Origin of the sequence: Acidovorax sp. NO-1, from assembly GCF_000238595.1 — a bacterium.
Lineage (GTDB): Bacteria > Pseudomonadota > Gammaproteobacteria > Burkholderiales > Burkholderiaceae_C > Acidovorax.
In genome coordinates this window covers 1-112079 of the sequence record NZ_AGTS01000105.1, presented here as the reverse complement: position 1 = coordinate 112079, position 112079 = coordinate 1, and the positions used below count along the sequence as shown (strand labels likewise).

General features: G+C 64.1%; 111 protein-coding genes, 1 tRNA gene and 1 pseudogene (1 of these 113 running past the window's edge). 59 read left to right on the top strand and 54 right to left on the bottom strand.

What is annotated here, in order from left to right; translation table 11 throughout:
* Positions 1–44 carry the 3' end of a nucleotidyl transferase AbiEii/AbiGii toxin family protein gene (locus tag KYG_RS18250; protein WP_008906412.1) on the top strand. It extends 670 nt beyond the left edge of the window, so the window shows 44 of its 714 coding nt (coding positions 671–714); its start codon lies beyond the left edge, outside the window; its stop codon occupies positions 42–44.
* Positions 45–205: 161 nt separating this feature from the next.
* Here the strand turns inward: KYG_RS18250 and KYG_RS18245 are convergent, their stop codons facing one another.
* Positions 206–1153: a M14 family metallocarboxypeptidase gene (locus KYG_RS18245; RefSeq protein ID WP_008906411.1), complete on the bottom strand. Its 948-nt coding sequence runs from the start codon at positions 1151–1153 to the stop codon at positions 206–208.
* Between the two features lie 71 nt (positions 1154–1224).
* Between KYG_RS18245 and KYG_RS18240 the strand changes: the two genes are divergently transcribed.
* The 5 genes from KYG_RS18240 to KYG_RS18220 all read left to right on the top strand — a co-directional run bounded on the left by KYG_RS18240 (position 1225) and on the right by KYG_RS18220 (position 4734).
* The gene (locus KYG_RS18240; protein ID WP_008906410.1) at positions 1225–2643 is read left to right on the top strand and encodes a serine protease; all 1419 of its coding nucleotides are present in this window, start codon (positions 1225–1227) and stop codon (positions 2641–2643) included.
* Entirely contained in the window at positions 2640–3626 is a 987-nt protein-coding gene (locus tag KYG_RS18235; protein WP_008906409.1) for an FHA domain-containing protein, read from the top strand. Before KYG_RS18240 ends, KYG_RS18235 begins: the two co-directional genes overlap by 4 nt.
* Positions 3627–3657: 31 nt before the next feature.
* The gene (locus KYG_RS18230; protein WP_008906408.1) at positions 3658–3987 is read left to right on the top strand and encodes a hypothetical protein; all 330 of its coding nucleotides are present in this window, start codon (positions 3658–3660) and stop codon (positions 3985–3987) included.
* Between the two features lie 109 nt (positions 3988–4096).
* A complete protein-coding gene (locus tag KYG_RS18225; protein ID WP_008906407.1) occupies positions 4097–4423 on the top strand; it encodes a DUF2322 family protein in 327 nt (108 codons plus the stop codon).
* A 62-nt stretch (positions 4424–4485) separates the two neighbouring features.
* Positions 4486–4734, top strand: coding sequence for a hypothetical protein (locus KYG_RS18220; protein WP_008906406.1), 249 nt, complete (start codon positions 4486–4488; stop codon positions 4732–4734).
* Between the two features lie 24 nt (positions 4735–4758).
* On the opposite strand, the gene KYG_RS18215 is transcribed toward KYG_RS18220, so the two are convergent.
* The gene (locus KYG_RS18215; protein ID WP_008906405.1) at positions 4759–6021 is read right to left on the bottom strand and encodes a phosphatidylserine/phosphatidylglycerophosphate/cardiolipin synthase family protein; all 1263 of its coding nucleotides are present in this window, start codon (positions 6019–6021) and stop codon (positions 4759–4761) included.
* Between the two features lie 177 nt (positions 6022–6198).
* On the opposite strand from KYG_RS18215, the gene KYG_RS18210 reads away from it, so the two are divergent.
* A complete protein-coding gene (locus KYG_RS18210) occupies positions 6199–7131 on the top strand; it encodes a peptidoglycan DD-metalloendopeptidase family protein (RefSeq protein WP_008906404.1) in 933 nt (310 codons plus the stop codon).
* 164 nt (positions 7132–7295) lie between these two features.
* Here KYG_RS18210 and gltS read toward each other — a convergent pair whose 3' ends face one another.
* Positions 7296–8519 carry a sodium/glutamate symporter gene (gene gltS / locus KYG_RS18205; protein ID WP_008906403.1) on the bottom strand — a complete coding sequence of 408 codons (1224 nt, stop codon included), beginning with the start codon at positions 8517–8519 and terminating at the stop codon, positions 7296–7298.
* A gap of 220 nt (positions 8520–8739) precedes the next feature.
* Here gltS and KYG_RS18200 point away from each other — a divergent pair, with 220 nt between their 5' ends.
* Entirely contained in the window at positions 8740–9291 is a 552-nt protein-coding gene (locus tag KYG_RS18200; protein ID WP_182119514.1) for a pseudouridine synthase, read from the top strand.
* Between the two features lie 90 nt (positions 9292–9381).
* The gene (locus KYG_RS18195; protein WP_008906401.1) at positions 9382–10149 is read left to right on the top strand and encodes an alpha/beta fold hydrolase; all 768 of its coding nucleotides are present in this window, start codon (positions 9382–9384) and stop codon (positions 10147–10149) included.
* 22 nt (positions 10150–10171) lie between these two features.
* On the opposite strand, the gene KYG_RS18190 is transcribed toward KYG_RS18195, so the two are convergent.
* Positions 10172–11044, bottom strand: a complete 873-nt coding sequence (locus tag KYG_RS18190) for a LysR substrate-binding domain-containing protein (RefSeq protein WP_008906400.1) — start codon at positions 11042–11044, stop codon at positions 10172–10174.
* A 158-nt stretch (positions 11045–11202) separates the two neighbouring features.
* Between KYG_RS18190 and KYG_RS18185 the strand changes: the two genes are divergently transcribed.
* Genes KYG_RS18185 through KYG_RS18170 form a run of 4 tightly spaced genes read left to right on the top strand, consistent with a single transcriptional unit; the run spans position 11203 to position 14660 of the window.
* Positions 11203–12387, top strand: a complete 1185-nt coding sequence (locus KYG_RS18185) for a muconate cycloisomerase family protein (RefSeq protein ID WP_008906399.1) — start codon at positions 11203–11205, stop codon at positions 12385–12387.
* Positions 12388–12398: 11 nt separating this feature from the next.
* A complete protein-coding gene (gene catC, locus KYG_RS18180; protein ID WP_008906398.1) occupies positions 12399–12674 on the top strand; it encodes a muconolactone Delta-isomerase in 276 nt (91 codons plus the stop codon).
* Positions 12675–12711: 37 nt separating this feature from the next.
* Positions 12712–13692, top strand: coding sequence for a tripartite tricarboxylate transporter substrate binding protein (locus tag KYG_RS18175; RefSeq protein ID WP_008906397.1), 981 nt, complete (start codon positions 12712–12714; stop codon positions 13690–13692).
* A gap of 44 nt (positions 13693–13736) precedes the next feature.
* Positions 13737–14660 carry a dioxygenase gene (locus tag KYG_RS18170; RefSeq protein WP_008906396.1) on the top strand — a complete coding sequence of 308 codons (924 nt, stop codon included), beginning with the start codon at positions 13737–13739 and terminating at the stop codon, positions 14658–14660.
* A gap of 84 nt (positions 14661–14744) precedes the next feature.
* On the opposite strand, the gene KYG_RS18165 is transcribed toward KYG_RS18170, so the two are convergent.
* Positions 14745–15314, bottom strand: coding sequence for a DUF2242 domain-containing protein (locus KYG_RS18165; protein ID WP_008906395.1), 570 nt, complete (start codon positions 15312–15314; stop codon positions 14745–14747).
* 227 nt (positions 15315–15541) lie between these two features.
* On the opposite strand from KYG_RS18165, the gene KYG_RS18160 reads away from it, so the two are divergent.
* Positions 15542–15976 carry a thermonuclease family protein gene (locus KYG_RS18160; protein WP_008906394.1) on the top strand — a complete coding sequence of 145 codons (435 nt, stop codon included), beginning with the start codon at positions 15542–15544 and terminating at the stop codon, positions 15974–15976.
* 17 nt (positions 15977–15993) lie between these two features.
* Here KYG_RS18160 and KYG_RS18155 read toward each other — a convergent pair whose 3' ends face one another.
* On the bottom strand, positions 15994–16923 hold the full coding sequence (locus KYG_RS18155) for a DHH family phosphoesterase (protein ID WP_008906393.1): 930 nt from the start codon (positions 16921–16923) through the stop codon (positions 15994–15996).
* 92 nt (positions 16924–17015) lie between these two features.
* On the opposite strand from KYG_RS18155, the gene KYG_RS18150 reads away from it, so the two are divergent.
* Positions 17016–17495: a TerB family tellurite resistance protein gene (locus KYG_RS18150; protein WP_008906392.1), complete on the top strand. Its 480-nt coding sequence runs from the start codon at positions 17016–17018 to the stop codon at positions 17493–17495.
* Between the two features lie 101 nt (positions 17496–17596).
* Here KYG_RS18150 and KYG_RS18145 read toward each other — a convergent pair whose 3' ends face one another.
* A complete protein-coding gene (locus KYG_RS18145; RefSeq protein ID WP_034695233.1) occupies positions 17597–17932 on the bottom strand; it encodes an ankyrin repeat domain-containing protein in 336 nt (111 codons plus the stop codon).
* Positions 17933–18029: 97 nt separating this feature from the next.
* Between KYG_RS18145 and KYG_RS18140 the strand changes: the two genes are divergently transcribed.
* Entirely contained in the window at positions 18030–18821 is a 792-nt protein-coding gene (locus tag KYG_RS18140; RefSeq protein WP_008906390.1) for a pseudouridine synthase, read from the top strand.
* Between the two features lie 69 nt (positions 18822–18890).
* Positions 18891–19841 (top strand): nitronate monooxygenase family protein, encoded by a 951-nt coding sequence (locus KYG_RS18135; RefSeq protein ID WP_008906389.1) that lies wholly within the window; start codon positions 18891–18893, stop codon positions 19839–19841.
* A 43-nt stretch (positions 19842–19884) separates the two neighbouring features.
* On the opposite strand, the gene KYG_RS18130 is transcribed toward KYG_RS18135, so the two are convergent.
* Positions 19885–20475, bottom strand: a complete 591-nt coding sequence (locus tag KYG_RS18130; RefSeq protein ID WP_008906388.1) for an NAD(P)H-dependent oxidoreductase — start codon at positions 20473–20475, stop codon at positions 19885–19887.
* A 415-nt stretch (positions 20476–20890) separates the two neighbouring features.
* Between KYG_RS18130 and KYG_RS18125 the strand changes: the two genes are divergently transcribed.
* The 3 genes from KYG_RS18125 (at position 20891) to KYG_RS18115 (ending at position 22878) form a co-directional block, all read left to right on the top strand.
* Positions 20891–21394, top strand: coding sequence for an MgtC/SapB family protein (locus KYG_RS18125; RefSeq protein WP_008906387.1), 504 nt, complete (start codon positions 20891–20893; stop codon positions 21392–21394).
* Positions 21395–21591: 197 nt separating this feature from the next.
* On the top strand, positions 21592–22536 hold the full coding sequence (locus KYG_RS18120; RefSeq protein WP_008906386.1) for a DMT family transporter: 945 nt from the start codon (positions 21592–21594) through the stop codon (positions 22534–22536).
* A gap of 126 nt (positions 22537–22662) precedes the next feature.
* Positions 22663–22878, top strand: a complete 216-nt coding sequence (locus KYG_RS18115) for a hypothetical protein (protein ID WP_034695249.1) — start codon at positions 22663–22665, stop codon at positions 22876–22878.
* A 34-nt stretch (positions 22879–22912) separates the two neighbouring features.
* On the opposite strand, the gene KYG_RS18110 is transcribed toward KYG_RS18115, so the two are convergent.
* Positions 22913–24253 (bottom strand): MFS transporter, encoded by a 1341-nt coding sequence (locus tag KYG_RS18110; protein ID WP_008906384.1) that lies wholly within the window; start codon positions 24251–24253, stop codon positions 22913–22915.
* 248 nt (positions 24254–24501) lie between these two features.
* Between KYG_RS18110 and cyoA the strand changes: the two genes are divergently transcribed.
* The 7 genes from cyoA (at position 24502) to KYG_RS18075 (ending at position 31359) form a co-directional block, all read left to right on the top strand.
* Positions 24502–25557, top strand: coding sequence for a ubiquinol oxidase subunit II (cyoA, locus tag KYG_RS18105; protein WP_008906383.1), 1056 nt, complete (start codon positions 24502–24504; stop codon positions 25555–25557).
* Between the two features lie 67 nt (positions 25558–25624).
* The gene (gene cyoB / locus KYG_RS18100) at positions 25625–27628 is read left to right on the top strand and encodes a cytochrome o ubiquinol oxidase subunit I (RefSeq protein ID WP_008906382.1); all 2004 of its coding nucleotides are present in this window, start codon (positions 25625–25627) and stop codon (positions 27626–27628) included.
* The gene (gene cyoC / locus KYG_RS18095) at positions 27621–28253 is read left to right on the top strand and encodes a cytochrome o ubiquinol oxidase subunit III (protein WP_008906381.1); all 633 of its coding nucleotides are present in this window, start codon (positions 27621–27623) and stop codon (positions 28251–28253) included. The genes cyoB and cyoC overlap by 8 nt, the downstream gene beginning before the upstream one ends.
* Positions 28254–28682, top strand: a complete 429-nt coding sequence (cyoD, locus tag KYG_RS18090; RefSeq protein ID WP_008906380.1) for a cytochrome o ubiquinol oxidase subunit IV — start codon at positions 28254–28256, stop codon at positions 28680–28682.
* Positions 28683–28690: 8 nt separating this feature from the next.
* A complete protein-coding gene (locus tag KYG_RS18085; RefSeq protein ID WP_050813894.1) occupies positions 28691–29488 on the top strand; it encodes an SURF1 family protein in 798 nt (265 codons plus the stop codon).
* The gene (locus tag KYG_RS18080; RefSeq protein WP_008906378.1) at positions 29469–30797 is read left to right on the top strand and encodes an ATP-binding protein; all 1329 of its coding nucleotides are present in this window, start codon (positions 29469–29471) and stop codon (positions 30795–30797) included. The genes KYG_RS18085 and KYG_RS18080 overlap by 20 nt, the downstream gene beginning before the upstream one ends.
* Positions 30798–30801: 4 nt before the next feature.
* A complete protein-coding gene (locus KYG_RS18075) occupies positions 30802–31359 on the top strand; it encodes a response regulator transcription factor (protein ID WP_008906377.1) in 558 nt (185 codons plus the stop codon).
* Between the two features lie 110 nt (positions 31360–31469).
* Here the strand turns inward: KYG_RS18075 and KYG_RS18070 are convergent, their stop codons facing one another.
* Positions 31470–32126 carry a DedA family protein gene (locus KYG_RS18070; RefSeq protein ID WP_008906376.1) on the bottom strand — a complete coding sequence of 219 codons (657 nt, stop codon included), beginning with the start codon at positions 32124–32126 and terminating at the stop codon, positions 31470–31472.
* 178 nt (positions 32127–32304) lie between these two features.
* Here KYG_RS18070 and mutL point away from each other — a divergent pair, with 178 nt between their 5' ends.
* A complete protein-coding gene (mutL, locus tag KYG_RS18065; RefSeq protein WP_050813893.1) occupies positions 32305–34254 on the top strand; it encodes a DNA mismatch repair endonuclease MutL in 1950 nt (649 codons plus the stop codon).
* A gap of 173 nt (positions 34255–34427) precedes the next feature.
* On the opposite strand, the gene KYG_RS18060 is transcribed toward mutL, so the two are convergent.
* On the bottom strand, positions 34428–35597 hold the full coding sequence (locus KYG_RS18060; RefSeq protein ID WP_008906374.1) for a glycerophosphodiester phosphodiesterase: 1170 nt from the start codon (positions 35595–35597) through the stop codon (positions 34428–34430).
* A 266-nt stretch (positions 35598–35863) separates the two neighbouring features.
* Between KYG_RS18060 and gdhA the strand changes: the two genes are divergently transcribed.
* The 7 genes and pseudogenes from gdhA to KYG_RS18030 all read left to right on the top strand — a co-directional run bounded on the left by gdhA (position 35864) and on the right by KYG_RS18030 (position 42408).
* Positions 35864–37207, top strand: a complete 1344-nt coding sequence (gene gdhA, locus KYG_RS18055) for an NADP-specific glutamate dehydrogenase (protein ID WP_008906373.1) — start codon at positions 35864–35866, stop codon at positions 37205–37207.
* A 121-nt stretch (positions 37208–37328) separates the two neighbouring features.
* On the top strand, positions 37329–37466 hold the full coding sequence (locus KYG_RS25275) for a hypothetical protein (protein ID WP_008906372.1): 138 nt from the start codon (positions 37329–37331) through the stop codon (positions 37464–37466).
* 9 nt (positions 37467–37475) lie between these two features.
* A complete protein-coding gene (locus tag KYG_RS18050) occupies positions 37476–38462 on the top strand; it encodes a PilT/PilU family type 4a pilus ATPase (RefSeq protein WP_255344435.1) in 987 nt (328 codons plus the stop codon).
* 58 nt (positions 38463–38520) lie between these two features.
* Positions 38521–39354, top strand: a complete 834-nt coding sequence (locus KYG_RS18045) for an alpha/beta hydrolase (RefSeq protein WP_008906370.1) — start codon at positions 38521–38523, stop codon at positions 39352–39354.
* Between the two features lie 160 nt (positions 39355–39514).
* Positions 39515–40755 (top strand): annotated as a pseudogene (locus KYG_RS18040) (multidrug effflux MFS transporter).
* Positions 40748–41758, top strand: coding sequence for a tRNA (adenosine(37)-N6)-dimethylallyltransferase MiaA (miaA, locus tag KYG_RS18035; RefSeq protein ID WP_008906369.1), 1011 nt, complete (start codon positions 40748–40750; stop codon positions 41756–41758). Before KYG_RS18040 ends, miaA begins: the two are co-directional and overlap by 8 nt.
* Positions 41755–42408: an ABC transporter ATP-binding protein gene (locus KYG_RS18030; protein ID WP_008906368.1), complete on the top strand. Its 654-nt coding sequence runs from the start codon at positions 41755–41757 to the stop codon at positions 42406–42408. Before miaA ends, KYG_RS18030 begins: the two co-directional genes overlap by 4 nt.
* A gap of 37 nt (positions 42409–42445) precedes the next feature.
* Here KYG_RS18030 and KYG_RS18025 read toward each other — a convergent pair whose 3' ends face one another.
* Positions 42446–42874: an Hsp20/alpha crystallin family protein gene (locus KYG_RS18025; protein ID WP_008906367.1), complete on the bottom strand. Its 429-nt coding sequence runs from the start codon at positions 42872–42874 to the stop codon at positions 42446–42448.
* A 158-nt stretch (positions 42875–43032) separates the two neighbouring features.
* On the opposite strand from KYG_RS18025, the gene KYG_RS18020 reads away from it, so the two are divergent.
* The 4 genes from KYG_RS18020 (at position 43033) to KYG_RS18005 (ending at position 48777) form a co-directional block, all read left to right on the top strand.
* Positions 43033–45714 carry an FtsX-like permease family protein gene (locus KYG_RS18020; RefSeq protein WP_008906366.1) on the top strand — a complete coding sequence of 894 codons (2682 nt, stop codon included), beginning with the start codon at positions 43033–43035 and terminating at the stop codon, positions 45712–45714.
* A 275-nt stretch (positions 45715–45989) separates the two neighbouring features.
* Positions 45990–46388 carry a hypothetical protein gene (locus KYG_RS18015; protein ID WP_008906365.1) on the top strand — a complete coding sequence of 133 codons (399 nt, stop codon included), beginning with the start codon at positions 45990–45992 and terminating at the stop codon, positions 46386–46388.
* 139 nt (positions 46389–46527) lie between these two features.
* Positions 46528–47583, top strand: coding sequence for a PLP-dependent cysteine synthase family protein (locus KYG_RS18010; RefSeq protein ID WP_008906364.1), 1056 nt, complete (start codon positions 46528–46530; stop codon positions 47581–47583).
* A gap of 54 nt (positions 47584–47637) precedes the next feature.
* Positions 47638–48777, top strand: coding sequence for a lipocalin-like domain-containing protein (locus KYG_RS18005; RefSeq protein ID WP_008906363.1), 1140 nt, complete (start codon positions 47638–47640; stop codon positions 48775–48777).
* 83 nt (positions 48778–48860) lie between these two features.
* Here KYG_RS18005 and KYG_RS18000 read toward each other — a convergent pair whose 3' ends face one another.
* The 5 genes from KYG_RS18000 to KYG_RS17980 all read right to left on the bottom strand — a co-directional run bounded on the left by KYG_RS18000 (position 48861) and on the right by KYG_RS17980 (position 53605).
* On the bottom strand, positions 48861–49859 hold the full coding sequence (locus KYG_RS18000; RefSeq protein WP_008906362.1) for a branched-chain amino acid ABC transporter permease: 999 nt from the start codon (positions 49857–49859) through the stop codon (positions 48861–48863).
* Between the two features lie 12 nt (positions 49860–49871).
* Positions 49872–50756 (bottom strand): branched-chain amino acid ABC transporter permease, encoded by an 885-nt coding sequence (locus KYG_RS17995; protein WP_034695228.1) that lies wholly within the window; start codon positions 50754–50756, stop codon positions 49872–49874.
* A 100-nt stretch (positions 50757–50856) separates the two neighbouring features.
* Positions 50857–52053 (bottom strand): ABC transporter substrate-binding protein, encoded by a 1197-nt coding sequence (locus KYG_RS17990; RefSeq protein ID WP_008906360.1) that lies wholly within the window; start codon positions 52051–52053, stop codon positions 50857–50859.
* A gap of 54 nt (positions 52054–52107) precedes the next feature.
* The gene (locus tag KYG_RS17985; protein WP_008906359.1) at positions 52108–52833 is read right to left on the bottom strand and encodes an ABC transporter ATP-binding protein; all 726 of its coding nucleotides are present in this window, start codon (positions 52831–52833) and stop codon (positions 52108–52110) included.
* Position 52834: 1 nt separating this feature from the next.
* Positions 52835–53605 carry an ABC transporter ATP-binding protein gene (locus KYG_RS17980; RefSeq protein WP_008906358.1) on the bottom strand — a complete coding sequence of 257 codons (771 nt, stop codon included), beginning with the start codon at positions 53603–53605 and terminating at the stop codon, positions 52835–52837.
* A 333-nt stretch (positions 53606–53938) separates the two neighbouring features.
* Between KYG_RS17980 and KYG_RS17975 the strand changes: the two genes are divergently transcribed.
* Positions 53939–55756, top strand: a complete 1818-nt coding sequence (locus KYG_RS17975; RefSeq protein ID WP_034695226.1) for an ABC transporter transmembrane domain-containing protein — start codon at positions 53939–53941, stop codon at positions 55754–55756.
* Positions 55757–55922: 166 nt separating this feature from the next.
* Here KYG_RS17975 and KYG_RS17970 read toward each other — a convergent pair whose 3' ends face one another.
* The 22 genes from KYG_RS17970 to rpsO form a co-directional block, all read right to left on the bottom strand.
* The gene (locus tag KYG_RS17970) at positions 55923–56408 is read right to left on the bottom strand and encodes a DUF1178 family protein (protein WP_008906356.1); all 486 of its coding nucleotides are present in this window, start codon (positions 56406–56408) and stop codon (positions 55923–55925) included.
* Positions 56409–56435: 27 nt separating this feature from the next.
* Positions 56436–56741 carry a DUF2818 family protein gene (locus KYG_RS17965; RefSeq protein WP_034695246.1) on the bottom strand — a complete coding sequence of 102 codons (306 nt, stop codon included), beginning with the start codon at positions 56739–56741 and terminating at the stop codon, positions 56436–56438.
* A 25-nt stretch (positions 56742–56766) separates the two neighbouring features.
* Positions 56767–58260, bottom strand: coding sequence for an NADH-quinone oxidoreductase subunit NuoN (gene nuoN, locus KYG_RS17960; RefSeq protein WP_008906354.1), 1494 nt, complete (start codon positions 58258–58260; stop codon positions 56767–56769).
* A gap of 13 nt (positions 58261–58273) precedes the next feature.
* Positions 58274–59749: an NADH-quinone oxidoreductase subunit M gene (locus KYG_RS17955; RefSeq protein ID WP_008906353.1), complete on the bottom strand. Its 1476-nt coding sequence runs from the start codon at positions 59747–59749 to the stop codon at positions 58274–58276.
* A gap of 12 nt (positions 59750–59761) precedes the next feature.
* Complete coding sequence (nuoL, locus tag KYG_RS17950; protein ID WP_008906352.1) at positions 59762–61807, bottom strand: NADH-quinone oxidoreductase subunit L; 2046 nt, start codon at positions 61805–61807, stop codon at positions 59762–59764.
* A gap of 31 nt (positions 61808–61838) precedes the next feature.
* On the bottom strand, positions 61839–62147 hold the full coding sequence (nuoK, locus tag KYG_RS17945) for an NADH-quinone oxidoreductase subunit NuoK (RefSeq protein WP_005793248.1): 309 nt from the start codon (positions 62145–62147) through the stop codon (positions 61839–61841).
* On the bottom strand, positions 62144–62812 hold the full coding sequence (locus tag KYG_RS17940) for an NADH-quinone oxidoreductase subunit J (protein ID WP_008906351.1): 669 nt from the start codon (positions 62810–62812) through the stop codon (positions 62144–62146). The genes nuoK and KYG_RS17940 overlap by 4 nt, the downstream gene beginning before the upstream one ends.
* Positions 62813–62863: 51 nt before the next feature.
* Complete coding sequence (gene nuoI / locus KYG_RS17935) at positions 62864–63376, bottom strand: NADH-quinone oxidoreductase subunit NuoI (RefSeq protein ID WP_008906350.1); 513 nt, start codon at positions 63374–63376, stop codon at positions 62864–62866.
* A gap of 12 nt (positions 63377–63388) precedes the next feature.
* Complete coding sequence (gene nuoH, locus KYG_RS17930; RefSeq protein ID WP_008906349.1) at positions 63389–64471, bottom strand: NADH-quinone oxidoreductase subunit NuoH; 1083 nt, start codon at positions 64469–64471, stop codon at positions 63389–63391.
* The gene (gene nuoG / locus KYG_RS17925; protein WP_008906348.1) at positions 64468–66600 is read right to left on the bottom strand and encodes an NADH-quinone oxidoreductase subunit NuoG; all 2133 of its coding nucleotides are present in this window, start codon (positions 66598–66600) and stop codon (positions 64468–64470) included. Before nuoG ends, nuoH begins: the two co-directional genes overlap by 4 nt.
* A gap of 14 nt (positions 66601–66614) precedes the next feature.
* Entirely contained in the window at positions 66615–67970 is a 1356-nt protein-coding gene (gene nuoF / locus KYG_RS17920) for an NADH-quinone oxidoreductase subunit NuoF (RefSeq protein ID WP_008906347.1), read from the bottom strand.
* Positions 67970–68458 (bottom strand): NADH-quinone oxidoreductase subunit NuoE, encoded by a 489-nt coding sequence (gene nuoE, locus KYG_RS17915; protein ID WP_008906346.1) that lies wholly within the window; start codon positions 68456–68458, stop codon positions 67970–67972. Before nuoE ends, nuoF begins: the two co-directional genes overlap by 1 nt.
* Positions 68455–69708, bottom strand: a complete 1254-nt coding sequence (locus KYG_RS17910; RefSeq protein ID WP_008906345.1) for an NADH-quinone oxidoreductase subunit D — start codon at positions 69706–69708, stop codon at positions 68455–68457. Before KYG_RS17910 ends, nuoE begins: the two co-directional genes overlap by 4 nt.
* Before the next feature lie 26 nt (positions 69709–69734).
* Positions 69735–70343, bottom strand: coding sequence for an NADH-quinone oxidoreductase subunit C (locus KYG_RS17905; protein WP_008906344.1), 609 nt, complete (start codon positions 70341–70343; stop codon positions 69735–69737).
* A gap of 10 nt (positions 70344–70353) precedes the next feature.
* A complete protein-coding gene (locus KYG_RS17900; RefSeq protein WP_007849129.1) occupies positions 70354–70833 on the bottom strand; it encodes an NADH-quinone oxidoreductase subunit B family protein in 480 nt (159 codons plus the stop codon).
* Between the two features lie 24 nt (positions 70834–70857).
* Complete coding sequence (locus KYG_RS17895; protein WP_008906343.1) at positions 70858–71217, bottom strand: NADH-quinone oxidoreductase subunit A; 360 nt, start codon at positions 71215–71217, stop codon at positions 70858–70860.
* A 73-nt stretch (positions 71218–71290) separates the two neighbouring features.
* Positions 71291–71375: transfer RNA gene (locus KYG_RS17890), tRNA-Leu, on the bottom strand.
* 114 nt (positions 71376–71489) lie between these two features.
* The gene (gene secG / locus KYG_RS17885) at positions 71490–71864 is read right to left on the bottom strand and encodes a preprotein translocase subunit SecG (RefSeq protein WP_008906342.1); all 375 of its coding nucleotides are present in this window, start codon (positions 71862–71864) and stop codon (positions 71490–71492) included.
* A 40-nt stretch (positions 71865–71904) separates the two neighbouring features.
* Positions 71905–72663, bottom strand: coding sequence for a triose-phosphate isomerase (gene tpiA / locus KYG_RS17880; RefSeq protein ID WP_008906341.1), 759 nt, complete (start codon positions 72661–72663; stop codon positions 71905–71907).
* Entirely contained in the window at positions 72657–73643 is a 987-nt protein-coding gene (locus tag KYG_RS17875) for an NAD(P)H-quinone oxidoreductase (protein WP_008906340.1), read from the bottom strand. The genes tpiA and KYG_RS17875 overlap by 7 nt, the downstream gene beginning before the upstream one ends.
* Positions 73644–73737: 94 nt before the next feature.
* Positions 73738–75993, bottom strand: a complete 2256-nt coding sequence (gene pnp, locus KYG_RS17870) for a polyribonucleotide nucleotidyltransferase (RefSeq protein WP_008906339.1) — start codon at positions 75991–75993, stop codon at positions 73738–73740.
* Between the two features lie 209 nt (positions 75994–76202).
* Positions 76203–76469, bottom strand: coding sequence for a 30S ribosomal protein S15 (gene rpsO, locus KYG_RS17865; RefSeq protein ID WP_005793232.1), 267 nt, complete (start codon positions 76467–76469; stop codon positions 76203–76205).
* Positions 76470–76670: 201 nt separating this feature from the next.
* Between rpsO and KYG_RS17860 the strand changes: the two genes are divergently transcribed.
* The 9 genes from KYG_RS17860 (at position 76671) to KYG_RS17825 (ending at position 87486) form a co-directional block, all read left to right on the top strand.
* Positions 76671–76988, top strand: a complete 318-nt coding sequence (locus KYG_RS17860; protein ID WP_085942618.1) for a hypothetical protein — start codon at positions 76671–76673, stop codon at positions 76986–76988.
* 87 nt (positions 76989–77075) lie between these two features.
* A complete protein-coding gene (locus KYG_RS23980) occupies positions 77076–77657 on the top strand; it encodes a GspH/FimT family pseudopilin (RefSeq protein ID WP_085942617.1) in 582 nt (193 codons plus the stop codon).
* 14 nt (positions 77658–77671) lie between these two features.
* Positions 77672–78310: a type IV pilus modification protein PilV gene (pilV, locus tag KYG_RS17855; protein WP_008906336.1), complete on the top strand. Its 639-nt coding sequence runs from the start codon at positions 77672–77674 to the stop codon at positions 78308–78310.
* A gap of 49 nt (positions 78311–78359) precedes the next feature.
* Positions 78360–79256, top strand: coding sequence for a PilW family protein (locus KYG_RS17850; protein WP_008906335.1), 897 nt, complete (start codon positions 78360–78362; stop codon positions 79254–79256).
* 28 nt (positions 79257–79284) lie between these two features.
* Positions 79285–80082: a PilX N-terminal domain-containing pilus assembly protein gene (locus KYG_RS17845; RefSeq protein ID WP_008906334.1), complete on the top strand. Its 798-nt coding sequence runs from the start codon at positions 79285–79287 to the stop codon at positions 80080–80082.
* A gap of 80 nt (positions 80083–80162) precedes the next feature.
* Entirely contained in the window at positions 80163–83798 is a 3636-nt protein-coding gene (locus KYG_RS17840; RefSeq protein WP_034695217.1) for a pilus assembly protein, read from the top strand.
* Positions 83799–83813: 15 nt separating this feature from the next.
* Positions 83814–84236 (top strand): type IV pilin protein, encoded by a 423-nt coding sequence (locus KYG_RS23975; RefSeq protein ID WP_008906332.1) that lies wholly within the window; start codon positions 83814–83816, stop codon positions 84234–84236.
* 25 nt (positions 84237–84261) lie between these two features.
* Complete coding sequence (gene ribD / locus KYG_RS17830; RefSeq protein ID WP_008906331.1) at positions 84262–85374, top strand: bifunctional diaminohydroxyphosphoribosylaminopyrimidine deaminase/5-amino-6-(5-phosphoribosylamino)uracil reductase RibD; 1113 nt, start codon at positions 84262–84264, stop codon at positions 85372–85374.
* A 201-nt stretch (positions 85375–85575) separates the two neighbouring features.
* Entirely contained in the window at positions 85576–87486 is a 1911-nt protein-coding gene (locus tag KYG_RS17825) for a phospholipase D family protein (RefSeq protein WP_008906330.1), read from the top strand.
* A gap of 37 nt (positions 87487–87523) precedes the next feature.
* Here KYG_RS17825 and KYG_RS17820 read toward each other — a convergent pair whose 3' ends face one another.
* The gene (locus KYG_RS17820; RefSeq protein ID WP_034695241.1) at positions 87524–88477 is read right to left on the bottom strand and encodes a tRNA-dihydrouridine synthase; all 954 of its coding nucleotides are present in this window, start codon (positions 88475–88477) and stop codon (positions 87524–87526) included.
* A 245-nt stretch (positions 88478–88722) separates the two neighbouring features.
* Between KYG_RS17820 and KYG_RS17815 the strand changes: the two genes are divergently transcribed.
* Positions 88723–89277, top strand: a complete 555-nt coding sequence (locus KYG_RS17815; protein WP_008906328.1) for a hypothetical protein — start codon at positions 88723–88725, stop codon at positions 89275–89277.
* A 69-nt stretch (positions 89278–89346) separates the two neighbouring features.
* Here the strand turns inward: KYG_RS17815 and KYG_RS17810 are convergent, their stop codons facing one another.
* The 3 genes from KYG_RS17810 to KYG_RS17800 all read right to left on the bottom strand — a co-directional run bounded on the left by KYG_RS17810 (position 89347) and on the right by KYG_RS17800 (position 92001).
* Complete coding sequence (locus KYG_RS17810) at positions 89347–90522, bottom strand: class I SAM-dependent methyltransferase (protein WP_034695215.1); 1176 nt, start codon at positions 90520–90522, stop codon at positions 89347–89349.
* A 185-nt stretch (positions 90523–90707) separates the two neighbouring features.
* Positions 90708–91229 (bottom strand): GNAT family N-acetyltransferase, encoded by a 522-nt coding sequence (locus tag KYG_RS17805; RefSeq protein ID WP_008906326.1) that lies wholly within the window; start codon positions 91227–91229, stop codon positions 90708–90710.
* Between the two features lie 175 nt (positions 91230–91404).
* Entirely contained in the window at positions 91405–92001 is a 597-nt protein-coding gene (locus KYG_RS17800; RefSeq protein ID WP_034695213.1) for a hypothetical protein, read from the bottom strand.
* Between the two features lie 175 nt (positions 92002–92176).
* Here KYG_RS17800 and KYG_RS17795 point away from each other — a divergent pair, with 175 nt between their 5' ends.
* The gene (locus KYG_RS17795; protein WP_008906324.1) at positions 92177–92812 is read left to right on the top strand and encodes a response regulator transcription factor; all 636 of its coding nucleotides are present in this window, start codon (positions 92177–92179) and stop codon (positions 92810–92812) included.
* The gene (locus KYG_RS17790; RefSeq protein ID WP_008906323.1) at positions 92799–94643 is read left to right on the top strand and encodes a hybrid sensor histidine kinase/response regulator; all 1845 of its coding nucleotides are present in this window, start codon (positions 92799–92801) and stop codon (positions 94641–94643) included. The genes KYG_RS17795 and KYG_RS17790 overlap by 14 nt, the downstream gene beginning before the upstream one ends.
* On the opposite strand, the gene KYG_RS17785 is transcribed toward KYG_RS17790, so the two are convergent.
* The 5 genes from KYG_RS17785 to KYG_RS17765 form a co-directional block, all read right to left on the bottom strand.
* Positions 94615–96054, bottom strand: a complete 1440-nt coding sequence (locus tag KYG_RS17785; RefSeq protein ID WP_008906322.1) for a coniferyl aldehyde dehydrogenase — start codon at positions 96052–96054, stop codon at positions 94615–94617. The genes KYG_RS17790 and KYG_RS17785 overlap by 29 nt on opposite strands.
* Positions 96055–96135: 81 nt before the next feature.
* A complete protein-coding gene (locus KYG_RS17780) occupies positions 96136–96492 on the bottom strand; it encodes a hypothetical protein (protein WP_008906321.1) in 357 nt (118 codons plus the stop codon).
* Positions 96493–96555: 63 nt separating this feature from the next.
* Entirely contained in the window at positions 96556–99162 is a 2607-nt protein-coding gene (gene clpB / locus KYG_RS17775; protein WP_008906320.1) for an ATP-dependent chaperone ClpB, read from the bottom strand.
* 208 nt (positions 99163–99370) lie between these two features.
* Complete coding sequence (locus KYG_RS17770; RefSeq protein ID WP_008906319.1) at positions 99371–99847, bottom strand: molybdenum cofactor biosynthesis protein MoaE; 477 nt, start codon at positions 99845–99847, stop codon at positions 99371–99373.
* 46 nt (positions 99848–99893) lie between these two features.
* Positions 99894–100124: a hypothetical protein gene (locus KYG_RS17765; RefSeq protein WP_008906318.1), complete on the bottom strand. Its 231-nt coding sequence runs from the start codon at positions 100122–100124 to the stop codon at positions 99894–99896.
* 87 nt (positions 100125–100211) lie between these two features.
* Between KYG_RS17765 and KYG_RS17760 the strand changes: the two genes are divergently transcribed.
* The 3 genes from KYG_RS17760 (at position 100212) to dapA (ending at position 102016) form a co-directional block, all read left to right on the top strand.
* On the top strand, positions 100212–100466 hold the full coding sequence (locus KYG_RS17760; protein ID WP_008906317.1) for a hypothetical protein: 255 nt from the start codon (positions 100212–100214) through the stop codon (positions 100464–100466).
* A gap of 7 nt (positions 100467–100473) precedes the next feature.
* Positions 100474–100851 carry a hypothetical protein gene (locus tag KYG_RS17755; protein ID WP_008906316.1) on the top strand — a complete coding sequence of 126 codons (378 nt, stop codon included), beginning with the start codon at positions 100474–100476 and terminating at the stop codon, positions 100849–100851.
* Between the two features lie 265 nt (positions 100852–101116).
* Complete coding sequence (dapA, locus tag KYG_RS17750) at positions 101117–102016, top strand: 4-hydroxy-tetrahydrodipicolinate synthase (protein ID WP_008906314.1); 900 nt, start codon at positions 101117–101119, stop codon at positions 102014–102016.
* A 106-nt stretch (positions 102017–102122) separates the two neighbouring features.
* Here the strand turns inward: dapA and moaD are convergent, their stop codons facing one another.
* The 6 genes from moaD to KYG_RS17720 all read right to left on the bottom strand — a co-directional run bounded on the left by moaD (position 102123) and on the right by KYG_RS17720 (position 108421).
* On the bottom strand, positions 102123–102374 hold the full coding sequence (gene moaD, locus KYG_RS17745) for a molybdopterin converting factor subunit 1 (protein WP_008906313.1): 252 nt from the start codon (positions 102372–102374) through the stop codon (positions 102123–102125).
* Complete coding sequence (gene glp, locus KYG_RS17740; protein ID WP_008906312.1) at positions 102371–103627, bottom strand: gephyrin-like molybdotransferase Glp; 1257 nt, start codon at positions 103625–103627, stop codon at positions 102371–102373. The genes moaD and glp overlap by 4 nt, the downstream gene beginning before the upstream one ends.
* Positions 103624–104190, bottom strand: coding sequence for a molybdopterin-guanine dinucleotide biosynthesis protein B (mobB, locus tag KYG_RS17735; RefSeq protein ID WP_008906311.1), 567 nt, complete (start codon positions 104188–104190; stop codon positions 103624–103626). Before mobB ends, glp begins: the two co-directional genes overlap by 4 nt.
* A 119-nt stretch (positions 104191–104309) precedes the next feature.
* On the bottom strand, positions 104310–105755 hold the full coding sequence (gene thrC / locus KYG_RS17730) for a threonine synthase (protein ID WP_008906310.1): 1446 nt from the start codon (positions 105753–105755) through the stop codon (positions 104310–104312).
* 15 nt (positions 105756–105770) lie between these two features.
* Entirely contained in the window at positions 105771–107105 is a 1335-nt protein-coding gene (locus KYG_RS17725) for a homoserine dehydrogenase (RefSeq protein WP_008906309.1), read from the bottom strand.
* A 71-nt stretch (positions 107106–107176) separates the two neighbouring features.
* Positions 107177–108421 carry a pyridoxal phosphate-dependent aminotransferase gene (locus tag KYG_RS17720; RefSeq protein WP_008906308.1) on the bottom strand — a complete coding sequence of 415 codons (1245 nt, stop codon included), beginning with the start codon at positions 108419–108421 and terminating at the stop codon, positions 107177–107179.
* Positions 108422–108572: 151 nt separating this feature from the next.
* On the opposite strand from KYG_RS17720, the gene KYG_RS17715 reads away from it, so the two are divergent.
* The 4 genes from KYG_RS17715 to KYG_RS17700 all read left to right on the top strand — a co-directional run bounded on the left by KYG_RS17715 (position 108573) and on the right by KYG_RS17700 (position 111998).
* The gene (locus KYG_RS17715; protein WP_008906307.1) at positions 108573–108944 is read left to right on the top strand and encodes an Mth938-like domain-containing protein; all 372 of its coding nucleotides are present in this window, start codon (positions 108573–108575) and stop codon (positions 108942–108944) included.
* 202 nt (positions 108945–109146) lie between these two features.
* On the top strand, positions 109147–109632 hold the full coding sequence (locus KYG_RS17710) for a peroxiredoxin (protein WP_008906306.1): 486 nt from the start codon (positions 109147–109149) through the stop codon (positions 109630–109632).
* Between the two features lie 187 nt (positions 109633–109819).
* A complete protein-coding gene (locus KYG_RS17705) occupies positions 109820–111592 on the top strand; it encodes a PhoH family protein (protein ID WP_008906305.1) in 1773 nt (590 codons plus the stop codon).
* A gap of 16 nt (positions 111593–111608) precedes the next feature.
* Entirely contained in the window at positions 111609–111998 is a 390-nt protein-coding gene (locus KYG_RS17700; RefSeq protein ID WP_008906304.1) for a hypothetical protein, read from the top strand.
* The last annotated feature ends 81 nt before the right edge of the window (positions 111999–112079 follow it).

Genomic DNA, 112079 nt, shown 5'->3' with positions numbered 1-112079 from the left:
GGCAAAAGGTGCGGGCGTTGCGGCGCGTGGTGCCTGGCGCTTGACATTGGCCCCTGTGATTCCGTGACGCTGCAGCAGCTCGCGAAGCCATGCCTCTTTAAGCGCTCAGTTTTCAGCGCAGACTTGCTACACCTTTAGTAGCTTCTAGCGCTTACCCATCAAGCGCTGCAGGCCTATTTGGCACTGAAACGATCAGCCAACGGCGTTAACGCGACTCTGCACAAACGAACTCCACCGCAGCACACACCGCCACCACCTGCGCCTCGATGCACTGCTCGGGCGTTGCACGCGGGCTGTCTGGGTAGACCTCCGTCGTCGTGGTGTAGCGCGCCCCGCTGATGCCCGCACACAAGCCCAGCTGCTTCATCGCATAGCGGATCACGCCCGGCGCCACCACGGGTGAGCCGATGATTTCGCCCTTCTCATCCGCAGGCGCAATGTGCGTGACGCGGCCCACGGCCTCGATGATGGCTTGCTGGAATGCGGGCTGGGGGTTCTCCGTGTCGTCCACCAGGTAGAAGCCATCAGGGATGCTGCCGGGCTCGAACACCTTGCCGTCGCGCGCGGCCACGGCGGGGCGGTACTCGGATTCGTCGGTGTCGGTGGTTTCGTGCAGGTCGATGTGGGCAGAAAACGGGCCATATTGGCCCTGGTGCTGCGCCACCAGCCGCATGAGGGCGAGGGATTCCTGCGCGGGCGAGCCTTCCCTGAAGGACCGGTTGGGGTCGATGGCGTCGAAGTTCCAGCGCTGAAACCGCTCGTAGGCCCATGGGCTGACGCAGGGCACCACCAGCAGGTTGGCACGGCCCGCAAAGCGCTCGGCCTGCGTGTCGGCAAACCGCAGCGCGCCGTGCACGCCGCTGGTTTCGTAGCCGTGCACGCCGCCGGTGATGAGCACGCTGGGCAGGCCGGGCTGCCAGTTGCGGCTGCGCAGGGCCCGCAGGGGAAAACGCTCGGCCGGGTGCTGGGCGTCGGCATACACCACATCGCCATACAGCTCTACATCCCACCGGCCCCGCAGTGCCTCCACGGCGGCGAGCACGTCGTCGGCGTAGCTGCGCTGGCGCAACTGGCGCGCGCGCCACTGGTCGCGTTCTGCGGCGCCCCAGGGTTGGCCGGGGGTGCCGATGGGATAGGGATGGGTTTCTTGCATGGGTGTTGGGGCGTTGGGGTGATGCCCGGGCCGTACCTGGCGAGGGGGCAGAGCGTTCATAGAATACCGCGATGCCCTTTTCATTGCCCCGGCCGTTGCGGTTTGCCGCCCTTCCCTTCGTTTTGCTGCTCTGCGCCCTGGCGCATGCGCAGAATGCGCCCCAGCCCCCCGTTGCATCGCCTGCAGCGCCCCCCGCAGAACTGGCGCCAGCCGCACCCGGCGGCGGCGCCGCGCCGCCGCAGGCACCCGCAGCAGCGCCCGATGTGGCGCTGCTGTCGCGCGATGCCCGGCGCATCTACGAGCTGTCGCGCGACAAGCTGGTGCAGATCCGCACGCTGCTGCGCAATGCCAACACGCAGGCGTCGATTGGCTCGGGCTTTTTTGTGTCGGCCGACGGGCTGATCGTCACCAACTTCCACGTGGCCAGCCAGCTGGCGCTGGAGCCCGAGCGCTACCGGGGCGTGTACGTGACGATGGAGGGCCAGGAGGGCGAGGTGGAGCTGCTGGCGTTTGATGTGCAGCGCGACCTGGCCGTGCTGCGCGCCAAGGGCCGCACGGCTGCCGCGCCGGTGCTGGGCTTTCGCCCCGCAGCTGACACGCTGGCGCAGGGCGAGCGCATCTACTCGCTGGGCAACCCGCTGGACATTGGCTTTGCGGTGACCGAGGGCACCTACAACGGTCTGGTCAAGCGCAGCTTTTACCCGCGCATATTTTTTGGCGGCACGCTGAACCCCGGCATGAGCGGCGGCCCGGCGGTGGACGATGCGGGCCGGGTGCTGGGCGTGAACGTGGCCAAGCGGCTCGATGGCGAGCAGGTGAGCTTTTTGATCCCGGCCGAGTTTGCGCAGGCGCTGGTGCAGCGTGCAGCCAATGCCCAGCCCATCACCCAGCCCGCGCATGCCGAGATGACGCGGCAGCTGATGGAGCACCAGCAACTGCTGACCGACCGGTTCCTGAAAGCGCCATTTCGCGAGCAGCGCCATGGCAACTACCGCGTGCCCGTGCCCGACGATGCGCTGGCGCGGTGCTGGGGATCGGGGCGCGACCCTGCGTTCCCCGCGCTGAACCTGGAGCGCACGCAGTGCCAGGCCGACAGCGATGTGGTGGCCGGCGACTTCACCACCGGCGCGGTGCGGCTGGGCTATGAGGCCTACAACGCCCCCACCCTGGGCGCTGCGCGCTTTGCGCGGATGTTTTCGCAAAGCTTTGCCAATGAGCGGCTGCAGATCCGCGGCAACCGCCACCAGACGGCCGTGGAGTGCAGCGAGCGCTATATCGACACGGGCAGCCTGCCGCTGCGTGCGGTGGTCTGCCTGTCGGCCTACCGCAAGCTGACCGGCCTGTACAACATGACGGTGCTGGCCGCCTCGGTCAACCAGCCCACGCAGGGCATGCTGGGCCGCCTGGATGTGCAGGGCGTCTCGTTCGACAACGGCATGAAGCTGGCCAGCCACTACCTGAAGGCGTTCCGCTGGGAGGCCGCGCCATGACGATGCCGACCCTTGGACTGATCGAAGCCTTTGACCGCCACGGCGCCCTGCTGGCGCGCGCGCCCATCACCCGCTGGCCCGTGACGGTGGGGCGGGCGCTGGACTGCGATCTGGTGCTGGACGACCCCTGTGTTGCGCCCACCCACCTGCGCATCGACCGCGCCGTGGAGGCCCCGCGCACGGTGCAGGTGCAGGTGCTGGAGACCCGCAACGGTGCGCGCCTGCAGCGCAGGCACCACGGCCAGGGCGAGCGTTTTGACTGGCCCGATGGCACGCCCATCGACCTCGGCCACACCCACATCACGCTGCGCCTGGCCGACACGCCGATTGCCCAGGAGCAGCCGCTGCCGCAGTTCCCGTGGCGCACGCTGGGCACGACGGCCGCGCTGGTGGTGCTGGTGCTGCTGGCCGGGCTGGGCGAGTCGTGGCTGGATGCACGCGACACCCTGCAATACCTGAAGGCCGTGCCGGGTGTGCTGCTCACGCTGGTGGTGGTGCTGACGGCCTGGTCGGGCGCGTGGGCAGCGGCCAACAAGGTGTTTGCAGGGCGCCTGCAGTTCTGGCGCCATGTGCGCATTGCCTGCGTTGCGGCCCTGGCGGTGGACGCCGTGCACCTGGTGGCGCACCTGACGGCATTTGCTTTCTCGCTGGAAGTGTTTGCCCGGTTCGCCTATCTGCTGATCGTGCTGGTGCTGGCCGGGGCGCTGTATGCCCACCTGGCCACCCTGCTGCCGCGCCGCCGCATCGGCCTGGCCTGGGTGGTGGCGGCCGTGGTGGCATTGGGCGTACCGGCGTGGCTGGGCGCGCAGTGGCTGAACAACATGCGCCTGTCCAAGACGCTGTACTCAAGCAGCATGTTCCCGCCAATGCTGCGCGTGGCACCGGCCGTGCCGGTGGAGCAGTTCCTGCAGGAAGCCGAATCGCTGCGCAGCAAGCTCGACCGCCGCCTGCGCGATGACGGCCAGGCGGACGCAGACGAGTGAGCCAACGCACGGATAGCCCCGCCCCGCCACCATGCCGCGCCGCAAGCCCCACCACCATGTCTACGTGGTCGAGCTCTCCAAAGACGTGCTGCTGGAGCCGCGCTTTCGCCGGTGCAACCCCGGCTACATCGACGGCAAGCCCTGCGTGTATGTGGGCATGACGGGGCTCGACCCGGACGTGCGGTTTGACAAGCACAAGGCGGGCATCCAGGCCAACCGGTATGTCACGCAATACGGCCTGCGCCTGCTGCCCGACCTGTACGAGGGCTTCAACCCCATGCCCTACGAAGAGGCGGTGGACCGCGAGATCGAGATCGGTATCGACCTGCGCTCGGCAGGGTTTGGGGTGTGGCAGGCGTGATGCGCAGACATACCCTGCAAGGAGTTATTACTCCTATATTCATAGCTGTTGGCGCTTGCCTATCAAGCGCCAGACGGCAATTTGATGCAATTTTTACCAAGGCAACGCCATGAACTTCGCAGACCGGCTCCAGCAGCTTCCCCCCGCCAACCACCTTGCCGCCCTGCACCTGCTGGGCGGTGACGGCCAGGTGCTGGCCACCATCGAGAACAAGCCGGGGCAGAAGGGATCGCTGGTGGTGTATGCCGCGCTGGCCGCCCTGTATGGCGGCAGCATCACGCCGGCGGCGGCTGCGCTGGGGCTCGAGTGGTATGCCGAGCATGTGGAAGATGCGCGGGCCTTCCCCGGCAAACACCCCAACATCGACCGGCTGCTGGCCTGGGCGCATGGCAGCGAGAGCTTTGGCGTGCGCTCGGTGCCCATGGCAGGGGCATAGCGCCGCAGCCGCGCCATCAAAACCGGTTACCCTGCGCGGCTGTGCAACCCAAGGATTTCGCGATGAAAAAACTCAATGTCACCATCCAGCTGGAAATGACCGTGCCCGACGACTGGGAGCTGGCCGATACCTCCGAGGGCACGCCGGTCATCAAACTGCCCGACGGCAAGTTCATGGACATTGCGATTGAGCCGCTGTTCGCCACCGACCCGGAAGACATGTGGAGCAGCACCGACGACGAAGATGTGCTGGACGACATTCTGGACATGGTGGAAAGCGAGGCCGTGACCTACGAATTCGTCACGCAATAAGCACGCTGCGGGCCCGTTCCGTCATCAAAGCTGCGACCGCAGCCAGCCGGTCAGCTTCTCGTGCGCCTTCTCGCGCAGGGGGCGGTTCAGCCAGGCCTCGTACGTCATGCGGCGCGAGCGCTGTATGTCGTCTTCAAATACGGCGGTCTGCCGCTGGGCAAACGCCGCGTCATAGACGTTGAGGTTGGCCTCGTCGTTCAGCCGGAACGATCGGTTGTCAAAGTTGGTGGAGCCCACCGACACCAGGAGCTGGTCCACGATCATGACCTTGCAGTGGTACATGGTGGGTTCAAACTCGTAGATCTCGGCGCCGGCCTGCAGCAGGCCGCCCCAGGTGGCACGCGATGCGGCCTTGACGGTTTCGGTGTCGGTGTGCTCGCCGGGCGTGACCATGCGCACGCGCACGCCGCGCGCCAGCGCATCCATCAGCAGCTTGAGCGTGAGCTCATCGGGCACAAAGTACGCCACCGACAGGTCGATGCTGCGCTCGGCCGCCGTGATGGCCAGGTGGTACATGAGCTGCATGCTCTCGCTGCCGCTCGATGGCGAGCTGGAGAACATCTGTGCCCTTTGCGTGCCCGCCGGCGCAATGGCGGGAAAGTACGCCTCGCCGTGCAGCACCTTGCCGGTCACCTTGAGCCAGTTGTCCAGAAACGTGGCCTGCATCTGCGCCACGGCGGGGCCGCGCACCAGGTAGTGCGAGTCGCGCCAGTGCTTGGGGTCGGTGGCGTTGCCCGTCCATTCGGGCGCGATGCCCACGCCACCGGTAAAGCCCACCTGCCCGTCCACCACCAGCAGCTTGCGGTGGGTGCGGTTGTTCATGCGGGCCAGGTTGTACCAGTGCGGTTTGTGGAATTTTTCGATCTGCACGCCCGCTTCGCGCATCTCGGTGAGGTAGCTTTCCTCCATCTTGGAGCTGCCCACCCAATCGAGCAGCACATGCACAGGCACACCCGCGCGGGCGCGTTCGCTCAGGGCATCGGCAAAGGCCTTGCCGATGTCGCCCGACCAGTAGATATAGGTTTCGAAGGTGACGCTTTTCTGGGCCGCCTTGATCGCGGCCAGCATGGGCGGGAAGATCTGGTCGCCGTTGAGCAGCTCGGTCACCTGGTTGCCGCCCACGATGCCCGGCCCCAGCAGGCTGCCCAGCGCGCGTTCAAACTGCGGGCTGGCCGTGCTGTACAGGCGGGGCAGCTGCTGCTGCACCTTTTTTTCACCTGCGGTGAAGTTCAACGCCAGAAGCACCAGCGCGCCCGTGGCCAAGGCGGTCAATAGGATGGTGAGCATGGTGGAGCGGGGGCGACCTGCTGCTTTTTTCATGGCGAGATTGTGGTCGGCCAGTGCGTAACGCAATGTAGGCAAACGCCGCCAGCACGTGCCCGGCGGGCCCGCCAGCCCAAGGGCGTCGCACAATGGCGCGGGGCCTGCGCTGCAAGCCTTTGCCACTTCCACGACTTCGCCTTCATGCCTGCTATATCGCCTACTCCCACCAGCGTCACCGCCACCCCCGCCACCGCCACCGCCATCAGTCGCCGCACCGCCGTGCTGGGCGCAGCCGCCCTGCTGGTGCTGCCGTCGTCACACGCTCGCGACGGCACCCCACCGCCCGCGGGCGCCAGCGTGTGGCCACAGCCGCTGGCCGTGCCGGGCGGCGTTGCCCGGCTGTCGCTGGGCCCCGCACCCACACGGCCTGCAGCGCATGTGCGCCAGGGCGGTGCGGACGTGCCGCTGCTGGTAACGGGCGACATGATCGAGTGGACCGCCGTGGTGGGCATACCGCTGGCGGCAGTGCCCGGCACAGCGCACATCACGGTGGGGCAGGCCAGCGGCGGCACGCGGCAGGAGTTGCCTTACACCGTGGCAGCCAAGCGGTACCAGGAGCAGCACCTCAAGGTATCACCCCGCACGGTGGATCTGTCTGCCGAAGACCAGGCCCGCTTCGAGCGCGAGCGCGACCACCAGGCGGTGGTGATGGCCACATTTACCGAGCAGCCCGCCGGTGTGGCCCTGCCATCGCTGCGCATGCGTGTGCCGGTGCCGGGGCGGCGCTCCAGCTCGTTCGGGCTGCGCCGCGTGTTCAACGGCCAGCCGCGCAATCCGCACAGCGGCATGGACATTGCCGCCGCCACGGGCACGCCCATCGTGGCACCGCTGCCGGGCAAGGTGATTGATGTGGGCGACTATTTCTTCAACGGCGGCACGGTGTGGCTGGACCACGGCCAGGGCTTGCTGAGCATGTATTGCCACCTGAGCAGCATGGATGTGGGCGTGGGCGATGTGCTGCAGGCGGGCGACGCCTTCTGCAAGGTGGGCGCCACCGGCCGCGTGACCGGCCCGCACCTGCACTGGGGGGTGATGCTCAACCGCACCATGGTGGACCCGGCATTGTTCTTGTAACCCCCTGAGCCGCTGCGCGTCTTCCCCCAAGGGGGACGACGCCCTCACTGCGGGGCGGGCCTTGCTCGGCGTCACTCGCTGGCGCCGCGCACTATTCCGGCTCTCGGTTTGAAGCACCGCACTGCGCCATCGCAACGCGGTGAGCCTTGCCAAGCGTCGGCGCGTTACTTCAGGTAGTTGACGAACCCGGTGATGGTCACGGCGTTGAAGAAGTCGATGAACAGCGAACCCACCAGCGGGATCACGAAAAACGCCTTTACCGACGGGCCATTGACGGCGGTGAAGGCCTGCATGTTGGCCATGGCGTTGGGCGTGGCGCCCATGCCAAAGCCGCAGTGGCCCGCAGCGATGACGGCCGCGTCATAGTCGCGCCCCATGAGGCGGAAGGTCACGAAATACGCGAACCCGAACATCAGCACCGTCTGCGCCACCAGGATGACCAGCAGCGGCCCGGCCACCTCGGCCAGCTCCCACAGCTTCATCGACATCAGCGCCATTGCCAGAAAGAACGCCAGCGACACATTGCCCACCACCTCGAACTGGCGCAAGGGCAGCGCGCCGTTGCGCCAGTCGATGATGTTGCGCACCAGCGCCGCCACCAGCATGGGCCCCAGGTACGACGGCAGCGTGATGCCCAGCCCCTTGAGCCAGTTGACCAGCACCGTGCCCGCGCCAATCGACACGGCAATCAGGATGCTGGCGTACATCACCGTGTCGTTGCTGCCCGCCCGGGCAAGGGGCGCCGTGCTGGGCATCGGCGCGGCGAGGGCGCCGGTGCCCACGGCGGTCTGTTTTACACCGTCCACCCCCGGCGCATACAGCCCGTGGCGACGCATCAGCAGGGTGCCCAGCGGGCCGCCAATCACGCAGCCGGCCACCAGCCCATAGGTGGCAGCGGCAATGGCCGCTGGCAACGCGCCTGCCGCCCCCGCCTGCTCCATCAGCGGCCCGAAGGCGGCCGACGTGCCATGGCCGCCCGTGAGCGAGACCGAGCCCGCCGCCACACCGATCAGCGGGTGAACGCCCAGCACCGTGGCGAGCCCCGCGCCCAGCAGGTTCTGCAGCACCACCAGGCCCACAGCGGCTGCCAGAAACAGCGCCACGCCAACGCCGCCTTTCTTGAGCAGCTCGAAACTGGCGGAAAAGCCGATGGTGGTGAAAAACACCAGCAGCAGGAACGCGCGCATGTTGTCGTAAAAACTGAAGGCAAACAGCCCCGCCTGGTGCCCGAACAGCGCGATGAGCGAGAACACCAGCCCACCAATGATGGGCCCCGGGATGAAATAGCGCGACAGCACGCCCACGCGCTTTTTGATGGCTTCACCCACCACCAGCAAGACAGCGGCGATGCCGATGGTCTGCGCAATGTCGAGTTCGATGGTGACCATGGCGGTGTCTCCTTGAGGCCTTGTTGAGAGGATCAGGCAACACTTGCCCCGATGAAAAAGCTATTGTTTATATAGCTGCCCGCGCAAGCTGGTATTGCGCTGGAGCCCGATTTTATAATGAATGCGTGGCCTGCCTGCTCAGCCAGACGCTGAACCCGCCGTCAGACGCCGCCCTGCACGCTGCGGCTATGCTCGCCAGACCACCGCAACGCCCGCTTTCATGACGCCCCGCCTGATCCGTTTCAACAAGCCCTACGGCGTGCTCAGCCAGTTCACCGCCGAAGGCAAATGGCAGGGCCTGAAGGACTACATCGACCTGCCCGGTGTGTATGTGGCAGGGCGGCTGGATGCCGACAGCGAGGGCCTGCTGCTGCTGACCAGCGACGGCCCGCTGCAGGCGCGCATCGCCGACCCGCGCTTCAAGATGGAGAAAACCTACTGGGTGCAGGTGGAGGGCATCCCGGATGAAGCTGCGCTGGCGGCGCTGCGCAGCGGCGTGGTGCTGAACGACGGCCCCACCCTGCCGGCCCGTGCCCGGCTGCTGGAGCCCGCCCCTGCGGTGTGGGAACGCACCCCGCCTATCCGCGAACGCAAGGCCATCCCCACTGCCTGGATCGAGCTGGTCATCCGCGAAGGCCGCAACCGCCAGGTGCGCCGCATGACGGCCGCCGTGGGCCACCCCACACTGCGGCTCATCCGCGCGGCCGTGGGGCCGTATTCGCTGCAGGGGCTGGCGCCGGGGCAGTGGAGCCCCGTCGCACCCACAGCCTGATCGCACGGCGCCGCAAAGACACCTCGCAGCACCCGGCTGCGCCGCGTGGGCACAATACCGGCCTTTTCACCCCAACAGAAAGGCCGAGCCATGTCATCCCTTCACTTTGTGCAGCAAGGCCAAGGCCCCGTCATCGTGCTGAGCCACGCGCTGGGCTGCGACCTGCAGATGTGGGATGGCGTGGCAGCCGCGCTGCAGGACCGCTATACCGTGCTGCGCTACGACGCGCGCGGCCATGGCCGCTCACCCGCCCTGACCAGCCCCTTCAGCATGGACGATCTGGCCGACGACGCAGCCGCGCTCATCCGCCAGCAGGCGCAGGGGCCGGTGCACTTTGTGGGGCTTTCGATGGGCGGCATGGCCGCCCAGGCCCTGGCCGCCCGCCATCCCGATGTGGTGCGCAGCATCACGGTGGCCAACTCTGCCAGCCACTATGACGACGCGGCCCGCGCGGGCTGGCAGACCCGCATCGACACGGTGCGCGCCCAGGGCATGGAAGCCATCGCCGATGGCGCGCTGCAGCGCTGGTTCACGCCCGAGTTCAGGGCAGACGCGCAGGGCAGTGTGCTGGTCGCCGCGCTGCGCGCCGTGCTGGTGGGCACGGCAGCGGCGCCCTACGTGCAGGCCTGCGCCGCGGTGGCCGCCATTGCGCTGGACGCAGGCAACCGCCGCATCACCTGCCCCACGCTGGTGATTGCGGGGTCGCGCGACGAGGCCACGCCACCGGCCATGTCCGAGGCCATCGCCCAAGGCATTGCCGGCGCCCAGCTGCAAAGCCTGCCCGCAGCCCACCTGAGCGCGGTGGAGCAACCGGCTGAATTTGCCGCGCTGGTGCACGGCTTCATCCGCCAGCTCTGAGGGCTGGCAAGCGCTCAGACGCTCAGACCTTGGTCTTGAGCAGCGCGGCAAACTCCAGCGCTGCCGTGCTGCGCGATGCCCCCCGGCGCCACAAGATGCCGGCCTGCCGCACGATCTGCTGCGAGTGCAGGCCGATCACCTGCAGATCGGCGGCGCGCCGCGCAGCCCGCTCGGGCACGATGCTGGCGAGGTCGCCCCACCGGCAGGCGTCGATGAGCGCCTCGACCGACTCCATCTCCACCCGCACCGAGGGCACCACCCCGGCATCGCGCAAGGCGTCGTCGATCAGGCGGCGGGTGGCAAATGCGCGCGGCAACATGGCCAGGGGCACAGTGGACAAGGCCTGCAGTGCCATGCTGCGCCGCCGGGCCAGCGGGTGCCCCCGCTGCACCACCAGTTGCATGCGCTCGGAAAACAGGTGCTCGTTCTCGATCTCCTGGCGTTCGGTGGGATGAAAGGAAATCCCCACGTCAATCTGACCTGCCACCAGTTGCTCCTCCACCGGGCCGGCAAGCAGGTTGCGCACCACTACGTTCACGCCCGGGTACTTGCGGTGAAAGGCGGCCACTGCCGAGGGCACCAGCGTATCGAGGAACGTGGGGATCACGCCCACCGTGAGCGTGCCGGAGCGCAGGCCCGTGAGGTCGGCCAGCGCCATGCGGCCGGCCTCGACCTCCTGCAGGGCGCGCGAGGCGTAGGCGCGAAACTCCATCCCCGCCTGCGACAGCCTGAGCCCCCGCCCCAGCCGCACAAACAGCTGCACACCCAGCTCTTCCTCCAGCTGCCGCAGGCCGTGCGACAGCGTGGACTGCGTGACAAACAGGTTCTGCGCCGACTGCGTGAGGTGCTCGGTTTCGGCGATGTCCAGAAAGTATCGAAGCTGACGGATTTCCATGGCGGCATGCTCCTTGATCGTTCGATTCCATCGAATGATAAGTTGCAAATAAATCATTGGAACGTCATGGGGATTGAATCTAACCTTGCTACTCAACAGCCCCCACCGGCGGGCCCACCCTGATTTCCGGCTCCAGATACCCACAAAGGCACACAGCGATGCAAAGCCGCTTCACCGTCGAACGCATGCAGGCGCGGATCCTGGACATCCCCACGATCCGCCCGCACAAACTCTCGTTCGGCTCCATCAGCCGCCAAAGCCCGGTCATCGTCCAGGTGTGGCTCAAAAACGGCGCCACCGGCTTTGGCGAGGCGGCCACCATTGGCGGCCCCTCGTGGAACGAAGAGTCGCCCGAGAGCATCCTGCACGCCATTCAAAACTACCTGGCCCCGGCCCTCGTCGGCCAGGACGCAGGCGGCTTTGAAGCCGCGCTGGCGCGCATGGACAAGGCCTGCAAGGGCAACGCCTTTGCCAAGAGCGCCGTGGAGATGGCGCTGATCGACGCGGTAGCCCGCACGCTGGGCCTGCCAGCCTGGCAACTGCTGGGCGGCAAGGTGCACCAGAGCCTGCCCTTGGCCTGGACGCTGGCCAGCGGCGATGTCGATCGCGACCTGCAGGAAGCCCACCTGCGCCTCACGCAAAAGCGCCACCACATCTTCAAGATGAAAATCGGCGCGCGCGCGCCGCAGGACGATGTGGCCCATGTGACGCAGATCGCGCGCGGCCTGCAAGGCCAGGCCACGCTCACGGTGGATGTGAACCAGGCCTGGGACGGCAACACCGCGCGCCGCTACCTGCCCCAACTGGTGGAGGCCGGTGTGACGCTGATCGAGCAGCCCGTGGCGCAGTGGAACGTCGAAGCCCTCAAGCACCTCACGGCCACGCTCGATGGCGCGCTCATCATGGCCGACGAAACCGTCTGCACCCCGCAGGACGCCATGATGCTGGCGCGCGAAAAGGCCAGCCATGTGTTCTCGCTCAAGGTGGCCAAGCATGGCGGCCTGATCCGCACGCGCAAGGTGGCCGCCATTGCAGAGGCTGCCGACATCGGCTGGTACGGCGGCACCATGCTGGAGACCTCGCTGGGCAGCGCCGCATCGGCGCATGTGTTTGCCACGCTGGGCAGCCAGCACCATGGCTGCGAGCTGTTCGGCCCGCAGCTGCTGGTGGACGACATCGTCGAATCCCAGATGCCCATCGTCGATTTCGAGCTGCAGCTGCCCGACGGCCCGGGCTTTGGCGTCGAGGTTTCGCTGGCGCAACTTGAACGCTTTGACCGCGCCCGCCAGGGCCTCACTGCCGTGCATGTGGACATGGCCGCACACACCCCCACCCCTGTTTAAGGAGAACACCGATGCTGTTTCTGGTACGTATGGATGTGAACATCCCGCACGACTTCCCGGTAGAGAAAGCCAACGAGATCAAGGCCCGCGAGAAAGCCTATTCGCAGGACCTGCAGCGCGACGGCCGCTGGAAGAGCATCTGGCGCGTGGTGGGCGAATACGCCAACTACAGCATCTTCGATGTGGCATCCAACGACGAACTGCACCAGCTGCTGCAAGGCCTGCCGCTGTTCCCGTTCATGATGATCTCCGTCACACCGCTGGCGCAGCACCCCTCGGCCATCTGAGCCACCCCACCAATACAAAACCCGCGAGACAAACACCATGCCATCCAAACGCCATCTGCTGGCCCTGTTGGCCCTGGCCGGCCTCGGCCTCGCTGCGCACGCACAGCCTGCCGCCACCGACTGGCCGAACAAGCCGATCCGCTGGGTCGTGCCCTTCCCGCCCGGCGGCGCCATGGACGCGATTGCGCGTACGCTGGGCGAAAAGGCCGGCAAGACGCTGGGCCAGCCCTTCGTGATCGAGAACCGGCCGGGTGCAGGTGGCAACATTGGTGCGGACTATGTGGCCAAGCAGCCCGGCGATGGCTACACGATGATGATCACGTCCATCGGCATGGCCACCAACAAGCCGCTGTACAGCAAGCTCAACTACGACCCGGTCAAGGATTTCGCACCCGTCAGCCTGCTGGCCGTGGTGCCCAATGTGCTGGTGACCAACGCCACCCAGCCCGATGTCAAAAACATCAAGGATGTGATTGCCGCGGCGCGCAAGGCACCGGGCAAGCTCACCTATGCGTCGGCAGGCAACGGCACCTCCATCCACCTGGCGGGCGAGGTGTTCACCTCGCTGGCGCAGGTGGACATGCTGCACATCCCCTACAAGGGCAGCGGCCCGGCGGTGTCCGATCTTCTCGGCGGCCAGGTCAACTACATGTTTGACAGCATCACATCGGCGCGCCCGCACATCCAGTCGGGCAAGCTGCGCGCGCTGGGGGTGACCACGGCCAAGCGCTCCAGCACCCTGCCCGATGTGCCCACGCTGGCCGAGGCCGGTGTGCCCGGCTATGAGGTGTCGCCCTGGTTTGCGGTGTTCATGCCGGCATCCACGCCCAAGGCCATCGTCAGCAAGCTCAACAAGGCCCTGCTGGACGCGATGAAGGACCCCGAAGTCGCCAAGCGCTTTGACACCATCGGCGCAGAGCCCGTGGGCTCCACCCCCGACGAGCTGGCCAAGCACCTGGCGCTCGAATCCGAGCGCTGGACCAAGCTCATCACCGAGCGCGGCATCAAGCTCGACTGACCCCCTGTTTTTCGCCCCACCCTTCATCCGACGAGGAGACCACCATGTCCGAACTCACCAAGGCCCAGCTGCTGGAGCTGGTCAACACCAAGAAGATCGCTCCCGGCAATGCGCGTGTACGCCAGCTCACGCAGCGCATCGTCACCGACCTGTTCAAGACCATCGACGAACTGGACGTGACGGCAGACGAGTTCTGGGCCGCCACCGGCTGGCTCACACGCCTGGGCGCCACGGGCCAGACGGGCCTGATCACCGCCGGCCTGGGTTTTGACCGCCTGCTGGACATCCGCGCCGACGAGGCAGACGCCAAGGCCGGCCGCACGGGTGGCACGCCGCGCGCCATCGAGGGCCCGCTGTTTGTGGCGGGGGCTCCCGTGTCCAAGGTGGAAACGCGCCTGGACGAGGGCGAGCCCAAGGGCGAGGTGTTCGTCATGGAAGGCCAGGTGCTGGACCTTGACGGCAATCCCGTGGCGCATGCCTCGGTGGACGTGTGGCACGCCAACGAACAGGGCGGGTACTCGCACTTCTTCCCCGGCATGAAGCCCTACGAGCTGCGCCGCCGCATCGAAACCGACGCCCAGGGCCAGTACCGGTTTCGCACCTTCCTGCCACCGGGCTACGCCATTCCGCCCAACAGCCCGACCTCGGAGCTCTTTGAAGCACTGGGCCGCCATGGCAACCGCCCTGCGCACATCCACTTCCTGGTGGTGGCACCCGGCATGCGCACACTGACCACGCAGATCAACGTGCCCGGCGACAGCTTCATCGACGACGACTTTGCGTTTGCCACACGCGACGGGCTGATCGTTGCGCTGGAGAAAAACGTGCCGGCTGCAGGCTACGAGTCGCTGGGTATTGCGGCGCCCTTCACGCGCTCGAAGTTCAACTTCGTGCTGCAAAAGGCGGCCAATGCCGACGAAGCCCTGCCGCTGACGCGCATGGAGCGCGTGGCGCCCGCCGCTGGCTGATTTCCTGCCCCAGCCCTGCCGCGCAGCGGCCGCCCCACCCTGTGGCGCGGCCGCTGCGCTTGGTGGTTTGCAGGCGCTGTCAGGTCAATCGGTTGGGGCCTGGCTGGCCAGAAGGAAGCGTTTGACCAGGTCGAAAAAACTCTCGTAGAACGCGTCCTTGGAAATGGTCTCGCTGCCCACCTTGACCATCGACTCGCTGCTGGCAGACACCGGCAATGACACCGAGCCAATCGCCCCCACGCCCACACTGGCGGAATTGTTGGTCTTGCGCAGCGCATAGGTATCCTGCAGCGCCGTCACAAAACCCAGGCTCACCTTGCCCTCGTCAGCCTCCGGCACACACACCACCCGCACCACCATCTGCAGGTGCGACTCGGGCTCGGGCTGAAAACTCTTGGTGCCCTGGATCAGCTCGGGCTGCTGGGTGGCGATCACGTAGCCCTGGCTCAGCAGCGCGCGGCGCGCCGCCTCACAGGTCTGCTGCGGCGTGGCATCAAACAGGCGCGAATGCGTTGCCACCGAACCAAAGTTCTCCTGCACGCCAAAGGTCTTGGGTGTGGAGGCCACGCAGCCCGTCAGCAGCGCCAGGGCCAGGGCCCCCACGGCGGCGCCAGCAGGGGATGAGAAGCGGCGGAAAGAAAAACGAAAGGGCAACGGGAAGCACTCCTGGAAAATCATCATCATCGGGCACAACGCTACCGCACACCACGCGGTTCCCGCTGATTCTAGAAAGCACGCATCACCAACGTGCACACGCGCGAACCCAACTGGTAACCCCGTGCAACACGCCGCGGAGGCACGGCGCTGGTAGCTATACTAATAATAGCTGTCAGCGCTTATCCATCAAGCGCTGGAGCCCAATTTCGCTCAAGAATATTGCCGTGCCCCTTGCTTCCCTCATCTGCCTGGTCGTCGCCATCAGCGACGGCGACACCCTGACCGTGCGCTGCGGCACGCCCGGCGCCTACCAGCAGGTCAAGGTGCGCATTGCGGCCATTGATGCGCCGGAATCCCGCCAGGCATTTGGCCAGAAGTCGCGGCAAAGCCTGGCGCGCCTGTGTTTCCGGCAGCGAGCCACGCTGCAGCCGGTGGATGAAGACAGCTACGGCCGCACCGTGGCCCATGTGCGCTGCGGCAACTCCGACGCGGCCACCGCGCAGGTGCAAGCCGGGCTGGCCTGGGTGTACACACCCTATGCCAGCAGCCGCCCGCAGCTGGCGGAGTTGCAGCGCAAGGCGCGCAGCGATGGCGCAGGCCTGTGGTCGCAGCCGCGCCCCATGGCGCCGTGGCACTACCGGCAGCGCCACGCCCGCTGAACCGCCCCGCCCGGCGCCTATTGCGACGGGGCGGCGTTGAAGGACCCCGTCAGCAGCTCGGGCAGGCGCTCCACCCCCATCTTGAAGCCGCAGGCCTGTGCGTGGCCGCCCCCACCCATGCTTTCGGCCAGCGCGATGCAGTCAAAGTTGCGCTGCGAACGCAGGCCTGCCTTCACACCCTTGGCACCCGCGCTCCACATCAGGGCGAAAGTGCCGGTTTTCGCCGAGAGGATGTCGCCCACCAGGCTGTGGAACATGCCGGGCGCGTTGACCATGAGGCCTTCGATACCGTTGAACACCAGCGGCTGCGCGCCTTCTGCGATGTCGGCAGCGAGCTTGCGGTACTTTTCGTCCATGGCCGCGCCGCGCGCCATGAACAGCGCGAGCTGCTCGGGCGTGAAGGCGGCAATCTCGCGCCAGCGCGCAAAGTCCTGCGCTTCCATGTCCAGCGCCGAGAGAAAACCTGCGCTCTCGGCAAACTCCCACTTCCAGATGTCGCGGTCTTCCACGTATTGCAGCAGCGGGGGCACCGGCACGTGGGGATGAAAGAACTCCCACGCCAGGCGTGCACCCGATTTGTCCATGTCAAAGTGCACCACGCCGCAGCGGCAGGCAAAGCCGGTGAGCTTTTCGGCCGCGCTCTTGTGGTGGTCGAGCATGACCAGCTTGGCCGCACGCTCGTCAATGGCCTGCAGGATGTCGGCCGAGAACGAAAAATCAAGGATGTAGACCGTGCGGCCCGCCACGGGCGGCAGGTCATCCACCGTTGTGATGTCGCCGTGGTCCAGTCCCAGGTATTCAGCGCCGTCGCCGTAATACAGCCAGGCGGCCAGCGCGGCACCAAAACCATCGGGGCAATTGCGCCCGTGGTACAGCACCAGCGGAGAAGGGTCGTTCTTGTCGGGGGCAACCAGCAGTTGCAGGGGGAGAATGTTTTTCTTCATCATGACCACCGATTGTCGCCGGGCCGCCCGGCGGGGAACCAACACGGGCGCAGTGCGTCCACCCAGGCTCGCTCATCCACGGACACGCCACCACGATGCTTCGCACCCTCAAAGACCTGTTCGACAGCTTCACCCAGCCCCAGCCCACCCAGTCAGCCGCAGAGCGCGACCATGCCGTGCAACTGGCCGCGGCCGTGCTGCTGGTGGAGGTGGTGCGGGCCGAAACCTCCATGGACGAGGCCGAGCGCACCGCCATGGTCACCGCCCTGCGCAGCAAGTTTGCGCTGAGCGACGACGAACTGCAGCGCCTGCTGGAGCTGGCCGTGACCACATCCCGAACGGCCTACGACTACCAGCGCTTTACCAGCAGCCTGAACGAGCACTTCACCCAGGAGCAGAAAATCCGCCTGGTGGAAGCCATGTGGCAGGTAGCCTATGCCGACGCGCACATCGACGCCAACGAGAACCACACGATCAGCAAGGTGGCGAGCTTGCTGCATGTGACGCACGGCGAGTACATCGCTGCCAAGATGCGCGCAAAAGAAACGGCGCAACCTTTCCAGCCACCGCGCTGAAACTGGCGTGGCCCAAGCCAGTGCCGCCGTGCAAGGGCCGCCCCGCCGCACGGGCGGCGTCCCCCTCCGGGGGATGGCGCGAAGCGACTCAGGGGGGGCTTCTAGATGGGCAGCCAGCGCCACCAGAAGGGTTTGCGCTCTTCCTTCGCGCCTTGCGCCTGCAGCAGCGCGATGAACCCGGTGCGGCCGTGGCGGCGTGCGGCCTCCAGCGGCGTCATGTCATCAAAGTCGGATCGCAGCTGCGGGTCTGCGCCATGCTCCAGCAGGTAGTGGGCGATGTCGTCGTGGCCGTGGATCAGCGCGGCCACCAGGGGGGTGCACAGGATCTCGGGGTGCTGGTAATTGGGGTTGACGCCCGCGCCGATGTGGTGGCGCACCAGCGCCAGATCGCCCGCCACGGCGGCGGCGTACATGTCTTTCCAGTCTCCAGCGGACATTGCGCAGGCCTTGTTTGAATGGGAAAGCGCGCAGTGTAGGCAGGCGCGCAGGTGGGGCACAATCCGCGGCTTCCCTGATGCGTTGCCACCTCGTCCTTTGACCTCCCCCCTGCACATCCTCTGGCGCGACGAGCACCTGGTGGCCGTCTACAAGCCTGCCGGCTGGCTGGTGCACCGCACGGGGCTGGACGCGGGCGAAACACGGTTTGTGATGCAGACCCTGCGCGACCAGCTGGGCCAGCATGTGTTCCCCGTGCACCGGCTGGACAAGGGCACCTGCGGCGTGCTGGTGATGGCGCTGCACAGCGACGCGGCGCGGGCGCTGTCGCAAGCCTTTGAGCATGGGGCCACACACAAGCGCTACCTGGCCATGGTGCGCGGCTGGGCGCCCGAGGCCATCGAGGTGGACCACGCATTGAAGCCCGACGATGCGCCCGCCGACGCCGCCGTACAGGACGCCCACACGCGCTTTCGCCGCCTGGCGCAGCTCACGCTGCCCGAGGCCAGCGATGCGCGTTTTGCCACCACGCGGGCCTCACTGGTGGAGGCCATCCCCACCACCGGCCGTCGCCACCAGATCCGCCGCCACCTCAAGCACCTGGCGCACCCCATCATTGGCGATGCCACCCACGGCAAAGGACCGCTCAACCGCTGGTGGGCCGAACGGCTGGGGCTGCAAAGGCTGTGGCTGCATGCCTGGCAACTCACGGTGCCACACCCACTGACCGGGGCGACGATGACGTTTGCGAGCGGGCTGCAATGGCCTGGGGTTGCTGGATGGCGCTGCGGGCACCTGCCCGCCGACGATGCCACCGCACCCCCTGGCGTCGACTGGCAACGCCTGTTTGCGCGGCTGCCCTGGCACGAGACACCCATCTCGCCCCCGTAACGCGGGCGACACGGTGACGGCACACCCATCGAAATAATGGGCACTCCCAAAAATCAGGAGACTCCGCCCATGACCGCACCCGCCACCAACCGCGTCCTTGCCCACACCGGTGCGCGCTACCCCATCATCCAGGCGCCCATGGGCTGGATTGCGCGCACGCAGCTGGCCTCGGCGGTGTCGCGCGCTGGCGGCTTGGGCATCATCGAAACGTCCTCTGGCGAAACCGCCAACTGCCAGACCGAGATCACCAAGATGAGCGCGCTGGGCCTGCCGTTTGGCGTGAACCTGCCCATCCGCTTTTTGAAGGACGACGCCATGCTGCGCTTTGTGTGCGCGTCGGGCGTGAAGTTTGTGACCACCTCGGCCGGCAGCCCGGCCAAGTTCATCGCGCCGCTCAAGGACGCGGGAATCACCGTGTACCACGCGGTGCCCACGGTGGACGCCGCGCTCAAATGCGTGGACGCGGGCATTGACGGCCTGGTGGTCGAAGGCGGCGAAGGCGGCGGTTTCAAGAACCCCGAAGAAGTCTCCACCCTGGTGCTGCTGCAGGCCATCCGCGCGCGGGTGGATGTGCCGCTGGTCGCTGCCGGGGGCATCTGCGACGGGCGCGGCATGGCCGCAGCCTTTGCGCTGGGGGCTGAGGCGGTGCAGATGGGCACGCGTTTTGTCAGCTGCGCCGAAAGCCCCGTGCACGCCAACTACAAGAACGCCATCGTCGATGCGGGCGTGACCGGCACCTGGATGCTCAACACCAAGGCCAGCCCCTGCATCCGCGCGCTCAAGTCGCAGCGCACCCAGGCCATCCACGAGGCGGGCCTGATGCCCGCCGACAGCTTTGCGGGCATCCAGCGCGTGTACTTCGACGGCGACATGGAGGCCGCGCCTGCACTGGCGGGCCAGACTGCAGGGCTGATTGACTCGGTCAACACCGCGCAGCAGATCATTGACGACACCGTGGCGGAGTTCTTTGCCATCAGCCAGCGGATGGGCGCGCTGGCCGCTGCACGCACGTTCGGTTGATCCGCATCCGGGGCAGCGGGCTGCTGCCGGCCTGCCCGCACTCCTACCCGGCCTTGGCGCCCAATGCCTGCATGCGCCGCTTCCACTTGGCCACGCCGTCGTCCCCCAGCTGCTCCACGCTGCCCACCAGCGTTTCGTTCACAGGGGCGATGCCCACAAAGCCCAGGATATTGCGCTCCAGCGACTTCACACTGTGCGCGCGAAAGTACCAGCGGTACACCAGCGCCGGCATGCCCATGGTGACCACCACACGCGCGCTGCGACCGGTGAGGCCTTTGTGGCCAAAGGGGTTGCTGCCCTCGGCGGTGAACGCAAAGCCGGGCCGCGCCACCTGCTCCAGAAAGCCCTTGAGCAGCGCCGGCATGTCACCCAGCCACAGCGGAAAAAACAGCACGATGTGCTGCGCCCAGCCAATGTCGGCCTGCGCAGGCTTGAGCGATGCGGGCAGCAGCCCCAGCTCCCACTCGTGCTGGCTGCGCAGCCAGGGGAAGTCGATGGCGGCGATATCGATCTGGCGCACCTCATGCCCCGCAGCGATGGCACCGTCTGCATAAGCCTGCGCCAGGGCGTGGCACAGGTGGGGCGCGGTCGCATCCGGGTGGCCCTGGATCAGCACAATACGTTGGGGGTCCATTCAAGCTCCTTGTGGGCGTGCCACTTCCCAAACGGATTCAGACTCTACGCCGCTGTCACAGGTTCAACCAGCGAAATCTTGCAGGCTACGCACAGGTTGCGCCGCCGCAGCAGCACCGGGTGAGAAAAGTATCAAATTGATAGCTGTCAGCGCTTTACACATAAGCGCTGGAGGCCAATTTGACCAGATATTTCCAGTATCAAATGGCAAAAAACGTAGGGCTGTGCGTCGGCAGCGTCCTACCGCTGCCCGCGCCCGGCGCCGGTGGACGCCCGCACAACCATCGGCGACATTGGCTGCGAAGCCGCGGCACCGGCCCTACCGGCACATCCATCCACAAGAAACTTATGACCACAGTTCTCCCACATCCCCCCCAGCGCGTCTGCGCCACGGCCCTGCACCCTGGGGCCGCACCATGAGCGGCTGGTGGCAACAGATTGCGTCCACGGTGGCATCGGAGTTTTCGGATGTGCCCGACATCGCGCAGGCCACGCGCATCGTGGTGCGCCTGGGGATGGCCGGTCTGCTCGGCGGCCTGCTGGGCTGGGAACGCGAGCACGCCGGCAAGGCGGCGGGCGTGCGAACCCACATGCTGGTGGCCATGGGCGCGGCGCTGTTTGTGCTGGTGTCGCAGCAGGCGGGCATCGGCCCTGCGGACAACAGCCGGGTGCTGCAGGGCATCATTGCGGGCGTTGGCTTCCTGGGTGCGGGCACCATCCTCAAAGGCGACGCCGAAAGCCAGGTGAAGGGGCTGACCACCGCCGCGGGCATCTGGCTGACCGCAGCCATTGGCGTGGCGGCCGGGCTGGGGCAGGAGGCGACTGCAGTGCTCACCACGGCGCTGGCGCTGCTGGTGCTGTGGGCCATCCCGATGCTGCATGACAAGTGGGTCCGCACCTCGGCTCGCAAATCCGGTTGAGCACGCCATCAGGGCGGGCTGAGCTACACTTTTTGACCATCGTCCCCAAGGGCTCCAGCGCACACTTCACGTGCTGCGGGCCAGTCCATTTGCCCCATGCAAAGCCATTCACTGCAGCCGAGCTGCCTTTTCCGCACGGCGCCTTGCCGCGTTTCTCCCAGCGCCCCCGACAGCAGCGTGTCGCCTGCTGGGCGCCGATGAAGCGCACGGACGATTCCACCCTCCAGCCGGCGGCCATTGCCACTGCCGGCCCTGGTACCGCCGAGACCCAGGCCTCTGCCAACCTGCGCGGCATCGTCGCCATGGTGGCTGCGGTGGGATGCTTTTCGCTGATGGATGCCCTGCTGAAAGCCCTGTCGGCCAACTACCCAGCCATGCAGGTGGCGGCGCTGCGCGGCGGGGCGGCGCTTCCGCTGGTGGTGCTGTATGTGATGTGGCGCCGCGAAGTGGGCGGGTTGCTCAAGGTGCGCTGGCCGCTGCACCTGCTGCGCGGCGTGATCAATGTGGCCATGCTGGCGCTGTTTGCCTATGCCCTCAAGGAGCTGGGGCTGGCCGAGGCGTACACGCTGTTTTTCATCGCGCCGCTGTTGATCACGGCGCTTTCCACCGTGGTGCTGCGCGAGAAGGTTCGCGCAGCGCACTGGGTGGCGATCGGGCTGGGCATGGTGGGCGTGCTGGTAGCCCTGCGGCCGAGCCAGGACGCGTTCTTCAGCCTGGGCGCGCTGGCCGTGCTGGGCGCGGCGTGTGGCTATGCCGTTTCTGCCATCACGGGGCGGGTCTTGACGCGTACGGATTCCAGCGCAAGCCTGGTGTTCTGGACCACGGTGCTGCTGGCGTTGGGTGCGGGCGCGCTGGCGTGGCCCCGGTGGGTGGCGGTGGCGCAGGTGCACTGGCCGCTCGTGGCGGGCCTGGCCGTCACGGGGTTTCTGGGGCAGCTGGCGATCACCGAAGCGTTCCGGCACGGGCAGGCCTCGGTGGTGGCGCCGTTTGAGTACACGGCGCTGGCCTGGGGCATGGGGCTGGACTGGGTGCTGTGGCAAACGGTGCCCGGCTATTCCACCCTGCTCGGCGGAGCCATCATCATTGGCAGCGGGCTGTATCTGGTGCGGCAGGAGAGAACGCAGGCGGTCATCCCGCCGTGAGATGACGGAAACGGCGGGTAGCGACCTCTGCCCGCGCAGCGGCACGGCCTGTTCTTACACCCGCAGGCACGCTGTTGCCGTGCAATGGAGTCCCACCACTTCGGCATTACCGCAAAGGACTTCCCCATGACCCAGCACGCCACCATCGCAGGCCACGTCACTTACACCCCGGGCGACGGAGCGCCGTTGACCATCCCCAAGGGCCCGGTTGAACTGGAGGCCTCCAAGGACAGCATGACACTGAGCTGGACCGCAGACAACGAGGCTGCAGGCTCTGCCGCCATCCCCAAAGACCAATTCAACCAGTACGTCCGCGACGGGAAAATCCGTCTGGCGGACTAACTCCCTCGCAACCGGCCCGCCGCACTCGCTTCAGTTAGCGATAGCGCCGCTCCATGCGCCGGTTCAGGTTCAGAGCACCCAGTGTGCAGGCTACGCCCGACAGCAGGTACACCGTGACCGCCAGCAGCCCGAACTGGGCTGACAGGTACAAGGCCACCAGCGGTGCAAATGCGGCGCCGATGATCCACGCCAGATCTGCCGACAGGGCGGCGCCGGTATAGCGGTACCTTGGCGAAAAGTTGGCCGTGACCGTGCCGGATGCCTGGCCATAGGACAGACCAAGAAGCACAAACCCCAGCAGCAGGAACATGGTGCTGCCCACTTCGCCGGAGTTGAGCAGCACAGGCGCCATGAAGCTGAACACACCGATCAGCACCGCCATGCCGCCCAGCAGCTTGCGGCGCCCGAGGTGATCGGAGAGCCAGCCCGACACCATGATGGCGCCTGCAGCCAGAAACGCTCCCACGATCTGCACGCCCAGAATCTGCGTGACGGGCTGGTCGGAGTACAGCGTGATCCACGACAGCGGGAACACCGTGACCAGGTGGAACAGTGCAAAGCTGGCCAGCGCAGCAAAAGCGCCCAGCAGCACGTTGCTGCCTTCGTCGCGCACCACACGGCTCACGGGCACCGGCTGCAGTTCACGCTCTTTCAGCAGCTCTGAATACGATTGGCCCACTACCAGACGCAGGCGGGCAAACAGCGCGACGACGTTCACGGCGAAAGCTACAAAGAACGGGTAGCGCCAACCCCAGGCCAGAAACTCCTGCAGGCTCAAGCTGCTGTACAGATAGGCAAACAGCCCCGCCGCAAGCACAAACCCCAGCGGGGCGCCCAGCTGGCCGATCATGGCGTACCAGCCACGGCGCTCCTTGGGCGCCGACATGGCCAGCAGCGATGGCAGGCCATCCCACGAGCCCCCAAGCGCCAGCCCCTGGCCAATGCGCAAGATGAGCAGCGCCACCACGGCGGTCATCCCCACGTCCTTGTAGCCCGGCAAAAAGGCCATGCCCACCGTGCAGACGCCCAGCAGGAAGAGCGCGATGGTGAGTTTGGTGCCCCGGCCCCATCGCCTCTGGATCGCCATCGAAATGGCGGTGCCCACGGGCCGGACGACAAATGCCAGGGCCAGCAGGGCAAACGCCATCAGCGTGCCATCCAGGCGCGAAAGGAAGGGAAACAGGAACGACGGGAAAACCAGTACGCAGGCAATGCCGAACACGAAGAAGTCAAAGTATTCGGACGAGCGCCCGATGATCACGCCGACCGCGATTTCACCGGGTGTCACGTCCTCATGCGTATCAGCCCGCGATAGGGAGGCGGCACTTTCTTCAAATCCGGCCGCGGGGTAAGTGGCAGTAGCGGGGCTGCTCATGAACGGGTTCCTCAAGATGGGGTAGCTAAGACTACTTCGTTCTACACGCAAGTGCGGCATGCCACAAGTGCGCTTTCACTAGACCCAGCGCAAGAAATGTCCTGCAGACCCCCGGATGCACCAATTTGGGGCACATCGGTTTGACCTTGGACAAAATGTCCAATCGACAAAAAAGCTAGCGCTAGTACATTCCCAGGCAACCCGTTATCCGCGTTTACCCTGAACAAACGCTCTGACAGCGCACCCACATGCTCAAACTACTTCCACTTCCCCGACCCGCCTGGCTCGCCGCCCTGGCTGCCGTCGGCAGCCTGGCTGGCTGCAGCAAGGCGGTCGTCCTCAACCCCGCAGGCGACATCGCCGCCCAGCAAGGGAACATGGTCATCCAGGCAACGCTGCTGATGCTGATCATCATCGTGCCGGTGATCGCCCTCACGCTGTGGTTTGCCTGGAAATACCGCCACAACAACGCCGCCAACACCGAAGACGACTACGACCCCGACTGGCACCACTCCACCACCCTGGAGCTGGTGATCTGGACGGTGCCCCTGCTCATCATCATTGCGCTCGGCGCGCTGACCTGGATCGGCACCCACAAGCTCGACCCGTACCGGCCGCTGGACCGGATTTCAGCCACCAAGCCGCTGGATGCGCAGTCCACCCCGCTGGAGGTCCAGGTGGTGGCCATGGACTGGAAGTGGCTGTTCTTCTATCCAGAGCAGGGCATTGCCACCGTGAACGAACTCGCCGCGCCGGTGGACCGCCCCATCCTGTTCAAGCTCACGGCCACGTCCACCATGAACGCGTTTTACGTGCCTGACCTCGCGGGCATGATCTACGCCATGCCTGGGATGCAGACCGAGCTGAACGCCGTGATCAACAAACCCGGCGTTTACAAGGGCATGTCCACGCACTACAGCGGCTCGGGCTTTTCGGGGATGACCTTCCGGTTCCACGGACTCAGCCAGCAGGATTTCGAGCAGTGGGTGGCCAGGAACCGCAGCGAAGGCAAACCGCTGGACCGCAACACCTACCTCGCCCTGGCCCAGCCCAGCGAACGCGACCCGGTACAGCGTTTTGCCAGCGTGGAAGAGGGCCTGTACGACAAGGTGCTGAACCGCTGCGTCGAGGACGGCAAGATGTGCATGCACCACATGATGGCCATCGACGAGAACGGTGGCGAAGCCTATGTGCGCGCCATGGGCCTGAACCTGCCGCAGGACGTGTGCACCTCCCAAAACGCCGAGCAGGTCGTGGCCAGCCTGGAGGCCAGCCCCACAACGCGCACCCCCCGCGCCGAATGACCCGCCCTTGACCTGATGTGCCAGCAGCCGCCGGGCGGCGCTGGCGCTTTGCCAACAAAGAGTGTTTATGTCACCCGTCACTGTTCCTGACACCCACTGGGCCCTGGGCCGAGTCACCTGGGATTCCATACCAATGGCGCACGAGCCCATCGTGCTATGGACCTTCATCGCCACCATGCTGGGGGGCCTGGCCCTGATGGCCGCCGTCACCAAATTCAAGCTCTGGGGCACGCTCTGGCGCGACTGGATCTGCAGCATCGACCACAAGCGCATCGGCATCATGTACATGATCCTGGGCCTGGTGATGCTGCTGCGCGGCTTTGCTGATGCCGTGATGATGCGCCTGCAGCAGGCCATGGCCTTTGGCGACAACATGGGCTACCTGCCGCCGCACCACTACGACCAGATCTTCACCGCCCACGGCGTGATCATGATCTTCTTCGTGGCGATGCCGCTGGTCACGGGCCTCATGAACTACCTGGTGCCGCTGCAGATCGGCGCGCGCGACGTGTCGTTCCCGTTCCTGAACAACTTCAGCTTCTGGATGACCACGGCTGGCGCGGTGCTGGTGATGGTGTCGCTGTTCCTGGGCGAGTTCTCCACCGCCGGCTGGCTGGCGCTGTCCAACCTGGGCAACCAGAACCCTGGCGTGGGGCTCGATTACTACATCTGGGCGCTGCAAATTGCGGGGGTGGGCACCACGCTCTCGGGCATCAACCTGATCGTCACCATCATCAAGATGCGCGCGCCCGGCATGAACCTGATGCGCATGCCCGTCTTCACCTGGACCGCCCTGTGCACCAACGCGCTCATCGTGGCTTCGTTCCCGGTGCTGACGGCGGCGCTCGTGCTGATGTCGCTGGACCGCTATATCGGCACCAATTTCTTCACGAACGACCTGGGCGGCAACGCCATGCTGTACGTGAACCTGATCTGGATCTGGGGTCACCCCGAGGTCTACATCCTGATCTTGCCGTGCTTTGGCATCTTCTCCGAAGTGGTGGCCACGTTCTGCAAGAAGCGCCTGTTTGGCTACACCTCCATGGTGTACGCCACGGTGGTGATCACCATCCTGTCGTACCTGGTGTGGCTGCACCACTTCTTCACCATGGGCTCGGGTGCGAGCGTGAATACCTTCTTCGGCATCACGACGATGATCATCTCGATCCCCACGGGCGCGAAGATCTTCAACTGGCTGTTCACCATGTACAAGGGCCGCATCCGCTTCGAGCTGCCCATGATGTGGACCGTGGCCTTCATGGTGACCTTTGCCATTGGCGGCATGACCGGCGTGCTGCTGGCCGTGCCCCCGGCCGACTTCGTGCTGCACAACAGCCTGTTCCTGATCGCCCACTTCCACAACGTGATCATCGGCGGCGTGCTGTTCGGCCTGTTTGCCGGCATCAACTACTGGTACCCCAAGGCCTTTGGCTACAAGCTCGACCGCACCTGGGGCGTGCGCTCGTTCTGGTTGTGGGTGGTGGGATTCTGGGTGGCGTTCGGGCCGCTGTATGTGCTGGGCCTGATGGGCGTCACGCGCCGTGCCAACCACTTTGAAGACCAGTCGCTGCAGATCTGGTTCCAGATCGCGGCGTTCGGCGCCTTCCTGATTGCGCTGGGCATCGCCTGCTTCCTGATCCAGATCGTGGTGAGCTACCTCAAGCGCGACCAGCTGCGCGACTGGACCGGCGACCCCTGGGACGGCCGTACGCTGGAATGGGCCACCTCGTCGCCCCCGCCCGACTACAACTTTGCCTTCACCCCCGTGGTGCACGAGATCGACGCCTGGTGGGACATGAAAAAGCACGGCTACCAGCGCCCGCTCACCGGCTTTGCGCCCATCCACATGCCTGCCAACACCGCCTCGGGCGCCGTCATCTCGGCCCTGTCGCTGTTGGTCGGCTTTGCGCTGATCTGGCACATGTGGCTGCTGGCCGGCGTGTCGTTTGCCGCGCTGCTGCTCGCTTCGATCATTCACACGTTCAACTACAAGCGTGACTTCTACATCCCGGCGTCCCAGGTGGTTGCCACGGAAGAAGCCCGCACCTTGCAACTGGCCCGCCATGTCTGAACTTCGCCTCCAAGCTGGCGCCGCTGGCGCCCTCGCCCCGCGCGCGTACCACCTCGCGCAGGAACCGCACCCCCCAAACGGCACCGCCCTGGGCTTCTGGCTGTACCTGATGAGCGACTGCCTCATCTTTGCCGCCCTGTTCGCCACCTACGGTGTGCTGGGCCGCAGCTATGCGGCCGGCCCTACCGGGGCGCAGTTGTTCGACCTCACGCTGGTAGCCATCAACACGGCCTTCCTGCTGCTGTCGTCCATCACCTTCGGCTTTGCGATGCTGCGCAAGCAGCAACGCGACGTCACCGGCACGCTGCTGTGGCTGGCCGTCACCGGCTTCTTCGGCCTGTGCTTTCTGGCACTGGAAATCTACGAATTCGCCCACCTGATCCAGCAGGGCGCCACGCCGCAGCGCAGCGCCTTCCTGTCGGCGTTCTTCACGCTGGTGGGCACGCACGGCCTTCACGTCACCTTCGGCCTGATCTGGCTGGTGGTGCTGATGCTGCAGATCAAAAAGCACGGCCTGATCCCCGAAAACACCCGCCGGCTGATGTGCCTGTCCATGTTCTGGCACTTTCTGGACGTGGTCTGGATTGGTGTCTTCACCTTTGTGTACCTGATGGGGGTGCTGTAAATGAGCGCGCAACACACAACTCACGCACACCATGCCGCCGCCGGGCATGACGACCACCACCACGCCGACGACGGCCCGCACAGCACGTTCTCGGGCTACATGATCGGCTTTGTGCTGTCGGTCATTCTCACGGCCATTCCGTTCTGGCTCGTCATGACCAAGGTGATCGCCGACCGCAACACCGCCGTGCTGGTGCTGGGCGGGTTTGCCGTGGCGCAGATCCTGGTGCACATGGTCTACTTCCTGCACATGAACGGCAAGGTGGAAGGCGGCTGGACCCTGCTGTCCACCATTTTCACCGTGGTGTTCGTGGCGATTGCCATTGCGGGCACCCTGTGGGTGATGTTCCACATGAATGCCAACATGATGCCCGAGCACCCCACCCCGATGCCACCGGCGCATGAGGCGCCGGGGCACCCGCGGCCTTGACCCCCGGCATGCCCGCCGCTACGCGCTGGCGGCCGCGCCACGTGGTGCTGCTGCTGGCGGGCATTTCCATGTTTGTGGGCTTCCTCGCGCTGGGCACCTGGCAGGTGGAGCGGCGCGCATGGAAGCTCGCCCTGATGGAGCGGGTGGATCAGCGCGTGCACGCGGCCACCACGCCCGCACCTGCTGCGGCCGAATGGCCGGGGGTGAATGCCGCCAGCCATGAATACCTGCCCATTACCCTGCAAGGCCACTGGCTGGGCGACAAGACCGTGCTGACCCAGGCCGTCACCGAGCTGGGCGCGGGCTTCTGGGTGATCACCCCGCTGCAGCAGGACGACGGCACCCAGGTGCTGGTGAACCGCGGTTTTGTGCCCCAGGACCAGCGCGCCCAGTGGATAGCCACGCCCCTGCCGCCCGGCACGCCCGCCGCCACCACGGTACAGGGCCTGCTGCGCATGACGGAGCCTGGTGGCGGCTTTCTGCGCAGCAACAGCCCGGCGCAGCAGCGGTGGTATTCGCGCGACGTGGCAGCCATCGCCCAGGCGGCCGGGCTGACCCGCGCTGCCCCCTTCTTTGTGGATGCCGGTCTGCCGGGTGCAGCGTCTGCGGCGCCTGCCGCGGCAGCATGGCCCCGTGCCGGCATGACGGTGGTGAAGTTTCACAACAGCCACCTGGTGTACGCGCTCACCTGGTATGCAATGGCCCTGATGGTGGTGGGCGCAGGCTGGTATGTGGCACGCTACGAGGCTCGCCTGCGTGCGCGCGCCGCCCCCGCCACTCCGTCCCATGAACCGCCCTCTTCCTGAACCCGCTGCCCCCCAGCCCCCGCGCAGCGCGCGCTCGGCCGATGCTGCGGCGGGCATCAAGAACCTGCAGCAGCTGATCGAGCTGCGCTGGATCGCCGTCATCGGGCAGGTGTTCACCATCCTGATGGCGCACTACACCCTGGGCCTCACGCTGCCGCTGCGCGAGATGCTGCTGGTGGTGGGCTGCCTGGCTGTTTTCAACGTGGTGAGCCTGCTGCGGATGCGCACTGCGGTGGTGGTGCGCAACACCGAGCTGTTTCTGGCCCTGCTCATCGATGTGGCAGTGCTGACCGTGCAGCTGTACCTGAGCGGCGGAACCAGCAACCCCTTTGTCTTCCTGTACCTGCTGCAGATCACGCTGGGGGCCGTGCTGCTGCGCGGCACCTACATCTGGTCGATGGTGGCCATCACGCTGATGGGTTTTGGCGTGCTGGCCAACCACCACCTGCCGCTGGATCTGCCGCAGGACCTGCACCAGGGGCTGTCCAGCCTGTATGTGATCGGGCTGCTGGTGTGCTTTGTGCTCAACGCCACGCTTGTGGTGGTCTTCATCACCCGCATCAACCTGAACCTGCGCGAGCGCGACGCGCGCCTGGCGGCAGCGCGCCGACGCCGTGTGGAAGAAGAGCACATCGTGCGCATGGGCCTGCTGGCCTCGGGCGCGGCGCACGAGCTGGGAACACCGCTATCGACCCTGGCGGTGATCCTGGGCGACTGGCAGCACGACAAGCGCCTGGCGGCCAACCCGGCGCTGAAGGAAGAGATGGACGAGATGCAGACCCAGGTGCAGCGCTGCAAGAGCATCGTGAGCGGCATTCTGCTGTCGGCCGGGGAGACACGCGGCGAAGCCTCGATGCAGACCACCGTGCGCACCTTTGTGGATGCCCTGGCCGACGAATGGCGCCGCACGCGGTCGATGCCGCAGTTCATCTACGACAACGACTTTGGCGCCGACACGCCCATGGTGTCGGACACCACGCTCAAGCAGATGGTTTTCAATGTGCTGGACAATGCCCGTGAGGCGTCGCCGGGCTGGGTACGGCTGGCGGTAAGCCGCCATGCCGATGCGCTGCGCATCACGGTCACCGACACGGGCCCCGGGTTTTCCCCGGACATGCTGGCCAAGCTGGGAACGCCCTACCAGTCTTCCAAAAACCGCCCCGGCGGGGGGCTGGGGCTGTACCTGGTGCTCAATGTGGCCCGCACGCTGGGTGGCAGCGTGGCAGCCCGCAACCGCCCCGAGGGGGGCGCCGAAGTGACGATTGACCTGCCGCTTTCTGCAGTAGCCCTTGCGGGCGCCAAGACCTGACACCATGACCGACACCGACGACGCGCAACCGCCGCCACCCCTGCTGCTGATCGTGGAGGACGACGAGGCCTTTGCGCGCACGCTGGCGCGCTCGTTCGAGCGGCGCGGCTACCGCGTGCTGCAGGCCGCCAGCCTGGCCGACGTGGAGGCGCTGCTGTTGCAGCACACGCCAGGCTTTGCCGTGGTGGACCTCAAGCTCAAGGGCGAGGCGTCGGGCCTGGCCTGCGTGCAAAAACTGCATGCGGCCAGCGATGCCATGCTGATCGTGGTGCTGACCGGCTTTGCCAGCATTGCCACCGCCGTGGAGGCCGTGAAGCTGGGCGCCTGCCACTACCTCGCCAAGCCCTCCAACACCGACGACATCGAGGCCGCGTTCGGGCTGAAGGCGGGCAACACCGAGGTGGAACTGACCAACCGCTCAAGCTCCATCAAGACGCTGGAATGGGAGCGCATCCACGAAGTGCTGGCAGAAACCGGCTTCAACCTGTCGGAAGCGGCCAGGCGCCTGGGCATGCACCGGCGCACCCTCACCCGCAAGCTGGAGAAGAAGCAGGTCCGGTAGGCCCCTTGCAGGCTGCCATGGCTGCGGCCCCGCCTGAAAATATTGGTCAAATATGCCTCCAGCGCTTATCCAACAAGCGCCAGCAGCTATATTATCAGTAGCAATTTGCTTCAGGCCGCATCCGGCACCTTGGCCTGCCGGCCCGCGCGCCATGCGCCAAAGATGGCAATCAGGCCGGGCACAAAGATCATGGCCCAGATGATCTTGTCCAGGTTCTCCTTCACCCAGGCAAAGTTGCCAAAGAAATACCCCGCCGAGCAGATGCCCAGCACCCAGATGAGTGCGCCCCCCACGTTGTACGCCGTGAACTTGCCCCGGCTCATCTCGGCCACGCCCGCCACAAACGGAGCAAAGGTGCGGATAAATGGCATGAAGCGCGCCAGCACGATGGTGATGCCGCCGTACTTCTCGTAGAAGTTGTGCGCCTGGTCAAACGCACGGCGGTTGAACCAGCGCGAGTCCTCCCACTGGAACACCTTGGGCCCGAAGTACCGCCCGATCGAATAATTGCACTGGTCACCCAGGATGGCCGCCACGATCAGGATGGTGCAGGCCAGCGGAAAGCTCATCATCCCCGCACCACACAGCGCTCCCACGATGAACAGCAGCGAGTCGCCGGGCAAAAACGGCATTACCACCACGCCCGTCTCCACAAACACGATGAGGAACAGCAGCGCATACACCCAGGCGCCGTAGTTCTGCACAAACATCTCCAGATACTTGTCGATGTGCAGGATGAAGTCGATCAGAAAGGTGACCAGTTCCATGGCGAGGCCGGCGGCAAGCCGGGCGTTGAAAAAACAGCGGGCATTATCCCCGTCGGCCTCACGCCCCCGCGCCGATACCCCTGCGGGCACACGGTCCTAAAATGCCCCGGGTGAACGACGCCACCCCCTTCCCGCCGCGGCACAGCCCGCCCCTTCCCTCACCCCCGGCCGCCGCCCGATCCGCGACCTGCCCGACGAGCTGATCAGCCAGATCGCCGCCGGTGAAGTGGTGGAGCGCCCGGCCTCGGTGGTGCGCGAGCTGGTGGACAACGCGCTCGATGCGGGCGCCTCACAGATCACCGTGCGCCTGTCGGCCGGCGGCGTGCGCCTTATCACCGTGGAAGACGACGGCGGCGGTATTCCGCACGACGAGCTGCCTGTGGCCCTGCGCCGCCACGCCACCAGCAAGATCAGCAACCTCACGGACCTGGAAACCGTGGCCACCATGGGCTTTCGGGGCGAGGCGCTGGCCGCCATTGCGTCGGTGTCGGAGATGGCCCTGCTCTCGCGCCCGGCCGCCCAGACCAGTGCTTTTTTGCTGGACGCCCGCAGCGGCGAGCTGCGCCCCGCCGCGCGCAGCACCGGCACCACGGTAGAGGTGAAGGAGCTGTTCTTCTCCACCCCCGCGCGCCGCAAGTTCTTGAAGACCGATGCCACCGAGCTCGCGCACTGCATCGAATCCGTGCGCCGCCACGCGCTGGCGCGGCCGGATGTGGGCTTTGCCGTCTGGCACGAAGGCAAGCTGGTGGAGCAGTGGCGTGCCACCTTCATGCCCGGCCAGGGCCAGCAAGCACAGGACGGGCAGGACGCGCTGGCCCGCCGCCTGTCGGACGTGCTGGGCGAGGACTTCGTCACGCAATCCGTCGCCGTATTGCACCGCGTGGGCCCCGTCACCGTCACCGGCCGCGCAGGCCTGCCCGACGCCGCCCGCTCGCGCCCCGACCACCAGTACTGCTATGTGAACGGCCGGTTCGTGCGCGACAAGGTGCTGACCCACGCCGCCCGCAGTGCGTACGAAGACGTGCTGCACGGCCACAAGCAGCCCATCTACGCGCTGTATGTCGAGATCGACCCGGCCCGTGTGGACGTGAACGTGCACCCCACCAAGATCGAGGTGCGCTTTCGCGACAGCCGCGAGGTGCACCAGGCTGTGCGCCACGCCGTAGAGAACGCGCTGGCCGCACCCCGCGCTGCTGCGCTGGCGGCGGCTGCAGGGGCTGCCGCTGCCGATGCGGGCACCACGGCCCAGGCCCCGCTCGAACATTTCAAGCCAAATCAGCCTCCAGCGCTTAACAGACAAGCGCAAGCAGCTATCAAATTTGAAGAACGTGGCCACCATGTTGCCGACCTGCAGGCCCTGTGGGGGCCCAGGAAAGACGCGCCGCTCGTGAACTGGGGCGCTGCGACCAACACCGGCGAGGCGGACGCCATGCCGCAGCCGGTGACGCCCTCGTCATTCACCGCCCCTGCTGCGGCCTGGGCCAACACCACCACCGCGAATGAACCTACCTGGCCCCAGGGTCAGGGCGGCAGCAACGCCGCCTGGCCGCTGGGCAAGGCCGTGGCCCAGCTCCACGGCGTCTACATCCTGGCCGAAAACGCCCAGGGCATGGTCATCGTGGACATGCACGCCGCGCACGAACGCATCGTCTACGAGCGCCTGAAATCCCAGGTGGACAGCGGCGCCCGCATTGCCAGCCAGCCCCTGCTGATCCCGGCCACTTTCGCCGCCACCCCGCAGGAAGTGGCCACGGCCGAAGAATCCACCGACGTGCTGGCCACGCTGGGCATGGAAGTGGTGCCCTTCTCTCCCAAGACCCTGGCCGTGCGCGCCGTGCCCACCACACTCGCTCAGGGCGACCCGGTGGAGCTGGCCCGCAGCGTGCTGGCCGAACTGGCCCAGCATGACGCCACCACCGTGGTGCAGCGCGCCCGCAATGAAATCCTGGGCACCATGGCCTGCCACGGCGCCGTGCGCGCCAACCGCAGGCTCACCATCGACGAGATGAACGCGCTGCTGCGGCAGATGGAAACCACCGACCGCAGCGACCAGTGCAACCATGGGCGGCCAACGTGGCGGCAACTGACGATGAAGGAACTGGACGGGTTGTTTTTGCGTGGGCGGTGAGGCAACCGCAGCCACAAAAAATCGGCCTCCCGGGCCGATGAACTACGTTCCAGTCAAGCCCAAGGGCTGCCGCAACCGGCGCGCCCTCAGGCCAGTGCCCCCGTGGAACCGGCTTTGCCGGGCCACCGGGTGCGTCCCCCTCAGGGGGATGGCGCGCAGCGCTCAGGGGGAATTCAATTGTCCCGAGCCGCCTTGGCAGCGTCCGGGAAGTCACTGAACACGCCATCCACCCCCAGTTCATAGAACAGCTTGTATTCGGCCTTGGGGTCGCCCTTGAAGTCCGACGCCAGGCGTCTGGCTTCACTGCGGAAGGTGTAGGGGTGCACCATCAGGCCCACGGCGTGGGCGTTTTTCACCACGTCGGTGGCCGGCATCATCACGCGGTCGCGGTCGTCGATCTTGCCGTCGTTGTTGAGGTCGTCGGGCTTGCCGTCGTTGTTGGCATCCACCTGCCGGGAGGGGATCAGGTAGGGCTTCCACGGGCCGATGCCGTCGGCGTAGGTCTTGACTTCCTTGAGGCCTGCTGGCGTGAGCAGGCTGGCAAAGGTGCGTGCATCACCGGCCACGGCAAAGTCATAGGGCTTGTCGTAGGGTGCGGTCAGGTCCACGGTGCCGTTGGGGTTGACGTCGTTGGCGTCCACCAGTTGCACCAGGCGGATCTGCGTCTTGGTACGCAGGTATTTGAGGTTGGACACCTCGAACGACTGCACGATGACCGGTGAAGCCTTGCTGGTGTAGCCATACTTGGCCAGCGCGGCGAGCAGGCGGTCTTCCAGCTGCAAGCCCAGGTTGACGTGGTAGGTGGGATGCTTGGTCTCTGGGTACACGCCCACGGTGCGGTTGGTCTTGGCGCCCTCGCTCTTGGCCAGGTCCAGCACTTCGTCGAGTGTCGGGATCTGGAACTTGCCGTTGTACGACTGGTCGCGCTCCGCCATGGGCTGGATGGCGCGCAGGGTCTTGATCTCGGCCAGCGTGAAGTCCGAGGCAAACCAGCCTTCTTCCTCCACACCGTCCACCACCTTCTTTGTTTTGCGGTCAGCGAACTCCGGGCGCGTGGAGACGTCGGTGGTGCCGGTGATGTTGGGCTCGTGGCGTGCAACGAGCACACCGTCCTTGGTGGCCACCAGGTCGGGCTCGATGAAATCGGCACCGAGCTCGATGGCGCGCTTGTAGCTTTCCAGCGTGTGCTCGGGCAGGTAGCCGCTCGCGCCACGGTGGCCGATCACCAGGGGCTTGTCGCCGTTCAGCGTGGAATAGCGGCTGCTGTCATCGTCATTGCCGCCGCAGGCCACCAGGCCCACCGCTACCGCCAACACACCCAACTTTGCACCGGACAAATGCATGCTCTTCTCCTCGTGTCGTTAAAAAACTGTGGATTCTCGAAACCGACGGACTGTGGGGCCCTTGTGTGACCGCACCGTGACGCGCGGGAGGGCCCGAACGGGTGCGCTGCGCGGGGGGCAGAGCGCACCAAAATGAGGCCTGCCCGGGCCCCATTCCCCACCATTGTGCGTAGGCATCGGCATAAACGTATAACTTTTTGACATAATTCGATGTTGCAGCGCGCCATTGCCCGCCTACCGCCTTTGATCTGAAAGCCCTCTGAAACATGAAATACGCGTCCGTCGAAAGCTTCCTGTCCCACGTCGCCCTTCGCAATCCCGGTCAGCCCGAATTCCTCCAGGCTGTCACCGAAGTGATGGAAAGCCTGTGGCCCTTCATCGAGAAGCACCCACGCTATGCAGAGCAAGGTTTGCTGGAGCGCCTGGTGGAACCGGAACGCATCGTGATGTTCCGCGTCTCCTGGATGGACGACCACGGCACGGTGCAGGTCAACCGCGGCTACCGCATCCAGCACAGCATGGCCATCGGCCCGTACAAGGGCGGCCTGCGCTTTCACCCCTCGGTGAACCTGTCGGTGCTCAAGTTCCTCGCATTCGAGCAGACCTTCAAGAACGCCCTGACCACGCTGCCCATGGGCGGCGGCAAGGGCGGCTCCGACTTTGACCCCAAGGGCAAGAGCCCTGCGGAAGTCATGCGTTTCTGCCAGGCCTTCGTGATGGAGCTGTTCCGCCACGTGGGCCCCGACACCGATGTGCCCGCGGGCGACATCGGCGTGGGCGGCCGCGAGGTGGGCTACATGGCCGGCATGTACAAGAAGCTGGCCAACAATGCCGCGAGCGTGTTCACGGGCAAGGGCCTGAGCTTTGGCGGCTCGCTGATCCGCCCCGAGGCCACGGGCTACGGCACGGTGTACTTTGCTGATGAAATGCTCAAGACGCGCGGCAAGTCGTTCGACGGCCTGCGCGTGTCGGTCTCCGGCTCGGGCAACGTGGCGCAGTACGCGGTTGAAAAGGCCATGCAGCTTGGCGCCAAGGTGATCACCGTGTCCGACTCCAGCGGCACCATCGTTGACGAAGACGGCTTCACGCCCGAAAAGCTCGCCATCCTGATGGATGTGAAGAACCACCACTACGGCCGCGTGAGTGACTACGCCGCCCGCACCGGTGTGAAGTTCGAAGCCGGTGTGCGCCCCTGGCATGTGCCTGTGGACATCGCCCTGCCCTGCGCCACGCAGAACGAGCTGGACGAGAAAGACGCTGCCACGCTCATCAAGAACGGCGTGCTGTGTGTGGCCGAAGGGGCCAACATGCCCTCGACCATTGAAGCCGCCAAGGCCTTCGAGGCTGCGGGCGTGCTCTACGCACCGGGCAAGGCCAGCAACGCCGGTGGCGTGGCGACCTCGGGCCTGGAGATGAGCCAGAACGCCATGCGCCTGTCGTGGACGCGTGACGAAGTGGACGCGCGCCTGCTGCAGATCATGCAGGGCATCCACAGCGCGTGCCTGAAGTACGGCAAGCGCGCCGATGGCAGCGTGAGCTACATCGACGGCGCCAACGTGGCGGGCTTCGTGAAGGTGGCCGACGCGATGATCGCCCAGGGCGTGGTGTAAACCGGCCTGCGTGCGTGGCACACCGATACCAAGGGGCTTCGGCCCCTTTTTTTCGGCCTGCGCATCCGGCAGGCTATGCTGATCAGCAGTCAATGCCACGAGAAATCACGGGAGAGCCAGAGTGGAAATTTTCAGTTTTCTGAATGTCATGGTCGAAAAGGGCGGCTCGGACCTTTTCTTCAGTGTGGGCGCGCCGGTCAACCTCAAGATTGAGGGCGTCACCCACCCCTTGAAGATGCCAGCGCTGCTTCCCGGTTAGGTCAGGCAGCTGGCCTACTCGGTGATGAACGAAAAGCAGATCAGCGAGTTCGAGGCGCGCATGGAGATGAATCTGTCCATCTCGGCCGAGAACCTGGGGCGGTTTCGGGTGAATGTGTTTGTGCAGCGCGGTGAAACCGGCATGGTGGTGCGGTACATCAAGAACAAGATCCCGCCGCTGGCCGCGCTGGGCCTGCCGCCGATCCTTGAAAAGCTGGTGCTGCGCAAACGGGGCCTGGTGCTGGTCACCGGCGCCACGGGCTCGGGCAAATCGACCACGCTGGCGTCGATGATCAACTACCGCAACGAGAACCTCACGGGCCACATTCTTACCATCGAAGACCCCCTGGAGTTCCTGCACGCCCACAAGCGCTCGGTGGTGGACCAGCGAGAGGTGGGGATCGACACGCTGTCCTATGAAGAAGCGCTCAAGAACGCACTGCGCGAAGCCCCCGATGTGATCATGATCGGCGAGATCCGCGACCGCAACACGATGAAGCAGGCCATTGCCTATGCAGAAACCGGGCATCTGTGCCTGTCCACACTGCACGCCAACAACGCCAACCAGGCCATGGAGCGCGTCATCAACTTCTTCCCTGAAGACGCGCACCACCAGTTGCTCATCGACCTCAGCCTGAACCTGGCGGGGGTGGTGTCCCAGCGGCTGATTCCAGGCCTGCACGAGAAGCTGGTGCCCGCCGTGGAAGTGATGCTCAACTCGCCCTACATCGCGGACCTCATCGCCAAAGGCGAGTTCTCTGTGATCAAGGAGGCGATGGGCAACAGCACCGAGATCGGCATGTGCACCTTTGACCAGGCGCTGTACCAGCTGTACACGGAAGGCCGCATTTCTCTGGAAGAAGCGCTTCACAATGCGGACTCACGCACCGACCTGGCGTTGCGCGTGCGCCTGGCGGCGGGGGTTTCCACGGCCGATGCGGGCGACCTGGCCATCGACACGTCCAACCCCGTTGCTTCGGCTTCGCACCTGTATTGACTGTCGCCCGAGCTCGCACACTGGCGAACTTTGCAGCGGCAAACGACTCTGCAGACAGATGAAACGTGTTTCCCTCATTGTGGCGCTGGCCGTTGCCGTATCGGTCAGCATGGGTTGCGCCACCCTCGACGCCAAGCAGCGCGAGTGGATCTTCCAGCCCAGTGACCGCAGCTGGGGCGGCGCCCAGTCCACCGCCGACATGCAGGATGTGTGGATCGAGTTCCAGTCCCGCTCGACCAGCAAGGCCGAACGCCTGCACGGCCTGTGGATGGCCCATGAGCATGCTGAGGCGCCCGTGCTGCTGTATCTGCATGGTGCCCGCTGGAACGTTTCGGGCTCGTCCGGACGCATCCGGCGCATGCAGGAGCTGGGCTTTTCGGTGCTGGCCATTGACTACCGCGGCTTCGGGCAGAGCAGCGCGGGGCTGCCGTCGGAAATCACTGCGGGCGAGGACGCGCGTGCGGCGTGGGACTGGCTGGCCGAGCAGCATCCAGGCAAGCCCCGCTACATCTTTGGCCATTCGCTCGGTGGCGCCATCGCCATTGACCTGGCCCGCCAGGTGGCGGACGAGCAAGGCACCATCGTGGAAGGCACCTTCACCAGCATTCCCGACGTGGTGAGCACCTTCAAATGGGGTTGGCTGCCGGTGTCTGGGCTGATCACGCAACGCTTTGAGTCCGTGCGCAAGGTGTCCGAGATCGGCTCGCCATTGCTGGTGGTGCACGGCAGTGAAGACAGCCTCATACGCCCCACCCTGGGGCGCCAGCTTTACGAGGCCGCGCAAGAACCCAAGCAGTTTGTGCTGGTGGAAGGCGGCTCGCACCACAACACCAATTCGGTGGGGCAGCCGGCTTATCGGCAAGCGCTTGCATCGCTGTTCCGGCTGAGGTAGAGCCCCCCCTGAGGCGCTGCGCGCCTTCCCCCACCGCTCTTGCCGCGCTGCGCGCTGCGGGCAGGGGGACGCCGCCCTCGCTGCGGGGCGGCCCATGCGCGGCGGCCCTGGCCTGGGCCACGCCGGTATCAAAGGCCCCGTCTGGTACGCTCAGACAGATATGTCTGCCCCCTCCGCCACCGCCGTACCTGCGGCCTCCCCCGTCTCCATCAACCCCGGGCTGGCCATCCTGGTGCTGGCCTTGCTGCTCAGCATCCAGCCCGTCACCACCGACCTGTATCTGCCTGCGCTGCCCGCCCTCACGCGCAGCCTGGGTGCGCCCATGTCTGCGGCGCAGCTCACGCTCAGCGGGCTGCTGCTGGCGTTTGGCTGCTCGCAGATGGTGTGGGGGCCGCTGTCCGACCGGTTTGGGCGCCGCCCCATCCTTCTGGCAGGGCTGGGCATTTACACCGTGGCCTCGATCGGCAGTGCGTTGGCGCCCACCATGGGCTTGCTGATCGTGTGGCGCATTGCCCAGGGGGCTGCCATGGGCGCCGTGGTGATGTGCGCGCGGGCCATCGTGCGCGACCTGTACACACCGCTGGAAGGGGCACGCGCCATGTCCAAGGCGCTCACGGGTCTGGGCATCGTGGCCTGCATCTGCGCACCACTGGGCGGGCTGCTGAGTGAATGGCTGGGCTGGCGCGCTGCGCTGCTGGCGCTGACCGCCTATGCCGTTGTCACGCTGACGCTGGTGGCGCTGCGCATGCCCGAGACCCTGGCGCAGCGCAACCCGCAGGCCCTGCAGCCGCGGGCGCTGGTCAGCACCTGGAAGCATGTGCTGCGCAGCCCCACCTTCTGGGCGTTTTCGCTGCAGACCACGGCCACGTATGGCGGGCTGTTCACCTTTCTGGCCGCCTCGTCGTTCGTGTACATCGATGTGCTGGGGCTTACGCGCACGATGTATGGCTGGGTCATGGCATCGGCCTGCGTTGCCTATTTTGGGGGCACCTTTCTGTGCCGCAGCCTCCTGATGCGGCATGGGCTGCAACGCACGGTGGCCATCGCGGGCGCGCTGAGCGTGAGCGGCGGCACCCTGATGGCGCTGGTGGCGTGGATGGGCTGGCACAACCCGTGGGCGTTGACGCTGCCGTTCTACCTGTTCATGCTGGCGCACGGCATTCACCAGCCGTGCGGGCAAAGCGGCGCGGTGGGCCCCTTCCCCAAGGCAGCGGGGTGGCTTCGGCCCTGAACGGTTTCATGATGATGCTGGCCGCGTTTGCGATTGGCGGCTGGCTGGGCCTGCGGCTCGACGGCACGGTGTGGCCGCTGATCAACGGCATCTGGTTCTGGTCCGTGGTGCTGGCCGTGATCTCGTGGACGCTGGTGCAAAAATTCGGAGCGCCCCGTGAACATGCCTGACACCACGCCTGATTCCACGTTACCTACCATTGCCCTGGCGGGCCCCACGGCGTCTGGCAAAACCGCAGGCGCCCTGGCCCTGGCCGCCGTGCTGGGCAAGCAGGGCATGCCGGTGGAGATCATCAGCGTCGATTCTGCCCTGGTGTACCGCGGCATGGACATCGGGACCGCCAAGCCCACGCCCGCCGAACTGGCCGCCGTGCCGCACCACCTCATCGACATCCGCGACCCGCTGCAGGCCTACAGCGCCGCCGAGTTTGTGCAGGACGCCACCCGGCTCATGGCCGAGATCCGCGCGCGCGGTGCGCTGCCGCTGCTGGTGGGCGGCACCATGCTGTACTTCAAGGCGCTGTTTGACGGCATCGACGACATGCCCGCCGCAGACCCCGAAGTGCGCGCACGGCTGGAGGCCCAGGCGGCCGCGCAGGGCTGGCCCGCACTGCATGCCGAACTGGCGCGCGTGGACCCGGTCACGGCTGCACGCCTTGCACCCGGCGACAGCCAGCGCATTCAGCGGGCGCTGGAGGTGTGGCATGTGTCCGGTCAGCCATTGTCGAGCTTTCACACTACAAAAAAAGGAGCTGGTAGCGCAATACCAGCAAGCGCTAGCGCCCTTTTTTCCTTGGAACCCGACAACCGGGCCTGGCTGCACGAGCGCATTGCCCAGCGGTTTGACGCCATGCTGGCCGCAGGTTTCATCGACGAAGTGCGGGCCCTGCGGGTGCGCGGCGACCTGCACCCCGATCTGCCCTCCATGCGTTGCGTGGGCTACCGGCAGACCTGGGACGAACTGGACTTCCAGGCTGCCAGGGGCGCCGACGCGCCGCTGAACCTGGCCTTTCTGCGCGAGCGCGGCATTGCCGCCACGCGCCAGCTGGCCAAGCGCCAGATCACCTGGCTGCGCAGCATGCCCACGCGCCATACCATCGCCTGCGACCGGCCCCACGCCGTGGCCGACCTGGTGCAGGCGGTGCTGCAACGCCTTGCACAGCGCACGCCATGACGCAGCCGCTTCGCGTAGAGGGGCTGGGCAAGCACTACGGCAGCACGCCGGTGTTTGCCGGTGTGCACTTCACTGTGGCGCCGGGGGAGTTTGTGGCCATCGTGGGCGACTCGGGCGTGGGCAAGTCCACGCTGCTCAACTGCCTGGCGGGGCTGGACCACTGGGACACAGGCCACATCACGCACGGCAGCACTGACCTGGGCGCGCTGGACGACACACAGCGCGCCCTGTGGCGGCGGGCGCAGGTGGGGTTTGTGTTCCAGGCGTTTCACGTGCTGCCGCACCTGGACGTGGCGCAGAACGTGGCGCTGCCGCTGATGCTGCTGGGCCAGAACGACGCAGCCCGCGTGCAGCAGATGCTGGCGGCCGTGGGCCTGGGCGATCTGGGCGGCCGGCTGCCGCAGCAGCTCAGCGGCGGGCAACTGCAGCGCGTGGCCATTGCCCGCGCGCTGGTGCACCGCCCCGCCCTGCTGCTGGCCGACGAGCCCACCGGCAACCTCGACCCCACCACCGCCGCCCGCGTGATGGACCTGCTGCTCGCGCAGACGCGCGAGCATGGCGCATCGCTGGTGCTGGTCACGCATTCGGATGCGGCAGCGGCGCGGGCAGACCGGGTGCTGCGCCTCACAGCCAACGGCATCGCCGGGTAGCGGCACGCCGGGGCGGAGTGCCCCGGTTTCGCCGCGCTTACTCGATGTTCAGCCGCTGCGCAGCCTTGTTCACCTTTTTGGGCAGGGTCAGCGTCAGCACCCCGTTGTCGTATTTGGCCTTGGCCGAGGCGGCATCCACGTCGGCCGGCAGCTGGAAACTGCGGGCCACGGCACCGAAGTAGCGCTCGGAGCGCAGCACCTTCTCGCCCTCGCGCTTTTCGTCGTGCTGGCGCACCTCGGCGCGCAGGCTGACCACATTGCCTTCCAGCGAGACATGGATGTCCTCCTTGGCCACGCCGGGCACCTCGGCCTGCACGGTGTAGCCCTCGTCGGTTTCCTTCACATCCACCTTGATCTGGCTGGGTGCGGGCAGGTTGTCGCCGTGCAGCGGGCGCACGTAGAAGCCCGGGGCGATGTCCTTGAAGAAGTCGTCAAACAGGCTGCCGCGCGATACAAGTGAATTCATGGTGTGAGCTCCTGAAAAATAGGGGTTGAAACCACCGGGCCAGCACAGGAGCGCCAGCCCTCCTTCCAAGATAAGCACCGCCCCGCCCGGCTTCAAGGGGCGCCGGAACGCGGGGTTGATGTGCATCAACAACCCCGCACCGCGTACGCGCGGCCACAATGCTGGCCATGTTCGCGCTGCTTCGCACCTTCTCCTGGCAAGACCTGCGCCACCACCCCTGGCGCAGCGCGGCAGCGGTGGCGGCGGTGATGCTGGGCGTGGCGCTGGCCTTTGCAGTGCATGTGATCAATGCGTCGGCGCTAGACGAGTTCTCGCAGGCCGTGCGCGCCGTCAACGGGCAACCTGACTTGGAGGTGCGCGCCATGCAGGGCCCCCTGCCCGAGGCGCTGTACGAACGCCTGGCCACCGATCCGCAGGTAGCCCGCGCCAGCCCGTTGCTGGAGTTGTCCACCCTGGCGCAAGCGGGTGATGCCACCACCACCGCCACTGCCGCGAGCCCGGCCCGCATACCACTGCGCGTGCTGGGGGCCGACGCCCTGCTGCTGCCCACCATGGCCCCCGCGCTGATGCCAAGGGCGTGGGACACGGCAGACCGCTTTGCCATGTTTGCGCCGGCCACCGTGTTTCTCAACACCGCAGCGCTGCAGGCGCTGGGGCTGTCCACTGCCGCGCCCGCGCAGCTTCCGCAGATCATGCTGTACGCCGGCCTGCAGGCTCCGCTGAACGTGCAGGTGGCTGGCACGGTGATGGCCGGGGGCGCACCGCTGGCGGTGATGGACATCGGCGCCGCGCAGGACCTGTTTGGCCGCGCGGGCCAGCTCAGCCGCATCGACCTGCAACTGCTGCCCGGCACCGACCGCGCCGCGTGGGAGCGCGCCCTGCGCGCGCAGCCTGACTGGCCTGCCAACGTGGTGCTGGCGCACCCGGGCGACGCGGCGCAGCGCATCAGCAACCTCTCACGCGCCTACCGGGTCAACCTGACGGTGCTGGCGCTGGTGGCGCTCTTTACCGGGGCGTTTCTGGTGTTCTCGGTGCTGGCGCTCAGCGTGGCGCAGCGCTGGCCGCAGTTTGCCCTGCTGGCCGTGCTGGGCGCCACGCCGCGCCAGCGCCTGGTGCTGGTGCTGGCCGAATCGGCCGCGCTGGGGCTGGTGGGCAGCGCACTGGGCATTGCGCTGGGCACCGCACTGGCCGCCACCGCCTTGCAGTTGCTGGGCGGCGACCTGGGCGGCGGCTACTTTGCCGGCGTGCAGCCCGCGCTGCAGTGGAGCGCACCGGCCGCGCTGGTGTACGGCACCTTGGGCGGGGCGGCTGCGCTGGTCGGCGGCTGGTGGCCCGCACGCGCGGCGCAATTGCTGCCGCCCGCCCAGACTCTGAAAGGCCTGGGCACGGCAGCCAGCCAGGCGGAGAGGGGCACGGTGGGCATCACGCTGGTGGTCGGTGGCGCAGCGCTCACCCTGGCGCCACCCGTGTTCGGCATTCCCCTGGCGGCCTATGTCGCCATCGGGATGCTGCTGGTGGGCGGTATCGCCTTGCTGCCCTGGGCCATGGCCAAACTGCTGGCGTGGCTGCAACCGCTGGCGGCGCGCCACGCGCTGCCGCTGCTGGCGCTGGAGCGAGCGCGGCGCATGCGCGGCAGCGCCGCCATTGCCGTGGGCGGCGTGGTGGCCAGCCTCAGTCTGGCGGTGGCGCTGACGGTGATGGTGTCGAGCTTTCGCGGCTCCGTCATCCAGTGGCTGGACGCCGTGCTGCCGTCGCCGCTGTATGTGCGCTCGGCCCTCGGCGCGGGCGGCTCCGACGCGGCATTGCTGCCCGCCGGATTTGCCGAAGCCGTGGGCCAATTGCCGGGCCTGGATCGCGTACACGCACTTCGCGCCAGCCCGCTGCAGCTCTCGCCCACCCTGCCCGCCCTCATGGTGCTGAGCCGCCCGCTGGGCGACGACCCCGCGCAAAGCCTGCCCCTGGTGGGCAACGCCCTGCCCGTGCCCGCAGGCCGCACCGGCGTGTACATCAGCGAGGCGGTGGTAGACCTGTACGACCTGCGCCCCGGCATGGAGTGGCCCGCACTTTCAGAGTCTTTTAGGCCTCCAGCGCTTGATCGAAAAGCGCAGCCAGCTATCTTTTACATAGCAGGCGTGTGGCGCGACTATGCCCGCCAGACAGGCGCCGTCGTGATGGACCGCGCCGTGTGGCTGCGCCTGACCGGCGACGCCCGCACCAGCGACCTGGCGCTGTGGCCCAGCGAGGGCGCAGACATTGGCGCGCTGCAGGCGTCGATACGCGCACTGGCCGCTACGCAGGCGGGCCGATCAGGCAGCAACACACCGCAAGGTGCCAGCGATGGCGGCAGCAGAAGTGGTAGCAGCAACGATGCGCTCGTGGAATTCGCATCGTCCGGCGCCATCCGCGAACGCTCTCTGCGCATCTTTGACCGCAGCTTTGCCGTCACCTACTGGCTGCAGGCCGTGGCCATCGGCATCGGCCTGTTCGGCGTGGCCGCCAGCTTCAGCGCCCAGGTACTGGCGCGCCGCAAGGAGTTCGGCCTGCTCGCCCACCTGGGCCTCACCCGCCGCCAGATTTTGGCCGTAGTGGCGGGCGAAGGCGCCGCCTGGACGGCAGTGGGCGCAATGGCTGGCGTGCTGTTGGGCTTGGTGGTATCGGTGGTGCTGGTGCATGTGGTCAACCCGCAGAGTTTTCACTGGACGATGGATCTGAATGTGCCCGGCTGGCGGCTGCTGGCGCTGTGCGTGGCGGTGATCGTGTCGGGGACGGTGACCGCGTGGCTGGCGGGGCGCGCGGCGGCGGGGCGGGATGCGGTGATGGCGGTGAAGGAGGATTGGTAGCGAGGCGTGACGGGTAGCAGTCGGCGAACGCCGCAGCTATGCAGGTTCCGCGTCCTGAGTCTTCGGCTTATGTGCTGGGGACGGATATCGACCCAAAAGCCAGAACTGGCCTGTGAGTACTGAAGCACCTCGGGAGGCCTGGGATGTTACGTCGATGGAAATGTATGGTCTGAGGCAAACCGAACATCGCCTAGCTGGTCGGTCCGAACGAACTCAACCGCAGGCGGCCGCTGCGCGGTAGTTACTGCGTCGGTCTTCAACGTAAGATATTCTGAATGCCTACTCAGCCGTCGTTCACCAAGTACTACTGGATCACTTGGATCCTGACGCTTGCTGCCTGGCTTCTATCCTCGTTGCGCATGCCGCTGTCGGAGAGTTTTGGCTGGTTCGCTCTGGTCACTGGACTGGGCAGTTCCTATGTCTTTCACTTTGAGTTCGGACGCCTCATGGGTTTCCTCAAGGCCCATTGCCCGGAGCAACATGAGTATCTTCAAGGCAAGCGCTTCCTTGCGGGGCTCGCCTTCATACATCCGACGCTCTTCAGTCGGGCTTGGCAACCATCTCGCCAGTCACAGCAACTAGAGGAAAGCGCATTTCGCATTTATCGTTCCGCTTGGCTCTTCTCGCTTGTCACGGTTGGGGCTTTGCTTGTTCTCGCGAACACTGTCCTGTGAGTTGAGTCGAATCTGCAACCCAAACATCGACCGGACAACATTCGGAAGGCATCATGCAGAACGGTGAGCATCCGCTTTGTCCAACTTGTCACCGGCCGGTCTTCGCCATCAGCCGTCCCTAGCATTTCGACCTCTCCCCATGACCCTCCCCTCCCCCTGGCCCCACGAAGCCATCGCCCGCATCGAAGCCGACTACCAGCGCAGCGCTGACACCCACCTTATCCCGCTGCGCCTGCCTGCCTTTTCCAAGCACGGCATCGACCTGTACCTCAAGGACGAATCCACCCACCCCACGGGCAGCCTTAAGCACCGATTGGCGCGGTCGCTGTTTTTGTACGCGCTGTGCAATGGCTGGGTGCATGAGGGCTCGACCATTGTTGAATCCTCCAGCGGGTCCACGGCAGTGAGCGAGGCCTACTTTGCGCGGCTGCTGGGGCTTCCTTTTGTGGCGGTGATGCCGCGCACCACGTCGCCAGAAAAGATTGCGCAAATCGAGTTCCATGGCGGGCGTTGCCACTTTGTAGACAGTGCAGGCGCGGTTTACGACGCTGCGCGCGCCATTGCCCACGATACCGGCGGGCACTACATGGACCAGTTCACGTATGCCGAGCGCGCCACCGACTGGCGGGGCAACAACAACATTGCCGAGAGCATGTTCACGCAAATGCTGCGCGAGCCGCACCCTGTGCCGCGCTGGATTGTGGTGGGCGCGGGCACGGGCGGCACCAGCGCCACCATTGGGCGCTATGTGCGCTACCAGCGGCACGCCACGCAAGTGTGTGTGGCCGACCCGGCGGGTTCGGTGTTCAGCGCCTACCACCGCACGGGCGATGCGGCGCTGACGGCACCGGGGTCGCGCATCGAGGGCATCGGCCGCCCGCGTGTGGAGCCGAGCTTTATCCGTACGCTCGTGGACCGCATGGTCGAGGTGCCGGATGTGGAATCGGTCGCGGCAATGCGGGCACTGTCGCAACTGCTGGGGCGGCGCGTGGGGCCATCCACCGGCACCAACTTTGTGGCCATGCTCACGCTGGCCAGCGAGATGCGCGAGCGGGACGAGCGCGGCTCAATCCTGTCGCTGCTATGCGATGCGGGCGAGCGGTATCTGCCCACGTATTTCGACACCGACTGGGTGGAGCGTTGTTTTGGCGATTGCTCAGCGGCGCAGCAGAAGATCGACGCCCTGATGGGGTGATGAACCACGCGCGCCGCACATACCATGCCGTCCACCACTTGGCCAGCAGCACCGATGGCACCACCGCTTGGGCCGAAGGGAACACGCCGCGATTGGCTGGCCCTGCAGATTCCAGTGGGCATGGCGCTGGTGGGGGCAGCCGGTTGGGCGCCGGGTGCTGCGGTGGCCTTGCCCGCGCGCACGCTCGCTTTTCCGCGCGACCACGGCAGTCACCCGGAGCTGCGCACCGAGTGGTGGTACATCACGGGCCATGTGCAGGCAGACGGACAGCCCTGGGGTTTTCAGTTGACGTTCTTTCGCTCGCGCGTGGATGCCACACAGGGCCTGCGGTCGGCGTTTGCCGCCAAGCAGCTGCTGTTTGCCCATGCAGCCATCACCGACGTGCGGGGCCGGCGCCTGCTGCACGACCAGCGCATTGCCCGTGCAGGCTTTGGCGTGGCACAGGCCAGCGAGGCCGACACCCGCATTCGGCTGCAGGACTGGACGCTGGAGCGCAGTGACGCCAAGAGCGGCACAGTGGACCGGGAGTCCAGCCGCTACACCGCCCATATTGCGGGCAGCGGGTTTGACATGGACCTGGTGTTCGACAGTACCCAACCCCTCTTGCTGCAGGGGCAGCAAGGCTTGTCGCGCAAGGGGCCTGAGGCTGAGCAGGCGAGCTACTACTACAGCCAGCCCCAGCTGAAGGTGGGAGGCCACCTCACGGTGGCGGGGCGCCGGATGGCTGTCATGCCAGCCACCGGCCGCGCCTGGATGGACCACGAATGGAGCGAGGCGCTGATGCACCCCGACGCGCAGGGCTGGGACTGGATTGGGATGAACCTGCACGACGGCAGCGCGCTTACCGCCTTCAGACTGCGCCGGGCCGATGGCACGGCGCTGTGGGCTGGCGGGTCGTTTCGCGCGCCGGGCCAACCCGCACAGATATTCGACGCGCAGGCCGTGGCGTTCACGCCCCTGCGCGTGTGGGTGAGCCCGGCCAGTGGTGCCCGGTACCCGGTGCAGTGGCGGGTGCAAACCCCCGTGGGCAGTTTCGAGGTGAGCGCTGTGCTGGACAACCAGGAGTTGGACAGCAACGGCTCGACCGGCGCGATTTACTGGGAAGGTCTGTCGGACCTTGCGGACCGCACCGGAAGATCCGTGGGCCGGGGTTATCTGGAAATGACCGGATACGCAAAACCGCTGCGCCTGTAAAGGCCGCAGCGGTTGCGGGGGAGGTTGAACGCTTCAGGTGACGGGGGTCGCTTGAACGCGTTCAGGCGTTCAGGCGTTCAGGCTCAGGCACTCGCGCCCGCACCGCGTCGGCGGGCCATCCACGCAATGATCTCGCCCATGATCCCGCGCCGGAAAGCCAGCACACAGATCACAAAGATCAGGCCTGTGACCATGGTGACCGATTCACCCAGGGTGTTGAACCATTCCACACCGGTGACCGAGGCAAGGAAGCCACCAATTTCACCGAGCTTGTTTTCCAGCAGCACCACCACGGCCGACCCCACGATGGGACCTGACAAGGTGCCCAGACCACCCACCAGCGTCATCAGCACCACATGGCCCGACGCCGTCCAGTGGGCGTCGCTCAGCGTTGCAAAGCCCAGCACCAGCGTCTTGAGCGAGCCGGCCAGACCCGCCAGCGCGGCTGACAGCACAAACGCCAGCAGCTTGAAGCGGTTGGTGTCATACCCCAGCGAGATCGCGCGCGGCTCGTTTTCCTTGATGCCCTTGAGCACCTGGCCAAAAGGCGAATGGATGGTGCGCACAATCAGCATGAAAGCGCCCGCCACAACCGCCAGAACCACGTAATACATCACCAGGTCGTTCTGCAGATCGATCATCCCGAAGAGCTTGCCGCGAGGTACGCCCTGCAAGCCATCCTCGCCACCCGTGAAAGGCGCCTGCAGGCACACGAAGAACAGCATCTGCGCCAGCGCCAGCGTGATCATGGTGGAGTAAATGCCCTGGCGGCGGATGGCGAAGAACCCGACGATCAGGCCCAGCACGGCGCCACCCGCTGTGCCCAGCAAAAGGCCGATCTCCGGCGTGACCGCCCACACCTTGAGGGCGTGGCCCGTCATGTAGGCCGAGCCGCCCAGGAAAGCGGCGTGCCCGAAGGACAGCATGCCCGTGTAGCCCAGCAGCAGGTTGAACGCTGAAGCAAACAGTGCAAAGCACATCAGCTTCATGACAAAGATGGGGTAGGCGCCCAGAAAAGGAGCTGCAATCAGCGCAAGCAGCAGCAGGACATAGCCAATGTTGGCAGTGTTCTTGACGTTCATTCTCGTGGCTCCTTATTTTTCTTTGCCGAACAGGCCGGCGGGGCGAATGAGGAGAACGATGACCATGATGACGAACACCACGGTGGAAGAGGCTTCCGGATAAAACACTTTGGTAAAACCTTCTACAACACCCAGGCCCAGTCCGGTGAGGATGGAGCCCATGATGGAACCCATGCCGCCGATCACCACGACAGCAAACACGACGATGATCAGGTTCTGGCCCATGAGTGGCGAGACCTGGTACACCGGTGCGGCCAGCACCCCGGCAAATGCCGCCAGGCCAGCGCCAAAAGCGTAGGTCAACGTGACCATGACGGGAACGTTGATCCCGAATGCTTCCACCAGGCGCGGGTTCTCGGTACCGGCACGCAGGTAGGCACCCAGCTTGGTCTTTTCAATCACATACCAGGTAGCCAGACACACCACCACCGATGCCACCACCACCCAGGCACGGTAGTTGGGCATGATCATGAAGCCCAGGTTGGTTGCGCCCTCCAGCGCCTCGGGCGTGTCGTAGCCCAGGCCCGAGACACCGTAGATCGAGCGGAACACGCCCTCGATCAGCAGGGTGAGACCCAGCGTGAGCAACAGGCCATACAGGTGGTCAAGCTTGTAGATCCAGCGCAGCAGCAGGCGCTCGATCACGACCCCGAACAGCCCCACCACCAGCGGCGCCAACACCAGCATCAACCAGTAGTTGATGCCAAAGTAGTTCATGGCCATCCAGGTAATCAGGGCCCCTGTCATGAACAGCGCGCCGTGCGCAAAGTTGATGACGTTGAGCAGGCCAAAGATCACGGCCAGCCCAAGGCTGAGGATTGCGTAAAACGATCCGTTGACCAGCCCCAAAAGGAGCTGGCTCAACAGGCCGGGCAATGAGACACCAAAGATTTCCATGGGAAGCAGCAGCAGGTGATGGTGAGTTGCGAGGCAGAGGTCGTCAATGTGCCTGGCACACCCGCAGGGCGGCCAGGCGCATCAGCAACCTCTCAGGGATTTACTTCCAGAGCGGGCACTTGGATTCGGCCTTGGTGGTGAACACCGATTCGCCAGGAAGCTTCTTGACCAGCTTGTAGTAGTCCCACGGCTTGGTGGATTCGGAAGGCTTCTTCACTTCCATCAGGTACATGTCATGCACGTAGCGGCCGTCGGCGCGGATCTGGCCCTTGCCGAAGAAGTCATCGATCTTCATCTTCTTGAGCTCGGCCATCACCTTGTCGGCGTCGGTGGACTTGGCTGCTTCCACGGCCTTCAGGTAGGTCATGGTGGCAGAGTAGTCCGCTGCCTGGATCTCACCGGGCATGCGCTTGGTTTTTTCAAAGTAGCGGTTGGCAAACTTGCGCGTATCGTCGTTCAGATCCCAGTACCAGCTGGTGGTGAACTGAAGGCCTTCGGTGTTGCGCAGACCCATGCTATGGATGTCGCTGATGAAGATCAGCAGACCGGCCAGCTTCATGTTCTTGCCAATGCCGAATTCCTTGGCGGCCTTGATGGCGTTGATGGTGTCGCCGCCCGCGTTGGCCAGGCCCAGGATCTGCGCCTTGGAGTTTTGTGCCTGCAGCAGGAAGGACGAGAAGTCAGAGGCGTTCAGGGGGTGGCGCACGGCGCCCACCACGTTGCCGCCCTTGGCCTTCACCACGGCGGTGGTGTCGGCTTCCAGCGCATGACCGAAGGCATAGTCGGCGGTGAGGAAATACCAGCTCTTGCCGCCACCATCCACGATGGCCGAGCCCGTGCCCTTGGCCAGCGCCACGGTGTCGTACGCGTAGTGCACGGTGTAAGGCGTGCACTGATCGTTGGTCAGTGCAGAGCTGCCGGCGCCGTTGTTGAAGTACACGCGCTTCTTCTCTTCAGCGACCTTGGCAATCGCCAGGGCCGTACCCGAGTTGGTGCCGCCGAACAACATGTTCACGCCTTGGGTGTCGACCCATTCGCGGGCCTTGGAGGCTGCAATGTCGGCCTTGTTCTGGTGGTCTGCGGAGAGCAGCTCGATGGGCATGCCCAGCACCTTGCCGCCAAAGTCGTCGATCGCCATCTGGATGGCCAGTGCGCCGTTCTTGCCCTCCACGTCGGAGTAGAGACTGGACATGTCGGTGATGAAGCCGATCTTGACCTTGTCCTGCGCGTGCACGGCCGAAGTGGCAAGACCTGCTGCGCCCAGCATCAGTGCCAGCACTTTGAGTTGTTTCTTCATGGATATGTCTCCTGGTGGTGTGGTGGAAGAAAGCGAAAAATATGCGGGCGTGTCTTACACACCCAGCAATTCGTTGAGCACGGACATCTTTTCTTCAAGCTCGGAGGCCCCGAACTTCTCGACGATGCGGCCATGCTCCATCACGTAAAACCGGTCGGCCAGGGGCGCGGCGAAGCGGAAGTTCTGCTCCACCATGACCACGGTGTAGCCTTTTTCGCGCAGCATCATGATCATTCGCGCGAGCGCCTGCACGATGACGGGAGCGAGGCCTTCGGAGATCTCGTCGAGCAGCAATAGGTTGGCCCCCGTGCGCAGGATGCGCGCGACCGCCAGCATCTGCTGCTCGCCGCCGGACAGGCGCGTGCCCTGGCTGTTCCTGCGTTCTGCCAGGTTGGGGAACATGGCGTAGATTTCCTGCACCGACATGCCGGCCGTGCCGGTCTTGAGCGCTGGCGGCAGCAGCAGGTTTTCTTCGCACGAGAGGCTGGAGAAGATGCCCCGCTCTTCCGGGCAGTAGCCCACGCCCAGGTGCGCAATGCGGTGTGTGGGCATGTTGATGGTTTCCACGCCGTTGATCTTGACCGAGCCTTTGCGCGAGCCGGTCAGGCCCATGATGGCGCGCATGGTGGTGGTGCGGCCGGCGCCGTTGCGACCCAGAAGGGTGACCACTTCGCCGGGCTGCACGACGATGTCCACGCCATGGAGCACGTGCGATTCACCGTACCAGGCTTCGAGGTTCCTGATTTCCAGGGCAGGGGTCTTGGATGCAGTCGTCGCCATCTCAGTGCGCTCCCTGCAGTTGGCCGTCGGTCGTGCCCATGTAGGCTTCCATGACTTGGGGGTTGTTGGAGACTTCTGCGTACGGGCCTTCTGCGAGCACCGCGCCGCGCTGCAGCACGGTGATGCGGTCAGCAATGGTGGAGACGACTTTCATGTTGTGCTCGACCATCAGGATGGTGCGGCCTGCAGAGACTTTCTTGATGAGCTGGGTGACGCGGTCCACGTCTTCGTGGCCCATGCCTTGGGTAGGCTCGTCCAGCAGCATGAGTTCAGGCTCCATGGAGAGTGTGGTGGCAATCTCCAGGGCGCGCTTTCTGCCGTAGGGCAGGTTCACCGTGACCTCGTCGGCCAGGTCTTCAAGCCCCACTTCCGTGAGCAACTGCATGGCCCGGTCGTCCAGCTGGCGCAGGGTGCGTTCGCTGCGCCAGAAGTGAAACGATGTGCCCAGCTTGCGCTGCAGGCCCAGCCGTACGTTCTCCATCAGCGTGAGGTGCGGGAACACTGCGGAGATCTGGAACGAGCGAATCACACCACGGCGGGCAATCTGCGCAGGTTGCTCGCGTGTGATGTCGTGGCCGTTGAAACGGATGGTGCCCGAGGTTGGCTCCAGGAACTTGGTCAGCAGGTTGAAGCAGGTGGTCTTGCCTGCACCGTTGGGGCCGATCAGCGCATGGATAGAACCCCGGCGCACGGCCAGGTTCACGTCGCTGACGGCGGTAAAGCCCTTGAACTCTTTGGTCAGGCTGTGGGTTTCAAGAATGACGTCGCTCATTGCGCCTGGGTCGCTCCGTAGGGTGCTGAGGAAAGAAGCCTTGTTCGGCAAGGTCTTCATGCGTGCGTTTTGATCGCAGTGAATGGTATGCCGCCACACCGGCACACATACTGGGACTAATGCCTATGTATAAACGCCTACACCCCGCCCCGTGTCCCCCCCGCAGTCCCACAGCGCTTGCTGACAGGCGGGCCGAGATGTTTGCAGACTCTTGCTTTTTGCTGACATCCACGGTTGCCAGCACTCGCAAACTCCGGCGTGCCCCCATGGCCAGCGCCACCGGGCCCGCAGGCTTGGGTGCTCCACCCCGGCACGGGCCCTACACTGCCATTCATGGCACCCACCCCCACTACAACGCCCGCACGCGGCGCGCCCAGCTCCCTGACCGGGCTCCTGCCCTTCTTGCGACCTTACCGGGTGCGCATCGCTTTGTCATTGCTGTTTCTGGTGCTCGCGGCGCTGGCGACGCTGGCGTTCCCCCTGGCCCTGCGCAACCTGGTGGATGCCGGGTTGCTCAACGCGGACAAAGGGGCGCAGACCATGGCGCTGCGCAATCATTTCGAAGCACTGTTCGCCGTGGCGGTCGCCCTGGGTGTTTTTTCGGCCGCGCGGTTTTACATGGTGAGCTGGCTCGGGGAGCGCGTCACTGCCGATCTGCGCCATGCGGTATATGCCCACGTACTGCAGCAAAGCCCGCAGTTCTTTGAAACCACGCAGACGGGGGAAGTCCTCTCGCGCCTCACCTCCGACACGACGCTGGTGCAGACAGTGGTGGGGGCGTCGCTGTCGATGGGATTGCGCAATGCCGTGATGGGGGTGGGCGCACTGGCGATGCTGGTGTGGACCAATCCTTATGTCATGTCGGTGGTGTTGCTGGCCGTGGTGCTGGTGGTATTGCCAACGCTGTGGATCGGGCGCAGGGTGCGGCGCCTTTCTCGCGATAGCCAGGACCGTGTGGCGGACTCCAGCGCCATTGCTGCCGAGGTGCTCAATGCCGTACCCGTGGTGCAAAGTTACACGGCCGAGACGCGCGAGTCCGCACGCTTCAGGCAGGCCACCGAAAACGCGTTCCAGGTTGCGGTCAAGCGCACCCGCGCCCGGGCCCTGCTCGTGGCCTTCATCATCATCGCCAACGCTGCCCTGTTGCTCTGGGGGCTATACCAAGGCACGGAGGCCGTACTCGCGGGCAAGATGACGGCCGGACATCTCGGGCAGACGGTGGTTTACGTGATTTTGCTGGCCGGCGCTGTGGCGGTGCTGGGCGAAGTCTATGGTGACCTGCTGCGGGCAGCCGGGGCCACGGAGCGGCTGATGGAGCTGCTGGGCACGCGGTCGCCCGTGGCAGACCCTGCCACACCACAAGATCTGCCCTTGTCGGATCGGGGCCTGGACGTGGAGTTCGAAAATGTCCAGTTCTTCTACCCCTCGCGCCCCGACCAACCCGCGCTGCAGAACTTTTCGCTGCACCTTGCACCGGGCGAAACGGTTGCATTGGTGGGCGCAAGCGGCGCAGGCAAAACCACGGTGTTCCAGCTGCTGCAGCGCTTCTACGAGGTGGGCGCGGGCGCGAAGGGCCCAGCCAAGGGCGTGATCCGGCTCAACGGCGTGGACATCCGCCACCTGCGGCTGGAGACACTGCGGTCGTGCACAGGGACGGTGCCGCAGGACGCTGTGATCTTCTCGGCATCGGCGATGGACAACATCCGCTACGGCCGCCCCGAGGCAACGGACGCAGAAGTCATCGCGGCCACCCGGGCCGCGTTTGCACACGACTTCATCACCGCCCTGCCCGAGGGCTATGCCACATTTCTGGGTGAGCGGGGCGTGCGGTTGTCTGGCGGCCAGCGGCAGCGCATTGCCATTGCCCGCGCCATGCTCAAGAACCCGCCCCTGCTGCTGCTGGACGAGGCCACCAGCGCACTGGACGCCGAAAGCGAACGCATGGTGCAGGCAGCGCTGGACACCGCCATGCAGCGCCATACGGGCCGCCGCACCACGCTGGTCATTGCACACCGGCTGGCGACGGTGCAAAACGCCGACCGCATCGTGGTGCTGGAACACGGACGTATCGTGGAGCAAGGCACTCACACGGCGCTGATGGCGCAAGGCGGCGTCTACGCACGGCTTGCGGCACTGCAGTTCACGGTTTGATCGGGTGGGCGAGGGATGGCCCAGCTAACCGCCCCGCTGCGGCCAACCAGCGCCGAGAAACAATTCAAAGCCCTCAAGAATGCTATTGAGCTTATAGCTGCCAGCGCTTATCCCATAAGCGCCAGAGTCCAAAAACACCAATATTCCGATTGCCCAGCGAGCAGCCTCACTGAAGGGTCTCTTTGGCCGCCAAAGGTAGCGGCAAGGGCACTACGGCGATGCCCTCCTCCACCAACTCCATCGCCTCATCGGGCGTGGCCTGGCCGCGTATGGCGCGCTCTTGCACCTCCCCGTGGTGGATGCGTCTGGCCTCTTGCGCAAACTGCGCGCCAACGTCCTCGGTCTTGGCGATGATCTGGCGCGCCAGCTGCAGCCACGCAGCCTGTAAAGCGGGGGGCAGGACGGTAGCATCCGTGGGCGCGTGACCAACTGTGAGCGCATCAGAAGGTTGCGCGGGCGCTGCCGCAGGGGCATGCGGCTCCCGGGCGCCGAGGTTCAGGCGGGGCGCACTCAGGCGCTTTTCAATGTGGTCGTCTGCACAGAGCGGACACTGCACCAGACCCCGGCTCCGTTGGCCCTGAAAATCATCTTCCGACGCAAACCAGCCTTCAAAGACGTGGCCCTGTCGGCATTGCAGGTCAAGCACCTTCATGGCTGGATAGTGCGGCCGAGCCGGTTGTCAACCGTGGCGCCGCAGCAGGTAACGGTAAACAAACCCCGGAAAGGCCAGTGTGAGAAACAGCGTGCCGGTGACGGCATAGAACTCCCACCCCTGGGGTGCAATCTGCCCGGCCCTGCGCTCCAGGAGCAGCGCCAGGCCACCCACCAGAAAGTACAGCAGCACGAGTTCTGCAAGTCGCCCGATCAGGGGTTTGCGCCCCGCAGCCTCAGGCCCGACGACCAGCCAGCGATGGTTCAGAAACGGCAGGTTGGCGGCGATGAAAGCCGCAACGATGACCAGCCAGACGGACGCCGTGATAGACACTGAGCCAACGAACGCAAAGCGCCGTTCAGGTTGCCAGTGCGCGCACGACGGCATCCGCACAGAGTGCCATCAGGCCACCGGGCAGGAGGCCAAGCACCAGCACCAAGGCGGCGTTGAGCGTGAGCACCACACGCACATCCACGGGAGCGGAGACACTCGAAGCGGTCAGCGGAGCATCAAAGTACATGACCTTGACCACGCGCAGGTAGTAGAAGGCACCGATGAGCGACATGATCACCGCAAACACGGCCATGGCAATGTACAGGGTCTGGCCCGAGGCCACCAGGGCCTGGAGTACCGCCAGCTTTGCGTAGAACCCCACCAGCGGCGGAATCCCGGCCATCGAGAACAGGCAGACCGCCATCACGCCGGCGTACAGGGGGCTGCGCTGGTTGAGGCCCGCGAAGTCTGAAATCTCTTCGCTTTCAAAGCCTTCACGTGCCAGCAGGAGGATGACACCGAATGCAGCCAGCGTGGTGAGCACATAAGTGACCACATAGAACATGGAGGCACTGTAGGCATTCTCGACCGCCGTTGCATCGACATTGCCGTTGATCACGCCGGACATCAGGCCGAGCAACACAAAACCCATCTGCGAAATCGTCGAGTACGCCAGCATGCGTTTCAGATTGGTCTGTGCAATGGCCGCAAGATTGCCCACCAGTAGCGAGCCAATGGCGAGCACCGCAAGCATCTGCTGCCAGTCAATGGCCAACGGGAGCAGACCATCCACCAGAAGCCGGATGGTGATGGCAAAGGCAGCCAGCTTCGGAGCGCCACCGATCATCAAGGTCACGGCCGTCGGCGCACCCTGGTACACGTCCGGAATCCACATGTGAAATGGCACGACACCCAGCTTGAAGGCCAGGCCGGCCACCACGAACACCAGGCCGAACACCAACACCTGGTGGCGGATTTGTCCGGCGTTCACTGCCTTGAAGACCTGGCCGATGTCTAGCGATCCTGTAGCGCCATAGACCATCGACAAGCCGTACAGCAGGAAGCCGCTGGCCATGGCGCCAAGCACGAAATACTTCATGGCAGCTTCGGTCGCGGTGGCGTTATCGCGGCGCAGGGCCACCAGGGCATAACTGGAAAGCGTCAGCAATTCCAGGCCCAGATAAATCACCAGGAAGTTGTTGCCCGAGATCATGATGAACATGCCCAGGAGCGCAAACATCGACAGGGTGAACATCTCACCGCCGCGCAACATGTCGCGGTCTGCCGCATAGGGGCGCCCGTAGACCAGCGTGATCATCATGGCCACCGTGGCAAAGCACTTGAGCCAGTTGCCCATGGCATCACTGACCACCATGTTGCCAAAGCCGTAGAACGTGTTGCCGCTGCTGGCATACATGGCTTGCAGCGCTGCAACCACTGCCAGCGTGAGCATGGTCAACACGTAGGTGCCTGTACGGCGCGCGCTGTGCACACCCAGATCGACCAGCGCAATCACGCAGGCCATGGTCAACAGCACGATTTCGGGGTAAATCGCGAGCCAGCTGATGTTGTCAATCATCTTCTTGAATCTCTTAGTTCAGCTTGGACAGCGCAACGTGCTTGAGCAGTTCCGCCACCGAGGTGTCCATCACGTCCGTGAACGGACGGGGATACAGGCCCATGGCCAGTACGGCAATGCCCAGCAGGGCCAGCACCAGGAATTCGCGGCTGTCGATATCTGTCAGCGCCTTCACGTTCTCGTTGCCCACAGGCCCCAGGTACACGCGCTTGAACATCCACAGCGTGTACGCTGCGCCAAAGATCAGCGCGGTGGCAGCCGCCAGGCCAATCCAGAAGTTGGCCTTGACGGCGCCGAGGATCACCATCCACTCGCCCACAAAGCCGGCAGTTCCTGGCAGGCCGCAGTTGGCCATCGCAAACAGCAGCGCAAAGGCCGTGAAGTTGGGCATGGTGTTGACCACACCGCCGTAAGCGGCGATTTCACGCGAATGCACGCGGTCATACAGCACGCCAATGGACAGGAACATCGCGCCAGAGACAAAGCCGTGGGCAATCATCTGCACCAGACCGCCAGACACGCCCAGATCGTTGAAGATAAAGAAGCCCAGCGTCACGAAGCCCATGTGCGCCACGGACGAATACGCCACCAGCTTCTTCATGTCCTTCTGGACCATGGCCACCAAGCCCACATAGATCACGGCAATCAGCGACAGGGCAATCATCAGCCAGGCCCACTCGCGCGATGCATCGGGGGCGATGGGCATGGAAAAACGCAGGAAGCCATAGGCCCCCAGCTTCAGCATGATGGCGGCCAGCACGGCGGAGCCGCCGGTGGGCGCCTCCACATGCACGTCGGGCAGCCACGTGTGCACCGGCCACATGGGCACCTTCACGGCAAATGCAGCAAAAAAGGCAAAGAACAGCAAGGTCTGCGCCGTACGGCTCAGCGGCAACTGGTGCCATGTTGCGATGTCGAAGCTGCCACCCGACTGGTTGTACAAAAAGATGAGCGCGATCAGCATCAACAGCGAACCGAGCAGCGTATACAGGAAGAACTTGAACGCCGCGTAGATCTTGTTGGGGCCACCCCAGATGCCGATGATCAGGTACATCGGGATCAGCGTGGCTTCGAAGAACACATAGAACAGCATGCCGTCCAGTGCGGTGAACACGCCAATCATCAGGCCGGACAGGATCAGGAACGCGCCCATGTACTGGTTGACGCGCTCGGTAATGGACTCCCAGGAAGCCATCACCACGATGACGGTGATAAACGCCGTCAGCGGCACGAACCAGAACGAAATGCCATCCACCCCCAGGTGGTAATGCACGTTGAAACGTTCGATCCAGGCAGCCTTCTCGACAAACTGCATCGCCGCGGTTCCCAGCTGGAAGCCGTCGTAAAGCGGCAGTGTCACCAGAAAGCCAATCATGGCACCCACCAGCGCCAGCCACCGCACGGCGCGGGCATGTTCATCCCGCCCGACAGCCAGCAGCAGCACACCAAAGGCAATCGGCGTCCAGATTGCAAGACTCAACAGACCCATTTGTTGTTTTCCTTATTTGATGAGCTGCAGGAGAGCATCGCCCCAGACAAACCAGGTCATCAGAGCGAAGACACCCAGGATCATCACCAGCGCGTAGTGAAAGATAAATCCCGACTGCATCCAGCGCACGATGCCGGAAACCCCACGCACCAACTTCCAAGAGCCGTTCACGAGAGCGCCGTCGATGATGGCCTGGTCGCCGACCTTCCAGAGGCCCACACCCAGCATGCGTGCCCCACGGGCAAGGACGTTCTCGTTGATCCAGTCCATGTAGTACTTGTTCTCCAGCAGCGTATACAACGGCTGAACGCGTGCCTTGATCGCGGCCGGCAACGCAGGATTCACCATGTACATGTAGTACGAGGCTGCCACACCTGCCAGTGCGAGCCAGAACGGCGCCGTTTGCAGCCCATGCAGTGCCATGCCCACCGGACCGTGGAAGATTTCTGCCAGCTTCGCCATGGCCGGGTGCTTGGCTGCGTCGACAAAAATGACGTCCTTGAAAAAGTCGCCAAACAGCATGGGCTGGATGAACATGAAGCCCACGACTACCGACGGTATGGCCAAAAGCACCAGCGGCACCGTCACCACCCAGGGGGATTCATGCGGCTTGGCATCATGCCCGTGGTGATCGTCATGACCATGATGGTCGTGGTGGTGCGCATCCGGGTTCTGGTCGTAGCGCTCCTTGCCATGGAAGACCAGGAAGTACATGCGGAACGAGTAGAACGCCGTGATGAAAACGCCCGCCAGCACCGCGAAGTGCGCAAACCCGGCCGCGGGCAGCTGGCTGAAATGCACTGCCTCGATGATGCTGTCCTTGGAGTAGAAACCCGAGAACAGCGGTGTTCCGATCAATGCCAGCGAGCCCAGCAGCGAGGTGATCCAGGTGATGGGCATGTACTTGCGCACGCCACCCATCCAGCGGATGTCCTGGTTATGGTGCATGCCCATGATGACCGAGCCGGCCCCGAGAAACAGCAGCGCCTTGAAGAACGCGTGGGTCATCAGGTGGAACACGGCCACCGAGTACGCCGAAGCCCCCAGCGCCACGGTCATGTAGCCCAGCTGCGAGAGCGTGGAATAGGCCACCACGCGTTTGATGTCGTTCTGGATGATGCCCAGGAAACCCATGAACAGCGCCGTGATGGCACCGATCACAAGAATGAAGTTCAACGCTGTATCAGACAGTTCAAACAGTGGCGACATGCGTGCCACCATGAAGATGCCCGCCGTCACCATGGTGGCCGCGTGGATCAGCGCCGAAATGGGGGTGGGACCTTCCATCGAATCGGGCAACCACACGTGCAACGGGAACTGAGCCGACTTGCCCATGGCACCGATGAAAAGGCAAATGCAGATGACGGTGATCAGCATCCAGTCAGTGCCAGGGAAAGCCAGACCACCCAGCTCACCTGTCTTTGCAAACACTTCGCCGTAGTTGAGCGTGCCAGCGTAGGCGGCAATCAGGCCAATGCCCAGGATAAAACCGAAGTCCCCCACCCGGTTGACCAGGAACGCCTTCATGTTGGCGAAGATGGCCGACGGCTTGTTGAACCAGAAGCCAATCAGCAGGTACGAAACCAGGCCCACGGCTTCCCAACCGAAGAACAGCTGCAGCAGGTTATTGCTCATGACAAGCATGAGCATCGAGAACGTGAACAACGAGATGTAGGCAAAGAAACGGTTATAGCCGTCATCCTCTTCCATGTAGCCAATGGTGTAGATGTGCACCATGAGGGACACGAAAGTCACCACAACCATCATCATGGCCGTGAGGCTATCCACCAGGAAACCAACTTCCATCTTGAGACCACCTACGACCATCCAGGTGTAAAGCGTCTCGTTGAACCGGGCACCGTCGACCGCAACGCTCTTGAGCGTCATCGCCGACAGCACGAACGCCACAAGCACGCCCAGAATCGTCAGGGTATGGCTCAGTCGGCGGCCAATCCAGTTACCACCAAAGGTCGTACCAAAGATGCCGGCCAGCAAAGCGCCCGCAAGCGGTGCCAGCGGCACGGCCAGGAGCGTTGAAGCAGAGAGGGTTTGACTCATTCTTGAGAACCTTGGGAATACGGGGAGACCATCAACCCTTGAGGGTGTTGAGGTCTTCCGCGTTGATGCTGGACTTGTTGCGGAACAGCAGTACCAGAATGGCCAGGCCAATGGCCGACTCGGCTGCCGCCACGGTCAGGATGAAGAACACGAACACCTGGCCGTGCATGTCGCCCAGGTAGTGCGAAAAGGCGACGAAGTTCATGTTCACGGCCAAAAGCATCAATTCGATGGCCATCAGCAGCACGATCAGGTTCTTGCGGTTCAGGAAAATCCCGATCACCGCCAGCGCGAACAGCATCGCACCCAGCGAGAGAAAGTGTCCCAGCGTCAGCGTCATGCTTTTTTCTCCTCAGCGGCAGGCGCGGTCGGCGCTTCGTCCACCGGCTTTTGCGTAGCAGCGACCTTCACCACTTCCAGCCGGTCCGCAGCACGGACGCGGATCTGCGCAGCGGGGTTGATGGCCTTGCTGTCCTTGCGCTGACGAAGAGTCAACGCAATGGCTGCAATCATCGCCACCAGCAGGATCACCGCCGCAATTTCAACGGGGTAGAGATACTCGGTGTACAGCAGGATGCCCAGCGCCTTCGTGTTCGAATAGGGAACCACTTGTCCTGCGGCGTTCACCATCGTTGCGACCGCCTTTGGTTCGTCCATGCCCCGAAAACCACCCATCAGCACCGCAGCCATTTCCAGGGCAATCAGCGCGCCCACTGTGGCTGCCAGGGGAAAATGCTTCCAGAAACCCTTGCGCACCGTGTCCACATGGATGTCCAGCATCATCACGACGAACAGGAACAGCACCATCACCGCGCCCAGGTACACAAGCACCAGGGCAATGGCCAAAAACTCGGCTTTGAGCAACAGCCATACGGCCGAAGCTTGCGAAAACGCGAGAATGAGATAGAGCACAGCGTGCACCGGATTGCGCGCGGTGATCACCCGGAAGGCCGCAAACAGCAGCACGACCGAGAAGAGGTAGAAGAAACCAGTCTTGGCGTCCATGAATCGGGTCTTTATAGAAAGTCTGGCAAAACAGGCTGCACCGGGCACCGCTTAGCGGTACTTGGCGTCCGCAGCCTTGGCTGCCGCGATTTCACCTTCGTACCGGTCGCCTACGGCCAGGAGCATGTCCTTCGTGAAATACAGATCGCCGCGCTTTTCGCCGTGGTATTCGAAGATATGGGTCTCCACAATCGAATCCACCGGGCAACTCTCCTCGCAGAAACCGCAAAAAATGCACTTGGTCAGGTCGATGTCGTAGCGTGTGGTACGGCGCGATCCATCTGAACGTACATCCGACTCAATGGTGATGGCCATCGCCGGGCACACAGCCTCGCAAAGTTTGCAGGCAATGCACCGCTCTTCACCGTTGTCATAACGGCGCAACGCGTGCAGGCCACGGAAACGGGGAGACAAGGGGGTCTTCTCTTCCGGGAACTGGACGGTCACCTTGCGGCGAAAAGCGTAGCGACCCGTAAGGGCCATGCCCTTGAGTAACTCCACGAGCATGAAGCTCTTGAAGAAATCCTTGATCGAAAAAGGTGCAGCAGCAGCAACAGCAGTCATTTGTGTCCCCGCTTATTTCCAGATATTCCAAGGCGAGAGCAACCACCCGCCGACAAACAACAAATACACCAGCGTGACTGGAATAAAGATCTTCCAGCCCAGACGCATGATCTGGTCATAGCGGAACCGCGGGAAGGTAGCCCGGATCCAGATGAACATCGAGACCACTAGGAAGGTCTTGATCCCCAACCAGATCCACCCTGGAATCCAGTTGAACAGCGCGCTGTCGATGGGGGGCAACCAGCCGCCGAGAAACATCAGTGCAGCCAGTATCGAAACAAGCCACATGCTGGCGTACTCGGCCAGGAAGAAGATCGCAAAGCCCATGCCGGAATACTCCACCATGTGCCCGGCCACGATTTCTGCCTCACCTTCCACCACGTCAAAGGGATGGCGGTTGGTTTCTGCCACACCCGAAATCAGGTAGACCAGAAAGATGGGCAACAACGGGAGCCAGTTCCAGGATAGGAAAGTCAGGCCTTTATCTGCAGCCATGCCACGACCCTGCCCCATCACGATCTCGGTGAGATTCATGCTGCCGGAGACCATGATCACCACCAGGAAGCAGAAACCCATGGCAATTTCGTAACTCACCATCTGAGCGGAAGCGCGCAGGGCACCCAGGAACGCATATTTGGAGTTCGAGGCCCAGCCCGCAATGATCACGCCGTACACCTCGATCGAGGTGATGGCCATCACCAGCAGCAAGCCTGCGTTGACGTTTGCCAGCGCGACGTCCGGGCCGAACGGGATCGCCACCCAGGCAGCCAGCGCCGGCATGATAGCCATGACAGGGCCCAGCACAAACAGCCCTTTGCTGGCGGCCGTGGGCTGGATGATTTCCTTTGTCAGCAATTTCAGCGCATCGGCAATAGGCTGCAGCAATCCCAAGGGACCCACGCGATTGGGGCCGTGGCGAACCTGCATGAAGCCCAGGAGCTTGCGTTCCCAAAGCGTGAGATAGGCCACCGCACCCATCAGCGGCGCCAGGATACACACGATCTTGATGAGAATCCAGAGTACCGGCCACACCACGCCAGTCCACCAGCCAAAGGAAAGCAGGTTCAGGCCTGCGTTGTAAATCGCGTCGATCATGCGGCCACTCCTTCACGAGCGCTGCGGGCGTCAGCAGTGAGCTGCAAGGACGCGGAACGGCGCACCAGGCTGTCCAGTTGATAGATGGATGCGACCACCGGCTCGCCAACCGCTGCGGCTCCGGTGGAGACCGCCTTCACCACATTGGACAGCTGGTCAGCCGACAGCTGCGTGATCGTGCCTGCAGGAGCATTTGTGGCACGGGCCAGCACATCCTGCGAGGTTTCAAAGTCAAAGCCCGGCACATCCAGCAGATTGGCCAGAACACGCAGAACCTTCCACGCAGGACGGGTGTCACCCAGAGGACGTACCACGGCGTGGAAACTTTGCAGTCGGCCTTCGGCGTTGACAAAGCTGCCGGAGGTTTCCGTGAACGGGGCAATTGGCAACAGAACGTCACTGAACTCCATGTTGGCCTTGAAGGGGCTCAACGTGACCACCATCTCTGCACCAGCCAGGGCGGTTGCAGCCTTCGCGCCCGCAGCCGTATCATGAACTGGCTCGGTGTTGAGCAGCACCGCGGCCTTCAAACCACCGGAGAGCATTTGAGCCGCATTCAGACCACCGCCGACGGGATGGGCACCTACAAACTGCGCACCCACCGTGTTGGCAGCTTCCGTGAGGTAACCCACGCTCGCGCCGGTGTTCTCAGCAATCCAGTTGGCAAGTGCCAGCAGCTGACTGGCTTGCGCATGGTGTGCAGCGGCATTGCCCAGCAGCACAGCCTTGCGCTCACCACCGAGCAGGGAGCGGGCGATGGCCTGGGTTGCCTCGCTGGCAGCCGCCGCGCCTTGAGGTGCGGCAACGCCTTTCTCCTGGGCCACGGCGCACGCAATGCCACCCAAGATTTGCACCCATTGCGCAGCGCCTTGCGCCACGAAAGATTGAACGGGCATGGCCCAATCGTGAGTCACCGACGCGATGGCGCTTACCTGGCAGCCATGGCGGGCAGCCTGACGGATGCGCTGGGCAAACAATGGATGGTCTTTACGCAGATTGGAGCCCACCACCAGCACGCGTTGCAGCGTGGACAGCGAAGCGATGGACGTACCCAGCCAGCGGATTCCCTCCGGCGCCGCGAACTCCGCATTGCGCAGGCGGTAGTCGATGTTGTCGCCGCCGAGGCCACGTACCAGCGCTGCCGCCAGGTACAGTTCCTCCAGCGTGCTGTGCGGACTGACCAATGCCCCAATACTGCTCGCGCCATGGTCATGCTTGATGTTCTTGAGACCGTTGGCCACATACTCCAACGCGGTCTGCCAGTCCACTTCCTTCCACGCCCCGCCCTGCTTGAGCATGGGCCGGGTCAGGCGCTCGTCGCTGCTGAGCGCCTCATAGGAAAAACGGTCGCGGTCGGCAATCCAGCATTCATTGACGGCCTCGTTCTCGAACGGCACAACACGCATGACCTTGTGGTTCTTGACCTGAACAATCAGGTTGGCGCCGGTGGAGTCATGTGGGCTTACCGAGCGACGGCGCGACAGCTCCCAGGTGCGGGCGCTGTAGCGGAAAGGCTTGCTGGTCAGCGCACCGACCGGGCAGATGTCGATCATGTTGCCCGACAGCTCCGAGTCCACCGTGTCGCCGGTGACCGTGGTGATTTCAGAATGCTCGCCACGATGGATCATGCCGAGCTCCATCACGCCCGCCACTTCCTGGCCGAAGCGAACGCAGCGGGTGCAGTGGATGCAGCGGCTCATCTCCTCCATGGAGATCAGCGGGCCCACGTCCTTGTGGAACACCACGCGCTTTTCTTCCTCATAACGCGAGGAAGAGCCCCCATAGCCCACAGCCAGATCCTGCAGCTGGCACTCGCCCCCCTGGTCGCAGATAGGGCAATCCAGAGGGTGGTTGATGAGCAAAAACTCCATGACCGACTGCTGCGCCTTGATGGCTTTGTCGCTCTTGGTGCGCACGATCATTCCCTGCGTGACCGGCGTGGCACAGGCAGGCATGGGCTTAGGAGCTTTCTCAACATCCACCAGGCACATGCGGCAATTGGCGGCGATCGAAAGTTTCTTGTGGTAGCAGAAATGCGGAATGTAAGTGCCTGCCTTCTCGGCTGCATGCATCACCATGCAGCCTTCGGCGACTTCCACTTTCTGACCGTCCAGTTCAATTTCAACCATATGTTCTCTCGCGATCAGACGGAGGTCGCGGCTTGTGGAGCCTTGTTCCGGATCAGTGCCTCAAACTCGGGACGGAAGTGTTTGATCATGGCGCGCACGGGCATGGCGGCCGCATCACCCAGTGCACAAATGGTGCGGCCCTGGATGTTGTCCGCCACCGAGTTGAGCAGATCCAGATCACCCTCACGTCCCTGGCCATGCTGGATGCGATCGATCACGCGCCACATCCAGCCCGTGCCTTCGCGGCAAGGCGTGCATTGGCCGCACGACTCGTGCGAATAAAAATACGACAGGCGCAACAAGCTCTCGACCATGCTGCGGGAGTCATCCATCACGATGACAGCGCCCGAGCCCAGCATGGAGCCGGCCTTGGCGATGGAGTCATAGTCCATCGTGCATTCCATGATGATGGATGCCGGCAGGACAGGGGCCGACGAACCACCAGGAATCACCGCCTTCAGCTGACGGCCTTTGCGCACGCCGCCTGCCAGCTCCAGCAGCTTGGCAAACGGGGTACCCAGTGGCACCTCATAGTTGCCTGGCTTTTCGACGTCGCCAGACACCGAGAAAATCTTGGTGCCGCCGTTGTTGGGCTTGCCGCACTCCAGATAAGCTGCACCGCCATTGCGGATGATCCAGGGCACAGCCGCAAAGGTTTCCGTATTGTTGATCGTAGTGGGCTTGCCATACAGGCCAAAGCTGGCCGGAAACGGCGGCTTGAAACGGGGTTGCCCCTTTTTGCCTTCCAGCGATTCGAGCAATGCCGTTTCTTCACCGCAAATGTAGGCACCAAAACCGTGGGCTGCGTGCAGCTGAAAGCTGAAGCTGCCACCCAGGATGTTGTCGCCCAGATAGCCCGCAGCACGTGCTTCTTCCAGTGCAGCCTCAAAACGTTCGTAGGTCTGGAAGATCTCGCCGTGGATGTAGTTGTAGCCCACAGAGATGCCCATCGCGTACGCAGCGATGATCATGCCTTCGATAACGATGTGCGGGTTGAACTGAAGGATGTCGCGGTCCTTGCAAGTCCCCGGCTCGCCTTCGTCGGAATTGCACACCAGATATTTCTGGCCGGGGAACGAGCGGGGCATGAAGCTCCACTTGAGGCCCGTGGGGAAGCCCGCACCGCCCCGACCACGCAAGCCGGATTCCTTCACTGTGGCAATAACCTGGTCCTGCGTCAGGCCCTCGCTACCATCTTTACCCAGGATGCGACGCAGCGCCTGATAGCCACCACGCGCTTCGTAATCCTTGATGCTCCAGTTACCCCCATTCAGGCTCGCATAGATCTGGGGATTGATATGGCGATCGTGGAAGCAGGTCTGGACGCCTGTAGCCTGGAACTGGGAGAGTATTTGTGTTGCCGTGGTCATCACTGGCCCTCCGCCGCCCGCAGGCCATCAACGAGCTGGTCGAGCTTGTCGTTGTCCATGAAGCTGCACATCGTGCGATCGTTCACCAACATCACCGGCGCATCGGCACAAGCCCCCAGGCATTCGCATTGCTGCAGGGTGAACAGGCCGTCAGGTGTGGTCTCACCCATCGACACACCCAGCTTCTTTTCCAGGTGATGCAATGCCTTCTGCCCGTCGCGCAACTGGCATGGCAGATTCGTACACACGTTGAGCTTGTACTTGCCCACCGGCTGCTGGTTGTACATGTTGTAGAACGTCGTGACCTCGTGCACAGCAATCTGGGGCATGCCCAGATACTCGGCAATCACCGCTTCGCTCTCAGCACTTACAAAACCCTGCTCCTGCTGCACGATCGACAGGCAGGCCATCACGGCAGACTGCTTTTGCTCGGCGGGGTATTTGGCCACTTCACGCGCAAATCGCGCACGGGTCGCTTCGGTAATCATCGGTCAATCTCTCCGAACACGATATCCATGGTGCCAATGATGGCTACGGCGTCCGCAATCATGTGGCCGCGTGCCATTTCGTCCAGCGTGGCCAGGTGCGCGAAACCCGGCGCACGGATCTTGAGGCGGTAAGGCTTGTTGGCACCGTCACTCACCAGGTAGATGCCAAACTCGCCCTTGGGGTGCTCCACTGCGGCATAGGCCTCACCCTCGGGCACGTGAAACCCTTCAGTGAAAAGCTTAAAGTGGTGGATCAACTCCTCCATGTTGGACTTCATGGATTCACGAGCGGGCGCAGCCACCTTGTGATTGTCAGTAATGACAGGACCCGGATTGGCTTTGAGCCAGTCCACACACTGCTTGATGATGCGATTGGATTCGCGCATTTCCTGCACGCGCACCAGATAGCGGTCGTAGCAGTCACCTGTCTTGCCCACGGGTACATCGAAGTCCACACGGTCGTACACATCGTACGGCTGGGTCTTGCGCAGGTCCCAGGCGATTCCGGAACCACGGATCATGGGGCCGGTCATGCCCAGATTCAGTGCACGCTCGGGCGGCACCACACCAATACCCACCGTGCGTTGCTTCCAGATGCGGTTGTCGGTCAGAAGGGTCTCGTATTCATCCACGCAGCCAGGGAAACGCTGGGTGAAGTCGTCGATGAAATCGAGCAGCGAACCCTGACGATTCTGGTTCATGGCCTCAAGGGCCTTGGCATTCTTGATCTTGCTGACCTTGTACTGCGGCATGCTGTCCGGCAGGTCGCGGTACACACCGCCCGGCCGGAAGTACGCCGCATGCATGCGCGCGCCGGAAACGGCTTCATACATGTCAAACAGGTCTTCGCGTTCGCGGAAGGTGTAGATCAGGATGGTAGAGCTGCCGCAGTCGTTGCCGTGCGAACCGAGCCACATCAAGTGGTTGAGCAGCCGTGTGATCTCGGAGAACATCACACGGATGTACTGCGCCCGCAAGGGCACTTCCAGACCCAGCAGCTTCTCGATGGCCAGGCAATAGGCGTGCTCGTTGCACATCATCGAGACGTAGTCCAGCCGATCCATGTACGGCAGCGACTGGATGTAGGTCTTGTGCTCTGCCAGCTTTTCGGTGGCGCGGTGCAAGAGGCCGATGTGCGGGTCGGCACGCTGCACGACTTCACCATCGAGCTCCAGCACCAGGCGCAGCACACCGTGCGCGGCAGGATGCTGCGGACCAAAGTTCAGGGAATAATTCTTGATTTCAGCCATGGTGGTTCACATCGGACGCGAACGCCTCAGTGCAGGCCTCCGTATTTGTCTTCGCGAATGATGCGCGGCGTGATCTCACGCGGCTCGATCGATACCGGCTCATACACCACGCGGCGCAACTCGGCGTCATAGCGCATCTCGACATGGCCGGACAGCGGGAAATCCTTACGAAAGGGATGACCGATAAAGCCGTAATCGGTCAGGATGCGCCGCAGATCGTTGTGGCCGTCGAACACAATGCCAAACAGGTCAAACGCTTCGCGCTCGTACCAATTGGCGGAATTCCAAAGGTCGGAGACTGAATCCACCACTGGGAAATCATCGTCGGCGCAGAACACCTTGACCCGCACGCGCTGGTTCAGACTCACAGACAAGAGGTGCGACACCACGCAGTAGCGAGCACCTTCGTGCACCGCATCAGCGTAGGCGGAATAGTCCACACCGCACAGATCGATCAACTGCTCAAAGCGGCAACCTTCTGCGTCACGCAAAACCCGCATCGTTTCGAGGTAGTCGGCAGCATCTACCACCAACGTGACCTCGTCCAGCGCCACCGTGATCTGACGCACCTTCTCACCCAGTGCAGCGGCGATGTTGTCCTTGAGTTTTTCAGGCCGAATGGCTACAGCGGTCATAATCAACCCTTCAGACGCGAGCAATGGTGTTGGTGCGGCGGATCTTCTGCTGCAACTGGATGATCCCGTAAATCAGCGCTTCCGCAGTGGGAGGGCATCCAGGCACATAGACATCCACCGGCACAATGCGATCGCAACCACGCACCACCGAATAGCTGTAGTGGTAGTAACCGCCCCCATTGGCACAAGAGCCCATGGACAGAACCCAACGCGGCTCGGACATCTGGTCATACACCTTGCGCAAAGCAGGCGCCATCTTGTTGCACAGCGTGCCGGCCACGATCATCAGGTCGGACTGGCGGGGGCTGGCGCGGAAAACCTCGGCCCCGAAACGGCCAATGTCATAACGCGCAGCGGCGGCATGCATCATTTCGACAGCGCAGCACGCCAGACCAAACGTCATGGGCCACAAAGAGCCGGTCTTGGCCCAGTTCACCACCGAGTCGTAACTCGTGGTGATGAAGCCTTCCTTCATCACGCCTTCAATCATTGCATCATCCTTGTTGAAGCCCGCTCATTCCCAATCCAGCGCGCCCTTTTTCCACTCGTAGGCAAAACCCACCACCAGAACGGCCAGGAAAATCACGACAGCGACGAAACCGGCAACACCCACCTCATGCAGCGCCACCGCCCACGGGAAGAGGAATGCGATTTCCAGATCGAACAATATGAACAAGATGGCTACGAGGTAGTAGCGCACATCAAACTTCATGCGCGCGTCCTCGAAGGCTTCAAAGCCGCATTCGTAGGGGGAGTTCTTCGCGTCATCCGGGCGGTTGGGGCCCAGGATGTAACCGAGTACGAGGGGGACAACGCCAACGGCGATGCCGACCAAGATGAACAAAAGGACGGGGAGGTACTGATCGAGGTTCATCTTGAGGATGTGCTCACCGCTGTAGCCTTGCCCGTCAGGACCCGAGCCGGGTCATGCAGGCAGGCCTTTGTTTTGGTGCCGTCGGCGAGACTCGAACTCGCACAGCTTTCGCCACTACCCCCTCAAGATAGCGTGTCTACCAATTTCACCACGACGGCTGATTTGTGCATCTGGATGGCATGAGGAACCTTGCGGTTTTGGCTTTCCAGACAATCCGGGATTCTACTCCGGAAAAACCCTGCTTCGACCTGCGAAGCCCAATTTAGTGCAGATTATTTGGTGGGGATCTGCGCTGCACCCGATGCAGGCACAGCCGGGGGCACGACCGCGTCGGATGCAGACAACGCAGGCGCCCCTGCGGGTACTGCAGCGCCCGGAGCTTCCAGCACGCTGCCAGAGCTCGCAGGCCGCGCATTGCCGAAGTAAGCCAACGCCAGCGTGGCCACAAAAAACACTGCCGCAAGCACCGCTGTGGTGCGCGACAGGAAGTTGGCACTGCCGCTGGCCCCAAACAGGCTTCCGGAGCTACCGCTGCCAAACGCAGCTCCCATGTCAGCACCCTTGCCATGCTGGATCAGGATCAGGCCAATCATCACCAGGGCCGTAAGCATCTGCACAGCCAGCACCACATTCACGATCACGTTCATTCTCTGTTCACTCCTGATTGAATTTGTTTAATGCGCCGCCTCACCGGGCGGCCGCAATGATCTGCAGAAAATCGGGCGCCTTCAGCGACGCGCCACCTACCAGACCACCATCAATGTCCGGCTGACCTAGCAGCTGAGCAGCATTGCCCGCATTCATGCTGCCGCCATACAACAAGCGGATACGGTCTGCATGTTCGCTGGCCGCTGCAAGCTGGGCGCGCAGCACAGCGTGCACGGCCTGCGCCTGCTCTGGCGAGGCTGTGCGTCCGGTACCGATGGCCCAGACAGGCTCGTACGCCACCACCACCTCACTGATGCAATGCCCATTGAGGTGAATGACCGCTGCCAATTGCCGCTTGACCACCGCCTCGGTCTGCCCTGCTTCGCGCTCCTGCAGGGTTTCGCCAACGCACACAATGGGTGTGATGCCCGCAGCCAGCGCGCGTTGCACCTTCTCCGCGACCACCGCATCGGTCTCACCGTGATACTGGCGACGTTCAGAATGCCCCACCAAGGTGTAGCGCACGCCAAAATCTTTCAACATCGCAGCCGACACCTCACCGGTGAATGCGCCCGCCTCGTGCTGCGATACATCCTGCGCAGCCACAGCCACCACAGACCCCGCCGCAGCAGCCTGCACCTGCGCCAGATAGGGCGCAGGCACTGCGACGGCTACGTCGCAGGCTGCGTCAGCAACGCCCGCCAGGATGCCCTTGAGCAAAGCCTCGTTGGCGGCCAGCGAGCCGTTCATCTTCCAGTTACCTGCGATGAGTTTCTTCTTGTTTTTCATGATCACCATGTCAGAACAATCTTGCCAATGTGCTGGTTCGACTCCATCAACGCATGTGCGCTTGCGGCGTCTGCCGCCGCAAACGTGCTGTGGATGACCGGCCGCACCTGGCCCGCCGCCAGCAGCGGCCACACATGCTCACGCAGTGCTTTCGCAATGGCGCCCTTGAAAGCCACGGGGCGTGGGCGAAGGGTGGAGCCGGTGATGGTGAGCCTTCGGCGCAGTACCAGTCCGGCGTTGAAACCGCTCTTGATACCGCCTTGCACAGCAATGATGACCAGGCGGCCATCTTCAGCCAGGCACTCGACCTCACGCTCCACGTAGTCGCCCGCAACCATGTCCAGCACGACATCCACCCCCTTGCCCTGCGTGAGGCGCTTGCCCTCTGCCACAAAGTCTTGGGACTTGTAGTTGATGGCGTGGTGCGCCCCAAGGCGCAGGCAAGCCGCGCACTTCTCATCGCTGCCCGCCGTGGCCAGCACGGTGGCCCCGAAGGCGCGTGCCAGCTGGATGGCCGTCACGCCAATGCCACTGGTTCCCCCCTGCACCAGCAGAGTCTCTCCGGCCTGCAGGCGGCCCCGGTCGAAAACATTGCTCCACACGGTGAAGAACGTTTCAGGCAGCGAAGCCGCCTCGACGTCGCTCAACCCTTGCGGCACGGGCAGGCACTGCGCGACCGGTGCAACACACCACTCGGCATAACCGCCCCCCGCCACCAGGGCACACACACGGTCACCCACCCGGATACCCGCTTCGGCCATGGCCGCGGCATCGCCGGATTCGACGACACCGGCCACCTCCAGACCCGGAAGATCCGAAGTCCCCGGAGGCGGTGCGTAGTGCCCCATTCTCTGCAGCACATCGGGTCGGTTGATGCCACTGGCGGCAACGCGGATCAGAAGTTCGCCCGCACCCGGCTGGGGCACGGGACGGTCACCCAGACGCAGTACGCCAGGGCCTCCAAAGGATGTGATTTCGACAGCACGCATGTTGCAATTCTTTGAGGGAGATGGATTTGAATGATTTTGGCCGCCAGCGCATTATGGATAAGCGCCAGCAGCTACAAAATCAGTAGCAAAACCATCAACCGACGACCTGCCCGAAACCACCTTCCGAAGGCAGAGACTGTTGTTGCTGCTGCTGTTGCTGGTCGGCGGATGGGCGGCCACCGCCGTCACGGCCGTGGTCACGACGCGGCTCGCGGTCACCGCGCTCAGCCGGTGCCGGACGGTCGCTACCGCCGGCTGGGCGGTCTGCCAGCACCTTCATCGACAGCTTGACGCGGCCTTTTTCATCGGTTTCCATGACCTTGACCTTGACGATCTGGCCCTCGGTCAGATAGTCGCCCACGCGCTCCACACGCTCATGCGCGATCTGGCTGATATGCAGCAGGCCATCCTTGCCCGGCAGCAGGTTGATCAAGGCGCCGAAGTCCAGGATCTTCGTCACAGGGCCTTCGTAGATCTTGCCAATCTCGACCTCAGCCGTGATCTGCTCGATGCGCTTCTTGGCAATCTCGGCCTTATCCGCATCGGTCGCGGCGATGGTGATCGTGCCGTCTTCTTCGATGTTGATCTGGCAGCCGGTCTCCTCCGTCAGGGCACGAATCACCGCGCCGCCCTTGCCGATCACATCACGGATCTTTTCAGGGTTGATCTTCATGGTGAAGAGCTTGGGCGCGAAGCTGGAAACCTCGGTATTGGCGGTGCTCATGGCCTCCTGCATCTTGCCCAGAATGTGCATGCGCGCTTCTTTGGCCTGTGCCAGCGCAACCTGCATGATCTCCTTGGTGATGCCCTGGATCTTGATGTCCATCTGGAGAGCGGTGATACCGTTGGTGGTACCCGCCACCTTGAAATCCATGTCACCCAGGTGATCCTCATCGCCCAGGATGTCGGTCAGCACAGCAAAACGGTTCGCATCCTTGATCAGGCCCATGGCGATACCGGCCACGTGCGCCTTCATGGGCACGCCGGCGTCCATCAGCGACAGGCAGCCCCCGCACACCGACGCCATCGACGACGAGCCATTGGACTCGGTGATTTCCGACACGACACGCATGGTGTAGGGGAACTCTTCCTTGGTCGGCAGCACGGCCACCAGAGCACGCTTGGCCAGACGGCCGTGGCCGATTTCGCGGCGCTTGGTGCTGCCCATGCGGCCCACTTCGCCCGTGGCGAAGGGAGGCATGTTGTAGTGCATCATGAAGCGGTCTTCGTACTCGCCGGCCAGCGCATCAATGCGCTGCGCATCGCGCTCGGTGCCCAGCGTGGTCACCACCAGTGCCTGGGTTTCGCCGCGGGTGAACAGCGAAGAGCCGTGCGCGCGGGGCAGCACGCTGCTGCGGATTTCGATGGGGCGCACGGTGCGCGTATCACGGCCGTCGATGCGGGGCTCACCAGCCAGGATCTGGCTGCGGACGATGCCTGCTTCGATGTCGAACAGCATGCCTTCGACCTTGACGGAATCGAACTCCACGCCATCGGCCTTAAGATCGGCCATGACGGCAGCATACGACTCGCGGCATGCCTGGGTGCGGGCCTGCTTGTTGCGGATCTGGTAGGCAGCGCGCAGCTTGTCGTCGGCCAGGGTTGTCACCTTGGCAATCAGGGATTCGTCCTTGGCAGGCGCTTCCCACTGCCACACAGGCTTGCCAGCATCGCGCACCAGTTCATGGATGGCGTTGATGGCCACATTGCCTTGCTCATGGCCGAACACCACGGCGCCCAGCATGATTTCTTCGGACAGCTGCTGGGCTTCGGATTCGACCATCAGCACGGCGGCCTCGGTACCCGCGACCACCAGGTCCATCTGCGAGTTCTTGCGCGCAGTCTGGCCGGGGTTGAGCACGTATTCGCCGTTGATGTAGCCCACGCGCGCAGCGCCGATGGGGCCGTTGAACGGAATGCCAGAGATGGCCAGGGCTGCACTGGTAGCGATCAGGGCCGCAATGTCGGCGTCCACTTCAGGGTTCAGCGAAATGGTGTGGATCACCACATGCACTTCGTTGAAGAAACCCTCGGGGAACAGCGGGCGGATCGGACGGTCGATCAGGCGGCTGGTCAGCGTTTCGTGCTCGCTGGGCTTGGCTTCGCGCTTGAAGAAACTGCCGGGGATCTTGCCGGCCGCGTACGTCTTCTCGATGTAATCCACCGTCAGGGGGAAAAAGTCTTGCCCGGGCTTGGCACCCTTGGAAGCCACCACGGTGGCCAATACCACGGTGTCATCGATATTGACCAGCACCGCGCCGGAGGCCTGGCGGGCGATCTCGCCCGTTTCCATGATGACGGTCTTGTCGCCCCATTGGAAAGACTTGGTGACTTTGTTGAAAATGCTCATGTTCAGCTCCTGTTTTAATAGCTGGCAGCGCACTGCCAGATTGGTCTGGAGGGCAATTCAGAACACGATGCCATTCCAGTGAAACTGCTTGCCGTCAGCGTGGCAACAAACTTCATTGGAATGACACAGCTTCGCTCTGTTTTGCGGCTCCGAAGTAAAAAACGCCTGAGCTAGCGGACTAACCCAGGCGTTTTCGCATGCAATGAAAATTACTTGCGCAGACCCAGCTTGGCGATCAGCGCGGTGTAACGGTCAGCGTCCTTGGCCTTGAGGTAGTCCAGCAGCTTGCGACGACGGCTCACCATACGCAGCAGGCCACGGCGACCATGGTGGTCCTTGGCGTGCGTCTTGAAGTGGGGGGTCAGTTCGTTGATGCGGGCCGTCAGCAGGGCCACTTGCACTTCTGGGCTGCCAGTGTCGTTGGCAGCACGGGCGTTCGCCTTGACGACTTCGGCCTTGATGGAGGATGCAATCATGATTTTTCCTTGAATGTGGTCCACCCTGTGGGCAAACCATGGTTTTTACTTGCGCCAGCAACTGGAAGGGTCGCTGGCGTGCGTCTTGCACCATGCAAAACCCTGTGATTATAGCCTTCGACTGAATTTGGCCTTGCCAAGCCCCGGGCAATCCAGAACACTGTGCCCACCAAACCCTTTGCCAGCCAGCGAAAGACCGCCATGCCATACACCCCCACCATCGCCCCATCAGCGGCGCCAGCCCCACGCGCCCAACTCCTGCGCCAGCGCATTTTGCACACCGCCTGCGCCTGCGCGGCCGCCCTGTGCGTGGCTGGGGCACCCAGTACCACACTGGCCAAAAACTCCACGGGCCACAAGAGCGCGGCAACGGACACTGCCGCCAAAAAGAAAAGCGTCAGCAAGGTCACCTACCAGCGCAGCTCGTCGGAAGAGTCGCGCGCGGAGCGGGACCGGCGCATGTACCGGGAATGCAAGGGGATGCACAACGCGGGGGCCTGCAGGGGATACACCAGATAGCCAACGAAAGAAGCCGCTCGTCACTACGCAAGGGCCATTCGTCCGAAGTAGGCACGCCACGCCTCAACCCCCAACTACTATCTATCCATGCAGAGACTGCAATCTTCACTTACTCCACCCCGCACAACTGGGTTGCAATATGGATTCACCATCATTGAATTAATGGTGGTTGTTTCCATTCTTGCTGTTCTAGCGGCGCTAGCCACCCCCAGCTTTACACCGCTGATTGAGCGTTGGCGCATCAGGCAGGCCGCAAGCGGCTTGGAGTCCGCCTTGTATTTCGCTCGATCAGAAGCGATCAAACGCGGTGGCAATATCACGATACGGAAAGAACCCTCCGGTACCAACGGCTGCTCATTGGCGTCTGGAGTTTCGAATTGGGATTGCGGATGGTTCGTTTTTGTGGATACCAACAACAACGGTACGCAAAACGCCGGGGAAGAAGTTCTCCAGCGGTTCGCCACCCCGTTAAACATCGAGGTCACGCGCTCCGCCAATTCGGCAGATATCCGATTTGACCGCTGGGGCCGCGCAAACGCACCCTTCGGGTTCTCTCTTGTCCCTTTGAACAAGTCAACGAGCGATCCGGCCGCACGCGGACTTTGCATGAGCTCTGGCGGACGTATCCGAATTACCACTGACCCAGCCGATATTCCCTGCGCAGGTTAAACATCATGCGATACATGCACTACGACCGCCAATGCGGTATTACCCTTGTCGAATCGTTGGTAGCCATTGTCGTTGCATCACTTGGCATTCTTGGCATTCTTGGTGTGCAAATGCGGACGCTTAGCGATACCCAAACGACGGTGCATCGCGCACAAGCCATTCGTTTAATTGAAGATTTGAGCGAACGCATGAAAGTTCATCCAAACGCTCTCAACAGCATCGCAAGTTACACCATCGGCTGGCGGGTTGGCGCCGCGCCCACGGCCCCGGCCGGCAAGCTTTGCACTGGTGCCACCAACTGCACACACACGGAGTTTGCGGCCTACGATCTACGCGAATGGAAGCGAGCCGTGGAGCGAGCCCTTCCCTTGGGTGACGCCAACGTATTCTTCGCCCCTGACGAAGCTGCGGGTGCCGCTGGCAGCCGCAGGCAGCTAGGCGTCCTGATCCGCTGGCGCGAAAACGAGCGAGATACCAGTGCTGATTACAAAGACAGCCTGAGCACCGCAGTTGGGGCACTTGGTGGAACCGGTGCACCCGCGTGCGATCCTGGCTTCACCTGCCACCTGCAATATATCCCGGTCAGCAGCCGCTGCGCTCCCTACTTTGCAGACACCGCGGTCCAGTACTTTTGCCCCGGCCCTAGAGGCTGAGCAAGTCTCCTTTGATCGTCCAACATTACTTCTAGCAGGTGTGCCTGACATGAATCACATCCCTTCAAAGCGATCTGCTCAGGGCGGCGTCACGCTGATCGAGCTGCTTGTTGGCATCACCGTTGGCCTGCTCACCATCGCCGTGGCCATGGGTGCCTTGATGGTGTCACGTGGAGTATCGGGTACCGTCAGTGACGCCACCGAAATTCAGCAGCAAGCAGCTTACGCATTTCGGGTGATAGGGCAGCAATTGCGCCAGGCAGGGTCGGTCAAACTCAAATTGTCGGCAGCCAAAATGATCGAGGACAATCTCCCGGCTCTCCCGGGAGAAGCCGTGGCCTTTGAAACCGATTACTCAGACGGCACCAATACGTTTGTTCTTTCTACAGACACCTTGAGCGGGCTCGATACGCCAAGCTCCACCGAATACAAACTAACAACTGGTTTCCGTAACTATACGGAGCCTCTCTATACGGCTGCCGTGCCGCAATCGGTACAACGCAACTGTATCGGTGCGGGCGAGACCCCGGTACTCGTGCAAAGCGCGTTCGTTCTGTTTGTTGACCCGATCGACCCCAATCGCAGAGAACTGCGTTGCCAGGGCAATGCTGAAATCCCTCAACCCATCATCCGCAACGTGGCCAACTTTCAGGTTCGCTACCTTATGCAAAGTGCAGCAGACACAGGCAACCCCAATCTGCGCTATGTCGATGCCGCTACCGTGGGTGCTCCTGGCAGTCCTGGCTGGGCACAGGTTTTCGCCGTGGAAGTCTGTTTGGTGTTGTACGGCAACGAAGCCATCGATCTACCAGCAGGGAGCACATATACCGACTGCGATGGCGCTACACCCGTCAACATGACCACGTTGGGCGCCCCACGCAACCGGCGCATGCATCTGGTGTTCCGCAACATTTATCAGCTGCGCAGCCAAGGGCTGTCCGGTTAACCACCTACCGAAACCTGCCATGCAACGCATGTCCTCTACCTTTAAAACCATGCCATCACGCCAGCGCGGTGTTGCGTTGTTTGTTGTCATCGTTTTCGTGATGCTCTCGATGCTTCTGGCACTCTGGGCGTCACGCACTTCCATGTTCAATGAAATGGTGGTAGGCAACGACGCCGACTATCAACGGGCCTTCGAAGCGGCTCAGGCGCTGATTCAGGACGCGGAGCTCGATATTCGAGGCGAAAAGCCGGACGGTAGCGATTGCCGAATTCCTGTAGCTGCAGATTGCCGTGGCGGCATGGCCGTGGCACAGATCCCTCTTGAGGCAAAAGAAGCTGCCGCATTGTGGGCAGAACTCGAGAACATCACAACGGGCCCGCGCTGCCGCAACGGACTCTGCCTGAAACGCACCGGGCGGCAGGATTTCTGGAACAACACCAGCGATAAAACGGACCCGTTGGTCGATTTCACATTGGCTGAAATGATGGTCGACGGTATTGGTGCACGCTACGGTCAATACAGCGGAGCCAAACTGAGCACGGATGCAAATGAACCCGGGGGCAACCCGATCTTGAGAGACCGTTCCCGCAACGATCTGGGCGGCTGGTACTGGATTGAGATATTGCCCTATGACCCCAATGCAGACAAATCAGCGCTTATTGCGGGTGGGGCCAACCATTTGCCGCTGAGAATGACCCCCAATGTCGTGTATCGGATTACAGCAGTTGCACATGGTCGAAAGCTGAGAAGAGTGGGTGCTGTGGATGTTCCGGTGACACAGGCGGTTATCCAGCAGACCTACGCGCGGCAGAAAACGCCAGACTAATTGCACAAAAAATTAATTTCAGCCGCCATTAAATCAAAGCGGCGGCAGTCAGTTTAATATATATCAAACAGGAGCACAACATGCCCTACTCTGTTCAGCATCGTGCGAATTTCAAGAAAACCATGGTCGCATTGGCTGTTTGCGCAGTGCTGGCCCCAAATAGCGGTTGGTCACTGGATTTTGCGCAGTCGCCGCCGGGCACGGTTGAGCCTTACGTTGCACCAAACGTGATTATCTCTGTGGATGATTCCGGCAGTATGAATTTTCGTTTGGATCAAGAAAATACGACCGGCGCAACAAATAATACATCGCCGACGATATCTGCACCTACAGCAGATGATCCCAACAGGAAAGTTTGGCGGGCGACTGATCGCCGCATGAATGTATTGAAATACGCACTTAGAGAGGTTTTCAACGATACCAGCCTATTGCCTGAAGGCAAAATACGGCTGGCTTGGCAGTCGATGAACGGAAATAACAGTACGCCCAAAATACTCAATTCCGGAACGACCGCGCAGTTCAATACGAACTCGATGAAAGTGTTGGACGTCAACCATCGGAGTAATTTTCTCAGCTTTGTTGGTCAACTATCGCCGAATAGCAGCACCCCGTCGCATAGCATGTTCAAAAATGCTGATGAATATATGCGACTTCCACCGCATCAGAATGGCCCATGGGCTTCAAAGCCGGGGACAACCGGCGCGCCCTACCTCGGTTGCCGTCGCAATTACCATATCTTCATGACTGACGGCCGCTGGAATGGGGGTGTGTCGGGCGGGTCACAGGATAGCCGGAACGTTAACAGAACGCTTCCTGATGGAACTCTCTACGGCAGCACCAATGCCGCTTTAAGGCCGCCGAACCAGCTTTATCACGACACCTTTAGCGACACCCTCGCCGATTGGGCCTTCAAAAGTTGGGCAGACCGTCTTCAGCCAGCGGCGAGTCTTACGGGTTCGGTAACTCCGATCGCTGAGTACGACCAAGCGCCAGCGACGGAAACCATCGGCGGTGTCGCCCTGCCCAAGTACTGGAACCCAAAGTACAACCCCGCTAGCTGGGCTCACATGGTGACCTACACCATTGGTTTTAGCTCGATGGCCTACACGTGGCCAGGAGCTCCGACCATCACACGTCCTACCGAGATGGTTCCATTTGGGTACGACGGCAGCTTTCCTAATTTGGTGAACGGAACAGCTACTTGGCCGGTGATGGATAACGAAAACAAACGTTCACTCGACTTGTGGCACGCAGCTCTTAATGGTCGCGGGCGATTTTTTGCTGTGGAACAGGGCGAAGACCTTGAAAAAGCCTTCCGCATGATCATTCAGCAGATCAACACACAAAATGAGCCCGACCGGGGCTCCACTGCCACCAGCGGCAGCAATGCATCGCGCAACGATGTGGCCAAGTACGTGGCCAACTATGTACCCAAGGAGGGTTGGAGGGGCTATATCCAGGCTGAAACGGTAAAAACCGACGGCACCACCATTCCCACGCCAGGCTGGGCGGGCAAAACTACTGCCGATTTGCTGGACGCCATCGGGTTTGATGTGAACAGCCGGCTTATCCTGAGCTACAGCAACCAGATCACGAACCCGGCTACCGGCACAGAAAAGGGCGGTGTGGCGTTCAAATGGGCGGCGGACCAGAGTTATCTCAGCACCGCCCAAAAAAGCTTTCTCAATTTGAAAAGCGATGGCACCAGTGACGCCTTGGGACAGGACCGCCTCAATTACATCCGTGGCGATCGGAGCAAGGAAGGCACGGAAACCCCACCGAATTACCCTGCGACCAAGCCCTTCCGCGAGAGAAAATCTCGTCAGGGGAGCATCATCAACTCCGAAGTATGGTATGTGGGAGCACCCAACAGCAACTACTCCTGGAAAGGTTACGCTTCATTCACCAATTTGAACAAAGCACGCTTGCCCATGATTTATGTGGGTGGAAATGACGGCATGCTCCATGGCTTCTCGGGGGTTGATGGCACGGAAAAGCTGGCGTATGTACCGCGGGGAATTCTTCCTGCGGTTGGACGTCTCACTGACCCCGCGTTTAACCAGAACCACCGTTACTTTGTGGACGGTTCGGCGATGAGTGGTGATGTTGACATTAATGGAGGCAAAGACCCCAGTGACCCTGACTATGGCGCCTATGCCCCAGATTGGCGGACCATGCTCGTCGGCACGCTGGGCGCCGGCGGCAAAGGCTACTTTGTGCTGGACGTGACATCGCCGGGTACCACTGCAGCCGCAGCGGGCAATTTCAGCGAGGCGAACGCATCCCAGTTGGTGGTCATGGACAAGACTCGCCACGCTACCGAGGCGGTGGCGACTGTGGCAACTTGCGAAGACGCTGCTATCACGCCGACAACGGCCAAGGAAACTTGTCTTGCCGCAGCGGACATGGGCCATATTTTTGCCAAGCCTGTGCTGGACGAGACCAATCCCCAGCGCACCACGCAGATTGCGCGGCTGAACAACGACCGTTGGGCAGCAGTCATGGGCAACGGCTACAACAGCAAGAGCGAACGCCCTGTTCTGCTCATTCAGTACCTGGATGGTGACAAGAAGCTGCTTCGCTTGGTTGCTACCGGCTCAACGGCCACAGGGAGCCACGCCAATACCACCGACAACGGCCTCTCTGCGCCACGCCTTGTGGACATCAACAGCGATGGTCGCCCGGACGTGGTGTACGCAGGCGACCTCAAAGGCAACCTGTGGAAGTTCCTCATTGCCGACGACAGCGACGCCAACTGGGGAGTGGCACGCTGGGGTGGCGTAGCCGGAACCACCACCAACCACACTACCAACGGCGTCCCACTTTTTACCGCGAAGGGCGGAACAGAAGGCTCGCCGAATTCGCGAACACTCGCTCAGTCCATTACGGTCGTGCCCACGGTGCGTACCAACGACCGCAAGAAGGACATCGACCCTGATGCAACCAAGGAGGAACTGGTGGCTGTGGGCGGGCTGATGGTGGCTTTCGGCACCGGCCGCAACGTGGACAAGGACGACCCCCAGAACGCGAACAAGCAAACCCTGTATTCCGTCCTGGACAACACCCGCTACAAGCTGACCGGTGCCAAGAAGAACCGCGTGGCGGTGTGTGCAGATACCTCCGATAGCGACTGCAATGAGTTAGTAAAAACAGTCGATGATCTGCCCACCCCTGTTACCCAAGCGGGTCTTGTGGAACGCAAAGTTCCTGTCACGGCTGAACTGGACCGCGACGGCCACCAGTACTGGCAGGTTGATGCAAGTACCGTTTTGGACTGGAACACCAACAAAGGCTGGTACATGGACCTGCCCGAGACGCGCGAGCGCCTGCTCAAGCCGATGGAGTTTTACGACAGCAGCAATGTGCTGGCCGTTTTCTCGCAGGTGCCTGCCAAGGGCTCCCGACTTGAGCCCAATGTGGAGACCTGCGAAGCTGGCTCCGTGGACAGGGAACGGCAGTTCCTCACGTTCATCAACATCATGGATGGCAAGCGGCCCAGTGTCCAAATTCTGGACACAAACGGAGATGGCAAGTACAACTTGACATCGGATAAGGCGGCCTCACGGGTATCTGTTGCGCCAGGCTCGCAAACGCTTATTCAGCGCGGTGATAGAAATCGCTTCACAGGGAAAAAGCCTGATGGCACTGACGACAACCTGGATACCGCCCTGTTCCCTGAACAGAGCATGCGCCCCAGCTGGCGGCAAATGCGATAAAGGAGCAGACTGTTTATGAAGCAACAACAACGCGGTTTCACGCTCATCGAGATCATGATCGTGGTGGCCATCATCGGTATTCTGACCGCTATCGCTTTACCGAGCTATAACGAATATATTCGACGCGGCCACCGCGCTGATGCACGGGCTGGTTTGCTACAAGCACAGCAATGGATGGAACGTGCGGCCACAGCCACCGGAACATATCCACTGGCACTTCCGGCAGGGCTAACTTGGGCAGCTGATCCACAAAAGCGCTACACCATCGGTTTTCAGGGCGTCAATACCAACGTCGCTTTCACTTTGGTGGCAACCCGGAAGTCACCTGGCCCCCAAGCTGCGGATCGTTGCGGTGATTTCACTCTCACCAATACGGGTATACGGAATGCAATCAACATGGGCACCGGTATCACAGCCGCTGAGTGCTGGAACAAGTAGTCACTGCGCTACCATCCAAGGCGCCATGATCCAGCCAGCGCCCCCCATGATCCAAGCGCTTGAGCTCGCCACTCAAGCGCTTTTTCTTTCCAACCCCAACCCCCGCGTAGGCTGCGTCATCGTGGCGGGCGACGGGTTGAAGGTGCTGGGCACAGGCTTCACCCAACACGCCGGGGGGGCCCATGCCGAGGTGATGGCGCTGCGGGATGCGGCGGCGCGCGGGCACGATGTGCGGGGGGCCACGGCCTATGTGACGCTGGAGCCCTGTGCGCACCAGGGCCGCACCGGGCCCTGCTGTGATGCCCTGGTGCAGGCCGGCATTGGCAGGGTGGTGGCGTCCATCACCGACCCCAACCCGCTGGTGGCGGGCCATGGCTTTGAGCGGCTGCGGGCTGCGGGGGTGGAGGTGGTGGTGGGGCCGGGTGCAGACGAGTCGCGGGCGCTGAACATCGGGTTTTTCAGCCGCATGGTGCGCGGCACGCCCTGGGTGCGTCTGAAGGCCGCTGCATCGCTGGATGGTGCAACAGCGCTCAGCAACGGTGTGAGCCAGTGGATCACCTCGCGCACCGCCCGGGCCGACGGCCATGCGTGGCGTGCGCGGGCCTGTGCGGTGTTGACGGGCATTGGCACGGTGCTGGATGACAACCCCCGGCTGGACGTGCGCGAGGTGCCCACGCCCCGCCAACCCCATGTGGTGGTGGTAGACAGCCAGCTGCAACTGCCCCTGGACGCTAATCTTTTGATAGCTGGCCGCGCTTGCTACATATACGCTGCAGCCCGAAATGATGCCAAAGAAGCCGCCCTGGCGGCACGCGGCGCCACGGTGATCCATCTGCCCAATGCGCAGGGCAAGGTGGATTTGCCCGCCATGCTGCGGGACCTGGGGGCGCGGGGTATCAATGAACTGCATGTGGAGGCGGGCCACAAGCTCAATGGCTCGCTGGTGCGGGAAGGCCTGGTGGACGAATTGCTGGTGTACCTCGCGCCCCGCCTGCTGGGGCCGGGGCTGGGGATGGCGCAGTTTGGCCCGCTGCAGGCGCTTGCAGACGGGCTGGCGTTGGAGTTCACATCGGCCCAGATGGTGGGGCCTGACCTGCGGGTGGTGGCAAGGGTGCAGGGCCGGGACCAGTTCTATTGAGTCGGCATCCTTGAACTTGAAACACCCGTTCGGGCTGAGCCCGTCGAAGCCATGTGCGGCGCTTCGACAGGGTCGGCGTGAACGGTTCAAATGGGTTCATGCCCACTCAACAACGATCGCCACCCGATTCGGTGGTTTTCAGCACCTTGCAGAGCGTGGTGTCTGACACTGCTTGAAGTTACCGCACGTCACAATCGTGGCATGTTCCACATGCCGCACCCTCCCGCTTTTTTCCCGAAAACGGCGCGCTATGGCTGGCTGGCACTGTTGGCCGTCGTCATCACTGCGGGCGCTACCGGGTGTACGGGGCTACCCAAGGATGTGCACCGCCCGGTCTCCACGGCGTTCACCGCGCCCGAATCCACCGCACTGGGCCAGCTGGTCAGCCAACGGCGGGCGGCCGCCAGCGGGCGGCACCCCTCGGGATTTTTGCTGCTGAGCGGCGCGCAGACGGCGTACAGCAGCCGCCTTGCGCTGGTGAACGCTGCGCAGAAGACGCTGGATCTGCAGTACTACGCGATCCATGCCGACGCAAGCACCGAGCGCCTGCTGCTGGGCGTGGTAGAGGCTGCCCAACGCGGTGTGCGCGTGCGCGTGCTGCTGGACGACTTCCACAGCACGGGGCGCGATGCCCAGGTGATGCGGCTGGCGTTTGTGCCCAACATTGAAATGCGCATGTTCAACCCGCTGACGGGCGCCCGGGGGTCGACCGTGGGCCGCGTGGTCAGCGCGATCGGTGACTTCTCGCGCGTGCAGCAGCGCATGCACAACAAGCTTTTCATTGCAGACAACGCCATGGGCGTCACCGGCGGGCGCAACCTGGGCGATGCCTACTTCGGAAATGCAGACTCCGGCAACTTTGTGGACCTGGATGTGCTGGCGGCCGGGCCCATCGTGCAGGAGCTCTCTCGGAGCTTTGACAGCTACTGGAACAACGAACGCGCCTACCCCGTGCAGTCGCTCGTCTCCAAGGAGGAGCTGGACACCATGCGCGCACGGGCACAGGCCGCTGACGACGCCAAGCGTGAGCGCGAACCACCGCCTGCACCCACCGAGGCTGTGGACGCGCCGCAGGGCTCCCCGGTGGGCGCAGACCAGCCCGCCAGCCCCGAACAGCTCGCACGGGTATGGAACCGGCAGCCCATGGATCTGGCACGTGCCGAGTTTGTCTGGGCCCCGGCAGCGGTGCTGGTAGACAAGCCCGCCAAGATTCCACCCGACGGCACGTCGGAGCCTGCCTTGCCCGAAAAGCCCCCCGCCAAAGCCACGCCGCTGACGGTGGTGTCACGCGGCACGGCAGGCGCAGCGGCAGTTCGTGCTCCGCAGTCGCCAGTGGCGGTGTCTGCTCCGGTTGCAACGCATACCAACGTGCAAGATCCCGCGCCAGAGCGCACCGGGCCCGCCGCTGACAGCGCCACCCTGGAGGCGCAAACCGATACGGTGGTAGACGGCCTGCTGCACCTCATGGGCCAGGCCCGGCAGGATTTGCTGATCATCTCCCCCTACTTTGTGCCCGGGCCCGACATGAAGCAGGCGTTTGCGGCCGCCCGCGCGCGCGGCGTGCGGGTACGGGTGCTCACCAATTCGCTGGCCTCCAACGATGCACCCATTGCCCATGCGGGCTACGCCCGCCACCGCCCCGACCTGCTGGCCATGGGCGTGGAGCTGTACGAGATGCGCAGCGACACGGCGGCCTTGCTCAAAGGCTCGCTCGGGTCCACGGGCAGCTCCGGCGGCGGCTCGTCGGCGGACGGCTCTGGCAGCGGCGGCGTGGGCAGCTCACGCGCCATGCTGCATTCCAAGCTGCTCATCATGGACGGACGCCTCCTCGTCACCGGGTCGATGAACCTGGACATGCGGTCCCAGCTTCAGAACACCGAAATCGCACTGCTGATCCGCAGCCGGGCGCTGAGCCAGGCGGCCACCGCCCCCATCGAGACCGCGCTGCGCGAAGCGGCCTGGCATGTGCAGCTCAACGACGCCGGTGGCCTGGTATGGCGCGCCCCCGAAGGCAGTGGCCTGGCGGATGCCACCACCGAGCCCGATGCCAGTGTGCCGCTGCGCCTCATGCTGCGTCTGCTGGGCCCGTTCGCGCCGGATCACCTGCTGTAAGACGCTGCTGTGCGTGCGCGCGAGCGCGCGCGGCGGTTCAGGTTTGCTGCGCCGCCACCCACTGGCTGATGGTGCGCTGGTCCGTCAGGGTGCGCACGTGCTGGTAGGCCACCTCGGCCTCGGGGAACCGCCTGCGCAGCAGGTTGAGCCACTGCTTGAGACGCCCCGCACGCTGGCGGGGTTCCAGGTCTTCACACACCAGGTGCCAGAAGGCGGCGATGTGCGGCAGCAGGTCTGCCCACTGCACCGTGTCGGCGCCGGGCTGCCCGGCGTCCGACGCCCGGATGGCACGGGCCAGGCCCGGGTCGGCCACCATGCCACGCCCCAGCATCAGCGCGTCGCAGCCCGACACTTCGCGGCAGCGCTGCGCGTCGGCCACGGACCAGATCTCGCCATTGGCCACCACCGGAATCTGCACCGCCGCGCGGATGGCGGGGATGTGCTCCCAGTACGCGGGGGGCCGGTAGCCATCGGCCTTGGTGCGGGCATGCACCACCACCTCGCAGGCGCCGCCCGCCTGCATGGCCTGCGCGCATTCGCGCATCAGGCCGGTGTCGTTGAAACCCAGGCGCATCTTGGCGGATACCGGCAGGTGTGCTGGCACCGCGCGGCGCACGGCGGCCACCACTGCAGCGATGCGTTCGGGCTCCTGCAGCAGCGCAGCGCCGCCACCGTGGCGGTTGACCACCTTGGCCGGGCAACCAAAATTCAGGTCGATCCCTTCCGGCCCCAGCGCCGCCAGGCGCGCCGCGTTCTCGGCCATGGCCACCGGGTCGGAGCCCAGCAGCTGCGCCCGCACCGGCACACCGGCCAGCGTGCGGCTGCCGTTGCGCAGCTCGGGCACATAGCGCAGGAACACCTTGTCTGGCAGCAGCGTGCCGGTGATGCGGATGAACTCGGAGACGCAGCGGTCCACCCCACCCACACGGGTGAGCACATCACGCAGCACAAAATCCAGAAGCCCCTCCATGGGGGCAAGCAGCAAGGTCATCGCAAGCGCGGCTGCCACGCACCGCAACCCGGCACCGGGCGGGCGCAGCATGCAGCCAGAATATGAGTCAAATCATGCTCTGGCGCTTAATGGATAAGCGCCAGCAGCTACCAAAACAATAGCAAAAATCTCGATCACCGCCGCACGGCTGCGCGGGCAACCCGCCATTGTGGGGCAGCGGGGTCATCACAGCGTCACGGCCGCTTGCTGCAATCGCTGCAATGACCCCGTGACCGGAGACACCCATGCTGCTGCAAAAAACCGAAAAAGCCCGCCTGGAACTCTCACCCGGCGTGCGCACCCTGAGCCTGCGCGAACGTTCGCTGCTACTGCTGGTGGACGGCAAGACGCTGTCTGACCTGCAGGCCATGTACAACGGCATCGGCGCGCAGATTGTCGAGAACCTCATGCGCCAGGGCTACCTGGCCGGCCCGGCAGAACTGCCGCCTGCCGCTGCCAGCGTGGCCGCCGACCCCGACGACAGGCCCTCCATCCAGCGCCCGGAGCCCGGCGAAACCCTGCGTTCGCTCGCGGGGGCCCGCATGTACCTGTTCGACCTCTGCGAGCGGCTGTTCGCGCGGCGTGACCCCACCCTGGCCGTGCAGTTCCGCGAGGCGCTGCGCGCCGCCAGAGACCGCGCCAGCATGCTGGATGTGGGTGAAGCCATGTTCGAAGAAATCGCACTGACCGCCGGGGCCGATCGCGCCGCCAGCGTGCGGGAAAAGTTCGAGAAGTTGCTGCCCTTCGCACCCTCGGAGTCGATGCCCTTCGAGTCGACCCAGCCCTCAGCCATGGCCTGAGGGGCGGTCTTCAGGCCAGGCTGCGGTGACGCGGTGAAACGGTAAAGAGGCGAAGCACTCAGGCCGGCATCACGCCGCAGCCAGCCGCCACAGCGATGTCACCTCTGCCGCCCGCGCTGCATGCAGGGCATCGCCCGCGTCGGCGGCCTTGGGGTGCAGGGGTTTCACATCGGTGCGACCGCGCACTACAAGCCCCGCTTCGGCAATCCACTGCAGCAATTGCGCGCGCGGGCGCAAACCCAGGTGCTCTGCCAGGTCCGAAAGGATCAGCCAGCCCTCGCCACCGGGTTCCAGATGGTCTGCCAGCCCCGCCAGAAAGCCCTTGAGCATGCGGCTGCCTTCGTCGTACACCGCGCGCTCGATGGGCGAGCTGGCGCGCGCCGGCACCCACGGCGGGTTGCACACCACCAGTGGGGCGCGGCCGGGTGGGAACAGGTCTGCCTGCAGCAGCTCGACCTGGGGCAGCACGCCAAGGCGCTGCAGGTTTTCGCGCGCACAGGCCAGCGCGCGCGGGTCCTGGTCCGTGGCCACCACGCGTTGCACGCCACGGCGTGCGAGCACGGCCGACAACACGCCGGTGCCCACGCCAATGTCGAAGGCGAGGGCCTTTCCGGGCAGCGCTGCATCGGCCACAAGGCCCACATATTCGCCGCGCACCGGCGAAAACACGCCGTAATGCGGATGGATGCGGTTGTGCGGCGGCGCGCCCAGGGCGGGCACTTCCACCCCCTTCTTGCGCCACTCGTGTGCGCCCACCAGGCCCAGCAACTCGCGCAGCGTAGCCATCGAACGCTCGCCGGTCGCAGGGCCCCAGGCCTCGCTGCAGGCCTGGCGCCAGTCGGGCGCGCGGCGAAGGTCGATGGCGTAGTCACCCTCCAGCGGGATGAGCACCGACGCCAGCACCCGCGCACGCTGCGCCTGCGCCTGGCGGTGCAGGTGAAAGGCTTCGGCAGGGGTTGCGGCAGCGGCTTTTTCCGCCGCTTTGGCTGCGGACTTGCGGGGCTTGCCTGCCTTGCCCGACTTGCCCGATTTGCCATCAGCGCGGCGCATCAGCGCCTGCAACAGCAGCCGGGCGTTCTGGAAATCGCCCTGCCACAGCAGGCCCGTGCCTTCACAGGCCATGCGATAGGCCGTGTCAGCGGCCAGAGTGTCGTCGGCGGTGACGACCCGGCGCGGCGCCGGGGCACTGCTTTCGGAGCGCCACTGGGCTTGTTGAATCTGGCCCTGGCGGCTCCATTCGATCATAGGAAGAAGTGTGGGCATCAGATTGCTATTGCTTCGGGCGTTAACAGCAGCCCGTGAAACTGGCGCGGCCCCTGCCTAGGCCGCCGCGCAAGGGCCGCCCCGCCGCGCTGGCGGCGTCCCCCTTCCCGCGCAAAGCGCGAGAGAAGGGGGAAGCGACGAAGTCGCTCAGGGGGTTGTTGTTCATCCTACGCGTTGATCGGGCGCTTCAGGCGCACTTCTTCAATCTTCACGCCGCCGATCACCGCCGTCTTGGCCGTGGACAGCTCGCGCTTGAAGCCGGCCATCTCGTGAAAACGCAGGGCGCGTTCGTTGCGCAGCGGCACCCAGGCGGTCACGTTGGTGCAGCCTTCTTCCTGCAGGCCGTCACGGGCCGCATCCCACAGGGCCAGGCCCACGCCCTGGTTCCAGTGGGTGGGCGCCGCGTAGATAGCCCAGATTTCGCCCGTGGTGGGGCGGGATTTTTCATCGCGCGAGCGGTCGTAGCCGACAAAACCGACGATCTTCTCGCCGTCCACGGCCACTTGGACCTGGGGCTCGCAATATTCGATGGCCTCGCGCCAGTAGGCCTGGCGCTTCTCGACCGACATGGATTTCAACTGCTCGTCGGGCACCAGTCCTTTGTAGGCCTCTTGGGCAGAGACGGTGTGGATCTGGGCAATGGCTTTGGCATCGCGAAGCGTAGCGGGACGAACCTGGATACTGGACATGGAAAAACCGAACGAAAACGGGGAATGAAAAACAAAAGGACCGGCATTGTCGCCGCAAACGGTTTTTGCCCCTGAGGCGCCCCCCTTTTGTGCCCCTCCCTCCCCCTTCCGCTCCTTGTCCGGCTTCCCAACGTTCAGGGCGCACGAAAACGCGGCAGCTGGGCCGCAAGCCCCATCACGCCAGCGCCATGCCGTCGCCCAATGAGCCCCCTGCCGGCCCCGCACCCGCTGCGGTTCGCTGCACCAGTGCGCGCTTGTTGCGCGGCCGCGGCACGTGCACCACGGGCGGAGCTCCGTTGATCGCAGAGAGCGCCAGCACCAGGGTCACGGTGCAGGAACACCCCTCTTCCCGCTCGTCGCTTGCATAGGGGCGGTAGCTGCCATTGCCCATCCCGTGGCTGCGCTGCACAGTGTGAAAAGCCACGCGGACCCCGCTGACCCGGTGGCCCGCAAACGGCAGTACCCGCAGGCGCGCATCGCGGTTCAGCGCCAGGCCCATGTTTCCGGCACGGTTGATCAGGTCGGTGCGGATGGCGCGCCAGGTCCGCCCCTCGTCCAGCGAAAACTGCCAGGTTCCAGCCTGCGCATCCAGGTGCTCGACCACCACCCCGGCCGAGGGCAGCATCCCCGGGCAGTTTTCTTCCACGATGTGCGCCAGGGTGTTTCCTCCCAGCACCGCACTGCATTGCACACCCGCGCCAGGCCGACGCTCGCTGTGGTGACGGGACACATCGGAAGTGGGCGACGGGGAGTGCAGAGCATGGGCAGTCATGGAACACCTTTGAATAGCAAGAAAACAGAACCGGAAGGCTTGCGCATTGCCACGCCCCGGGACCTGTTCCAGGTGCATTTCAATGCTTGACGGAAAGTCTAGAAAGTGAGCCAAGCTGCGTCCATCGCACAAATGGACTAGTCCGCAACACGGCGTTGTGCGCAATACTTGGTGCATGACTGCCCGCCTTTTGCTTGTGGACGACCACAATCTGTTCCGTACCGGGCTTCGCCTGATCGTGCAGGACCACCCCCGGGTAGGCTCGATTGCCGAGGCAGGCTCCATCGCCGAAGCCTGCGCGCTGGAGATGGCCGATGCCGACCTGGTGTTGCTGGACATCCAGCTGCCGGGCATGAGTGGCCTGGACGGCCTGCGCCTGTTGCGCCAGGCCTGCCCCCGGGCGCGCATCGTGCTGGTATCGGCCAGCGTGGCACCGGATGCGATCCATGAGGCACGCGTGCGCGGCGCCGATGGCTTTCTGCCCAAGTCCGCGAGCGCCGAAGACATCCTGGAGGCCATCAGCTGCGCCCTGGCGGGCCAGCCTTGCTTTCCGATCAACAGCGGCAACAGCGCCACCACGCGCGGGCCGGACACCCCGTCGCTCACCGCGCGGCAGCTGGATGTGCTGTCGCACCTGTGCACCGGCAAGCCCAACAAGGTCATTGCGCGCGACCTGGGGCTGAGCGAGAACACCGTGCGGGTGCATGTGGCGGCCATCTTTGCGCAACTGGGCGTCAACAGCCGCAGCGCCGCCTTGCTGGCGGCCCAGCGCCTGGGCCTGTCCACCCCCCAGCTCCATGACCCCCTCTGAGGCACTGCCGCCAGGGTCGGATGCCGTGCAGCCCCCCACGCGCTGGGGATGGCCGGTGTGGGAGCGCGACGAGGTGCTGCGCGAGCAGGTGGCCTTGCTGCGGCAGAACTTCCCCATGACGCTGCTGGCCTCGCTGGCCACTGCGCTGGGTACGCTGTGGGTCATGGCGCGGGTGACCCAGCCAGAGGCCGTCACCGTGTGGCTGGTGGCACACGCGCTGGTGGTGGCCGGGGTGTATCTCACCGTGCGCAGCATTGCGCCTTTTGCCGACCCGGCGCGGCAGGCGGCGCGCAAGCTGATCGCCTGCATGGCCGCCATGGGGCTGAGCTGGGGGAGCCTGGGCTATGTGGTGCTCTACTGGGGCAGCCCGGAAAGCGTCATTTACGCCATCGGCATCGTGAGCACCGTGTCATCGGGTGCCCTGGGGCTGGGCGCGCCGCTGTACAGGGCGTACGTCACGTACCTTGGCAGTGCAGTGGGCGGGGTGATGGTGGCAGTGGCCCTGGCGGGCGGGCCCGTGATGTGGCCTGCGCTTTTCCTCACCAGCGTGTACTTCGCGCTGACCGGCCTGCAGGCGCGCACGGCAGACCGGGCCACCCGCCGCAGCATTGCACTCAAGCTGGAGAACGACCGGCTGGTCAACCAGCTGCGTGCCGAATCGCAACGCGCGCTGGCCGCACAGGAAGCGGCTGAACAGGCCGACCGCGACAAATCCCGCTTTCTGGCAGCCGCCAGCCATGATTTGCGCCAGCCGCTGCATGCGATGGGACTGTTTCTGGAGTCACTGCAGCGCAGCCCCCTGAACGACCACCAGCGCACGGTGCTGGGGCACGCCCATGCCGCATCGGGCGCGGCCGCCGAAATGCTGACCACCCTGCTCGACTACTCGCGGCTTGAAGCGGGCGTGGTGAAGGTGCGGCCCGATGCCTTCGCCGTGCAGCCCCTGCTGACGGCGCTGGAGCAGGAATTCGGTGTGCAGGCGGACACCGCTGGCCTCGTGTACCGCACCCGCGAGACATCGGCCGCCGCGTTTGCCGACCGCTCGCTGGTCGGGCTGGTGATGCACAACTTCATCTCCAACGCGCTGCGCTACACCGCCAGGGGCGGCGTGCTGATCGCCTGCCGCACGCGCGGCAAACGCCTTGCCCTGGAAGTGTGGGACACCGGCGCCGGCATTCCGCAAAGCCAGTGGGACAACATCTTCAAGGAGTTTCACCAGCTCGGAAACCCCGAACGCGACCGCCGCAAGGGCCTGGGGCTGGGCCTGGCGATTGTTCAGCGCCTGGCGCGGGAGATGAAGACGTCAGTGGAGGTGCTGTCCCAGCCAGGCCGGGGCTCGGTGTTCCGGCTGTGGCTCGACCGTTGGCAGGGCGCGCTGGAGGACGACACCACCACGGCACCCGATGCGAGAAGCCTTAGCGGCCTGAAGGTGCTGGCGATCGACGATGACGAAGCCGTGCGCACGGGCATGCAGTCGCTGCTGCACAGCTGGGGCTGCCAGTGCATCACCGCAGAATCCAGCGCCGATGCACTGGAGTGCCTGGACGACATCACGCCGGACATCATCATCACCGACTTCCGGCTGCGCCACGAAGAGACCGGCAAGCAGGTGCTGCAGGCCCTGCGCGCCTACCTGGGCACGCCGGTACCTGCCATCATCCTGACCGGCGACACCTCGCCCCAGCGCCTGCGCGATGCGCAATCCACCTCCGCGCTGCTGCTGCACAAGCCGGTGTCCACCGGGCAATTGCGCAATGCCATGGTCCAGCTCATGGCGCAGCCCACGCTGGGCAACCCCGCGCCTACAGCCAGCGCCGCAGCAGCCCCATGACCTGGTCGAACCGGGCGCCATAGGGGGGGTAGAACAGCGAGCCCATGGCCCAGCGCGATTGCACCAGCACCGACTTCTGGTGGCAAAAGCGCAGAAAGCCCTGCTCGCCATGGTAGGCGCCCCAGCCACTGTCGCCCACACCGCCAAAGGGCAGGTTGTCATGGGCGATGTGCATGAGGGTGTCGTTCACGGTGACACCCCCGCTCACGGTGCGGCGAAGCACGTCGTCGCGCACCGACTCGCTCTGGCCGAACCAGTACAGCGCCAGGGGACGGGGCTCGGCGTTGATGTGGGCAACCGCGTCGTCCAGCCGCTCGTACGAGATCACCGGGAGGATGGGACCAAAGATCTCTTCCTGCATCAGCTGCATTTGCGACGTGGCGCCGAACACGAGGGTGGGCAGCATCTGGCGGCTGGCGCCGTCGCCCAGCGTGCCCACCGTGCTGGCTGCGGGCTTGCCTGCAGCCGGGTCGATGGTCTGCACCTCCGCGCCCTGCGTCTGCGCCTGCTGCAGCATGGTGCGCAGCCGTGCGTGGTGGCGCGGCGTGATGATGGAGGCGTAGTCGGCATTGCCCTCGATGGTGGGGAACAGGCGCGACACCGCAGCCCGGTAGGCCTGCGCAAACTCGCCCTCGCGGCCACGCGGCAGCAGCACGTAGTCGGGGGCAATGCAGGTTTGCCCCGCGTTGATCAGCTTGCCGTGCGCAATCTTGAGGGCGGCGTCCTGCATGTCGCAGTGGCCGTCGATGATGCAGGGCGACTTGCCGCCCAGCTCCAGCGTGGTGGGCGTGAGGTTTTGCGCCGCCGCCTGCGCCACCTTGCGGCCCACGGCGGTGGAGCCGGTAAACACCAGATGATCGAATGGCAGCGAGGCAAACAGGGCCGCCAGGTTGGCGTCGCCCTGCACCACGCAGAACTCGTCGGGTGCAAAAAACTGCGCCACCAGCAACGCCAGCTGGGCCGAGGTGTGGGGTGTCAACTCGCTGGGCTTGAGCATCACGCGGTTGCCGGCTGCCAGCGCGGTGATGGCGGGCGCCAGGGCGAGCTGCACCGGGTAGTTCCACGGTGAAATCACCCCCACCACGCCCAGCGGCTGGCGCTGGATGAACGCATGCGCGGGTTGCAGGTAAAGGGGCGTTCGCACCTTGCGGGGTTTCATCCACTTCGCCAGATGGCTCAGCGTGTGCGAGAGCAGCGTGCGCAGAACGAAAAAATCAGCCACTTCCGTGAGGCGCGGCGACCGCATGCCGAAGTCTGCCTGCACCGCGGCCGCCAGCACGGCGCCGTGCTCGTCCAGCATTTTGGAGATGCGCAGGAGACGCTCGCGGCGCACGAGCAGTGGCACATCCACATGGGCGCGGCTGGCCTGGCGCTGGAGATCGAAGTGGGCGTGGATATCGGCTGGTGTCATGCCCGGATCATAGAAGACACCCCGGGCATCGTGTCGCGGGCAGAACGTGCAGCGAAGGGGTTTGTGAGGGGAGGTCGGCGCTCAACGCACTTCACGCGCCTCGACGTCAGTCACCTCGGCGGCGCCCGGCAGCACGCCACCCCGGCGCGACGCTGCAGCCTCGTCGGTGGCGTCATGCGCTGCGTCAGCCGAGCGCGGGCGGGCAGTTGTCCAGCGTTCGGTGGAGCGGAACACGGTGTGAAAGCCCGTGCGGGGGTCCATGCGCATCACCCACGGGGTGACGGGCCGGCCCGTGATGCGAGCCCAGGCCGCCCGCAGCGACCACACCAGCGCCAGCACCATCACAGCCACCAGCAGACTGGCAAACAACACCAGCCCCATGGCAATGACTACGACCCGCAGCAACAGGCGCAGGACGCCCGCAACAAATTCATTCAAACGACACCTCTCCTTCACATTCGGGCAAGGGAAAAGGGGTTCGCCCCTTTTCCCCGGCCCCGGTCAGCCCTGCGGCGCGGCGCTGAACTGGAACACCCCCGGTTCCAGCACCGGGTTCACGCTCACAGCGATCACGCTCTTGGGCGGGAACTGGCCCTCAAGCAGCAGCTTGGACAGCGGGTTCTCAATGCGCTGCTGGATCGCCCGCTTGAGCGGCCGCGCACCAAACACCGGGTCGAACCCCACCTTGGCCAATTCTGCCAAGGCAGCGTCGGACACCTGCAATTCCAAATCCATCTTCGCCAGCCGGGTTTGCAGCAACTGCAGCTGGATCTTGGCGATCGAGGCAATGTGCTGCGCATCCAGCGCGTGGAACACCACGGTCTCGTCGATGCGGTTCAAAAACTCGGGCCGGAAGTGGTTCTTGAGCTCACCCCACACCGCTTCCTTGATGTCGTCCGAGTCCTGCCCCACCATGGCCTGGATCAGGTGCGAGCCGATGTTGCTCGTCATCACGATCACCGTGTTCTTGAAGTCCACGGTGCGGCCCTGTCCGTCCGTCAGGCGGCCATCGTCCAGCACCTGCAGCAGTACATTGAACACGTCGGGGTGGGCCTTTTCCACCTCGTCGAGCAGCAGCACGCTGTAGGGCTTGCGGCGCACGGCTTCGGTGAGGTAGCCGCCTTCTTCATAGCCCACATAGCCCGGGGGCGCGCCAATCAAGCGCGCAACGCTGTGCTTTTCCATGAACTCGCTCATGTCGATGCGGATCAGGTGGTCTTCGCTGTCGAACAAAAAGCCCGCCAGCGCCTTGCACAGCTCGGTCTTGCCCACGCCCGTGGGGCCGAGGAACAGGAACGAGCCCGTGGGCCGGTTCGGGTCACTCAGGCCCGAGCGCGAGCGGCGGATGGCGTTGGCCACGGCGGCAATCGCCTCCTGCTGGCCCACCACGCGCTCGTGCAGCTTGGCCTCCATCTGCAGGAGCTTGTCTTTTTCGCCCTGCATCATCTTGGCCACGGGGATGCCCGTGGCGCGGCTCACCACCTCGGCGATTTCTTCGGCACCCACTTGCGTGCGCAGCAGGCGGCGCGTGGCGGGGGCGCCGTCCTTGCCGGCCTCTTGCGCCTGCGCTTCTTTCAGCTGCTTTTCCAGGTCCGGCAGCTTGCCGTATTGCAGCTCGGCCACCTTGTTGAAGTCGCCCTTGCGGGTGAACTCTTCGATCTGGAACTTGAGCTTGTCGATGGCCTCGCGCACATGGGCGCTGCCCTGCGCCTGGGCTTTTTCGGACTGCCAGATCTCGTCGTAGTCGGCGATTTCCTTTTGCAGCTTGGTGATCTCTTCCTCAATGAGCGCAAAGCGCTTTTGTGAGGACTCGTCCTTCTCGCGGCGCACCGCTTCGCGCTCGATCTGCAGCTGGATCAGGCGGCGGTCCAGGCGGTCCATCACCTCGGGCTTGGAGTCCATCTCGATCTTGATCTTGGACGCCGCCTCGTCGATGAGGTCAATCGCCTTGTCGGGCAGAAAGCGGTCAGTGATGTAGCGGTGGCTCAGCTCGGCCGCAGCCACGATGGCCGGGTCGGTGATGTCCACGCCATGGTGCACTTCGTACTTCTCCTGCAGGCCGCGCAGGATGGCGATGGTGGCCTCCACGCTGGGCTCACCCACCAGGATTTTCTGGAAACGCCGCTCCAGCGCAGCGTCTTTTTCGATGTACTTGCGGTATTCGTCGAGCGTGGTGGCACCCACGCAGTGCAGCTCGCCACGCGCCAGCGCGGGCTTGAGCATGTTGCCCGCGTCCATCGCGCCCTCGCCCTTGCCAGCGCCCACCATGGTGTGCAGCTCGTCGATGAAGACGATGGTCTGGCCTTCGTCCTTGGCCAGCTCGTTCAGCACGCTTTTCAGGCGCTCTTCAAATTCGCCGCGGTACTTGGCACCGGCTAGCAACGCGGCCATGTCGAGCGAGAGCACACGCTTGTTCTTGAGCGACTCGGGCACCTCACCGGCCACGATGCGCTGGGCCAGGCCTTCGACGATGGCGGTCTTGCCCACGCCGGGCTCGCCAATCAGCACGGGATTGTTCTTGGTGCGGCGCTGCAGCACCTGGATGGCGCGGCGGATTTCATCGTCGCGGCCGATCACCGGGTCGAGCTTGCCCAGCCGGGCGCGCTCGGTCAGGTCCAGGCAGTATTTGGCCAGGGCACCGCGCTGGCCTTCGGCCTCGGCGCTGTCCATCTTCTGGCCGCCGCGCACGGCTTCAATGGCGGCCTCCAGGCTCTTGCGTGTGAGGCCGTTGTCCTTGGCGATCTTGGCGGCCTCGCCCTTGCTGTCGATCACGGCCAGCAAGAACAGCTCGCTGGCGATGAACTGGTCGCCGCGCTTGATGGCTTCCTTCTCGGTGGCCTGCAGCACACGGCCCAGCTCGGGGCCGCCCTGCACCTGGTCGTTGCCCTGCACCTGGGGCAGGCGCTTGACGGCCGCCTCGGCGGCTGCCAGCAGGCCGGGCACATTGGCGCCCGCACGCTGCAGCAGCGCCTTGGGTCCGTCGTCCTGCTTGAGCATGGCCACGAGCATGTGCACGGGCTCGATGTAGGCGTGGTCATTGCCCAGCGCAATGCTTTGTGCATCGCTCAGGGCTTCCTGGAACTTGGTGGTGAATTTGTCGAGACGCATGTGGATGTCCTCCGAATTGCAGAGCACTTGAGGCGGGGTGTGCCTGATTTCAAGACACTGCCCCTGCCCACCGATTGACCTGCGTCAGCAAACGCTCCCGGCGCCACCTTACCCGAATACTACTAATTTAGTAGCTACTCGCGCTTTACCAGCAAGCGATAGAGGCCAATTTGACCGATATTTACACCCCACACCAGGGGGTGCGGCATCAGGCATTGGTCGCGGTGATGCCCCATCGCGCCAACGCCGCGTCGTCGCTCACGCGGGCATCCACCCAGCGCGCACCCTGGGGGGTTTCTTCCTTCTTCCAGAACGGCGCCTGGGTCTTGAGGTAGTCCATCAAAAATTCACAGGCCTGAAAGCTCTGGCCCCGGTGGGCGCTGGTGACGGCCACCAGCACGATCTGGTCCAGGGGCTGCAGCAGGCCCACGCGGTGAATCACCCGCGCGCCGAAGATGTCAAAACGGCGGAAGGCCTCGTCCACCATGGCTTCGATGGATTTTTCGGTCATGCCGGGGTAGTGCTCCAGCTCCATCGAGGACACCTGGTCGCCCTCGTTGCGGTCACGCACCGTGCCGATGAAGCTGCACACGGCGCCAATACCTTTGTTTTCACGGCGCAGCGCAGCGACTTCGGTGGAGAGGTCAAAGTCCTCGGTCTGGATGGAAACGCGGGGCAAGGTCATGGCAAGTTTTCTCAGCGGGGCATGTGGTGTTCAGACAGGCAGTTGGTCAGGGCGACCGGTGCAGCCGCGGCGCCGCCAGCAGGGCGCGCTCTTCTTCCACCACCTTGTTCAGCTGCGCCAGTGCGGGCGAAGGGGGCAATTGCGCCAGCAGTGCCTGCAGGCGCGTGACGTCACCCACGGTGGGAGCCACCTTGATCTGCGCAATGGCAGCATTCACATTGCCGCCCTTGACCAGGGCCAGTACCTTGGCGGGCCATTCACTTTTGTTGCGTGCCATAGAGGGATAAAAACGTTTGTCTGTACGATTCGCCAGCACTGTACCCGCATGCGATCCGGTGCGCGATCTTCCAAGCCCTTTCAATCCATGGCCACACAAACGATTCAGACCGATCTCTACAAGCTCTACCCGTCCCCGCGCAACACCGTGCGCGACGTCTTCGAGCACCAGGTGTTTGTGCCCCACCCCTACGCGATCATTGACCTGGAGGTGATGGAACTCGCAGGCAAAACAACGCTATTTGGCGCCTGCCGCCTGTCGGACATGAAGATGGGGCAGGTGGTGACGTTTGAGCTGGCCTCCGACCAGGCCCGGTTCGAGCGGCTGTTCACCCCCGACTGAGCCCACCATGGACGACGACAACCAGATCCACGTGCCCCCCTCCTTCATGGCCGTGTACACCGACACACGGGGGCGCCTGACGGACAAGGCCGACACCGTGCGCACCCGCTACGAGCTGTGCGAAGACCTGGCAGGCCACCTGGTGGAGCATGCGCAGACGCTCTACCACGTGCAGGCGCCGTCTGAAACCGAGATCCTGCAGCGCATCCATGCCGGGCTGTGCACGGCCGAATCGGGCGTGTCGGTGGCCGAAGCAACGTGGGTCGTCACCCGGCTGGCCGAGCTGCTGGCGTGGCAATGCCCTTTGCTGATGGCCCCGCAACCTGTGCCGGTGGACGAGGTACCCCGCCAGGAGCCTGTCGGACTTGGAGCGTCGGGGCGCTGAGCGCGTTTGCCGCGCCAGCCAGGGCCTGGCTATACTGCGCCCCATGCCCACGCACACCCTTATTGCCATGCCCGCCGCACCGGCGGTGGCATTGCAGTGCGTGGTCAAAGCCAAAAAACCCCAGCTCATCTGACCGGAGCTGTGTGGTTCCGTCCCGGATGAGCGACGGAACCCCTTGGCAAAAACTCCCCCTTTTTGACACCCAGCAATCTGTGCGCGCACCTGTGACGGTTCTTCCATCGGTCGAACCTCAAGGACGTCTCGCATGCCTTCAACACCCGCTCTCACCACCCCGTTCCAGGGCCTCTGGATTCCCCTGGTCACGCCGTTCAAGGACGACGCCGTGGACCACCCTGCCCTCGCGGCGTTAACCACCACGCTGACTCGGCAAGGCGTCGCGGGCTTTGTGGCCTGTGGCTCCACGGGTGAGGCCGCCGCGCTCGACAAAACCGAGCAGTTGGCCGTGCTGGAGACCGTGCTCGGCGCTGCGCAGGGCCTGCCTGTGGTGATGGGCCTGTCGGGCTACCACATGGGCCAGACGGTGGAATGGGTGAACGCCCTGGCGCAATACCCACTGGCCGGGCTGCTGGTGCCCGCGCCGCACTACATCCGCCCCTCGCAAGAGGGCCTGTTGCTGTGGTTCCGCACCCTGGCCGATGCCAGCGCCGCGCCCCTGGTGGTCTATGACATCCCCTACCGCACGGGCGCCACGCTGGCCACCGAGACCCTGCTGGCCCTGGCCGGGCACCCGCACATCCGTGCCATCAAGGACTGCGGCGGCAACACCGCCAAGACCCAGGCGCTGATCGCGGACGGGCGCCTGGCCGTGCTGGCGGGCGAAGACGCGCAGATGTTCACCACCCTGGCCCTGGGCGGGCACGGCGCCATTGCCGCCAGCGCGCACTGGCAGACGCCGCGTTTTGTGGAGCTGATGGAACTGCTGCGCGTGGGCGATTTGCCTGAGGCCCGCCGCCTATGGCAGACCTTGCAGCCCTGGATAGAAATCTGTTTTGCGGAGCCCAACCCCGCCCCGCTCAAGGCCGTGCTGGCGCGGGCCGGCTGGATGCGCAACGAGCTGCGCGCACCGATGGTGCCGGCCTCTGCGGCGCTGCAGCAGCGCCTGCAGGCCCATGTGCCGAGGGGGATGGCCCACCGCAACCTGTGAAACTGGCGCGGCAAAAGGCGGGGGACGCCGAGCAAGGGCCGCCCCGCAGTGAGGGCGTCGTCCCCCTTGGGGGAAGGCGCCGCAGGCGACTCAGGGGGCGTTCAAACTAACCGCCTGTGACCGGCGGGAAAAACGCCACTTCGGCCCCATCGGCCAGGGCGGCGGATTCATCGCTCAGGGTCTGGTTGAGCGCCATGCGCACGGCACGGCCGCGTGCAAGGCTGCTGGCGTGCGCACCACCGCGGGCGATGAGTTCATCGCGCAGCTCGCCCAGCGTGGCCGCGGCCGTGTCCACTGCCTCGTGCCCGGTGCCGATGGCCTCGCGGATGGAGGCGAAATAACGGACGGATATCTTCATGACAGCAGCTCCGCAAAAGCGATGAAGCGCACCGTGTCGCCGGCCGCAATGGTCTGGCCGGCCGGGTTGTCCACCACACCATCGCCCCAGGCGGCCGAGGTGAGCACGCCCGAGCTCTGGTTGTGGAACAGGTCCAGCCCGTCGGCAGCGTTGTGGCGCACGCGCAGAAATTCGCGGCGTTTATCGGCTTTTGGCCAGGCGAAATCAGCGCGGGCAGCTATGGATTGAGGAGCAACGTCCTTCACGCCCTGCAGGCGCAACACAAACGGGCGCACCAGCAGCGCAAAGGTCAGAAAGCTCGACACCGGGTTACCGGGCAGCCCCATGAAGTGCGCGGCACCGCTGTCATCGTTTCCACTGCGCGGGATCTGGCCGTACGCAAAGGGCTTGCCGGGCTTCATGGCCAGCTGCCACAACTCCAGCGTACCCAGCGCCTCCACGGCGGGCTTGATGTGGTCTTCCTCGCCCACGCTCACGCCGCCACTGGTCAGGATGAGGTCGTGCGCAGCACTGGCGGTGCGCAGGGCGTCGATGGTGGCCTCGCGCCGGTCGGGCACGATGCCAAAGTCGGTCACCTCGCAGCCCAGGCGCAGCAGCATGGCGCGCAGAAAGAAACGGTTGCTGTTGTAGATGGCACCGGGCCGCATCTGCTCGGGCGGCACCTCGCCGGGCATCACGAGTTCGTCGCCCGTGGAGAACAGCGCCACGCGCGGGCGGCGCGCCACCTGCAACTGGTGCAGGCCAATGCTGGCGGCCAGGCCCAGCTCGGCCGGTGTGAGGCGTGTACCAGCCGAAAGCACCACCGCCCCCCGGGTGATGTCCTCCCCTGCTCTGCGAATCCACTGGCCCGGCCCGGGCACGGTGTTGATGCGCACCTGGCCCAGGCCATCGGCCGCGCCGGGCACGGCCTCGCAGTCTTCCTGCATCAGGATGGCATCGGCACCTGCGGGCACGGGCGCGCCGGTGAAGATGCGCGCGGCCGTGCCGGGTGCCAGGGCATCGCCCGCACTGCCGGCGGGAATGCGCTGCGACACCGGCAGCACCACACCGGCAGACGGCACGTCGGCACAACGCACGGCGTAGCCGTCCATGGAGCTGTTGTCCTCGGGCGGCACCTGCAGGGCCGAGACGCAGTCGTGCGCCAGCACGCGGCCATCGGCGTCAAAGCTGGTCACGGTCTCGGCATCGCCCAAGGGCACGGCCCGGGTCAGCAGGTCGGCCAGTGCCTCGTCCAGCGGCTTGAGCGACTTCATTGGGGGGCGCACGGCAACAGCCCTCCGTGAAGCTCCCAGTCGTATTCAAAGCGGTGCTCGTACTGGATCAGCCAGTCCACCACCTGGGCGGGTGCATTCAGATCGAGGATGGGCAACTGCGTGGGCGGTAGCTCTTGGGGCGCATCGGTGGCCACGGCCACCACAAAATCGTCGTCAGGGTAACGCAGGGGTTTGGCCGTCTGGCCAGGCTCCGGGGCGCGCCAGACTTCCACCTTCAGCAGGTCGCTCTCCTTGAACCCCTCCACCAGCACCCAGTCCACGCCCTGGTACAGCTCGGCCAGCAGGTGGTGCACGCTGAGCGTGGCGGGCTGCTCGAACTCGCGCACCAGCATCAGGCGCTTGTCGGATGCGGCGACCACCTCGAAGGCGCCCGCCTCGCGGTGGCGGTAGGTGTCCTTGCCGGGGTGGTCCACATCAAAGCTGTGGTGGGCATGCTTGACCACCGACACACGCAGCCCGCGCAGCCGCAGCTCGGGGATCAGCTGCTCGACCAGCGTGGTCTTGCCACTGCCGGAAAAGCCGGCAAAACCTACAACTTTCATCCATTGCTCCTTGGGTAGCTATTGCTTTTATAGCTGCTAGCGCATACCAGATAAGCGCCAGGGGCATATTTCATATCAAACCGGCCGCCCTGCACGGTGGGTGGGTGGCCTTGGCGCTACTAGCCCAGTACAGCCGGGGCGCAGTGGCGCTCGATGTAGGCCTTGACCAGTGCTGCATCGGCCGGCATCACCTGCACGCGTTTGGGCAGGTCTTCAATGCCGGCAAACCTGGAAGGCCGCTCGGGCGCATGACCCAGGGCCTCGACAATGGTCTCGGCGAACTTGATGGGCAGCGCGGTCTCCAGCACGATCATGGGCACCTTGGCATCGCTGTGGTGCTCGCGCGCCACCTTCACGCCGTCGGCAGTGTGGGTATCGATGGTGACGCCGTGGCGCTCGAACGTGTCGCGGATGGTGGCCAGCCGGTCGGCGTGGGTGCTCTTGCCGCTTTCAAAACCGTATTTGGTGGCGGCTTCGGCAAACAGCGGTTCGGCGCTCAAGTCAAACCGGCCATAGGCGGGGAGCGCTTTGGCAAACAACGCGTTCGTGCGCTGGCCGTTGCGGCCCAGCAGGTCAAAAATGAACCGCTCGAAGTTGCTCGCCTTGCTGATGTCCATCGAGGGGCTCGATGTCTCGTGCGTGTCGGCAGCCGCGCGCACGCGGTAGGCGCCAGTGCGGAAGAACTCGTCGAGCACGTCGTTCTCGTTCGTGGCCACCACCAGCTTGTCAATGGGCAGGCCCATCATGCGCGCCACATGGCCCGCACACACGTTGCCAAAGTTGCCGCTGGGCACCGTGAAGCTGACCTTCTGGTCGTTGGTCTCGGTGGCCTGGATGTAGCCCGCGAAGTAGTACACCACCTGCGCCAGCAGGCGCGCCCAGTTGATGGAGTTGACGGTGCCAATCTTGTACTTGCGCTTGAAGTCGAGGTCGTTGCTGACGGCCTTGACAATGTCCTGGCAGTCGTCGAACACCCCTTCGATGGCAATGTTGTGGATGTTGGCGTCCTGCAGGCTGAACATCTGCGCCTGCTGAAAGGCGCTCATGCGACCGTGCGGGCTGGTCATGAAGACGCGCACGCCTTCTTTGCCACGCATGGCGTATTCGGCCGCGCTGCCGGTGTCGCCGCTGGTGGCACCCAAAATGTTGAGCTGCTCGCCACGGCGCTTGAGCTCGTACTCAAACAGGTTCCCCAAGAGCTGCATGGCCATGTCCTTGAAAGCCAGCGTGGGGCCGTTGGACAGGGCTTCGAGCCACAGGCCGTCTTCCAGGTGGCGCAGGGGCACGATCTCGCCGGTGCCAAACACTTCGGCCGTGTACGTCTTGGCGCACAGGGCCCTCAGGTCGGCGGCGGGGATGTCATCGATGTAGAGCGACAGGATCTGGAAGGCCAGCTCGGCGTAGCCTTGCTCGTGGTAGGCCTTGCGCAGCTTTGTCAGCATGGCGTCGCTCACCTGCGGGTAGTGCTCGGGCAGGTACAGGCCGCCGTCGGGCGCCAGGCCTTCGAGCAGGATGTCGCAGAAATGTTTGCGGTCGGCGTGGCCGCGTGTGGAGAGGTACAGCATGGCTTTGTCGTTTCCCTAGTTCAGCTCTTCCTTGCGGATGCGCGTGATGGGCGCGAGCACGGTGGGTAGCGCCTGCATCTGGGAGATGACGGTATCCATGGTGCCTTCGCGGGTGTCGTGGGTCAGGATGATGAGGTCGGTCTGGGTCGATCCTTCACCCCCTACTTCATCGGCCTCACGCTGCAGCACGGCGTCGATGCTCACGCCGGCCTCGGCCAGCAGGCCCGTGACCTTGGCCAGCACGCCGGCCTGGTCGGCCACGCGCAGGCGCAGGTAGTAGCTGGTGACCACTTCGCTCATGGGCAGCACAGGCAGGGCATCCATGGCGTCGCTCAGCGTATTCGGCTGGAAGGCCAGGTGCGGCACGCGATGCTCGGGGTCGGCCGTGTGCAGGCGGGCAATGTCCACCAGGTCGGCAATGACGGCGCTGGCGGTGGGCTCGCTGCCCGCGCCCTTGCCGTAGTACAGCGTGGTGCCCACGGCATCGCCCTGCACCACCACGGCATTCATCGCGCCTTCCACATTGGCGATCAGGCGCTTGGAAGGCACCAGGCTGGGGTGCACGCGCAGCTCGATCCCCTTTTCAGCGCGCTTGGTGATGCCCAGCAGCTTGATGCGGTAGCCCAGCTGCTCGGCGTACTTGATGTCAGCGGCACCGAGCTGGGTGATGCCCTCCACATACGCCTTGTCGAACTGCACGGGAATGCCGAAGGCAATGGCGGACATGATGGTGACCTTGTGCGCGGCGTCCACGCCTTCGATGTCGAAGGTGGGGTCGGCCTCGGCGTAGCCCAGGCGCTGGGCTTCCTTGAGCACCACATCGAAGTCCAGGCCCTTGCTGCGCATCTCGGACAGGATGAAGTTGGTGGTGCCGTTGATGATGCCGGCGATCCACTGGATGCGGTTGGCCGTGAGGCCTTCGCGCAGCGCCTTGATGATGGGGATGCCACCGGCCACGGCGGCTTCAAAAGCCACCATCACGCCCTTGGCGGAGGCTGCGGCAAAGATTTCGGTGCCATGCACGGCCAGCAGCGCCTTGTTGGCGGTGACCACGTGCTTGCCGGCGGCAATCGCCTCCAGCACCAGGCCGCGCGCAATGCCATAGCCGCCGATGAGCTCGATGACGATATCGATGTCCGGGTTGGCAATGATGGCGCGGGCGTCATTGACCACCTGGATGCCAGCACCCACCACCGACCTGGCACGTTCAACGTCCAGATCGGCCACCATGGTGATCTCGATGCCACGACCGGCGCGGCGGCTGATTTCGTCCTGGTTGCGTTGCAACACGTTGAACACGCCGCTGCCAACGGTGCCAATGCCCAGAAGGCCTACTTGGATGGGTTTCATGGAATTTCTACCAGTCAAAATGGGCTACAGCGCTTGTCCATCAAGCGCTGCCAGCTATCAATAAATGAGTTTCAGCCGACCAGCCGCACATCCGTGCCGCAGCGTTTGCGGTATTGCTCAAGGAAGCGCGCCACGCGGCCAATGGCATCGCGCAGGTCGTCTTCGTGTGGCAGGAACACGATGCGGAAGTGATCCGGCGCGGCCCAGTTGAAGCCCGTGCCCTGCACCAGCATGACCTTGGTCTCCTGCAGCAGCTGCAGGAAGAACTGCTGGTCGTCCTCGATGGGGTACACGGCCGGGTCCAGGCGGGGGAACATGTAGAGGGCCGCGCGCGGCTTCACGCAGGTCACACCCGGGATGGCGGTGATCAGCTCATAGGCCAGGTCGCGCTGCTTGCGCAGGCGGCCGCCCTCACCCACCAGTTCGTTGATGCTCTGGTAGCCGCCCAGCGCCGTCTGCACGGCCCACTGCCCGGGCACGTTGGCACACAGGCGCATGTTCGAGAGCATGTTCAGGCCCTCGATGTAGTCCCGGGCGGGTTTCTTGTCGCCCGACACCACCAGCCAGCCTGCGCGGTAACCACACGAACGGTAGCTTTTGGACAGCGAGTTGAAGGTGAGTGTGAGCACGTCCTCGCTCAGGGATGCAATGGCCGTGTGCTTGGCGCCGTCGTACAGCACCTTGTCGTATACCTCGTCGGCGAAGATGACCAGGCCATGTTCGCGCGCAATGGCGACGATGCCTTTGAGCAGCTCGTCGGAATACAGCGCGCCGGTGGGGTTGTTGGGGTTGATGACCACGATGCCCTTGGTGCGGGGCGTGATCTTGGCGCGGATGTCGGCCAGATCGGGCATCCAGCCATTGGCTTCATCGCAGATGTAATGCACGGGTGTGCCGCCCGACAGGCTGGCGGCGGCCGTCCACAGCGGGTAGTCGGGCGAGGGCAGGAGCAGCTCGTCGCCGTTGTCCAGCAGCGCGTTGGTGGCCATCACGATCAGCTCGCTGGCGCCGTTGCCCAGGTAGATGTCGTCCAGCATCACGCCCTTGATGCCCTGCTTCTGCGTCTCGTGCATCACCGCCTTGCGTGCAGCGAAGATCCCCTTGCTGTCCGAGTAACCGGCCGAGTTGGGCAGGTTGCGGATCATGTCCAGCTGGATCTCTTCGGGTGCATCAAAGCCGAACACCGCCAGATTGCCGATGTTGAGCTTGATGATCTTGTGGCCGTCTTCCTCCATCTGCTTGGCCGCGTCCATGATGGGCCCCCGGATGTCGTAGCAGACGTTGGCGAGCTTGGCGGATTTTTGGACGGTTTTCATGCGCTGACGGTGATGCTGTGGGGTCAGATGGCGTCCAGAGCGGCTGGCGCCCCGGCGAAACCTATAATTTGACCACAGATCCCAAGCGCCCCCCGGGCCCAGCGCCCCTGCCCCCACGCAGTGCCAGCGGCTGCAACCCACGCCAACACCCATGAAATTCCAGCCCGACCGTTCGAACGCGCAAACCATCAGCGGTTATGGCCCCGGATGGATCGGTGTGGACGCCGAGAAGATCACGCACAGCGTCATCATCGGCTCCACAGGGTTGCGCCAGGCCTGGCCCTGCACGCGCTTTGAAGACCTGACGCCCGAACACTTCGCGCAACTGGCCACCCTGGAGGCAGAGCTGGTCATCTTTGGCAGTGGCACCCGCAACCGGTTTCCCCCACCTGCGTGGCTCGCCCCACTCATCGCCCGTCGGCTGGGGCTGGAAACCATGGACACCCCGGCCGCCTGCCGCACGTACAACATCCTGGCCAGCGAAGGGCGCAACGTGGTGGCTGCGCTGATTCTGGAAGCCTGACGCGCCGCCCCGCCGTGTGGCGGAACCTGGGCAAAACACCGTCCGAATGCCCGGCTCTCCGTGCCGGACACACTGTCTTACATTTGGCCGAAGGGTGAAATCGGGGTAAAATCGCCGGTTGCGGTCGGGGGCACCACCAAGAGCAATAACACACCCACTCCCCCGGCTTACCAACGACTACATCCTGAGAGATTGAAGTGATATGGCGATCGTTGTCAACAAACCCCTCCCTGAATTTGAAGCCAACGCTACCGGTGGACTCAAGGTCTCCAACACCTCCCACCTTGGCCAAATTCTGGTTCTCTACTTCTATCCCAAGGACAACACGCCGGGCTGCACCACGGAGGCCATGCAGTTTCGCGACAAGTACAAGGATTTCGTGAAGGCAGGTGCCGCCGTGTTCGGCGTGTCCCGCGACAACATGAAGTCGCACGATGATTTCAAGGAAAAGCTCGAACTGCCCTTTGAACTCATCGCAGACACCGAAGAAAAAATGTGCCACATGTTCGGTGTGGTCAAGAACAAGATCATGTACGGCAAGAAGGTCAAGGGCATCGAGCGCAGCACCTTCCTCGTCGGCCCCGATGGCCTGCTGGTGCAGGAGTGGCGCGGCCTCAAGGTGCCCGGCCACGTGGATGATGTCCTCAAAGCCGTCAAATCCATCAAGGCCCTTAAAAAGGCCGCCTGATCTGCACATTGGGACATCTGCGCGACACGACGCCTGTTTTGCCCGGGCAAGACATCCGTCGTAGGCATAATGGTTTTATGCCCCTGGTTATCGCAATGCCTGCCCTCCTCCCAAAAGCCGCCTTGGCCTCCAGGCGGCTTTTTGCTTTCTGACCCCTTTTTTCCTCTACAGACCGAGGCCTGCCACCATGCCCCTGCCCCCCGCCCCCAGCCGGCGCGCTGCACTCCTTGCGCCAGAAGCCTATGAAATCACGGCCCGCCCCCGGGTCGCGCAGCCTTCGGCCAACGAGCCCCTCGTGGCATCTGCACCGGCACCTGCTCCTTCGCGGGCAACGCCCGTAGCCCGCGCCGGGCGCAAGGCGGACAGCGTGGCCTCGACCACCACAGCACCGAGCACGGCCCCGCCGGTTCAGGTGGAAACGCGCGCCCGCACCCCCGAGCCCGTAGCACCACCCGCTGCACGCAGCACCAGCACGCGCAAGGCGCGCACCCAAAGTGCCACCCCTGCGGCAGCGAGCGAGGCAGCCCCCAACCCGTCCACCACGCGCAGCAAAAAGACCGCATCCCAAGGCCCGACCAAACTTTTTGTGCTGGACACCAACGTGCTGCTGCACGACCCCACCAGCCTGTTCCGCTTTGAAGAGCACGACATCTTCCTGCCCATGATCGTGCTGGAGGAGCTGGACGGCCACAAGAAGGGCATGACTGAAGTCGCCCGCAACGGCCGCCAGGCGAGCCGCACGCTGGACGCGCTCGTGGCCACCCAGGGGGCGGACATGGCCCGGGGCCTGCGCCTGGATGCCACCGGCCAGAAGGCGGCGGGCGGCTGCCTGTACTTCCAGACCGCGCCGCTGAACTACAGCCTGCCCACGAGCCTGCCGCCCGGCAAGGCCGACAATCAGATCCTCGGAGTGCTGGAGGCCTTGTCCAAGCTGCATGCGCCCCGCGAGGTCGTGTTGGTGTCCAAGGACATCAACATGCGCGTGAAGGCGCGCGCCCTGGGCCTTTCGGCCGAGGACTACCAGAACGACAAGACGCTGGAAGACGGCGACCTGCTGTACGCCGGCGTGCTGGCCCTCCCGCCCGACTTCTGGGCCAAGAGCGGCAAGAACGTGGAAAGCTGGCAAAGCGGCGCGCACACCTACTACCGCATCGGCGGCCCCATCGTGCCGCAGCTGATGATCAACCAGTTCGTGTACTTCGAGGCCCCCGGCGAGCCCAGCCTGTTTGCGCGCGTGAGCGAGATCCGCGAAAAGACGGCCGTGCTGCAGACCCTCAAGGACTACGGCTCTGCCAAGAACGCGGTGTGGGGCGTGACCACACGCAACCGCGAGCAGAACTACGCCATGAACCTGCTCATGGACCCCGAGATCGACTTCGTGACCCTGACTGGCACGGCCGGCACCGGCAAGACCCTGCTGGCCCTGGCCGCAGGCCTGACCCAGGTGCTGGACGACCGCCGCTACACCGAGATCATCATGACCCGCGCCACGGTGAGCGTGGGCGAGGACATCGGCTTTTTGCCCGGCACCGAAGAGGAAAAGATGGGCCCCTGGATGGGCGCACTGGACGACAACCTCGAATTCCTGGCCAAGGGCGACGGCGGCAACGCGGGCGAATGGGGCCGCGCCGCCACCAACGAGCTCATCCGCAGCCGCATCAAGATCAAGAGCATGAACTTCATGCGCGGGCGCACCTTCCTGAACAAATACGTGATCATCGACGAGGCGCAGAACCTCACGCCCAAGCAGATGAAGACGCTCATCACCCGTGCGGGCCCCGGCACCAAGATCATCTGCATGGGCAACCTGGCGCAGATCGACACGCCCTACCTGACCGAAGGCTCGTCGGGCCTGACCTACGCGGTGGATCGCTTCAAGGGCTGGCCACACAGCGGGCACATCACGCTGGCGCGCGGCGAACGCTCACGCCTGGCGGATTTCGCCAGCGAAGTGCTTTGAGCAAAGGCATCTGACCATGGCGTTGTGGATGACCGCGCTGAAGCTGGTGCCCTGGGGCGATGTCATTGAAGCCACGCCCCAGATCCTGCAAGCTGCCAAGAAGCTGATGGGCAAAACGGGCGCAGACCGCGCCGACCCTGCAGCATCAGGTTCACTGACCACCGGTGACGACAACACCTCGCCCGCCCCCCATGCCGTGCAGCTTCAGCAGTTGCGTGACCGTGTGGCGCAACTGGAGCAGGAGCAGCGGGACTCTGCTGCGCTGATCCAGTCCCTGGCCGAGCAGAACGCGGTGGTCATCAAAGCCGTCGAGGCCCTGCGCCAGCGCAATCAACGCCTCACACTGGCCACGCTCGCCCTGGGCGCATTGGGCTTGAGCCTTCTGGTGTGGGTGATTCAGCAATAGCCTGTATGCCGCCGCTTGCAACTGCATAGCGGCCCTGTGATATTGCTCCTGATTTGATAGCTTCTGGCGCTTATGGATAAA

Bases quoted from the DNA above. Each gene is read 5' to 3' on its own strand.
- KYG_RS18245 (WP_008906411.1), bottom strand. From the start codon at position 1,153: ATGCAAGAAACCCATCCCTATCCCATCGGCACCCCCGGCCAACCCTGG.
- KYG_RS18240 (WP_008906410.1), top strand. From the start codon at position 1,225: ATGCCCTTTTCATTGCCCCGGCCGTTGCGGTTTGCCGCCCTTCCCTTC.
- KYG_RS18235 (WP_008906409.1), top strand. From the start codon at position 2,640: ATGACGATGCCGACCCTTGGACTGATCGAAGCCTTTGACCGCCACGGC.
- KYG_RS18230 (WP_008906408.1), top strand. From the start codon at position 3,658: ATGCCGCGCCGCAAGCCCCACCACCATGTCTACGTGGTCGAGCTCTCC.
- KYG_RS18225 (WP_008906407.1), top strand. From the start codon at position 4,097: ATGAACTTCGCAGACCGGCTCCAGCAGCTTCCCCCCGCCAACCACCTT.
- KYG_RS18220 (WP_008906406.1), top strand. From the start codon at position 4,486: ATGAAAAAACTCAATGTCACCATCCAGCTGGAAATGACCGTGCCCGAC.
- KYG_RS18215 (WP_008906405.1), bottom strand. From the start codon at position 6,021: ATGCTCACCATCCTATTGACCGCCTTGGCCACGGGCGCGCTGGTGCTT.
- KYG_RS18210 (WP_008906404.1), top strand. From the start codon at position 6,199: ATGCCTGCTATATCGCCTACTCCCACCAGCGTCACCGCCACCCCCGCC.
- gltS (WP_008906403.1), bottom strand. From the start codon at position 8,519: ATGGTCACCATCGAACTCGACATTGCGCAGACCATCGGCATCGCCGCT.
- KYG_RS18200 (WP_182119514.1), top strand. From the start codon at position 8,740: ATGACGCCCCGCCTGATCCGTTTCAACAAGCCCTACGGCGTGCTCAGC.
- KYG_RS18195 (WP_008906401.1), top strand. From the start codon at position 9,382: ATGTCATCCCTTCACTTTGTGCAGCAAGGCCAAGGCCCCGTCATCGTG.
- KYG_RS18190 (WP_008906400.1), bottom strand. From the start codon at position 11,044: ATGGAAATCCGTCAGCTTCGATACTTTCTGGACATCGCCGAAACCGAG.
- KYG_RS18185 (WP_008906399.1), top strand. From the start codon at position 11,203: ATGCAAAGCCGCTTCACCGTCGAACGCATGCAGGCGCGGATCCTGGAC.
- catC (WP_008906398.1), top strand. From the start codon at position 12,399: ATGCTGTTTCTGGTACGTATGGATGTGAACATCCCGCACGACTTCCCG.
- KYG_RS18175 (WP_008906397.1), top strand. From the start codon at position 12,712: ATGCCATCCAAACGCCATCTGCTGGCCCTGTTGGCCCTGGCCGGCCTC.
- KYG_RS18170 (WP_008906396.1), top strand. From the start codon at position 13,737: ATGTCCGAACTCACCAAGGCCCAGCTGCTGGAGCTGGTCAACACCAAG.
- KYG_RS18155 (WP_008906393.1), bottom strand. From the start codon at position 16,923: ATGATGAAGAAAAACATTCTCCCCCTGCAACTGCTGGTTGCCCCCGAC.
- KYG_RS18150 (WP_008906392.1), top strand. From the start codon at position 17,016: ATGCTTCGCACCCTCAAAGACCTGTTCGACAGCTTCACCCAGCCCCAG.
- KYG_RS18145 (WP_034695233.1), bottom strand. From the start codon at position 17,932: ATGTCCGCTGGAGACTGGAAAGACATGTACGCCGCCGCCGTGGCGGGC.
- KYG_RS18135 (WP_008906389.1), top strand. From the start codon at position 18,891: ATGACCGCACCCGCCACCAACCGCGTCCTTGCCCACACCGGTGCGCGC.
- KYG_RS18130 (WP_008906388.1), bottom strand. From the start codon at position 20,475: ATGGACCCCCAACGTATTGTGCTGATCCAGGGCCACCCGGATGCGACC.
- KYG_RS18125 (WP_008906387.1), top strand. From the start codon at position 20,891: ATGAGCGGCTGGTGGCAACAGATTGCGTCCACGGTGGCATCGGAGTTT.
- KYG_RS18120 (WP_008906386.1), top strand. From the start codon at position 21,592: ATGAAGCGCACGGACGATTCCACCCTCCAGCCGGCGGCCATTGCCACT.
- KYG_RS18115 (WP_034695249.1), top strand. From the start codon at position 22,663: ATGACCCAGCACGCCACCATCGCAGGCCACGTCACTTACACCCCGGGC.
- KYG_RS18110 (WP_008906384.1), bottom strand. From the start codon at position 24,253: ATGAGCAGCCCCGCTACTGCCACTTACCCCGCGGCCGGATTTGAAGAA.
- cyoA (WP_008906383.1), top strand. From the start codon at position 24,502: ATGCTCAAACTACTTCCACTTCCCCGACCCGCCTGGCTCGCCGCCCTG.
- cyoB (WP_008906382.1), top strand. From the start codon at position 25,625: ATGTCACCCGTCACTGTTCCTGACACCCACTGGGCCCTGGGCCGAGTC.
- cyoC (WP_008906381.1), top strand. From the start codon at position 27,621: ATGTCTGAACTTCGCCTCCAAGCTGGCGCCGCTGGCGCCCTCGCCCCG.
- cyoD (WP_008906380.1), top strand. From the start codon at position 28,254: ATGAGCGCGCAACACACAACTCACGCACACCATGCCGCCGCCGGGCAT.
- KYG_RS18085 (WP_050813894.1), top strand. From the start codon at position 28,691: ATGCCCGCCGCTACGCGCTGGCGGCCGCGCCACGTGGTGCTGCTGCTG.
- KYG_RS18080 (WP_008906378.1), top strand. From the start codon at position 29,469: ATGAACCGCCCTCTTCCTGAACCCGCTGCCCCCCAGCCCCCGCGCAGC.
- KYG_RS18075 (WP_008906377.1), top strand. From the start codon at position 30,802: ATGACCGACACCGACGACGCGCAACCGCCGCCACCCCTGCTGCTGATC.
- KYG_RS18070 (WP_008906376.1), bottom strand. From the start codon at position 32,126: ATGGAACTGGTCACCTTTCTGATCGACTTCATCCTGCACATCGACAAG.
- KYG_RS18060 (WP_008906374.1), bottom strand. From the start codon at position 35,597: ATGCATTTGTCCGGTGCAAAGTTGGGTGTGTTGGCGGTAGCGGTGGGC.
- gdhA (WP_008906373.1), top strand. From the start codon at position 35,864: ATGAAATACGCGTCCGTCGAAAGCTTCCTGTCCCACGTCGCCCTTCGC.
- KYG_RS18045 (WP_008906370.1), top strand. From the start codon at position 38,521: ATGAAACGTGTTTCCCTCATTGTGGCGCTGGCCGTTGCCGTATCGGTC.
- miaA (WP_008906369.1), top strand. From the start codon at position 40,748: ATGCCTGACACCACGCCTGATTCCACGTTACCTACCATTGCCCTGGCG.
- KYG_RS18030 (WP_008906368.1), top strand. From the start codon at position 41,755: ATGACGCAGCCGCTTCGCGTAGAGGGGCTGGGCAAGCACTACGGCAGC.
- KYG_RS18025 (WP_008906367.1), bottom strand. From the start codon at position 42,874: ATGAATTCACTTGTATCGCGCGGCAGCCTGTTTGACGACTTCTTCAAG.
- KYG_RS18020 (WP_008906366.1), top strand. From the start codon at position 43,033: ATGCTGGCCATGTTCGCGCTGCTTCGCACCTTCTCCTGGCAAGACCTG.
- KYG_RS18015 (WP_008906365.1), top strand. From the start codon at position 45,990: ATGCCTACTCAGCCGTCGTTCACCAAGTACTACTGGATCACTTGGATC.
- KYG_RS18010 (WP_008906364.1), top strand. From the start codon at position 46,528: ATGACCCTCCCCTCCCCCTGGCCCCACGAAGCCATCGCCCGCATCGAA.
- KYG_RS18005 (WP_008906363.1), top strand. From the start codon at position 47,638: ATGGCACCACCGCTTGGGCCGAAGGGAACACGCCGCGATTGGCTGGCC.
- KYG_RS18000 (WP_008906362.1), bottom strand. From the start codon at position 49,859: ATGAACGTCAAGAACACTGCCAACATTGGCTATGTCCTGCTGCTGCTT.
- KYG_RS17995 (WP_034695228.1), bottom strand. From the start codon at position 50,756: ATGGAAATCTTTGGTGTCTCATTGCCCGGCCTGTTGAGCCAGCTCCTT.
- KYG_RS17990 (WP_008906360.1), bottom strand. From the start codon at position 52,053: ATGAAGAAACAACTCAAAGTGCTGGCACTGATGCTGGGCGCAGCAGGT.
- KYG_RS17985 (WP_008906359.1), bottom strand. From the start codon at position 52,833: ATGGCGACGACTGCATCCAAGACCCCTGCCCTGGAAATCAGGAACCTC.
- KYG_RS17980 (WP_008906358.1), bottom strand. From the start codon at position 53,605: ATGAGCGACGTCATTCTTGAAACCCACAGCCTGACCAAAGAGTTCAAG.
- KYG_RS17975 (WP_034695226.1), top strand. From the start codon at position 53,939: ATGGCACCCACCCCCACTACAACGCCCGCACGCGGCGCGCCCAGCTCC.
- KYG_RS17970 (WP_008906356.1), bottom strand. From the start codon at position 56,408: ATGAAGGTGCTTGACCTGCAATGCCGACAGGGCCACGTCTTTGAAGGC.
- nuoN (WP_008906354.1), bottom strand. From the start codon at position 58,260: ATGATTGACAACATCAGCTGGCTCGCGATTTACCCCGAAATCGTGCTG.
- KYG_RS17955 (WP_008906353.1), bottom strand. From the start codon at position 59,749: ATGGGTCTGTTGAGTCTTGCAATCTGGACGCCGATTGCCTTTGGTGTG.
- nuoL (WP_008906352.1), bottom strand. From the start codon at position 61,807: ATGAGTCAAACCCTCTCTGCTTCAACGCTCCTGGCCGTGCCGCTGGCA.
- nuoK (WP_005793248.1), bottom strand. From the start codon at position 62,147: ATGACGCTGACGCTGGGACACTTTCTCTCGCTGGGTGCGATGCTGTTC.
- KYG_RS17940 (WP_008906351.1), bottom strand. From the start codon at position 62,812: ATGGACGCCAAGACTGGTTTCTTCTACCTCTTCTCGGTCGTGCTGCTG.
- nuoI (WP_008906350.1), bottom strand. From the start codon at position 63,376: ATGACTGCTGTTGCTGCTGCTGCACCTTTTTCGATCAAGGATTTCTTC.
- nuoH (WP_008906349.1), bottom strand. From the start codon at position 64,471: ATGATCGACGCGATTTACAACGCAGGCCTGAACCTGCTTTCCTTTGGC.
- nuoG (WP_008906348.1), bottom strand. From the start codon at position 66,600: ATGGTTGAAATTGAACTGGACGGTCAGAAAGTGGAAGTCGCCGAAGGC.
- nuoF (WP_008906347.1), bottom strand. From the start codon at position 67,970: ATGACCACGGCAACACAAATACTCTCCCAGTTCCAGGCTACAGGCGTC.
- nuoE (WP_008906346.1), bottom strand. From the start codon at position 68,458: ATGATTACCGAAGCGACCCGTGCGCGATTTGCGCGTGAAGTGGCCAAA.
- KYG_RS17910 (WP_008906345.1), bottom strand. From the start codon at position 69,708: ATGGCTGAAATCAAGAATTATTCCCTGAACTTTGGTCCGCAGCATCCT.
- KYG_RS17905 (WP_008906344.1), bottom strand. From the start codon at position 70,343: ATGACCGCTGTAGCCATTCGGCCTGAAAAACTCAAGGACAACATCGCC.
- KYG_RS17900 (WP_007849129.1), bottom strand. From the start codon at position 70,833: ATGATTGAAGGCGTGATGAAGGAAGGCTTCATCACCACGAGTTACGAC.
- KYG_RS17895 (WP_008906343.1), bottom strand. From the start codon at position 71,217: ATGAACCTCGATCAGTACCTCCCCGTCCTTTTGTTCATCTTGGTCGGC.
- secG (WP_008906342.1), bottom strand. From the start codon at position 71,864: ATGAACGTGATCGTGAATGTGGTGCTGGCTGTGCAGATGCTTACGGCC.
- tpiA (WP_008906341.1), bottom strand. From the start codon at position 72,663: ATGGTGATCATGAAAAACAAGAAGAAACTCATCGCAGGTAACTGGAAG.
- KYG_RS17875 (WP_008906340.1), bottom strand. From the start codon at position 73,643: ATGCGTGCTGTCGAAATCACATCCTTTGGAGGCCCTGGCGTACTGCGT.
- pnp (WP_008906339.1), bottom strand. From the start codon at position 75,993: ATGAGCATTTTCAACAAAGTCACCAAGTCTTTCCAATGGGGCGACAAG.
- rpsO (WP_005793232.1), bottom strand. From the start codon at position 76,469: ATGATTGCATCCTCCATCAAGGCCGAAGTCGTCAAGGCGAACGCCCGT.
- KYG_RS17860 (WP_085942618.1), top strand. From the start codon at position 76,671: ATGCCATACACCCCCACCATCGCCCCATCAGCGGCGCCAGCCCCACGC.
- KYG_RS23980 (WP_085942617.1), top strand. From the start codon at position 77,076: ATGCAGAGACTGCAATCTTCACTTACTCCACCCCGCACAACTGGGTTG.
- pilV (WP_008906336.1), top strand. From the start codon at position 77,672: ATGCACTACGACCGCCAATGCGGTATTACCCTTGTCGAATCGTTGGTA.
- KYG_RS17850 (WP_008906335.1), top strand. From the start codon at position 78,360: ATGAATCACATCCCTTCAAAGCGATCTGCTCAGGGCGGCGTCACGCTG.
- KYG_RS17845 (WP_008906334.1), top strand. From the start codon at position 79,285: ATGTCCTCTACCTTTAAAACCATGCCATCACGCCAGCGCGGTGTTGCG.
- KYG_RS17840 (WP_034695217.1), top strand. From the start codon at position 80,163: ATGCCCTACTCTGTTCAGCATCGTGCGAATTTCAAGAAAACCATGGTC.
- KYG_RS23975 (WP_008906332.1), top strand. From the start codon at position 83,814: ATGAAGCAACAACAACGCGGTTTCACGCTCATCGAGATCATGATCGTG.
- ribD (WP_008906331.1), top strand. From the start codon at position 84,262: ATGATCCAGCCAGCGCCCCCCATGATCCAAGCGCTTGAGCTCGCCACT.
- KYG_RS17825 (WP_008906330.1), top strand. From the start codon at position 85,576: ATGTTCCACATGCCGCACCCTCCCGCTTTTTTCCCGAAAACGGCGCGC.
- KYG_RS17820 (WP_034695241.1), bottom strand. From the start codon at position 88,477: ATGACCTTGCTGCTTGCCCCCATGGAGGGGCTTCTGGATTTTGTGCTG.
- KYG_RS17815 (WP_008906328.1), top strand. From the start codon at position 88,723: ATGCTGCTGCAAAAAACCGAAAAAGCCCGCCTGGAACTCTCACCCGGC.
- KYG_RS17810 (WP_034695215.1), bottom strand. From the start codon at position 90,522: ATGATCGAATGGAGCCGCCAGGGCCAGATTCAACAAGCCCAGTGGCGC.
- KYG_RS17805 (WP_008906326.1), bottom strand. From the start codon at position 91,229: ATGTCCAGTATCCAGGTTCGTCCCGCTACGCTTCGCGATGCCAAAGCC.
- KYG_RS17800 (WP_034695213.1), bottom strand. From the start codon at position 92,001: ATGACTGCCCATGCTCTGCACTCCCCGTCGCCCACTTCCGATGTGTCC.
- KYG_RS17795 (WP_008906324.1), top strand. From the start codon at position 92,177: ATGACTGCCCGCCTTTTGCTTGTGGACGACCACAATCTGTTCCGTACC.
- KYG_RS17790 (WP_008906323.1), top strand. From the start codon at position 92,799: ATGACCCCCTCTGAGGCACTGCCGCCAGGGTCGGATGCCGTGCAGCCC.
- KYG_RS17785 (WP_008906322.1), bottom strand. From the start codon at position 96,054: ATGACACCAGCCGATATCCACGCCCACTTCGATCTCCAGCGCCAGGCC.
- clpB (WP_008906320.1), bottom strand. From the start codon at position 99,162: ATGCGTCTCGACAAATTCACCACCAAGTTCCAGGAAGCCCTGAGCGAT.
- KYG_RS17770 (WP_008906319.1), bottom strand. From the start codon at position 99,847: ATGACCTTGCCCCGCGTTTCCATCCAGACCGAGGACTTTGACCTCTCC.
- KYG_RS17765 (WP_008906318.1), bottom strand. From the start codon at position 100,124: ATGGCACGCAACAAAAGTGAATGGCCCGCCAAGGTACTGGCCCTGGTC.
- KYG_RS17760 (WP_008906317.1), top strand. From the start codon at position 100,212: ATGGCCACACAAACGATTCAGACCGATCTCTACAAGCTCTACCCGTCC.
- KYG_RS17755 (WP_008906316.1), top strand. From the start codon at position 100,474: ATGGACGACGACAACCAGATCCACGTGCCCCCCTCCTTCATGGCCGTG.
- dapA (WP_008906314.1), top strand. From the start codon at position 101,117: ATGCCTTCAACACCCGCTCTCACCACCCCGTTCCAGGGCCTCTGGATT.
- moaD (WP_008906313.1), bottom strand. From the start codon at position 102,374: ATGAAGATATCCGTCCGTTATTTCGCCTCCATCCGCGAGGCCATCGGC.
- glp (WP_008906312.1), bottom strand. From the start codon at position 103,627: ATGAAGTCGCTCAAGCCGCTGGACGAGGCACTGGCCGACCTGCTGACC.
- mobB (WP_008906311.1), bottom strand. From the start codon at position 104,190: ATGAAAGTTGTAGGTTTTGCCGGCTTTTCCGGCAGTGGCAAGACCACG.
- thrC (WP_008906310.1), bottom strand. From the start codon at position 105,755: ATGCTGTACCTCTCCACACGCGGCCACGCCGACCGCAAACATTTCTGC.
- KYG_RS17725 (WP_008906309.1), bottom strand. From the start codon at position 107,105: ATGAAACCCATCCAAGTAGGCCTTCTGGGCATTGGCACCGTTGGCAGC.
- KYG_RS17720 (WP_008906308.1), bottom strand. From the start codon at position 108,421: ATGAAAACCGTCCAAAAATCCGCCAAGCTCGCCAACGTCTGCTACGAC.
- KYG_RS17715 (WP_008906307.1), top strand. From the start codon at position 108,573: ATGAAATTCCAGCCCGACCGTTCGAACGCGCAAACCATCAGCGGTTAT.
- KYG_RS17710 (WP_008906306.1), top strand. From the start codon at position 109,147: ATGGCGATCGTTGTCAACAAACCCCTCCCTGAATTTGAAGCCAACGCT.
- KYG_RS17705 (WP_008906305.1), top strand. From the start codon at position 109,820: ATGCCCCTGCCCCCCGCCCCCAGCCGGCGCGCTGCACTCCTTGCGCCA.
- KYG_RS17700 (WP_008906304.1), top strand. From the start codon at position 111,609: ATGGCGTTGTGGATGACCGCGCTGAAGCTGGTGCCCTGGGGCGATGTC.